Origin of the sequence: Frankia sp. BMG5.23 (assembly GCF_000685765.2) — a bacterium.
In the GTDB taxonomy this organism is placed as follows: Bacteria; Actinomycetota; Actinomycetes; order Frankiales; family Frankiaceae; genus Frankia; species Frankia casuarinae.
In genome coordinates this window covers 11,469-99,382 of record NZ_JDWE01000016.1, presented here as the reverse complement: position 1 = coordinate 99,382, position 87,914 = coordinate 11,469, and the positions used below count along the sequence as shown (strand labels likewise).

Below are 87,914 nucleotides of genomic sequence, written 5' to 3'. Positions count from 1 at the left end.
ATCGAGGGCACAGCATTCGTGGCGGGTCGTCGAGGCCCGGTGGATGCCGAGGGGGGAGACGCGCCGTGGTGGAGCCGGAGGCCGAGGGTGGGCTGTTCCCCGTGCCGCGGGGGATCCCAGGGGCGCTGGGGGCGCCGCCGTCGCCTGCCGCGCCGGGGGGCGCGGCGGGCGACGGCACCGGTGCGGGCGACGGGGCCGGTGCGGGCGCCGACGGCCGTACGGCCGCGGAGGTCCTCGACGCGCCACAGCTCTTCGAGCCGGCGGCGTCCTATGAGGTCCGGGATGCCTTCGCCGAACTCGTCCGCCGGGATCTGCTCGGCCCGTGGGGCGGCGAGCGCGAGCAGTTCCACCCCAGGGCGATGGGCCCGCGCGAGCGGTACCTCGTCGGCATGCTCGGGCCGAAGCCGGCTCCGCGCGGTGCCCGGGAGGCCGCCGCCGCGGACGTCGTCGCCGACACGGAGACGGCTGTGCAGGGCGACGCGGACGCCGACCTGCCGGAGATCGCCACCCCGCAGAACCGGGGGCGGATCTGGGCGTCGTCGATGGGACTCTCCTTCGCCGTGCCGGCCGGAACTGACGTGCCGGCCGGAACCGACGGCACGGATCCGGTCGACGTCCTCGCCGTCACGGCGGCCTGGGGGCATTACACCAAGCGGGAGGTGGAGGACGACGAGGGCCGCAAGCGCAGCGCGTGGACCCGCGAACCGGTGGTCTTCGCGAACCGGGAGATCCGCCTGGACGATCACCTGGGCGCCGGTTCTCGGCGGATGCCGCTCGTCGGCGACGACGAGACCGGGGTCTTCCTCGTCGTCGCCGTCCGCGAGCGCGGTGCCCGTCGCGTCGTCGAGCTGACGCTGGTCAACAGCCAACCGGAGCCGCACTCGTCCGCGGACACGGCGTGGCTGTTCCAGCCGACGCTGTCGGTGACCGCGCTGGACGGCGCGCGCGCCGTCTTCCTGCCCGTCGACGATCCCGCGGACGAGTGGTCCGGCCCCGGTCTCGGTTTCGGCCCCGGCCCCGGCTCCCCCGAGGGCGGCGCGCCGCTCGCCGGCGCGCCGCCCCTCGACGCGGATCACGAGGATCTGCATCTCCAGCTGCTGTACCGGGGGGAGCGTCGCTACGCGACCGGTCGCAATGTCGCGGTGCATCCGCACGTCCGGCCCGGTGAGCGGTGCGCCCACCGGCTGGAGACCACCTGGCTGCCCACCTACGACGTGCCGGCGACGGTCGCGCCCGCCGGGCCCGGCACGCCGCTGGCCGGGGTCGAACTGGCCATGGACACTCTCGCCGTGGCCGGGCCCGCCGCCCTGCGGCGCGGGTTGACGCCCCTCGCCGACGGTTACGCATCCTGGCTCGACGAGCGCGAGGCCGAGGTCGCGGGCCTGCCGGCGCGGCTGCGCCCGGCCGCTCGCACGGCAATCGGCGACGCCCGCCGAGCGGCGGACCGTATCCGGGCCGGTATCGCCCTGCTCACCGACCAGGACCAGCCGCGCCACCGCGAGGCGCTGGCCGCGTTCCAGTTCGCCAACGAGGCGATGGCCGCCCAGCGCCGGCACACGGCGATCGCCCGGCTGCGCGACGAGCAGGGGCTGGACTACGCTGCGGCCGCCGCTGCTGTGCGGGCCCGGGGCGCGGGGGAGGCCTCCTGGCGGCCGTTCCAGCTCGGCTTCGTGCTGCTCAACCTGCCCTCCCTGACCGACCCGGCGCACCCGGAGCGGGCCGCGGACGCCACCGCCGTCGTCGACCTGCTGTTCTTCCCCACCGGCGGCGGCAAGACCGAGGCCTACCTCGGCCTGACCGCCTACACCTTCGCGATCCGCCGCCTACAGGGGACCGTCGGCACCGGCGCCGCGGCCCGCTCCGGCGAGGCCGGGGTCGCCGTCCTCATGCGGTACACGCTGCGGCTGCTCACCGCCCAGCAGTTCCAGCGGGCCGCCACCCTGGTCTGCGCCGCCGAGGTGCAGCGCCGTGCGGACCCGGCGACCTGGGGTGCCACGCCGTTCCGCATCGGTCTGTGGGTCGGCGGCGGGGTGTCCCCGAACCGGTTCGAGGACGCCCGCGACCAGGTCGGCGAGGCGCGCGAGGCCGGCGACGGCAAGCGGGCCAACGTCCTGCAGACCCTGGGCTGCCCGTGGTGCGGCAGCGCGCTCGGGGCCCATACCGACGCCCACGTCGACGAGGACCTCCGCCGGGTGCTGCTGTACTGCCCGAACGGCGAGGGGGCCGACGCCTGCCCGTTCTCCCGGCGGGCGGCGCCCGACGAGGGCCTGCCGGTGCTCACCGTCGACGAGGAGATCTACCGCTACGCCCCGAGCCTGGTCATCGCCACCGTCGACAAACTCGCCCAGCTGCCCTGGCGCGGCGAGGCGGGGATCCTGTTCGGCCGGGTGAGCCGACGCTGTCCCCGGCACGGGTACCGCCACGACGACCTCGACGCCCGCACCGGCTGCGGCGAGCGTCACCACAGCCGCGGCAGGCGGCCCGCCGTGACCAGCGAGCCGGTCGTCCGGCTGCGCCCGCCCGATCTGATCATTCAGGACGAGCTGCATCTGATCTCCGGTGCGCTCGGCACCACCGTCGGCCTGTTCGAGAGCGCGGTCGACGAGCTGTGCACCTGGCCGGTCCCGGCCGGCGCGCTCACCGGCCCGAAGATCGTGGCCTCGACGGCGACCACCAGGCGGGCTCGCGACCAGGTGCTCGGCGTCTTCGGCCGCGGCCTCGCCGTCTTCCCGCCCCAGGTGATCGACGTGACCGATACGTTCTTCTCCCGGCGGGTCCCGGTCACCCCCGCCACCCCGGGCCGGCGCTACCTCGGCGTCTGCGCGCACGGGACGAGGATGAAGTCCGCCGAGATCCGCCTCGCCGAGATCCTGCTCCTCGCCGGCCAGACCCTGTTCGACCGGCACGGCACCCCCGCCGAGCCCTATCTGACCCTCGTCGGCTACTTCAACGCCACTCGCGAGCTCGCCGGCATGCGCCGCTACCTCGACGACGACGTCACCACCCGGGTGCGTACCCACGGCCGGCGCAAGGGGCTCGCCAACCGCATCGTCACCGGTACCGGCATGCTCGCGATCTCGGAGCTGACCTCCCGGGTCTCGTCGGCGGACATCAGCGAGGTGCTGGGCCGCCTGGAGATCCCCTTCGACCCCGAGCTCGACACCTCCGCGCGGCGGGAGGCCGTCGCCGAGAACGTCCGCGCATCGTTCCGGAGCAGGGAGCGGGACCGGCGGGCACCGCACCCCCTCGCCGAGCGCACCCGCGCCCGGAGCAACCAGGACCGGATCCCGGTCGACGTGGTGCTCGCGACTTCGATGCTCCAGGTCGGGGTGGACGTCTCCCGGTTCGGGCTGATGGCCGTGATCGGCCAGCCGAAGAACACCGCCGAGTACATCCAGGCGTCCTCCCGGGTCGGCCGGGACGCCGGCCGCCCGGGTCTTGTCGTCACCCTGTACAACTGGGCCCGGCCGCGGGATCTCGCTCACTACGAGGACTTCGAGTACTACCATGCGACCTTCTACCGGCAGGTGGAGGCGCTGTCCGTGACCCCGTTCACCCGCCGCTCCCTCGACCGGACCGCCACCGGCACGTTCGTCGCCGCCGTCCGGCACGCCGACGAGGCGAACACTCGCAACGTCAACGCCCACGACGTGGACCTCGCCGGCCCGACGGTCAGTGGAGTGATCGACCGGCTGCTGGCCCGCGCCGAGGCCGTCGCCGGGCCGCGCGGCCGGGAGTACCTCGAAGAACGGATCCGGCAGCTGATCGAGAGGTGGGAGCTGACGAGGACGGGCCCGTCCCGCATCGGTTATCGCACGGCCGGGGGACAGCAGCGGGTCACCGGCCTGCTGGAGCCCGCCGGGCACGTCCGCTGGGACGTTCTCACCGTCGCCCAGTCGATGCGGGAGACCGAGCGCGAGATCAACCTGCTGGTGCCCGGCCCCGCCGAGATCTTCACCCCCGCCTACGGCGAGCCGGGCTGGGCGTTCGGCGCGCCGCCGGACGCCGACGGTACCGGTGAGATCGGCAGCGGCGGTGAGATCGGCAGCGGCGGTGAGATCGGCAGCAGCGGTGAGATCGGGAGCAGCGAGGTGGACGACAGGGACGAGGTGGACGACGAGGCCGCCCCGGTCGGGGACGAGCTGGGGGAGACGGCCTTCGCGGCGGCACGGGCGGGCCGTCCGGCGCGGTCGGCCCGCGCAGCGCTCCCGGGGAGGGGTATCTGATGGTCACGGCGTTCCACCGGCGGGTCGGCGCGGTCCGGCCCAGCCACCTGATGTTCACCAGCGGTGTCGGCGCGCTCGTCGACCTGCCGAACTTCTCCGCGATCGTCCGCGGCGTTGACGACTGGGACTACCGCAACGTCCCCGAGTACCAGCCGATCGTCGAGCCGCGGTTGCTCGCCGCCGTGCGGCGGCTGTACGACCGGGGCGTCACCGAGCTGCGCCCGGCCCCATGGGCGGAGACCGATGCGGGCGACCGCAGCGGGCAGGGCGCCCGCATCGGCGTGCCCACCGTGCCGTTCCCGAACTGGCTGCGCTGCACCGCCTGCAACGAGCTGGACGTGATCGCCTCCCGCGCGTTCGGGTTCGAGAACCCGTGGCTGACCCGGCCCCAGGACGCCCGCTTCTTCCACGGCACCTGCGGGCGGAAGAAGACCGGCCGCCGGCCGCTCGCGGTGGCGGCCCGTTTCGTGCTCGCCTGCACCGCGGGTCATCTCGACGACTTCCCCTACCCGATGTTCGTGCACCGGGGCGCGCAGTGCGCCAGGGCGAGTCATCCCCGGCTGCGGATGGAGGACCGTGGCGGCAACCTCGGCGCCAACGTCGAGATCCGGTGCGTGAACTGCGACGCCCGGCGCAACATCCGGGAGGCCATGGGTCGTCGCGGTGCGGGGCACCTGCCACGCTGCCGGGGCCGCCATCCCCACCTGGGGACCTTCGCCGATGGCGGGTGCCCGCAGGAGTCCCGCCTGCTCGTCGTCGGCGCCTCCAACCAGTGGTTCGCCCAGACGCTGTCGGTGCTGTCGGTGCCGCGGACTGGCGCCAGCGAGCTGGCGGTCAAGGTCGAACAGCACTGGGAGGTCTTCGAAAAGATCAACAATATGGCGATTCTGGACTTTGCCCGCTCAGCGCCGATCCCGGTGTTCCGTCAGCTGGAGAAGTGGTCGAACGCCGAGATCTGGGCCGCGGTCGAGCGGCATCGCGCCGCGATCGAAACCGGCCCGGCCCCGGGTTCCGACGCCGACGGCGAGCGGGCCTACCCGGATCTGCGCACCCCGGAATGGGAGATCTTCTCCTCCGCCGTCCTCCCGGAACCCACCGACGATTTCGCCCTGCGCCGCGAGCCCGGCGGTGTGCCGGCACCGCTTGCCGGCTGCTACGCCGACGTCGTGCAGGCCGAACGCCTGCGGGAGGTACGGGCGCTGACCGGGTTCACCCGGCTGGACGCGCCCGACCCGGACGACCCCGACCTCGTCATCCGGGCGCCGCTGGCCCGTGGGCCGGCTTCCTGGGTACCGGCGAGCGAGGTCCGCGGCGAGGGCATGTTCCTGCGGGTGCCCGAGGAGATCCTCGGCCCGTGGGCGCGCCGCGTCGCGGACAGTGTCGCGATGCGCGAGCACCGCGACGCCTACAGCCGATTCCGGGTGAACCGCTACTCCGACCGGATCGCCGGGGACTTCGACCCCATGCAGGGCTGGCCCGGGGAGCGCTTCCTCGCCCTGCACACCCTGTCCCACCTGCTTATCCGGACTATCGCGCTGGAGTGCGGCTACAGCTCGGCCAGCCTGAGCGAACGCATCTACGCCGGGGACGACGGCGACCCGCGCGGCGGCATCCTCATCTACACGGCCGTCCCGGACGCGGAGGGCACCCTGGGCGGGCTGGTGTCGCTGGCCGAGCCCGACCAGCTGCTCCGGCTGACCCGCCGGGCCCTCGCCGACGCCCGGCACTGCTCGTCCGATCCGCTGTGCGCCGAGCGGCTGCCGTCGGCGCCCGCCGACTTCCTGCACGGAGCCGCCTGCCACGTCTGCCTGTTCGTGTCCGAGACGACCTGCGAGCGTGGCAACCGCTTCCTCGACCGCCGGTTCGTCGTGCCCCTCGGAGACGAGCCGCAGGACCGCGCCCTCGCCCTGTTCGGCGGGCTGCCGTGAACGGGCTGCCGGTGAAGACCAGCGGTCGGGACACGGCGAGCTCCGCGGCTGTCACGGCCACGGCCACGGCCACGGCCACGGCCGCAGACACGGCCACGGTCACCGCCACCGACATCGCCCGGCTGGCCGGAGTCGGGCGGGCCGCGGTCAGTAACTGGCGGCGCCGGTTCGCCGACTTTCCCGCACCCGTCGGGGGGACGTCGACCAGCCCGCTGTTCGCGCTGGCCTCCGTGGCGGACTGGCTCGCCCGGCATGACCGACCGTTCCAGGTCGAGGCGGCCGACCAGGTGTGGCAGCGGATCCGGGGGGCCGTCGATGATCCACGCCTCGGTGAGGTGACCGGCCATCTCGGGGGTTTCCTCATTTATCGTCAGCGGGATCCCGCGGGCGCCACGGCACTGCTCGGGGAGAGCGACGCGGTGGCGGCCGTATCCCTGGAACCGGCGATCGCCCGCGCCGTGCCGGAGCTTCCCGGTGGTTTCCCCGATACCTGGGAGACCGGGTGGGTGGCGATCGCCCGGGTCGCCGCCGAGGCGGCGGACCGGCACGGCCACGCGGAGCTCTTCGACGCGCTGCGCGCCCGCTACCGCGAGGTCTGCTCCCGGCAGGTGGCGGAGCCTCCGCGGGCGGTCGGGGAGCTGATGGTGACCCTCGCCGGCCTGCGCGGCCGGTCGGGGGCCGCCACGGTGCTCGACCCGGCCTGCGGGATCGGCGGGCTGTTGGAGGCCGCCCGGGCCGCGGGGGCGGGCCGCCTGCTCGGCCAGGATGTCAACCCGACGATGGCGCGGGTGAGCGCCGTCGGACTGCTGCTGCGGGGTGGTGACGCGCGGATCGTCGCGGGCGATTCGCTGCTCGCCGGCACCTTCGCCGGGGAACGGGCCGACGCGGTCCTGTGCGCCCCGCCGTTCGGGCAGCGTTCCTGGGGCTACGACGAGCTGCTCGGCGCGCCGTGGTGGCGCCACGGTGTTCCACCGCGGGGGGAACCCGAGCTGGCCTGGGTGCAGTACTGCCTGGCGCACGCCCGGGACGGCGCGCAGGTGCTGGTCATCATGCCGGCGGCCGCCGCGTCGCGCCGTGCCGGGCGCCGCATCAGGGCGAACCTGCTGCGCGCCGGGGAGTTGCGCGCCGTGCTGGGGCTGCCGCCCGGCCTGTTCCCGGCGGGATCGGCCCCGGATCTGTGGGTGCTCCGCCGCGGGGCCGGCCCCGATGCCGGGGCCGGCCCCGATGCCGGTGCCGGTTCCGATGCCGGTGCCGGTTCCGATGCCGGTGCCGGCGGGGCCGGGGCGACGCCCGCTCAGGTGCTGCTGGGCCTGGCGCGCGATGAGATCGCCGTCGTCGAAGCGGCCTGGGCGTTGTTCGTCGCCGCTGGCGGGTTCGGCGGCGACACCGCCGCCCAGGCGGACCAGGTGGCCGACGACGCCGATCTGCCGGCGGGATTCCGGCGGATATGCGTTGCGGACCTCCTCGACGACGAGGTCGACGTGAGCCCGCGACGCTACATCGACCATCCTCCGGAAAGAACCGCTGTCGGTGAATTTCCCGCGGTCGGTGAATTCCCCGCTGTCCGGGAGGATTTCCTGGCGACGGTGGCCTCGTTGTCCTCGGCGGTTCCCCTCCTGACCCCACCGAGGGGATCCGGACCGGCGGACCGGCCGGCTTCGTTGAGCGTCACGTCGAGCGTCACGATCGGTGAGTTGGCAAAAGCCGGATCGTTGACGATCCTGATGGCCCCGTTGCAGACCAGGGCCGGGGTCGGTGACCTGCCGTTGCTCACCGCGGGCGATGTCCGGCATGGGCGGGGCCCGTCGAGCCGGACGGAGGAACTGGCCGGAATGCTCGTTCTCCGGCCCGGCGACGTCGTCTGTGTGACGGCGTCGGGGGAGAGCATGGCCCGAGTCGTCGAGGACGCGGGCGCCGTTCTCGGGCCGCGGGTGGTGCTCCTGCGGGGCGATCCCGACCGGCTCGATCCGTACTTCCTGGCCGGGATCCTGCGGGCGGCAGGCCATCGGGCGCACGGGCGATCCGGTGGTGGCGCGGATGCCCAGGCCGCCGGTCGCTCGGGTGGATCGTCGCCGCGCGCCGACCCGCGGCGGGTCCGGATACCGGTTCTCCCGCTGGCCGAACAGCGTTCCCGGGGGCTCGACTTCCAGCGCCTCACGATGGTCGAGAAGTCGCTGCGCAACGCGGTGGAACTGGCCGAGACCATCGTCCGGCTCGGTCATCTCGGAATCGCCGACGGAAGCCTGCGGGGCGGGGAGACAGGTCCCGGGTAATGACACCCCTGCCCGGTACACAGGTCCGGCCGAAGCCTTCTCCTGGTGACGCTGAAGGCGGCGCGGTGCAGCCCGGATCAGCAACTCGACAATGCCGTGGCCGGCCGACAATGCCGTGGCCGATGCCGTTTCCGGGTGGGGGTAGTGTTCCCGGGGATCGGGCGGGAAGGGACGGGGGCACGGTGGCCGCGCGGTGGATGATCGACAGGCGGTATGAGCTCGAGGCTGTTCCATTGGCCAAGGGCGGAATGGGTGAGGTCTGGGTCGGCCGGGATGTGAAACTCGACCGGGAGATCGCGGTCAAGTTCGTCCGTTTTCCCGACGGCCAGCCCGACCAGGAGCTGATCCGCCGGTTCATCCGGGAGTCCCGCATCACCGCCCGCCTGCTGCATCCGGGGGTGCCGGCGGTGTACGACGCGGGTACCCACGAGGAGCGTCCCTACCTGGTCATGCAGCGGGTGCACGGCCTCAGCGTGGCGGATCTCGTCGCCGAGCAAGGCGCGCTGCCCGTCGGCTGGGCCGCCGCGATTGCCGCCCAGGTGGCCTCGGTGCTCGCGGTGGCGCATCGGGCGTCGCTCGTGCACCGCGACCTCAAACCGGCGAATCTGATGCTGGAGCCGGACGGTACCGTGAAGGTGCTGGACTTCGGGCTTGCCGTTGCGCTCGACCGGACCAACCTGTCGAAGATCACGGTGACCGGCCAGCACCTCGGCAGCCCTGCCTACATGGCGCCCGAGCAGGTGCTTGCCGGCCTGAGCACGCCCGCCACCGACATCTACGCGCTGGGTGCCACGCTGTTCGAGATGTTGACCGGTCAGCGGCTGTTCGCCGGTGCGTCGTCCTACACGGTGATGAACAAGCAGGTCGAGGAGGTCCCGGCGCGGGTGCGGTCGCTGCGCGCCGACGTGCCGCGCGGCCTCGACGAGCTGGTCGCCGCGATGCTGAGCAAGGCACCGGAGGATCGCCCGTGCGGCGTGGAGAAGGTGTACGCGGCGTTGATCGGATCCGTGGTGGACCTCGGCCCGCTTCCCGGGGCCGTCGACGACGCCGTGGACAACCCGGTACGGATGTACGCGGCGGTCGCGGGCCGGGTGGTACCGCGCGGGGCGGCCCGGAACACCGCCGCCTCCACACGGGGATCCGCCGCTGGACCGCCCGGGGAATCCGGTGGCGGGGTCGGGCGGTCCGAGCTTCGTCGTGCCCGGGACGAGGCTCGGACGTTGGCCCGGGCTTCCCGCTACAGCCAGGCCGCCGGTGTGCTGGCGGCGGCGGTGGACCGGGCCGGTCGTGCCCTCGGCCACGACAGCGCGGACGTGCTCGCGCTCCGTCTCGATCTGGCGGACCACCTGTTCGAGGGCGGTGACTTCCGCCGCGCCGTGGACGGCTACCGCACGCTTCTCGTCGATCTCGTCCACCGGGACGCTCCGGACAGCGAGCGGGTTCTGCGCTGCCGTCTGCGGGAGGCGACCTGCCGGGCCCTGATCGGTGAGACCGGCCAGGCGCTCGAACAGCTTCGTGGGCTGCTGGAGGACGAGATCAGGGTGTTCGGTGCGGACGACGCCCAGGTCTTCGAGCTGCGACGGCAGATCGGGCTGTTGCAGCTCGGCGCCGGCCATCGGGCGTCGGCCACCGAGACCCTATCGGCGCTGCTCGCCGATCTGCTCAGGGTCTGGGGGATGGAGCATCCGATGGTGCCCGTCGTCCGGGAGCTGCTGGCCGGTGCCGTCGGTTGATCGACGGCGGAATCGACCGTCACGAGCGTCCCATCCCGTCTGTTGTGAGGTTGTGGCGGGGGACACGCCGGGGCGGGGCGGCACCGTACAGTCGGACGGTGACGAAGCCGGAAAGCCCCGTGGCGTACGATCCCGGTTCCCAGGCTGGTCCCCATCCCGGTCCCCAGGCATCGCCACCGCCCGCTTCGGGCGCCGCACCGGCGGGTCCGTTCGTCCCGGGCGGATTTGTCCCGGGCGAAGTGGTCGTGCACCGGTCGTTCACCACCAAGCGGCTCGTCTTCGTCCGCGCGGGTCACGTGGTCGGCCACGATGAGCGCGGCCTGCGGCTGTGGATCCCGCACGGCTGCCCGATGGCCGTCGAGCTGAGCACGGACGGTCGCGGCCTGCGCGACATGCCGTTCGCCGAATGGATCCGCCAATCTACGGTGCTGGTGACGAGGCCCTGGCCTGGGCCGAACATCCTCATGCTGATCCCGCCGGCGGGCGCACACTCGGTGTGGTGGTTCTGGGACCGGCAGGGGCGGTTCGCCCGTTGGTACATCAATCTCGAGGCACCCGCCGTGGCCTGGCGCTACGACGGACTCGTCGGGGTGGATACGACCGACCACGACCTCGACCTGTGGGTCTGCCCGGACCGGACCTGGCAGTGGAAGGACGAGCACGAGCTCGCGGAACGGCTCGCGTTTCCCGAGCACTACTGGGTCACCGACGCGGCGGCGGTGCGGGCCGAGGGCGAGCGGCTGCTGCGGCTCGTCGAGGCGAGGGCGTTCCCGTTCGACGGCACCTGGTGCGATTTCCAGCCGGACCCGTCCTGGCGCACACCGGATACCCTGCCTCCCGGCTGGGACCGCCCGCGGGCGCCGGGTACGACCGAAACCGGCCCGCGCTGAGGGCGATGTCAACAGCCGGCTACGCCGAGAAGGCCCACCCTGACCAGCGGGCCACCGTCACGATGATTGCCGGCCCGGCGGGCGGGGCAGCCTGGTACTGGTCATATCGGGCGATGAGCAGTTCGACGGCGGGGGCGTGTCCGGGTTCTCCCGCCCGGACGATGCGGGCCTCGCCGTCGGCGCGCGCCCACCACAGCCGCGACCAGTCGTCGTCGTAGGCGTCGACGAGCAGGCTGACCTGAGGATTCTCGGTGATGTTGCGCAGGCGCCGCAGACCCCCGAGCGTGCTCTTCGGTTTGTGATCGACTGCGGTGACGACGCTGGCGGCGCCCGCGTTCACGGCGCCCGCGTTCACGGCGAAGGTGACGGGCACGATGTGTGGACGTCCGTCGCCACCGGCGGTGGCGAGCCGGGCGACCCGCGCCGCGGTGAACCGGGTGCGGGCCTCGACGTCGGTCAGCCGCACGGTCCCACCGTAGGATCCCACCGGATGGAGGCGACCACAGGGGGCGGGACGCGATGCGTCGTCCATGCGCCAGACTGGTCAGATGTCCGCCACCCTCGTCGCGTCCGGCCTCACCGTCACCCGCGGTGGGGCGACCGTCCTCGACGGCGTCTCCCTCACCGTCGCGCCCGGCGACCGTCTCGGCGTGGTGGGGCCCAACGGCGTCGGTAAGTCGACGCTGTTGCGTGCCCTCGCCGGGCAGGTGACGCCCGACGCGGGCCGGGTGGATCTCGCGCCGCCGACCGCCAACGTCGGCCTGCTCCCCCAGGAACCCGACCGCAACCCCGGGGAGACCCTGCGGGCCTTCCTCGCCCGTCGCACCGGCGTCGCCGCGGCGCAGGCCGAGCTCGACGCCGCGACCGAGGCGTTGGCCCTGGGCATGTCCGGGGTCTCTGGCACGTCCGGGGCTTCTGGCACGTCCGGGGCTCCTGGCATGTCCGGAGTCGACGACCGCTACAGCGTCGCCCTGGAGCGGTGGCTGGCGATCGGCGCGGCCGACCTCGACGCCCGCGCCGAAGAGGTGTGCGCCGATCTCGGTCTGCCCGCGGGCGCGCTCGACAGCCCGACGACGGCGTTGTCCGGCGGGCAGGCCGCCCGGGGATCGCTGGCCGGCGTCCTGCTGTCCCGGTTCGACATCACCCTGCTCGACGAGCCCACCAACGACCTCGACTTCGACGGGCTGGAACGGCTCGAGCGGTTCGTCCAAGGCGTGCCCGGGGCGCTGGTCGTCGTCAGCCACGACCGCGAGTTCCTCGACCGCACCATCGACACCGTCGCCGAACTCGATCCGCACCGGCACGGCCTCACCCTCTTCGCTGGCGGATGGACGGCATACCTGCAGGCCCGCGAGGTCGCGCGGCGTCAAGCCCGGGAGCGGTACGAGGAGTACGCCGGCCAGCGAGCCGATCTCGTCGCCCAGGCGCAACGCCAGCGGGAGCAGGCGGTGCGGGGTTCGGTGCGGGCGAAGCGGCGGATGCCCGACGGTGACCGGGCTGCCAAGGGAGCCCGGATCGAGGCGGCGACGAAGAGCGCGGCCAGGGTCCGGTCCATCGAGTCCCGCATCGACCGGTTGGCGGAGGTCGAGGAGCCCCGCAAGGAATGGCAGCTGCGCATGTCGATCGCCGCCGCGCCCCGGTCGGGCGATGTCGTCGCGACATTGACCGGCGCGGTGGTGGCCCGGTCGGGCTTCACCCTGGGGCCGGTCGATCTGACGATCGCGTGGGCGGACCGGGTGGTGATCACCGGGCCGAACGGCGGGGGCAAGACGACCATGCTGGGTGCGCTGCTCGGCCGTATCCCCCTGGCCCGGGGGCACCAGGCACTCGGGTCCGGCGTGCGGCTCGGCGAGATCGACCAGGCCCGCGGCCTGTTCCGGGGTGAGGCCACGGCGCTGGCCGTCGCCGAGCGGGCGACCAGTTGGCCGGCGGGTGAGGTGCGCACCCTGTTCGCGAAGTTCGGTCTCGGCCCGGATCAGGTCACCCGGCCGGCGGCGTCCCTGTCGCCGGGAGAACGCACCCGGGCGGGGCTCGCGCTGCTGCAGGCGGTCGGCGTGAACTGCCTGGTGCTCGACGAACCCACCAACCACCTCGACCTTCCGGCGATCGATCAGCTCGAACAGGCGCTGGCCGGCTATGCGGGCACCCTGCTACTCGTCACCCATGATCGGCGCATGCTCGACACGGTCGCGGTGACCCGCCGGCTGCACGTCAACGGCGGCCTCGTCACCGAGAAGCCCCTCGTCACCGAGAAGCCCCTCGTCACCGAGAAACCATTGTGACGGCTCGCCGAGAACGTCAGGCGCCGGTGTTCGGCCAGAACGCCGCATGGGGAAACGGGGAGTCCGTGGTGGTCGCGGAACCGAGCACGACGTTGTTCGGGGTGGCGGCGTTGCCCGTGCTCACCGGTCCTCCGAGGGTGCCCAGATCGGTCAGCCGGCCGCGGTACCAGCGGAACGCGTGGCTGCCCTGACCCGAGGGCACCGTCCCGCACACCACACCGTGATCATTGAGGCCGAGAAGCTCCAGCGGGCCGAGCGGTGAGGTGATCGGGATGCGGCGACCCGCGATCCACAGGAACCCGCCACCCGACGATCCGAGGCTGCGCACCAACACCTGACCGAGCCTGTTCACGGCGACCGCCTCGCTGTGCAGGTCACTGCCGAGGGTCCCGAGATCGGTCATGCGGCCGCCGTCCCACAGGAACGCGCGGGAATGGCCGTCCGAGGTCTCGCTGGTCCCCACGATCTGCCTGGCGTTGTTCACGTCGGCGACGACGGTCGAGGAACCGCCGAGGGTCCCGAGATCCGATATTGTGCCGGCCGACCAGAGAAACCCGTGGCTGGCGCCCTCCCGGGTGAGGCTGTTACCCACCACCCTTCCCTGCACCGTGACGGCCACGGCGGAACTCAACGGTCCGCCAAGCGTGCCCAGATCCGTCATCGTGCCGTTCGACCACCGGTAGGCGTGCTGCTCGCCCGTATTGGTGGTGCTGGTCCCCACGATGAATCCGGTGTCGCTGACGTCGACCGCGGTACTGGACTGTCCGCCCTGACTGGGGGTGCCGCCGAGGAATCCCAGCGACTGATAGACGCCACGGTTCCAGCGGAACGCCTCCCGGCTGTAACGCGTGGTGTTCTCGCCGACGACCACGCCGGCCTCGCTCACCGCGGCCGGCCGGCTGTTCCCCGGCAGGCCGCGCACCGTACCGCCGTGGTAGACGAACCCACTGAGCTCGGAGGATGAGGTCTGCCAGTAGCCCGCGAAAAGGCCTGCGGTGTTGCCGCCGGTGAGGAGACCGGAGGCCCCGGTCGGGGATGGAATGTCCACGACGGCGGGTCGGGTGGGCGCGGGTGGGGAGGACGGCGCCGCGGTGGCCGCGCCCGCCGCGGTGGCCGCGCCGAGGTAGCCGAGCGACCAGGGCGCGAGGGTCGTGGCCACCGTGGCGGCACGGATGAATGTCCTTCGATCGTTCATCGCGAAATGATCTCCTCTGGCCGGCTGCCACGGTCAGCCGTCGACGGTGATCGGCCGACGTCGGTCGACCGGCTGGAGGAGTTCGTGGAGCCATCACGCAATGCCAACTCTCCGAGGCCGGAGGATTGCAACATGATCTACCGTCGTCAATCAACGACACGCTGGCACCGTCGGCGGCTCACCCCATCGGCTTGGCGGTGACGGTCGGGTCAGGATGAAGCACGATGTTTCGCCACCAGGCCGGGCGCACCAGTGGGACACTGACCGGGTGAATGCGCTCGGGACGAGCCGTGACTCCGCGCCGGCAGCGATGCCCTCTGACGCCCGGCGGATCCTCGTCGTCGGCAGCGGCGGGGCGGGCAAGAGCACCCTGGCGCGTGAGCTCGCGCGCCAGACCGGACTGCCGCTCGTGCATCTCGACCGGTACTTCTGGCAACCGGGATGGGTCGAGACACCCACGGCGCAATGGCGGTCCGTCGTCGCCGACCTCGTCGCCGAGCCCGCATGGGTGATGGACGGGAACTACGGCGGCACGCTGGACCTGCGCATTCCCGCCGCCGACCTCATCGTGTTCCTGGACCTGCCGCGGCGGATCACCATCCCACGAGTACTGCGACGCTGGGCGCGGTGGCACGGGCGGAACCGTCCCGACCTCGCCGCGAACTGCCCGGAACGGCTCGACCTCGCTTTTCTCACGTGGCTGTGGAGATATCCGAGTACCAGCCGCAACCGTCTCGCCGACAGCATCGCCGAACACCACGCCGGACACCGGGTCGTTCGTCTGTGTACCCCGCGTGAGGTTCGTCTCTGGCTGGCCGCCGTGGCCTATTCGGGAGTTCCAGCGGCCCGCCCGTGACGGCCACCGGCCGTCACCGGGCCGTTACCCGTCCGTCGGCTGGCCGTCACCCGGCCGTCGCCGGTGAATGTGGGGGGACCTGAGCACGGTCTGCGGTCCCTGGACCGTGCCTTGCTCCCCACAATGTGGCCGGACAATGTGGCCGGCGTCGGTGCTTCCCGCGCCGAGGGTTCCCCTCGGTGGTGGGTATGACGGTACCGGGCACCTGTGTGCCATGTTGGCGTAGCGTGCTCGCTCGGGCTCCGCCGGATGTCGGGGGACCGCGCCGGACGCCTGGCTGACCCGGGCATGACCCGGCTTGGAGACCGGATCGGAGACCCGAATAGAACCCGGACATGATCTGACGACCGTGACGCGAAGGGCCGATAGTGAGCGCAGTGATAATCGACGGCAAGGCCGTCGCCCGCAGAGTGCGTGAGAACGTGGCCAGGGAGGTCGCTGAGTTCCGCGACCGGACCGGCATCCAGCCCGGCCTCGCGACCGTGCTCGTGGGTGACGACCCCGCGTCCGCCGTGTACGTCGGTGGCAAGCGTCGGGCCTGTGTCGAGGCCGGCATGGCCGACCTGCATCAACACCTGCCGGCCGACACCTCCCAGGAGAAGGTCGCGGCGCTCTTGGATGATCTTGCCGCCGATCCGGCCGTGTCGGGTATTCTGCTGCAGCTTCCGGTGCCCGAAGGCTTGGACGGGGCCGCGCTCGTCGGCCGGATCCCACCCGGGAAGGACGTTGACGGGCTCACCACCGCCAGCGTCGGTCTGCTCGCCCGGGGTCTGCCGGGTCTGCGGCCCTGCACACCGTCCGGGATCATCGAGTTGCTGGACTCCTACGACGTCGAGTTGTCCGGTACGCCCACGGTCGTCGTCGGTCGTTCGGAGCTGGTCGGTCGTCCGGTGGCAGCGCTGCTGGTGGGACGTAACGCGACCCTAACGATCTGTCACTCCCGTACACGGGACCTGGCGGCGGTCTGCCGCGGCGCCGACGTGCTCGTCGTCGCAGCGGGAAAGCAGGCGATCATCGGCGCCGACGCGGTGAAGCCGGGCGCCACCGTCATCGACGTCGGCATGCACCGGACCCCGCAGGGCCTGCGTGGCGACGTGGATTTCGAGGCGGTGCGCGAGGTGGCCGGGAAATTGACCCCGGTGCCGGGCGGGGTGGGGCCGATGACGATCGCGATGCTGCTGCGCAACACCCTGCTCGCTGCGCAGGCCGCCACCGGGACGGACGGTCCGGGCTGACGGTCCGGGCTGACGGTCCGGGCTGACGGTCATCGCGAGCCGCTTACCGCACCGAGTCACCCCGGGCTTGCGGGTCACATCCCTGACGTGAAGGTTTTCATCGGTTCTTCGCCAGCCGGCCGGTGGGGCCTACGAGTTCTGTCGGTGGCATGCGCCAGAATCGCCATCGTTGGGCAGGATGTGCGTTCGGCGTGGGGAGACGGGCATGACCAGCGGGGACGAGTCCGAGGTCAGGGACAGCGGCGGGTCGGTGGCACGGGCGCAGACCCCGCCAGCGCCAGCAGCACCGCCCCCGCCGGGGCCGGCTGTCGCCGGGGACGGCAACGGCACCCTGGCGGATTCCGCTTCCGGCCCCGCCGGTTCCGGTGGCCGTCCGGCGCGCGCCCGCCGGCCACGCATCGTCTACGTCTTCGCGGTCTTGGCCGTCGGCTGGCTCCTGCTCGGCGGCGTCGGCGGGTCCTACCAGGGCAAGCTCGGTGAGGTCCAGAAGAACGACAATGCCGCCTACCTCCCGAACTCGGCCGAGTCGACCAAGGTCGACACCGCGTCGCGGCAGTTTCGCTCCGTGCGGACGATTCCCGGCTTCGTCGTCTACGACCGCCAGGGCGGGCTGACCGCGCAGGACAAAGCCAAGATCACCGCCGACGTGAGGTCCTTCGCCGGGATTCACGGGGTGGACGCCGGCCAGCTCGGGCCGCCCCAGTTCGCCCGCAACGGCGCTGTGGCCGCCGTGGCCGTGCCGCTCGTCGCCCAGGACGGCGGCCGCGAGGTCAAGGGTGATGAGCTCGTCGACGTCGAGAAGGCCGTCGTCGCGGCCGCCCGCGACGGGGCACCGGCCGGTCTCGCCGTGCACCCGGCCGGGCCGGGGGGTCTGCTCGTCGCCTTCATCGAGGCATTCTCCGGCCTCGACGGGCTGTTGCTGCTCGCCGCGGGCCTCGTCGTCGTGGGCATCCTGCTGCTCGTCTATCGCAGCCCGGTGTTGTGGTTCTTCCCGCTGTTCAGCGCGGTGCTCGCGCTCGGCGTCTCGGCGCTGATTATCTATCCGTTGGCCAAGAACAACGTCCTCACCCTCAACGGACAGGGCCAGGGCATCCTGTCGGTGCTGGTCATCGGCGCCGGCACCGACTACGCGCTGCTGCTGGTGAGCCGCTATCGGGAGGAGCTGCACGCCTACCCCAGCCGGATCCAGGCGATGATCGTGGCCTGGCGGGGCGCCGCTCCGGCGATTACCGCCTCGGCGGTAACGGTGATCCTCGGCCTGCTCTGCCTGAGCCTCGGGGAACTGAACTCCACCCGCAGCCTCGGGCCGGTGGCGGCGATCGGCATCGCCTGCACAGCCCTGATCATGCTGATCTTCCTGCCGGTGTTCCTGGTGATCGCCGGGCGCTGGATCTTCTGGCCTCGCATTCCCCGCGTCGATCACCAGGCCGACCTCGCCGGTCACGGTCTCTGGGCACGCTTCGCCGGAGGCCTCGTCCGCCGGGCCCGGTGGGCCTGGATCGTCACGACGGTCGTGTTGCTGGCCTGCTCGTCCCTGATCGTCACCCTGAAGGTCGACGGCCTGTCGACGACGGACAGCCTGACGGGGCGGCCGGAGGCGATCGTCGGCCAGGAGATCTTCGACGCCAACTTCAGCCAGGGGCAGGGCGCCCCGGCCGTCATCATCACCAACACCGTTGCCGCCGCGGACGTCATCGCCGCCGTCCGGAAGGTCGACGGCGTCGCCACCGCTCCCGGCTCGGTCTGCGTGGAGGTCGACTACGCCAAACTCGCCGCCCGGTTGGCGTCCGGTGGACGTCCGGCGGCGAGGGGTTCCGACGGATGCGCCCCGAAGTCGGTCCAGGTCGCCCCGGTTGACGGTCGAATCGCCATCGACGCCGCCATCGTCCACCGTTATGACACCGCCGAGGCTTACAACACGATCACTGCGATCCGACGGGTCGTCCGGGAGGTGCCCGGGGCGAACGCCCTGGTCGGTGGCCAGTCGGCGATCAATCTCGACACCCAGAACGCCTCGCGCCACGATCGCAACCTGATCATCCCGATCGTGCTGGTCGTCATCCTCCTCGTGCTCGGCGTCCTGTTGCGGGCGCTGCTCGCCCCGGTCCTCCTGATCGCGACGGTGGTGCTCTCGTTTGCCGCGACGCTGGGCGTGAGCGCGGTGGTGTTCAACCACGTCTTCGGGTTCGCCAACGCGGATCCCGGCTTCCCGCTGTTTGCGTTCATCTTCCTCGTCGCCCTGGGGATCGACTACAACATCTTCCTGATGACCAGGGTCCGGGAGGAGACCCTCATCCACGGCACCCGTAGCGGCATCGTGCGCGGCCTCGCGGTCACGGGCGGGGTCATCACCTCGGCCGGGATCGTCCTCGCCGGGACGTTCGCCGTGCTCGGCGTCCTCCCGCTGGTCTTCCTGGCCCAGGTGGGTTTCTCGGTGGCCTTCGGGGTGCTGCTGGACACGGTTCTGGTCCGCTCGGTCCTCGTGCCGGCGCTGAGCCATGACCTCGGTCCGAAGATCTGGTGGCCCTCGAAGCTCTCCTGACACGCACTCGCCCGGCCCGGCCTCCGCGCCAGGACCGAAGCCAACGCACGCTGTCGGCCCCCTGTCCTCGACGGAGGGTGCCGGACCCAGCCGCACGGGAACGGACTTTCGATGCCGGTGAGGCGGGGCCGGGGACACCACGCGGGCAGCGGGGCTGGCCGCCGGGCCTTACGGGCCTTACGGGACGCTACGAGACACGCACGGGCATCGATGCCCAGCCGCGGACCGTGGAGGTACGGGCTTGGACGGCGTTGTCCCAGGCGATTTCCCAGTCGAGGAAGCGGGTGAGGACCTCGTCCAGGGCCACCTTGCCCTCGATGCGGGCCAGTGCGGCGCCGAGGCAGTGGTGGATGCCGTAGCCGAAGCTCAGGTGGCGGCCGATCTCGCGGTGGATGTCGAACTCCTCTATCGAGCCGCGGCCGCACCGGTAGGTCTGCCGGTCGGTCAGGTGGTCAGGTGATCTTTTCCAGCTGGACCGGTAGCCCGTCCCGTGGAACAGGCAGCGGGAAACGGTCTAATGAGATCCGGTAGCCCGGTGCCAGGCTCCACCGGTACCGCAGCAGCATCTGGTGCAGGATCGCCTTCACCTGCTGACCGGCGAAGTGCAGACCGATGCAGGTATGTGGCCCGCCACCGAACGGTTGCCAGGCGTAGGGATGTACCTTGTCCTCGCGACGGTGGTCCGCGAACCGCTCCGGGTCGAACCGTTCCGGGCTCGGCCAGTACTCCGGCATCTGGTGGGTGAAGGCGAGCGCGAGGGCGGCCACGGTACCGGCGGGCACCGTGACGCCGAGCACGTCGATGTCTTTCACTGTGGCGCGCAGGAGGATCGGCACCGGCGTGACCAGGCGCAGCGCCTCCTTCATGACCAGAGCGAGTGACGGCAGCCGATCGAGGTCGGCATGGTCCACCGCTGGCGTGCCGAGGGCGAGCGACTCCTCGCGGCACCGCTGCTGCCACTCCGGATGCCGTGCCAAATAGTAGCTCATGCTGGTCATCGTGATCGTGGACGTGTCGTGCGCGGCCACCATCATCAGGATCATGTGGTTGACGACGTCGTCGTCGCTCAGCCTGCTGCCGTCCTCGGCCTCGGCGTGGCAGAGCCGGCTGAACATGTCGGTGCCGCTCCCGGCTCGTTTCGCGGGCACCCGCAGCCGCAGGAACTCCTCCAGGTACCGGCGCCCGGCCAAGCCACGCGACCAACGTAGCCCGGGTGCCGGCACGCGGACCACCGCGCCCGGCGCGCGGATGCAGGCGAACAGCGCGGCGTTGAACCGGTCGGCTTCCGGTCCCAGCCGTTCACCCATGAAGATCCGGGTCGCCAGTTCGAGGGTGAGCTGTTTGACCGCGGGATAAACCTGGAACCTCGCGCCCGGCCGCCACCCCGCGACGCCCCGTTCGATGGACGGGTTCATCCCGGCGAGATAGCCGCGCAGTCTGTCCGGGGCGAACGCGCCGGCGAGGATCCGACGGTGGTGGCGGTGCTCGTCGAAGTCGAGCATGCTCAATCCGCGCCGAAAGAACGGTCCGGCTATCCGTTGCTGCCCCGGGCCGTTCGCGAATGCCTGCTCATGGTTGCGCAGCGCCAAGCCGGTGGCGTCCGGGCCGAGCAGGCTCACCACCCGCAGCCCGAAGGTCCGCTCCCATGACACCGGGCCATACCGGTCGTAGCGCTGCCGCCAGTGCTGGGCAGGGTCATGCAGGTAGCGCAGGGTGTATCCCACCAGGGGCGGACCTCCGTCGCCCGGCACCGGTCCCCTGGAACCCCTCACCGCCATGAAACCCCTCACCGCCACGACGCTCTCACATCCTATTTAAAGGTTGCGACGCATTAGACGCATCGGACGCATCGTAGGAACCGCCGCGCGGGGACAGTTCGGCGAGCTGGGCCCGTACCCAGGCGGTCACGTCCGCGGCCGTGGGGTCGGCGGTGAGCGAGGTGAACACCACCGGACGGGCACCGCGGGCCGCGGTCGCGTCCCGGGCCATGACGTCGAGGTCGGCGCCCACCAGGGGGGCCAGATCGGTCTTGTTGATGACCAGCAGGTCGCTGCCGGTCACCCCCGGTCCGCCCTTGCGGGGCACCTTGTCGCCCCCGGCGACGTCGACGACGAAGATCTGCCGGTCGATTAGCCCGTAGCTGAACGTCGCGGTGAGATTGTCACCACCGGACTCGACGAGGACCAGGTCCAGGGGGCCGGTGTCGGCCTCCAGGTCCTCGACCATGTCAAGGTTCGCGGTGATGTCGTCGCGAATCGCGGTGTGCGGGCAGCAGCCGGTCTCGACCGCGCGGATCCGCTCGGGATCGAGCACGCCGGCCCGGCGCAGGAAGTCGGCGTCCTCGGTGGTGTAGATGTCGTTCGTCACCACCCCGATGCGCAGGCTCGACGACAGGGCCCGGCACAGCGCGGCGACCAGGGCCGTCTTACCGCTGCCCACCGGGCCGCCGACCCCGATCCGCGGCGCCCGCCCGGCGCCGGCTGGCCCCGCGTCAGCTGGCCCCGTGCTGGCCCGCCCGTCAGTTCTCTGGAACTCCTCATGTCCGAGGTGCATCGTCGCGCTTCTCCCGTTCGAGGGGCCCGCCGGTGCTCACGCGGCGTGCAGGGCCGGCAGCGCGGTGCCGAGCTGGGCCCGTTCGAGGAACGCGCCCGGCATGGCGGTGAGCTCGGCGGGGGAGGGCTCGGCGCCGGCGCGGACGAGCAGGTCACCCAACGCCGCGATCATCACGCCGTTGTCCGTGCACCGCCGGCGGGCCGGTATCCGCAGCCGGATGCCGGTCTGCTCGCAGCGGCTGGCCGCCAGCGCCCGCAGCCGGCTGTTCGCCGCGACCCCGCCGACGATGAGCAGGTCACCGATCCCGTGGTCGAGGCAGGCACGGACCGCCTTGGCGGTGAGCACGTCGACGACTGCCTCCTGGAAGGATGCGATCACATCGCCGGCCGGTACGGGGGAGTCGGGATGCGACTCGACCCATCGGGCGACGGCGGTCTTCAGCCCCGAGAACGAGAAGGTGTAGGGCGCGTCCGCCCGGCCGGTCAGCGGCCGGGGGAAGGCCAGCGCCGTCGCATCGTGGCCGACCGCGGCTCGGTCGACCGCGGGACCGCCCGGATAGGGCAGGCCGAGCACCCGGGCGACCTTGTCGAAGCACTCCCCGGCCGCGTCGTCAAGCGTGTCGCCGAGGTGGGTGATCGGGTCGCGAGCGAGGTCCCCCACCCGCAGCAGCGACGTGTGCCCGCCGGAGACGATCAGGGCGATGAGGGGATCGGGTAGCGGTTCGCCGTCGACGAGGTCCGCGGCGAGGTGACCGGCGAGATGGTGCACGCCGTAGAGGGGAACATCGAGCGCCGTGGCGTACGCCTTCGCCGCGGCCACCCCGACGTGCAGGGCGGTGGCGAGGCCGGGGCCGGCGGTGACCGCGACGGCGCCGATGTCCGCCACGAACAGCCCCGCCGAGGACAGCGCCGCGCGCACGCAGGGCACCAGCGCCTGCACGTGGGCCCGGGCGGCGATCTCGGGGACCACCCCGCCGTAGCGGGCGTGCTGGTCCATGCTCGTCGACAGGGCCTCGCCCAGCAGCGTGCCGTTCCGGACGAGCCCCACCCCGGTCTCGTCGCAGGACGTCTCGATGCCCAGCACGACCGGGCCCTGCTCCGGCGGCATCCCCGCAGCCTCCTCGCGATAGTCGGTACCTGCGAGATTACGCCGGCGCGCGGTCCTCGCCGCGCCGGCGCGGACCCTCGTCATGCGGGTGCGAGGTCCCCGTCCACGGACGGGGACGTCACCGAACAGGCGCGGCACCGACCGGCAAGGGCGGCGTGGTCGGGCTGCAGGGTGAACCCGACGGTGGTGGCGAGCCGACGCGCGACGTCGTCGAGCAGGTCCGCGGGCACGTCGAGGATCGTGCCGCAGGAGCGGCACCGGACGTGCAGGTGGGCGCCGCCGGTGAGGGCCGCCGCCAGGTGGTAGACGGCCGGCCCGTGGTCGGGGTGGACGTGGGTGACCAGGCCGAGGTCGCCGAGGGTCTCCACCGCGCGATAGACGGTGGTGCGGTGCATGCCCGGGACGATCGTCTCCGCCCGGGCGAAGACGTCGTCAACGGACAGGTGCTCGCTCGTGCCGGCGAGTACCTGGAGCACCGCCCGGCGGGCCGGGGTAACCCGCTCCCCGCGGGCGCGCAACGCGGCGATCCCGGCGGCGGACGGATCGCCACGCCGGCCGTCACGATCCGTCTGACTGTCCTTCACGATCCAGGTGTCCTTCACGATTCACGTGGCACAGTATCCCGCATGACCGTGCTCCCGATCCGCACCGTTGGTGATCCCGTTCTGCGCACTCCGACCACGCTGGTCACGGAGTTCGACACTGTGCTCGGTCGGCTGGTCACCGACATGATCGACACCATGTACGACGCGCCCGGGGTGGGGCTTGCCGCCCCGCAGATCGGGGTCGGGCTGCGCCTGTTCGTCTTCGACGTCGACTACGACCCGCGTGACGAGTCGGTACCACGGGTGCCGCGGGTGGTGGTGAACCCGGTGCTGGAACTCGGCCCGGACCCGGGGCGGCCCGGGGAGACCCAGCGGCCCGGGGAGACCCAGCGGTCCGGGGAGACCCAGCAGCACGGCCCGGAGGGATGCCTGTCCGTCCCGGGGCTGCACTTCCCGACCACGCGGGCGCTGGCCGCGCGGGTCCGCGGGGTGGACGTTACGGGGCAGCCGGTCGAGTACGCCGGCGAGGGCCTGCTTGCGCGCTGCTTCCAGCACGAGGTCGACCATCTCGACGGGATCCTCTACGTCGACCGGCTGACCGGGGAGGCGCGCCGTGCCGCCGTCCAGGCACTGCGCGAGCCGCCGCCGACCCCGGAGCAGGCACGGGCGGCCGGCGAGTACCTGCGGTCGCTGCGCCGGTCAGCCGGGTCGGTCCGGTGACGGTTAGGGCCGATCGGGTCGGTCCGGTGACGGTCTGACGACGGTCGGGTCGCGCCGGTCGGGTCGCGCCGGGGACGGCCGCCGGTCGCCCGACGGGCTATCTTGGTATCCGCCTCGTCCTCGAGGATGCCACCGGCGAGTGCCCGTCTTCGAGGTGTCCCGTCTTCGAGGCGCCCCGTCCTCGATGTGTCCCATCCTGGAGATGCCCCGGTGAGTGGAGGAGTGGCTGCGGTGACCGAGGTCTCCGGCGGGCCGTACAAACGGCCGTTCCGGTTCAACATCCAGTGTTCCTCCCCCGCCGAGGTGAGCGCCCGGTCATGGGCCGACCTCGCCCACCGGGTCGAGGATCTCGGCTACGCGACGTTGACCGTCTCCGACCATCTCGACGAGCAGGTCGCGCCGATCGCGGCGCTGATGGCCGCGGCCGACGCGACGACGACGCTGCGGATCGGCGCGATGGTGTTCAGTAACGACTACCGCCATCCGGTGGTGCTGGCCAAGGAGGCGGCGACCCTCGACGCGCTGTCCGGCGGACGGTTCGAACTCGGCCTCGGCGCCGGCTGGATGACCTCCGACTACTCCCGAGCCGGTCTGCCGCTCGATCCGCCGGGGGTGCGCATCGGCCGGCTCGCCGAGTCCCTCGCCGTCATCAAGGGGATGTTCGCCGACGGACCGTTCACCTACAGCGGCACCCACTACCAGGTCGCCGGCCTGAACGGGACGCCGAAGCCGGTGCAGCGGCCCCACCCGCCGATCGTGATCGGTGGTGGCGGGCGCCGGCTGCTGACCCTCGCCGCCCGTGAGGCCGACATCATCGGGCTGAACATGAACATGGCCGGCGGGGTGATCGACGCCTCGCTCGGCGCCAACGCGACGACGGCGGCGACCGAGGAGAAGGTCCGCTGGATCCGGGAGGCCGCCGGCGCCCGTTGGGACGATCTCACCCTTCAGGTCCGCGTCCACCTCGTCGTCGTCACCGACAACCGCACCCAGGTCGCCGAGCAGTTGGCCGCCGGGTTCGGGCTCACCTCCGAACAGGCGCTCGCGACCCCGCACGCGCTGTGCGGGTCGGTCGACGAGATCGTCGACGACCTCGTCGAGCGCCGCGAGCGCTTCGGCCTCAGCACGATCGGGGTCTCCCTGGACGCGTTGACCGCCATGGCGCCGGTCGTCGAACGTCTCGCCGGCACCTGAGCGGTCCGCCGCCCTCCCCCCGAGCCGTCGTCCCCCCGAGCCGTCGTCCGCTGTCCGTCCCCGTCGAGGAGCCATCGTTGGTCACGCACATGAAGTGGTGGGGCTGGGGCAAGGAGAGTGTCTCCTTCAGCCCCAGTGACAAGCCCGACCTCGCGCCGTTCATCCGTACGCACATCGGGCTCGACATCACCCGCCTGCCGGCCCAGCCACCGGCCTTCGCGGACCTGACGATCGCGGACCCCGTGCTGCCGGAGCCGCTGCGCGCCGCGCTTGTCGACGCCGCCGGCGCGGAGCACGTCACCACCGACGCACAGGCGCGGGTCGTGCACGCCTACGGCAAGAGCCTGCGTGACCTCGTCCGGGTTCGTAACCACGACCTCGGCCGACTGCCCGACGTCGTCGTCTACCCGGGAGACGAGGAGGCGGTCCGGGCGGTGCTGGCCGCGGCGCTGGCCGCGGACGCGGTCGTCATCCCGTTCGGCGGCGGCACCAACATCTCCGGCAGTCTCGAGGCGCCGCGCACCGAGACCCGCCCGGTGATCTCCGTCGACCTCGGCCGGCTCGACCGGGTGCTGGAGATCGACGCCGACGCCCGCCTCGCCCGCGTACAGGCCGGTGCCCTCGGCCCGGGTCTGGAGGAGCAGCTGGCCGCGCAGGGCTGGACGCTCGGCCACTTCCCGGACAGCTTCGCCCACTCCACCCTCGGCGGCTGGATCGCCACCCGCTCGTCGGGCATGCAGTCCGACAAGTACGGCGACATCGCGGAGATTACCAGGGCGGTGCGGGTCGTGACCCCCGCCGGGGTACTCGTCACCCGGCCCGTGCCCAGCCAGTCGACCGGCCCCAGCGTGCGGGAGATGATCCTCGGCAGCGAGGGGCGGCTCGGGATCATCACCGAGGCCACGGTGCAGGTGCATCGAGTGCCCGAGCAGCGCGTGATCCTCGGCTACTTCTTCCCGACCTGGGACGCGGCACTGCTGGCCATGCGGGAGATCGCCGCGAGCGAGGCCGCGCCGACGGTCACCCGGGTCTCCGACGCCAACGAGACGCGGTTCTCCTTCGCTACCCGCAAGCGCGGCTCCCTGGCCTCAAGTCTCGTCTCGGCCGGTATGAAGCAGTACCTGCGCCGGGTCCGCAGGTACGACCTCGACCAGATGTGCCTGTCGTTCATCGGCTTCGAGGGTTCACCCGCGCACGTCAAGGCCCAGCGCAAGCTGGTCGGGGCGATCGTCGCGCGCCGGGGCGGGATCTGTGTCGGCACCGGCCCGGGGCAGCTCTACGACCAGAAGAAGTTCGACACCCCGTACATCCGGGACTTCCTGCTCGGTCAGGGCGCGATGGCCGACGTGTCGGAGACGTCGACGTCCTGGTCGCAGCTCGGCCCGCTGTACCGGGGGGTGGTCGCGCGGGCGAACAAGGCGTTCGCCGAGATCGGTGTGACCGGTTGGATCATGTGCCACCTGTCGCACTCGTACCACTCCGGGGCCTGCCTGTACTTCACGTTCGCCTATGCCTCCCCGGTGACGCTGGAGGCGATCGACGGGTACGACACGGTGAAGTCCGCGATCCAGCAGGGCTTCATCGAGCATGCCGGCACCCTGTCCCACCACCACGCGGTCGGCGTCGAGCACGCGCGCTGGCTCGCCGACGACATCTCACCAGCCGGCGTGCGCCTGCTCACGGCGCTGTTCGACGGCATCGACCCGGGCCGCAACCTCAACCCCGGCAAGATCGTCCCAGGGGTGGACGTCGCCCCGGGCCTGGCGGATTCGGCGGGCCCGGATTCGGCGGGCCCGGATTCGGTGAGCCCGGCCGGGTCCGATCCGCGCTGAGATGCGCACGATCCTCGTCATTGGCATCGGTGCCGGCGACCCCGACCAGCTGACGATCCAGGCCGTCAAGGCGCTGAATCGGGCCGACGTCTTCTTCGTCCTGGACAAGGGGGCGGCGAAGGAGGACCTGGTCCGGCTGCGGCGGGAGATCCTCGACCGGCACGTCGAGGGGAACGGCTACCGGATCGTCGAGGCCCGTGACCCGAGCCGCGACCGGTCCTCGACGGACTACACCGCCGCCGTCGAGGACTGGCATTCCCGCCGGGCCGCACTGTACGAGCGGATGATGCTCGACGAGCTGGGCGAGGATGGCTGCGGGGCGTTCCTGGTCTGGGGTGATCCGTCGCTGTACGACAGCACGCTGCGCATCATCGACCGGATCGTGGCGCGGGGCGTGGTGCGGTTCGACTACGAGGTGATCCCGGGGATCACCAGCGTGCAGGCGCTCGCCGCCCGCCACCGGCTGATCCTGAACCGGATCGGCGGCCCGGTCGAGATCACGACCGGTCGCCGGCTCGCCGCCGGATTCCCGCCGGGGGTCGACGACGTCGTCGTCATGCTCGATGCCGAGAACACCTTCCTGACCCTGCCGGCCGACGACGTCGACATCTACTGGGGCGCCTACCTCGGCACCCCGGACGAGGTCCTGCTGCACGGTCCGGTCGCCGAGGTCGGCGGGCTGATCGAGCGGACCCGCGCCGAGGCCCGCGAGCGTAAAGGCTGGATCATGGATACCTACCTGCTCCGCCGCCGTGAGGAAAGTGGCCGGTGAGAACCGTGGAGACGGCAGGGGGAATGTCCGATGAAGCTGCACGAGGTGCGCGCCCGCCGGTCCGTCGAGGCGCCGCCCCGGCGTGACCAGCTTGCCTGGAAGATCGCCGAGGTCGCCGCCGAGCGGGTGCCGGTGCCGCCGGAGGTCGTCGAGATGATCGGCAACCGAATCATCGACAACGCGGCGGTCGCCGCGGCGGCGCTGACCCGCGGCCCGGTCGTCGCGGCCCGCGACCAGGCGCTCGCCCATCCGTACACCCCGGGAGCGACGGTCGTCGGCGTCGAGCGGGCAGTACGGGTGTCGCCGGAGTGGGCGGCCTGGGCGAACGGCGTCGCCGTGCGGGAACTGGACTTCCACGACACCTACCTGGCCGCGGACTACTCCCATCCGGGCGACAACATCCCCCCGGTGCTCGCCGTCGCGCAGCACACCGGCCGCGGCGGCGCCGAGCTGGTCCACGGGATCGCCACCGCGTACGAGATCCAGGTCGACCTGGTGACCGGCATCTGCCTGCACGAACACCGCATCGACCACATCGCCCACCTGGGCCCCTCCGCCGTCGCCGGGATCGGTGCCCTGCTCGGCCTGCCCCCCGAGCCGATCTACCAGGCCGTCGGCCAGGCGTTGCACACGACGACGACCACCCGTCAGGCCCGCAAGGGCGAGATCTCCACCTGGAAGGCGTACGCCCCGGCCTTCGCCGGCAAGACGGCAGTGGAGGCGGTCGACCGGGCGATGCGCGGCCAGACCTCGCCGGCGCCGATCTACGAGGGGGAGGACGGGGTCGTCGCCTGGCTGCTCGGCGGCCCGGACGCGGTGTACCGGGTGGCGCTGCCGGAACCCGGCGAGCCCCGTCGGGGCATCCTCGCCACCTATCCCAAGGAGCACTCCGCCGAGTACCAGAGCCAGGCGCTGATCGACCTGGCCCGCCGGCTGCGTACCCGGCTGCCCGGGGCCGGCTCGTCTCTCGGGGCCGGCTCGTCCACGGCCTCCTCCGAAGCCTCCTTCGAGGTCGACGTCGCGGCGATCCGCCAGATCGTCATCCACACCAGCCATCACACGCATCACGTGATCGGCACCGGCGCCGGGGATCCGCAGAAGACCGATCCGACCGCGAGCCGGGAGACGCTCGACCATTCGATCATGTATATCTTCGCGGTGGCGCTGCAGGACGGGACGTGGCACCACGAACGTTCCTACGCCCCCGAACGGGCCGCCCGGCCCGACACCGTCGCGCTGTGGCACCGGATCCGCACGGTGGAGGATCCGCAGTGGACCCGCCGTTACCACGCGACCGACCCGGCCGAGCGGGCCTTCGGCGGGCGGGTGGAGGTCACGCTCGTTGACGGGACGTCGATCGTGGACGAGATCGCCGTCGCCGACGCGCATCCGGCCGGGGCCCGGCCGTTCCGGCGTGCGGACTACGTCGCCAAGCTGCGTACGCTCGCCGAGGGGGTCGTGTCGGCCGCCGAACAGGACCGGTTCCTCGACCTGGTCGGCCGGCTCGACACCCTGACCCCGGCCGAGCTCGCCGGGCTGACCCTCGTCGCCGACGCGCTCGCCCTGGAAACGGGCGGGACGAGGGGGGTCTTCGCATGATGGTGCCGGCCGGCCGGCCCGTCGCGGACAAGCGGCGGATGCTGCGGGCGGGTCTCGCCTCCGGCCGCCTGCAACGCTGGCCGGGCGCGTTCGTCCCGCTGGTCGCGATGAGCATCGAACGGACCGGTTTCGACGGCGTCTACGTCTCGGGGGCGGCGCTGTCCGCGGCGCTGGGACTGCCCGACATCGGGCTGACGACGCTGACCGAGGTCGCCGCGAGTGCCGGGCAGATCGCCCGGGTCACCGACCTGCCGACCCTCGTCGACGCCGACACGGGATTCGGTGAGCCGCTGAACGTGCACCGCACGATCGGGCTGCTCGAGGACGCCGGGCTCGCCGGCTGTCACCTGGAGGACCAGGTCAACCCGAAGCGCTGCGGCCACCTGGACGACAAGGCGGTCGTCGGGCGCGACGAGATGGTGCGCCGCCTGCGCGCCGCGGTGGCGGCCCGCCGCGACGACGCCTTCGTGCTCTGCGCCCGCACCGACGCCGTCGCCGTGGAGGGGCTGACCGCGGCGATTGACCGGGCCCGTGCCTACGTTGACGCCGGCGCTGACATGATCTTCCCGGAGGCGCTCGCCGACGAGCGGTCGTTCGCGGCGTTCCGGGCCGCCGTCGACGTGCCGATCCTCGCGAACATGACCGAGTTCGGGAAGTCGCCGCTGCTCACCGCGGCGCAGCTGACGGACCTCGGGGTCAATGCCGTCATCTATCCGGTGACGACGCTGCGCGTGGCGATGGGCGCGATCATCCGGGGGCTCGCGACGCTCGCCGCCGAGGGCACCCAGGCCGACCTGGTCCCGGCGATGCAGACCCGCGCGGAGCTCTACGACCTGCTCGACTACGCCGGCTACGGCGCCGCTGACATCCTTTGACATCCTTCCGGTGGAAGGCTGCCATCCGTCGCAGGACGGGGACCAGCGTCGCCACCGCGGCCATCACACGATAGCCCGCCGGGGGCGTCCCGGACCTGTCAAGGTCGAAAGCGCTTATGGCGGTCACGCACCGCAGCCGGGGGTCGATCGCCTCAAGTTCCGCGCAGCTGTCGATGCCCCAGGAGACGGTCGCCCCGGCGGCTGCACCCCCGACGGGGCAGACTAGGCGGCATGGCGAGTGCGTCCACGACCCCCCCCGACCGCACCGGTGGCCTGCGCCTGCCGGTGACCGCCCCCTCCGCGGAGGGCGAGGTGGTCGAGCTCTGTCGGGAGATGCTCCGCTTCGAGTCGGTCAACCGCGGCAACGGCGACGGCAACGAGCGCCCGATCGCGGAGTACGTCGCGGCGAAGCTCGCGGAGGTGGGCCTTGAGCCGACCCTGCTGGAGTCGGCCCCGGGCCGCACCAGCGTGGTGACCCGGGTGGAGGGGGCGGATCCCTCGCGTGCGCCGCTGCTCGTCCACGGTCATCTCGACGTGGTGCCGGCGGATGCCAGCGAGTGGCGCCTGCCGCCGTTCGCTGGCGAGGAGGCCGACGGCTGCCTGTGGGGTCGGGGCGCGGTGGACATGAAGGACATGGACGCGATGACCCTCGCGGTCATCCGCGACATCGTCCGCACCGGCCGCAGGCCACCCCGGGACCTCGTCGTCGCCTTCGTCGCGGACGAGGAGGCCGGCGGCGTCCTCGGGGCGCGCTGGCTCGTCGAGAACCATCCCGACCTGTTTGCCGACTGCTCCGAGGCGATCAGCGAAGTCGGTGGGTTCTCCTACACCGTCTCCGACGACCTGCGCCTTTACCTCATCGAGACGGCGGAGAAGGGCATCGCCTGGATGAAGCTGACCGCTGCCGGCCGGGCCGGCCACGGTTCGATGATCAGCGATGACAACGCGGTGACGGCGCTGTGCGAGGCGGTGGCGAGGCTCGGCCGGCACACCTTCCCGCTGGTCATGACCCCGACGGTCCGGGTGTTCCTGAACTCCCTCGGGGAGGCGCTCGGCATCGAGTTCGACCTGGACGACCTGGAGGCGACCGTCGCGAAGCTCGGCCCGATCGCCCGGATGATCGGTGCCACGTTGCGTAACACCGCCAACCCGACCCAGCTCGAGGCCGGTCACAAGGTCAACGTGATCCCGGGCGAGGCCACCGCCTACGTCGATGGTCGCTATCTGCCCGGTCAGGAGGAGGAGTTCATCCGCCAGCTCGACGAGATCCTCGGGCCGGACATCCGTCGCGAATGGGTCGTCCACGACCAGGCGTTGGAGACCAGCTTCGACGGCGCGCTGGTGGAGGCGATGGCCGCGTCGCTGCGCGCCGAGGACCCGATTGCCCGGGCCGTGCCCTACATGCTCTCCGGCGGCACGGACGCGAAGTCCTTCTCCCGGCTCGGCATCCGCTGCTTCGGGTTCTCCCCGTTGCTGCTGCCGCCCGACCTGGACTTCTCCGGCATGTTCCACGGGGTGGACGAACGGGTGCCGCTCGACTCGCTGCGCTTCGGCGTCCGCGTCCTCGACCGCTTCCTGCACGCCTGCTGACCGGACCTGCCGGTACGGACCTGCCGGTACGGATCTGCTGACCTGAACCTGCCGGTACGGCTTGACGAGATGCCGCTGTCCGCGCGCGGGGCACCATCCGCGTAGGAGCCATCGTCGATGCATGACATGATGGGGGTATGGCTGGCGATCCGCTGTCCAGCATCGGCCTCGGAGCTCCGCTGGACGCGGACGCGGACCATCCCCGGGCCACCTACGCCTATCTCGTGCAGGTCAGCCGGGACGGCAGCGTATGGATCGCCGATCGGGCCGAGCCGTCCGGGGGCATCGAGGTCAGCGTGTTGTCCGCGCTGGAGGTCGCCCGGCAGGTTCTGCGTCGCCGGTTTGTGCAGCTGCGGGCCGATGACAGCGCCCATTGGAGCGATCACTGGTTCCGGGTCGACGTCTGGACGGTGGAGCGGTCCCGGAAGGCGGATACCGGCGACGCCGGAGCCGGCGCAACTGGAGCCGGCGCAACTGGAGCCGAGGTGCCGGCCGGATGGGCGTTGTCGGGACGGCATCTGCAGACCCGGGGGATCGCTCCGGACGTGGTCGAGGTGCGCACGCCCTCCCAGGTCCGCTGCCAGGTGGGCGGCTGTCAGGTGGGCAGATAGCCGGGCAGGCCGCCGGGGCGCCGACGGCGGCGCAGCACTACCCGCCGGGAGCCATCCGGGAACAGCCGTAGGCGTTCGAGCTCCCAGTGGCCGAACTCGGCGTGCATCGTGAGGATCTGGACGGCTGCCCGGCGGTCCGTACCCGGCGGCAGGTACAGCCGCTGGTACTCCAGCTCTACTCCATCCAATGCGGCCTGACCTCGTGGTTGCGAGCGGAGGATGACCGGCTGCGTGTGGTGTGGTGTGGCGTGGGATGGCGACCGATCATCGTGCGGTCCCCCTCTACGTTAACCGTATCGCCATCTTCTGGAAGGGCTTCTGGAAGCGCTCGCGAGATGATGCGGGCCCAGCGCGCCATCCACCGACGCGCGGCCGGTGGTCAGGGCACGGCCGGTGGTCAGGGCACGTAGGAGAGGGTGAAGGCCAGCGTCGCGTAGAGGGTCATCGCGGCCGTGGTGGCGGCGAGCGTGAAGGTGAAGATCTCCCGCCGGGCGGTGACGAGCGCGGCGACCAGCAGGAACGGGAACGCCCCGTAGACGTACCGCTCGGCGGAGTCCAGGTTGCTGCCGGTCAGCACGGCAGCCAGGACCAGGGCGCTCCACACCGGGTACGACACTGGCAGCCGGCGCGCCATGACCACCAGCCCCACGAGCGCCAGGAGCAGCCACGGCACGTGCAGCGCCGTGCCCAGCTCGCCGGAGAAGGCGCCCCGCGCCGCGTCCCACAGCACCGCCAGCGGGTTCGAGCTGCTGCCGTGACGTGCCGCGTCGCGCTGCAGCGTGAACGGCGCCAGCCCGTCCCCGTAGGAGTGCGCCGACCACAGCAGGTAGATGCCGGCGCCGGCCACCGGGGCGAGCACGGCGAGTAGTCGACGCAGCCCGTCGCGGGCGGTGAGCGTTCCAGCCGTAGGCGTGGTGGCCGGCGTGCCAGGGCCGGGGCCGGGGCCGAGCCGGCGGACGAGCGGCCAAGGCAGCCCCCGGGCCGCCTCGAGAAGCACCGGCACCGCGAGGATCAGACCGAGGGGGCGACACAGGCCGCCGAGCAGGCCGGCCACGGCCGCCAGTTCCCAGCGCCCGCTGCGGGCACCGAGGAACACCGCCACGGCCAGCAGCCCGGCGAGTGCCTCGGCGTACCCCATGACCAGGACGAAGGCGGGTGGAGCCAGCGCGGCGAGCCAGATGAGCCGGGTGGTCGCCTCCGGGGCGAACCCCTCGAACCGGGCGAGCCCCACCAGCAGCAGCGCGAAGACCAACGCGCACACGTTGACCACGACCAGGAGCACGACGCCGACGTGGGCGTCGGCTCCCGGCAGCTTCGACAACCCCCGCACGAGCAGCGGCAGCAGGGGAAAGAACCGGCGGCTCTCGGCCCCAGCGCCGCTGTACCCGACCTCGGCAATCGTCTTGTACCACCCGGCGTCCCAACCGAGCAGGTCGGTGGTGCTCAGCTGCGCGCCCTGCTGCCCGCGGGCGTTGTCGGCGATGTACCTGGTCAGCGCCAGGGCCGCACCGACCGCCAGCCGGGCCGCGAGCCAGGCGAGCACGACCTCGCGCAGTTGCCAGCGGTCCTCCCAGCGGGTGGCCGCATGCCGGCCGCCCATGCTGCCACCTACCCGATGATCATCCGGCAGGGCCTCGGTCGCGGTCAAGAGGCCCGGAACCGCAGCAGCGCGTAGTTCTCGTAGACCTTGGCCGGCAGACCCTGCTTCATGACCTCGTCCGCGAGTGGCCGGGCCTCCTGCAGGGTGGTGCGCACCACCGTGCACAGCTCCTCGTAGGTGCGGTATGACCCGGAACCGGCGAGAAAGACGGTGTGTTCCGGACCGGCCTCGGCGAGGGCGCGCCGGGCGATCGCGACCCCGTTGGCCGATTCGTTGCGCTGCTCGTAGTCGACCCAGTCGACCCGATCCGGCGGTGCGTAGGTCGGCACGACGTACACCTTCATCCAGTTCGGCACGGTACGGGCGAGGCCCGGTCCGAGCTGGTCCGGGCAGACCAGCATCACATCACCGGGCCGGGCGGTCCGCTCGAGGACCTGCGCGGCCTCGGTGGCCTGGCTCCGCTCCCGGTGGATGTCGGAGGTCCCGGCGAGCAGACCGGTCAGGGCGGCGACGGCGACCACTCCATGGAACACCCGCCGATCGGTGATGATCGTCGCGCCGAGCCCGATGACCAGCAGGAACGGCACGAAGGCGGTGGCGGTGTACCGGTCGGCCCAGGCGTTGCCGACCACCTTGCCCGCCGTCACCGCGACGACGAGTGTGCCGGTGGCCAGCAGGAACAGGGTCCGACCCGGTTCGAGACCACGCAGATCGAGAAGGATGAACCGGCTACCCGCGGGCCGGCCGGCGATGCCGGCGGCGGCGAGACCGGTGATCAGGAACAGCAACAGGCGACCCAGGGTCGTCGGGCCGCCGGCCCACTGGCCGTAGGCGTGGGAGATCGCGGCATAGCTGGCGGGCTCGCCCCAGGGGGTGCCGGTGTGGGCAAGCTGGTCGAAGAAGTCGGGCAGCCACGGGGCGAAGACCAGCCCGCCACCGACGATGCCGAGCAGCCCGAAGACCGGCCCCCGCCGCTGCGGGGTGAGGAAACGGGTCGGTGTCCGGTGACTGTGGGGGGCGCCCCGGCCCCGGCTTCCCGGGCTTCCCGGGGCGGAACGGTATCCGGGTACACCTGTCGGGCCCGGATCGTTCGCCGAGGCGGTCATGCCGCCCGGCACACCCGCCGGGTCCGCCGCGCCCGCCCCGCGCCGGATCTGGCGCGCGACCCACCACGGACGGGCCACCAGCAGCAGGACCAGCCACGTTCCGACCGTGAGCAGCAGGTAGAGGCACCAGTAATGGGTCAGCGCCAGGCCTCCCGCGCAGAGCGCCAGGGCGATCGTCGATCTGATCGACGGTGCCCGCAGGACGCGCTCCAACGCCAGTCCACCCAACGCGGTGAGCAACACGATGAGGCTGTACATCCGGGTCTCGGTCCCGAAGTACAACGCGAACGGCGACGTGAGGTACAGCACGACGCTGACCCGCGCCGCCCGCTCGCCGACCACGCGGCGGGCGAGCAGGAACAGCGGCCACGCCGCACCGATGTTGATCAGCGCGGACAGGGAGCGGACCGCGAAGGTGCCCTCGCCGAACGCTTTGATCCAGCCGTGGAGCACCAGGTAGTACAACGGCGGTGAGCCGTCCCGTAGCAGGCCGTCCCACATCGTGAAGGCCGACCCACGCAGGGGCAGGCGGGCGATGGCGACGCTCTGCGCCTCGTCCAGCCAGAGTGCCTGGCTGGCGGTGAACCGCACGATCACCGAGACGGCGAGGAGCACTCCCATCACCGCGGTGAAGATCCGTCCCGCACGGCCGGATGCGTTCCCGACCTGGTCGACCGGCTCGGGGATCTGCTCCGCCGGCCGGACCGCGACATCCGTCACGGTCAGTCCCTTCCGTCCACATTGACCGGACTGCGACGGGCCGGCCGGTAGACGATCGGCCGGCCGGGCAGGGCCGCATCCGGTACCAGTCTCGCGTGGCGCGCCCCTACGCCTCGATGATGTTCCGGATGGGTGATGGGACGCGGCCCGTCCCATCACCCATCCGATCCGTACCCGGTAATACCGGGTACGTCCCCGGCCATGCCGGCCGGCCCCGGAAGTGGAGCGGGCGCCGACGGTGAAACGCGCCCGACAACCTGCCCGACAACCTGCCCGACAACCTGCCCGACAACCTGCCCGACAACGCGCCTGACATTGTGGCGGCGTCCGTCGAACCCGTGCCCCGGACGAACCCGTCCCGGATGAATCCGTGCTCCGGACGAATCCTCCGTCAGGACCGGGCGATGCCCCGGGCCGGCGACGAAACCTCCTCGTGGTAATCCTCCTCGACGTTGACCTCCCACACATCGTGCTTGGTGCCGTCGATGATGTTCTGGACCGTGAGCATCGCGGTGAGCATCGAGTGGTCCTGATTGTTGTAACGGTGCATGCCGTTACGGCCGACCGGGTGGACGTTCGGCGTGTTCTCGGCCAGCCAGGCGCGGATGATATCGACGTTCTTCTTGTAGTGTAGGTCGTAGTATGGATATGCCTTCGGCATGCGTACGACGAAACCCTCTTCCACCTGCTGGGCCCTGATCAGACCCAGCTCGACGAGTTCTTTCGTCCCGAGCGCGACCAGTTCCTCATCGGAGGCGTTCCAGGTCTCGTCACCCTCGAAGACGAAGTACTCCAGGCCGAGGCAGGTACGCCCGTCCTTGACCAGGAATGGCGACCAGGAGGCGAAGTTCTGGATCCGGCCGACCTTGACGGTGGGGGAGTGGATGTAGATCCAGTTGTCCGGGAAAGCGGCCGAGGCCGGCACCACGAGGGCGATGGTGAGGAAGTCGCGGTACTTCAGCGCGTTCGCCGCGGCCAGCACGTGGGCCGGTGCCGGCGGGTCCATCACCCGGACGAGGGAGGAGAACGACATCGACGAGATGATCTCGTCGGCCTGGTACTGGTACTCGCTGCCGAGGTCGGAGCGCGAGGACTCCGGGGCGCCGGCCCCTGGGCCGTACCCGCCGGTCACGGTCGTGGTGACGCCGGTCGCGCGGCCGTCGGCATGGTGGATCTTGCGGACCTTCTCCTCGAAGACCACCCGGCCACCCTGCTTAATGATCTTGTCGGTGGCGGTCTCCCACATCATTCCGGGCCCGTACTTGGGGTACTGGAACTCCTCGATGAGGGAGGTGATCTCCTTCTGGTTCCGCTTCGGTAGGACCGCGTTCACGATCGCGTTCATCATGGACAGGCTCTTGATGCGCTGCGCGGCCCAGTCCGAGGGCATCTCGCTCACCGGAACGCCCCACAGTTTCTCGGTGTAGGTCTTGAAGAAGGTGCGGTAGAGCCGCCAGCCGAAACGGGCCACCAGCCAGTTCTCGTAGTTGCTCTGGTCCTGCGGCGGCCGGATCCGGGCCGCGGCGTAGGAGGCGATGCAGCGCGCCGCCTCGACCAGGCCAAGCCCGCCGAGCGCGTTTCCCGCCTTGAGTGGGTAGTCGAAGAACTTCCCGTTGTAGTAGATGCGGCTCGATCGGGGGCGCAGCAGGAAGTCCTCGTCCGGCAGGATTTCGTGCCAGAGCTTTTCGACCTCGGGAACCTTGGTGAAGAAGCGGTGGCCGCCGATGTCGAAACGCCAACCTTCACGCTGGGCCGTACGGCTGATTCCGCCGACGACCGAGTCACCCTCGATAATCGTCACGGGGACGTCCCGTTTCACCAGCTCCCAACCGGCGGTCAGACCTGCCGGTCCGGCTCCGATGACGACTACCTCTGGCTTTTCGGTCACTGTGCCGGACCTCTCCTCAACACACACTCATGGTCACTCGGGTGGACGGACACCGGGCATCGCGCCACCGGGACGCCGGGCCCCTGGGACCGGTCCTGGGTCGCAAGTGTTGCATGGCGCGAGCGGAGACCCGTCCGCACCCCCTCGACCTGTCCGCACCCCCTCGCCCCGACACGATGCGATGATCCGTTATACGTCCGCCCTATTCCCATAACGCGCCTCCGCGCCGCCTGATCGGGTGGGGCACTGGCATCGTGCGCACATGGGATTGTCGATACCCGGCCAACGGGCACCGCAGACCTCGCCTCCCCCGGACGGGCCGCTTCCTCCGGGGCGGGTGATGCCGGCGATTCTGGTCGGTTGGTGCGCGGTGGCCGGTGGCATCGCGGCCAAGGACGGTCGGTACGGCGCCTGGGCGCTGTCGAGTGTCCTGGTAGGTTTCGCGGCGGTGGTCCTGGCGGTCGTGGCCACCGCCGGCACCAGCAGCACCGCCGGCACCAGCAGCACCGCCGGCACCAGCAGCACCGCCGGCACCAGCAGCACCGCCGGCACCAGCAGCACCGCCGGCACCGCCGTGGCCGTGCGCCCGCGCGGGTGGTTCGGGGCGTGGCTGCTCGTGGCGGTCGTGATCGGCGTCGCGCCGCTCGTGCGCCGTCCCCGCTACTACGCCGCCGGCCGGTTCGCCACGGCGGCGGACGTGCTCGCGATCCTCGCGGGCCTGCTCGCCGCCGGGTCGATCATGGTCATGCTGCACCACGTCGGCCGGGGGCGTCGGATCGGCCGGGAGCACCACCGGGGCCGGGGCCGGCTCGATGTGCTCGCCTCTCCGTGGGTGTTCTGGCTGGTCCTGGCCTTGGCCTGTGCGGCGGGCGTCGCTACGATCCGCGCCGCGCCGACGCCCCGCATCGACGTCTTCCACCTGCTCCAGGTCTCCGCGGCCGGCCTGCCGCACGGGGCCGACATGTACCGGCAGCAATGGGCGCCGAGCCGGGCCGAGTACCCGGTCGACGGCCTGTTCGACGTCTACCCCTATCTACCGGTCACGTCCGTGCTCCTGGCTCCCTTCCGGCTTCTGCTCGGTGACGTCCGTTACGGCCTGCTGCTGGCCCTGGCGGTGGCGGCGGTCCTGATCCGCGCGGTCGCGGGACGGGCACCCGCGGCGCCGGCGGTGGCCGCGCTGCCGTTGCTGGTCGTCGTGTTCCCCGAGTCGATGTACGCCCTGCAGCAGTCCTGGACCGAGCCGTTGCTCGTGGCGTGCCTGGCGGCGACGGTGTGGGCGTCGACGAGCGGGCGGGGACGGGTGGCGGTCGTCACGTTCGCGCTCGCCCTGGCGACCAAACAGCACGTCGCGCTGCTGATCCCCCTGGCGGCGGGCTACCCCGCGTTCGGGCCCCGCCGGACGGCCTCGGCCGCGGCCGCGGCGGCGCTCCTCGTTGCCCCCTGGGTGCTGGCCGGTCCCCGGGACTTTCTCGACGACGCGGTCTGGACGAACCTCCACTACGAGGTGCTCGCCCACTCGCTGTCCCTGCCGGGCCTGGCGTCGCATTTCGGGGTCACGCTCGGATTCGGCTCGACCGCGGTCGCCCTCCTCGGTGCCTACACGGCGGCCTGGCGGGCTCGCGGGGACGCCACCGGGTTCTGCCTGGGGGCGGCGTTGGTCCTGCTCACCCTGAACCTGATGAACAAGCAGACCTTCTTCAACCACTACACGTTGCCGATGGGTCTGCTCGTGCTGGCCGTCGCGGCCCTCGCCGTCGACGACCCCGCCCGCGCCGTTGACGACCCCGCCCGCGCGGGCGGTCAGCGCAGCGTGGAGAACCGTTCCAGCGACGCGCCCTCGTACAGGTTGCGCCGCTCGACCTGCACGGTGCGGTCGCGCAGCGTGGCGAGTTGGTCGGACAGCACGGCGCAGGCGCCCTCCAGGAACCGGTAACCGTCCGCGCGGACGAGCAGCACGGCGTGGCCGGGGCCGGCCAGTTCGTTGACCTCGGCCGCGAAGCTGGTGCCGTTCGCCCGTTTCATCCGGTCGGCGTAGTCGACCCAGTCGACGAGCGCCGGGCCGGAACTGTCCGCGTACACGATCTCCCGTACCGTGACTTCGCCGTGCCGTTCGATTGCCCGGTGCACGGCCGGGCCGAGCTGGTCCGGGCAGTAGGCGACCACGTCTCCCGGCCGGGCCAGCGCGACGATCCGGCCCGCGATCTCCCCGGCCTGGGTGCGTTCGGTCCGGGCGAGCTGCCACCCGCCGAGCAGGCCGCTGAGCGAGGCGACGATCAGTACCCCGGCCCGCACCCGCCGGCCCGGCAGTTGGGCGATGCCGAGCGAGGCGAGCAGCAGGCAGGCCGGCAGGGCGATGCCGGTGTAGCGCTCGGCATATGCGCTGCCGCCGAACATGTTCACGCAGTAGGCCAGGACGAGGGGGACCAGCCAGATCGCGGCCAGGTAACGGCCCGGCACCCGGCCGGAGACCTTGACCGCGAGCTCCCGCCCGTCCGGACGCGCGGTCAGGCCGATGAGCGCGCCCCCGAGCAGCACGATGCCGAGCAGCGCACCGGTGGAGGTCGGGCCGGCCCAGTCGAAGACCGTGTCCAGCAGCACCTGGGCCTGCACCTTGGGCGCCCAGGGCGTTCCGGTGTGCAGCATCTGGAACAGGAACGACGGCATCCACGGCGCGAACAGCACGGCGGAAGCCGCCATCGCGGCGAAGGCCCGCAGGGTCACCTGCCGGTACTGGGGTCGCCGCCGGGCCTGTAGCAGCATGAACGCCGCCACGGTGAAGATCAGCAGGAACGTCCAGTAGTGGGTGTAGACGAGGGCGGCGGTCGCCAGCGTCAGCATCGCCAGCCGTGCCGGCTCGGAGCGTTCCAGCGCCCGCACGGTCGCGAGCCCGAACACCAGCACCAACAGGACGACCAGCGAGTACATCCGCGTCTCGCTGCCGTAGCGGATCGCGTAGGGAGAGCAGGCGAACATCAGCAGGGTCGCCAAGCCCACCCAGGCGTCGGCGTCGCGGCCACCGTTGCCGGCCTGGAAGGCCGTCCGGCCCACCCGCCGTCCGGCCAGCCACGCCGCCGGCAGCGTCGCCAGCGACAGCACCCCGGACAACGCCCGGACGGCGACGTCCCCGTCGCCGAACACCGCGATCCAGGCGTGCAGCAGCAGGTAGTACAGCGGCGGTGAGCCGTCGTGCCGCAGCGCGTCGAGCAGCTGTGGGACGGGGCGCGAGGCGATGGCGACCGTCAACGACTCGTCGAGCCACAGATGGCTGGGGGTGGCGAACCGCATCAGCGCGCCGGCGGCAACGGCGAGTATGACAGCGACTACCAGCAGCTGCGGGCTGGCCGCCGCGATCCGCGCCACGGCGGTGGTCGTGCGCGCGGTCCCGGGCGTGATGACCGTCCCGGTCGTGACATCGGCTGTGGCGCTGTTCGCGGCTGTGGCGCTGTTCGCGGCTGTGGCGCTGTTCGCGGCTGTGGCGCTGTTCGCGGCTGTGGCGCTGTTCGCGGCTGTGGCCACGACCGCGGTCGCGGTCACGTCCACCGGCGCCTGGGGGCGGCGGGGACCCGAGAGCACCGCCGGCCCGGATCCGGTGTCCTGGCCGACGGTTGGACTCCCGGATGCGTCTACGTTCACCATGCCCCCTCGTCTGCCACGATCTTGCCTCCTGTCAGAGAACCGCCTTCCGCCGGGTGGCCGCAGTCGCCTGCTGGCGGGGATGTACGCCCCGACACTTCAGACTGTCATCCGTTCGTCGCCGTCCCGTACGCGGGCTGCCTCCCCAGCGGTCGCGCCGCCCGCCCGCCGCGCGTCGGATCCGCCATCGGGCCTGCCGTCCGGCCCCCCGTCGGGATCTTCGTCGGGATCTTCGTCGGGATCGTCGAAGCCGCCGGCGGTCTGCCCGGCGAGCAGAGCCGGGAGCAGCGTCGTGCGGCGCCGTCCGCCCGAGCTCCGCACGGCGTTGCGGATGGCCGGGCCGTTCACGGCCACAATCGACAGGTGGGCCTGCGCCCGGGTCAGCGCCGTGTAGATCAGCGGACGGGTGAGCATCCGGCCGGCCTCCGGCGGGAACACGGCGACGACGGCGGGCCACTCGCTGCCCTGCGCGCGGTGCACCGTCACCGCCCAGCCGTGCCGCAGATCACCGAGGACACCGGCGGGCACCTCGACGACGCCGCCGGGAAACGCGACCCGCAGCGCACCGCGTTCGCCCAGCGCGACGACGGTGCCGATTTCGCCGTTGGCGAACCCGACGTCGATATGGTTCGCCGTGGCCACCACACGGTCCCCGATGTCGAACCCGGAGACGGCGCCGCCGCCCGGGTTCAGCGTGCCCTTCAACGCGGTGTTGAGCGCCGTGGTGCCTGCCGGACCGGCGTGCACCGGGGTCACGACCTGGATGTCCGCGACGGGAATGCCGAGCGCGCGGGGGATGGAGTTGGTGACGAGCTGGACGGTGCGATGCGCAGCCTCGCCGGAGCTGCCGGACGGCACCACCACGACCTCCCGGCCAGGCCCCGGCGGCGGCAGCTCCCCGCCGCGTACCGCGGCGGCCATCGTCGCGATGGCGCCGCCGTCAGCCTGTCGGTACAGCCGCCGCAGCTCGGTCACCGGGACCTCACCGGACTCGAGCAGGTCGGCGAGGATCTGCCCCGGTCCGATGCTCGGCAGCTGGGCCGGGTCCCCGACGAACATCAGGTGCGTGCCGTCCGCGCAGGCGTCGAGCAGCGCGGCGGCGAGCTCCGCGTCGAGCATCGACGCCTCGTCGACGACGACGAGGTCGGCGTCGATCGGGTTGTGCTCGCCGCGCGCGAACCCGCTGCCGCGCCCCTGGGCCTGCAACAGCCGGTGCAGGGTGCTCGCCGGCGCCCCGCACAGCTCCTCGAGGCGTTTGGCAGCCCGTCCGGTCGGCGCGGCCAGTGCGACGACCGCCTCGGCCGCCCAGGCCAGTCGTACGACGGCCGCGACCGTGCGGCTCTTGCCCGTTCCCGGCCCACCGGTGAGCACACTGACGCCGGACTCCAGCGCGGCGCGCGCCGCCGCGAGCTGGAGCTCGTCCAGCCCGGTCACCACCTCGTCGTTTGCCGGTCCGCCGTCGTTTGCGGGTCCGCCGCGGCCCGCCGCGGCGGCGTCCCGGTTCGTGTCCCCCTCGGTGCCATCGGCGCCGAGGGGGCTCTCGTCCCCCCCGTCCTTGTCGTCATCCTTGTCGTCGTCGAACGTCAGCGCCGTAGGAGGCGGGGCGGTGGCGGCCCATGCGGACACGGCCCGCCCCGCCGGATCGTCGTCGTCGACGGATCCCAACCCGTCGTACCCAGGCCCGTCGTACCCAGGCCCGTCATCGGGTCGGCGGCGGGCTCTGGGGGCGCCCGCGCGCAGCGGCTCGGCGGTCGCCGTCAGCCGTTCGATGCCGTCCGCGACGGACTGCTCGGCCATCGCGTACCGCTCCAGCGCGATCCGGTCGCCGACGGTGATGATCCGCCCGTCGTCGAGCGCCACGGTCAGCGCCGCGCTCGGATCGGCCACCCCCTCGCGCGCGGCGGCACGCAGCACCGCCTGCACGGGGCCCGCGGTGTCCCCGGCCCGGGAGGCGGCCCGGCCGAGCAGATGGGTGAGTACCGCCGGGCCCCGGCGCGGATCGTCGCGCTGCAGACCGCGGCGGCGGGCGAACCGGTCGGCCTGGGCGATCTCGGTGTCGGCGGCGGTCAGCAGCATCCACGGATCGGCCCGCAGGAGGTCGGCGGACGCGGGTCCCAGCAGGTCGGTCACCCCGCGCGCGAGCCGGGCCGGAAGATCCGCGGCGACGAGCAGTTCGACGACCGCGTACGTGCCCGCCACGGCGCGGAAGCTGTCGGCGAGCCGCCGGGCCCGCGGCCCGGTGACCCCCTCGACGGTGCCCAACCGGCCGACGTCGACGTGGTCGGGCCGGGTGATCCCGGCCGCGGGCAGCCGGCCGGCCGTCGTGCGGCCCAGCCCCGGCCACAGCCCCGCCCCGCAGAACGCGGCGAAGACCTCCTCGGGGTCCGCTGGCTGCGGGTCCGCTCGTGCCTGCGGGCCGACCGCGTCGGGCTCCGTGGTGGAAGCGGTCGTGTACTCGTCCGGCATGCCGGGAAGCGTAACGACGAACCGTTCCGCCGCTGTTGTAGCCCGCTGGGTAGCGTGGTATCCGGGACGGCGCTGTGGCGGCATGGCTGTAGGAAGGCGATGTCGCGTGTTCCGACCGATGCGCGTCCGGGCCCACCCGTGCGTCCGGGCCCACCCGTGCGTCCGGCCCGGCGGAGACAGTGAGCGTCAGCAACAGAAGGGACGGACCGGTTGACCACAGTCCTGCTGGTCCGCCACGGCCTGACCGCCGTGACCGGCAAGATCCTGCTTGGTTGGACGCCCGGCGTGGGGTTGGACGACCGTGGCCGCCGCCAGGCGTCGGACCTGGCGCGACGCCTCGCGGACATCCCGCTGGCGGCGATCGTCAGCAGCCCGCTCGACCGCTGCCGCCAGACGGCCGCGGCGATCGCCGGACGCCGTCCGGTCAGCGAGGCCAGCCCGGGCGGTCCGCGGCAGGTCGAGATCGACGAGCGGCTCGGTGAGTGCCGGTACGGTGACTGGACCGGGCAGGAACTGGCGACCCTGGCGAAGGATCCGCTCTGGGCGGTGGTGCAGAGCCATCCCAGCGCGGTCGTCTTCCCCGGTCCCGAGGGTGAGGCACTACGGGACACGCAGGCCCGTGGGGTGAGCGCCGTGCGGGAGTGGAACGAGCGGCTGGGCCCGGACGCCACCTGGTTGCTGTGCTCGCACGGCGACGTGATCCGCACGGTGGTCGCCGACGCCCTGGGCATGCATCTGGACATGTACCACCGGATCACCGTCGATCCCTGTTCCCTGACCGTGATCCGCTACAACGAGCGCCGCCCCTTCGTCCGGCGCATCAACGACACCGGCGGGGACGTCGTCGAGCTCCTCCCACCGCCGCTACCCCGGGCAGAGGGCTCCGCCGGGGCCGCCGACGCCGCGGCGTCGTCTCCCGGGTCCCGGAAGTCGCCGGAGCCGCCGGAGTCGCCGGGGTCCAGCGGACTCGACGTGGACGAGGTGATCGGTGGCGGTGCCGGCGGTTTCCGTCCCAGCGCCGGTGGTGGAACGGGCTGATCGGGCATGCCGCGCCGGATACACGTCTTCGNCCCGCCGCAGCGGTTCGTTGTGGGCACCGTAGGCCTTCCCGGCGCCCGATCGTTCTACCTGCAGGCCCGCGACGGGGCGCGGGTCGTCACCGTCGCGGTGGAGAAGGCACAGGTCGCATTGCTTGCCGAACAGCTGACCGAGCTGCTCGACGAGTTGGGCCGCCGCGGCGCGACGCCGCCGCCCGAGCCCGCCCCGGCCGACCCCGACCTGTCCCCGCTCGATCTGCCGATCGACGAGGAGTTCCAGGCCGCGACGATCGCGCTCGGCTGGGATCCGCGTGGCGGACGGGTCGTCATCGAGGCGCAGGCGACGGGCCTGGCCGACTCGATCGTCGGATTCTCCGACGATCCCGACGGGCCGGACGCCGTCCGGGTCCTGCTGGGGTCCGAGCAGGCGCGCTCGTTCGTGCAGCGCGCGGCGCGGGTCCTGGCCGCGGGCCGGCCCTCCTGCCCGTTGTGCGGGCAGCCGTTGGACGACGGTCACGTCTGCCCGCGCCAGAACGGTCATCTGCGTTGATGCGGCCGGCGAGGGGCGCCGGGCCCGCCCGCCGCGGGTGCGCGGTTCGTGGTAGCGGTGCGGTTCGTGGTAGCGGTGCGGTTCGTGGTAGCGGTGCGGTTCGTGGTAGCGGTGCGGTTCGTGGTAGCGGTGCGGTTCGTGATAGCGGTGTGGTCCGGTAGGCCGGACGGTGTGGGAGAGATGTCGCTCACCGTCCGGTCCGGTGACATCACCCTGCCGGACCGGACAGACTGAGGTGATGGGCGTCTCCGCGGCGAGTTCCACTCCGGGGTGGCGACCGCCACTGCATCCGATCGACGGGGGTGGCCTCGACGCCCCCGCCGCCCTCGACCTCCTTCGCCGCGGTGACCTCGAGATCACCGCCCGGCTGGTCGACGCGAGCAACACGACGCTCTGCTGCGACATCTGCGCCGACGGGGTGACCGGCCGCTGCGTCTACAAGCCGGTCCGCGGCGAACGCGCCCTGTGGGACTTCCCGGACGGCACCCTCGCCGCCCGCGAGCTGGCCGCCTACGAGGTCTCCGAGCAGCTCGGGCTTGGCATCGTCCCGCCCACCATTCTGCGTGACGGCCCGTTCGGCGAGGGCATGGTGCAGCTGTGGATCGACACCGACGTCACCGTGGACCTGGTGGCGCTGACCCGGTCCGACGACTCCCAGCTGCGCCGGATCGCCCTGTTCGACGTCGTCATCAACAACGCCGACCGCAAGGGTGGGCACCTGCTGCCGGCGCCCTCCGGCCGGATTCACGGCATCGATCACGGTGTGACCTTCCACACGGACGGCAAGCTGCGCACCCTGCTGTGGACCTGGCGGGGAAGGCGGCTCGACGCCGAGGAGACCGCCTTGCTCGACGACCTGCGTGAGGCGCTCGCGGGCCCCTTCCGGGACCGGCTCGAGGAGCTGCTCACGGTCACCGAGGTCGACGCCCTCACCGTGCGGGTCGACGGGCTTCTGGCCGAGGGCCGGTTCCCGTTGCCCTCGGGGGACTGGCCGGCGATCCCCTGGCCGCCGTTCTGAGCGGGTTCCGGTTCTGAGCGGGTTCCGGTTCTGAGCGGGTTCCGGTTCTGGGCGGGTCACCGGTGCGGATACAGGTGCGGGAGAACATGGGATGTCACCGTCGGTGACCCGAGGTGGATCGGCTTGGGATGCTGTCGGCTACGCTGCGGTTACTCTCCTTGTGCCCGCCGGAGAGTCGGTTCGCGGTTACTCTGACACGCATGCAGGCGTGGCCATCTCCTCCGATACGTTCTCTTCCCGGTCACGGGAAGCCACTGAGGATCTTCGATACGGCCACGTCGAGCGTACGCGAGTTGGCGCCGGCCGTCACCGCAAGGCTGTATGTGTGTGGCATCACGCCCTATGATGCGACGCATCTGGGGCATGCCTTCACCTACCTCACCTACGACCTCGCGCAGCGTGTGCTGCGAGACGCCGGGCATCACGTCCACTATGTACAGAACGTAACGGATGTCGATGACCCGTTGCTTGAGCGAGCCACCCGTGACGGGCTGGACTGGCGGGCCCTCGCCGACCGGGAGATCGACCTGTTCCGCGAGGACATGACCGCGCTGCGGATGTTGGCGCCGGACGCCTACGTCGGGGTGGTCGAGGCCATCCCGATGATCGTCGACATGGTGGTGGAGCTCGTCGACCGGGGCGCGGCCTACCAGGTCGACGACGACCTGTACTTCTCGATCGCCACCGCACCCGCCTTCGGGGAGATCTCGCATCTCAGCCGGGCCGAGATGCTGGCGATCTGCGCCGAGCGCGGGGGTGACCCGCGCCGGACCGGCAAGAAGGACCCCCTCGATCCGCTGCTGTGGCGCGCCCACCGCCCCGGCGAGCCGTCCTGGCCCTCGCCGTTCGGCCCCGGCCGGCCCGGCTGGCACATCGAGTGCTCCGCCATCGCCCGCCACTATCTCGGCGGGGTCATCGACATCCAGGGTGGCGGAACCGACCTGAGCTTTCCGCACCACGAGTGCAGCGCGGCGCACGCCGAGGTCGCCGCCGGCATCCGGCCGTTCGCCCGCAGCTACGTGCACACCGCGATGGTGAGCCTCGACGGCCACAAGATGTCGAAGTCGCGGGGCAACCTGGAGTTCGTCTCCCGGCTGCGCCGGGCCGGGGTGGATCCGGCGGCCCTGCGGCTGGCCCTGCTCGATCATCGGCACACCGAGGACTGGGAGTGGACGCCGGGCCTGCTCGACGACGCCGTGGACCGGATGAACCGGTGGCGGGCCGCCGTCGCCCTGCCCACCGGGCCTGACGCCATGGGACTGCTCGCCGCCGTGCGTGAGCGGCTCGCCGACGACCTCGACGCCCCGGGTGCCGTCGCCGCGGTGGACGCCTGGGTCGGCGCCGCGCTCGCTGATGCGGGCGGCTCCGCCGGTGCGGGCCCGGATCCCACCCATCAGGGGGGTCCGGTTCGCGGTTCTGGCGGTGACGTGCCCGCCTGGGGGGAGGCGCCCGCACTCGTGCGGCGCCTCGTTGACACACTGCTGGGCGTAGACCTTGAACCCGTCAGACCCAGAGGGAGCTGAGGATGGGAGCTCACCATCGCCGGGTGGATCCCGGGGCAGCGACCGAACGGCCCGCCTTCGACGAGGTCGCGCATGGCTACGACCCTCATCAGGTCGACGACTACCTGGCCACGCTGTGGCGTTACGCCAGCCAGGTGACCTCGCGCGCGGCCGCGGCCGAAAGCGCCCTGAAGCACGAGCGGGCCCGCAGCGCGAACATGGGCGTCGAGGGCCTGGCCGCGCAGGCCGGCGGTCGGATCGGCCAGATGCTGACCATCGCCCAGCAGGAGGCCGAGGAGATCGTCACGGGCGCCCGCCAGATCGCGGAGGCGGCGCTGGAAGAGGTGATCGAGGACGCCGGGGCGAACCACCCGATCGTGCGGGAGGCTCGGGAACAGGCCGAGAAGCTCCTCCTCGACGCCGTGGAGGAGAGCCGCCGGCTCGCCCGGGAGCGGCATGCCGAGCTGGAGGTGGAGATCGCCCGGTGCACCGCCTCGCTCGAGGCGCTGCGTCACCAGCAGGGTGAGATCATCGGCGCGATGCTGCGCCTGCGGGGGGTCCTGGCCTCCGACGAGGTGGACCGGGCGGTCACCGACCTGGCCCGGGCGGGTGCGGCCGCGCCGACGACGTCGGGCACGTCTGGGACGCCGGGCGGAGCCGGTCCTGCCGGTTTTCCCGCGGGCGGTGCGGTCCCCGCGGGCGGTGCGGTCCCCGCGGGCGGTGCGGGAGCGTCGGATCTTTCCGAGACCGCGTGGGCGACCGGTCGCGTCGCCGGCCCGGGGCGGCGTTCCCCGGGCCGGCATCGTCAGGCCGACGTCGCGGACGCGGAATCCCACACCCCGCCCACTCCGCGCGAACCGGTCACGAACTCGGCGAACGTGCCGTTCCGCCGTGGCGCCGACGAGGACATCATCGACGCCGAGATCGTCGAGGAGTAGCGAGATCGTCGAGGAGAAGGGTGGCCCGGTGGAGGTGCGGGGTGCGCCCTGGGCTCCCGGCCCGGGCGTACCCTCGCCCCCTTTCCTTCTTCTACCGATTCTTCTACCGAGCCGGCTCTCTTACCGGCCTTTACTGGCCGCGACGGCGCAGGTACCGTTCGAACTCCCGGGCGATTGCGTCCCCACTGGCCTCGGGCAGCGCCGTCTCGGGCTCGCGTGACTCCAGCGAACGGACGTACTCGGCGACCTCGGTGTCCCCGGCGGCGAGCTCGTCCACCTGCCGTTCCCACGCCTTCGCCCGCTCGGGAAGGTCACCCAGCGGGATCTCGATGTCCAGCAGGTCCTCCACTCGGCGCAGCAGCGCGAGGGTCGCCTTGGGACAGGGCGGGTTAGCCACGTAGTGCGGCACCGCCGCCCAGAACGACACCGAGGCGAGCTCGGCCCGTGCGCATGCCTCCCCGAAGACGCCGACGATGCCGGTCGGCCCCTCATAACGGGACGGCTCCAGCCCGAGTCGGGCAGCCGTCGCCGCGTCCCCGGCGGTTCCGCTGATCGGGACCGGCCGGGTGTGCGGCGAGTCAGCGAGCAGCGCCCCGAGGGAGATCACCATGTCGCTGCCGAGGGCGTGGACGGCCTCGATCAGCTCGTCGGTGAACCCACGCCAGCGCATGTTCGGTTCCAGCCCGCGGATCAGCACCAGGTCCGTCTCGGACTTCGGCGGCCGCGCCACCGACAGGCGGGTGGTCGGCCACGAGATCTTCCGGGAGGCCCCGTCGGTCCCGCTCACCGTCGGTCGGTTCACCTGGAAGTCGTAGTAGTCGTCGGGGTCGATAGCACCGATGACACGGGCCTTGAAGGCGGTCTCCAGATGCTCGACGGCGGCGGACGAGGCATCGGCCGCGTCGTTCCACCCTTCGAAGGCGGCTACTACGACCGGCGACCGTAGTTGACCGACGCCGGAGAACTCGATCACCTACCACCTCCTGCCGCCCCGCGGCGGCCCACTGCCCCCGTGACAGTGCAACGGTACGTCCTCACGGAGACGACTCCTGCCCAGAGCCGACATGCGTGACGTCAGCCTCCCTTATGGCCCGTGAGCCGGTGACCCGCGGACGACCACTGGTCGTCCACGGGGAACCTACGCTGGTCCAGTCTGCCGATGTTCTCGTGGGAACGCCTTTCCTCGGTCTCTCGATGGCGCTAGACCCGGGCGGATCGGACATCCATTCCGGATCGATGCGGTGGCTGCACCGTATCGGCTCTGAACGGATACCCGCCGTCGCGGGAATGCGAACGGCCCGGCCCAGGGCCGCCGCCGGACCGGCGTGCCCCAGCCCGTGTTTGTGCGGACCGCCGCGCCGAGCACACCCGCGCGGTCCGACGTCACGCCTCCGTTCCCGCAGCTGTGCCACCCCGACCGTGCCATCCGCGACCGTGCCACCCGCGACCGTGCCACCCGCGACCGTGCCGTGGGCAACCCGCCGGGACGCGTCCGGCATTCCCACCCCGCAATCATCACCATGCTGTGATCACCGTACCGTGATCACCGTCGTGCCCGTGGCCGACATCCTCGGAGGCGTCCGGACGGGAGGGTAAACCGTACCGGTGGTAGGAGAAACCCGTCCCGGTACTCTTGGCCAGTGCGCGGTGATCTGGTGTCCGTCCTGACCGAGCGTGTGCTGGTGGCCGACGGCGCCATGGGCCCCCTGTTGCAGGCGGCCAGCCTCTGCCTCGACTCGGTGAATTTCGAGGACGGCGACGGCCCGTCGCGCGCCGAGGAGTTCCAGCTCGTGCCGGAGCAGTCCACCTCGGCGATCATCCTGTGCCACCCGGAGGCGAAGTACTTCGCGGCCACGTAGGCACCGTGCGGTCAACCGGGCACCGTGCGGCCGGACGACCCTGAGCTACCGAGCTACCTGAGCTAGGAGTGGACGTGGGGAGCCTTGCGGCGGTTTTCTTCGACATGGATGGCCTGCTCGTTGACACCGAGCCGATTTGGACCATCGCCGAGCACGAGGCGGCGGCGCGGCTGGGCGGCGAGTTCACCCCGGCGATGAAACGAGCCATGATCGGCCACGGCATCGACACCGCCGTGCCGCTCATGGTGTCGATGCTCGGCCTGCCGGCGTCCGACGTGGCGCCGACGGCGGAGTTCCTGCTGCGCCGCTCCGCCGAGCTGTTCCGCGAGCCCGGTGCGATCGTCCCGCAGCCCGGGGCGGTGGAGCTGCTCGTCGCGCTGCGAGCGGCGGGTGTCCCGACCGCGCTGGTTTCCTCGTCCTTCCGCGACCTGATGGAGCCGGTGCTGCACGTCATCGGTGACGAGTTCTTCGCCGTGACGGTCGCCGGCGATGAGGTCACTCGCCGCAAGCCGGACCCGGAGCCCTACCTGACCGCCGCCCGGGTGCTCGGCGTCGACCCGGTTCGCTGCGTCGTCTTGGAGGACAGCCCGTCGGGAGCGCGCGCCGGGGTGGCGGCCGGGTGCGCGACCATCATGATCCCGTCCATGCCGGATCTGCTCGACCTGGCCGCTTCGGGGGCTTCGGGGGCCTCGGGGGCCTTGGAGGCCTTGGAGGCCTCGGGCGTCGCGGCTCGCGGCGAGCCGGTGCCCGCCGGGCTCGCGGCGCTCCTGGCGAGCCTGCACGACGTCACCCCGGACCTCATGGAGTCCCTCACCACCCCCCGCCTCAGCCCGCCCCTTCGCCCCAGCCGTCCTGGATGCGAGGTTGGGGGAGTAAGGCACGGTTTTGGGGGCGAAGACCGGGCGTAGGTCCCCCGAACGGCGTCGGAGGGGGTGTGGGGTTGGGTGGGTCAGACGGCGGAGATGGCGCGCAGGACGTCCATGCGAGCGGCGCGCCGGGCGGGGAAGACAGCGGCGAGCACGCCGAGGATCGCCCCGGTGAGGACCACGAGCAGGATCGTCCGTACCGGGTAGGCGAACGTGCTGATTCCCAGGGAGGCCAGCGCCTTCGTCAGCGCCCAGCCGAAGATGCTCCCGACGACGACGCCCAGCACGGCTCCGAAGACCGAGATGATCACTGATTCAAGGATGACCATCAGCCTCATCTGCGACCGCGTCATGCCGACCGCACGCAGCAGACCGATCTCCCGGGTCCGTTCGATTACCGAGAGCGCCAGGGTGTTGACGATACCGAACAGTGCGATGATGACCGCCAGGGCCAGCAGCACGTAGATGAACCCGAGCAGCTGGTCGACCTGCTTCTCCTGCTGTGCGACGAACTCGGACTGGTCCCGGACCTCCACCGTGGCGAACGACTTGACCACCGTGGCGATCTCGGCCCGGACCATCGCCGGGTCCGCCCCGCTCGCCCTCTTCACCAGGACGAACAGGTCGAGGTCATCGGTGGAGTGCCGGGCGAACTCGCTCGTGGAGATGATCCACTTGCCGGCCACCTGGCTCTTCTTGTAGGTGCCCACCAGAGTCAGCTCCGCGCGGCCGTCGGCGAAGGTGACCGGGACCTTCTGCCCCACCCGTAGCTGGTGGTCCGCGGCGGTGGAGTCCTCGGCCAGGATCGTGCCGTCGCCGAGGGCGTGGACGTCACCGGTCACCTCCTTGATGGCCAGCATCTTGACCAGGCCCGCTGGGTCGCCGGCCAGCACCTGGGAGCTCTGCCCGGAGATCTTCACCAGGCCGCCCCGAAGACCCGTGGCGATCTCGATGCCGGGCTTGCCGGCCAGCTCGCGAGCCACCTCACCGCTGAATCCCTGCCCGAAGTTCTGCGGGGTCAGGTAGAAGTCGGCACCGAGGCTGTTCGACACCGTCTCCCGCACCGACTCCTTGATCGACTGTCCGAGCACGGAGAAGGCGCTGACCAGGGCGAGTCCGATCATCAACGCGGAGGCGGTGGAGGCGGTCCGGCGCGGGTTGCGCATCGCGTTCTCCCGGCCGAGTCGGCCGGTGGCCCCGAACATCCTCGCCAACGGTGCGCCGAGGACCCGGGTGATCGGTCCGGACAGCAGCGGTGAGAGGGTGGCGACGCCGAGGAAGATCCCCGCCGCGCCCACCCCGACGGCGGTGGCTCCCGGCTTGCCCGCCGAGGCGGTGCCGAGGATCAGCAGGACGATGCCGAGCGCGGTGAGCACCGACCCGGCGATCGCCCGGGAGCGCAGCGAGCGGGTCGGCAGCACGTAGGTCTCCCGCATCGCCGCGATCGGTGGCACCGACGCGGCCTTGCGGGCCGGCACGAACGCCGCCGCAGCGGTGATGAGCACGCCGACGGCGTAGGCGATCACGACGGTGCGGGGGCGGAAGACCAGCGCACCGCTGGGCAGCGCCACGCCGAACACACCGACGGCGACGCGCAGCAGCAGCGCGAGCCCCGCGCCGGACACCAGGCCGACAGTGGCCCCGGCGAAGCCGACCAGTGCCGCTTCGACCTGCAGGGACACCTGGACTTGACGTTTGCTCGCCCCGATTGCTCGCAGCAGGGCCAGCTCCCGCACCCGTTGGGCGACGAGCATCGTGAAGGTGTTGAAGATGATGAAGGCGCCAACGAAGACCGAGATGGCGGCGAAGATCAGCAGAAAGGTGGAGAAGCCGCTGACGGCGTTCTGCACAGCGCTGGCGCTCTCGTCCGCCAACTGCCTGCCGGTGATCGCCTCGACACCCGGTGGGAGTGCGGCGGCGACCCGGGCCCGCAGCTCCTCCTGGGTCAGGCCGGGCCCGGCGGCCAGGTGGATCGCGCTGAACCGGTCGGGCGCGAGCAGGACCCGCTGGGCGGTGGCGGTGTCGAACGCGGTGACAGCGGCGCCCCCGAGACTGTCCTGACCGCCGATCCGGAAGGTGCCGACCAGGGTGTACCGCGCGGGCGGACCCTTGGTCTGCACCGAGATCTTTGCCCCGAGCGACAGATGGAGCTTCTTCGCGGTTGCCCGGTCGACGACGATCTCTCCGGGGCCGGGCGGGCGACCCTCGGCGATCTCCTCCGCCGAGGTGGGCTGACCCCCGGTCCAGTTGATACCGATCCCCGGCGCACCGTTGGTGTTCGAGGGCTTGCCGGTGGCCGGGTTGACGAGGACGGCCTGGCCGTTGACCTTGCCGACCGCCACCCGCACCCCGTCCACTCCGGCGGCGGTGGAGACGAGCGAGGCCGGCAGCGGAGGGCGGCCGACGTCGCTCGTCGGGTCGATGGCGTTGACCGAGCGCACGGCGACGCTGACGTTCTTGTTGATGTCGGCGAAGAGGGTGTCGAACGTCCGGTTGAGGGTGTCGGTCAGGACCAGGGTCCCGGTCACGAAGCTCACCCCGGCGACGACCGCCAGCATGGAGAGCACCAGCCGGACCTTGCGGGCCAGCAGACTCTTGAGGGTGGCGCGCAGCATCGGCTCAGGCCCAGCCCGCCGGCTCCGTGCCGTCCGGGTGGTAACTGTCCCCCCCGCCGTCGACACGGCCGGGGTCGGTGAGCGGAGGCCCGCCGCCAGGCCTCGGCACCGGCCGGTGGTGGGAGCGGCCGGAGTAGTACTCCTCGCCGTGGCGCGTGCCGCCGACCCGCCTTGACGCCGGCTGCCCACCGGCGTCGGGCCCGAGGTCCGGGGCGGGGATCGCCTCGAACTGGCCGGTGCGCCGCTCCGGGTAGTGGCCCTGGTAGGGATCGTGCTCGTCTCGCCCGTAGGTCGGCTGGTCCGGGTAGGCCTGGTCCGGGTAGGCTTGGCCCGGGTAGGCGTAGTCGTCGTAGTCACCGGCAGGCCCGTAGCGACCGTCGGTGTCGTTATGGTCGTCCCGGTCGTCGGCGATCTCGCCGTCGGCCGCCAAGCCGCCCGTGGCGGCGTCGAGGTGCTTCATCCGGTCCAGCACCTCCTCCGCGGTCGGGTTCGCGATCGCGTCAACGAGTCGACCGTCGGCAAGGAAGATCACTTCATCCGAGTAGGACGCCGCCGTCGCGTCGTGGGTGACCATGACGATCGTCTGCCCGAGTTCGGAGACCGAGTCACGCAGGAACGACAGCACCTCGGCTCCCGACCGGGAGTCAAGGTTGCCGGTCGGCTCGTCGGCGAAGATGATCTCCGGCCGGGTGACCAGGGCCCGCGCACAGGCGACCCGTTGCTGCTGACCGCCCGAGAGTTCGCTCGGCCGGTGCTTCAACCGCGGTGCGAGACCGACCGCGTCGATGACGGTGCGCATCCAGGCCCGATCCGGCGAACGCCCGGCGATGCTCAACGGCAGCGTGATGTTCTCGGCCGCGGTCAGCGTGGGCAGCAGGTTGAACTGCTGGAAGATGAACCCGATGCGGTCGCGACGCAACCGGGTCAGTTGCTTGTCGGACAGCCGGGACAGGTCCACGTTGCCGATGAAGACCCGTCCCCGGGTGACCGTGTCCAACCCGGCCAGGCAGTGCATCAGCGTCGACTTCCCCGACCCGGACGGCCCCATGATCGCGGTGAATCGGCCGCGGGGGAAGGCCAGGTCGATCTCGCGCAGTGCCGTGACGGTGGTGTCACCGGAGCCGTAGACCTTCGTCAGCCTGGCGGCGCGGGCCGCGGGTGCGGCGTCCGGTCCGTCTTCTCGCCGGCCGCCCGGGTGCTCGGGAACCCGGCCGTCACGGCCGGCACCGTACTCGCCGGGCCGCGACCCGCGGTCCTCTCGGCCGGGCGGGCTGCCCGCGACCGCGCCCCGCTTCCCGCCTCGGGACGATCCGGTCCGTCGGGCCATCGTGATGTCCTCTCCCTCGCGGCGCGCCGTGTCCCTCTCGACACGGTCCCTCTCGACACGTCGTGCCTGCCCTGCCTGCGCTCGGCCCCGACTGACCTGGGACGGCTGTTCGGCTACCGTGGTCGATCTCCCCAACGACCGAACGATGATCGGCATCTCGCCGTCGCTGACTGTACCGCCGGCAGTATTGAAGGTCCGACCAATATTACTTTTGGTGATCGGGCGATATGGCATGCCTCCGAGGACGCCCGGTGGAGCCACCGCCGCCGGCGAGCTGAGGATGCCGGCACCGTAAACGGGCTGTCCGCGGGGAACGGGGTCCGGACGGGGTCCGGCCTGAAGACCGCCATCAGCCGTCCGCCTCGCAGACGGTGGGGGCGGTCTCGTCGAGCGGCACCGCGGATGTCTGCTGCGGTAGCGGTGGTGGGGTGCCGCCGAAGGCTGGGCATCGAGCCTGATGGTCGCACCAGGAACACAGTCTGTTCGGGGTGGCGCGCCAGTCCCCGGTGCGGTGCGCGCGGTCGATCGCCGCCCACAGGGCCTCGATCCGTCGCTCGGCGGCCCGCAGGTCGGCCTCGTCGGGGGTGGCCCGCAGCCAGGTGCGGTCACCGAGGTAGTACAGCCGCAGCTCGCGCGGGATCACCCCACGGATCCGCCAGAGCAGCAGGGCGTAGAACTTCATCTGGAACATCGCCGAGCTCTCGAACGCCGGGCCGGGCGAGCGGCCGGTCTTGTAGTCGACCACCCGCAGGGCGGGTCCCTGCGCCGTGGTCGCCTCGTCAAGCCGGTCCAGGTAGCCCCGCAGCCGCAGGCCGGAGTCGAGCACGTGCTCGACGTACAGCTCGCGGGCCACCGGCGCCAGCCGTGACGGATCCTCCAGCGCGAAGTATCCGGCGAGCAGTTCGCGGGCCGACTCCAACCACGCCGCCAGTTCGTCGCGGCCACCGAACAGCGCCTCGACCGCCGGCTCGCGGGCGCGCACCGTATCCCAGGCCGGCTCGACCAGCTCCCGCGCGGCCTGCAGGGTACGCCGGGACGCCGGGAGATCGAACAGCTTCTCCAGGACCGCGTGCACCACGGTCCCGCGGGTCGCGGCCTCGCTCGGCGGCTCGGGGAGCCGGTCGACGACCCGGAACCGGTAGCGCAACGGACAGTTGACGAAGTCCGCCGCCCGCGACGGTGACAGCGAACCGATCAACGGCCGGGGTGCGGCCGACGCCACCGATCCCGGGATGGCAGGAGAGCGCTGCGTCGAGGTCATGTCCTGGACCCTAGATCCCCCTACCGACATCTTCGCCACTCGGTCCCGGACGACGGGTCGGGGTATGGTCCGTAGCATCGGATCCATGGCGGATCAGCACGGCGGCGCGGGTTCGGGCGGCGCGGGTTCGAGCGGCGCGGGTTCGAGCGGCGCGGGTTCGAGCGCCCACGGCGGCGCGGGCCCGGCGGGGCAGGCTCCGAGTGAGCGACCCCCCGGCGTGCCGGTCGGGCGGATCCGCGGTGTTCCCATCGTCATCTCGCCGTTCGCCCTCGTCTTCGCCGTCCTCGTCGCCTACCTGCTCTCCGGCTCGATCCGCGACCGGCTGCCGCTGGCGTCCGACGGGCGGATCCTCGCGCTCTCCTCGTTGATCTCTATCGGCTTCCTGGCCTCCCTGCTCGCCCACGAGATCGGTCACGCTCTGACGGCGCTGGCGTTCGGTCACACCGTGCGGTCCGTGACCCTGCACGGCTTCGCCGGGTTCACCGAGTTCGAGCCGGAGCCCCGCAGCGCCGGCCGCGAGTTCCTGATCGCCTTCGTCGGCCCGGCGGTCAACGGGGTGCTGGCCGCCGGCTGTCACCTCGGCCTGCTCGGCCTCGACGACACCAGCGACGCCGCCGCGGTCCTGCACGATCTCGGACTCATCAACGCCGCGTTGTTCCTCTTCAACCTGGCACCGGGCCTCCCGCTGGACGGTGGACGGGTGGTCGTCGCCGCGGTGTGGGGTCTGACGCGCGACAAGCTGCGGGGGCTGCGGGCCGGTGCCTACGGCGGGTTCGTCGTCGCCGCCGGCCTGGTCGTCTGGGGTGCGTCGACCTCCGACGGCATCGGCATGGTGTACACCTATGCTCTGGCGGGCTTCCTCGCGTTCGCGGCCTACCAGTCGCTGCGCGCCGCGCAGGTGCGGGAGCGGCTGCCCGGCCTGTGCGCCGGTCGCCTTGCGCGCCGGACGCTGCCCGTCGAGGGTGCCGTTCCGCTGGCGGAGGCGCTGCGGCGAGCTCAGGAGGTCGGCGCCACCGCCGTCGCGGTGATCGACCGTGACGGCAGCCCCCTGAAGATCATGAATGGCTCCGCGGTCGACGCGCTGCCGGAGCATCGGAGACCCTGGATGACCGTGGATGAAGTGAGTCGGGTGATCTCGCCCGGCATGGTCCTCGACGCCGATCTGGAAGGCGAGGCCCTGCTGGCGGCCGTGCAGCGGGTGCCGGCGTCGGAGTACCTCGTCAAGCAGGCGGGCCGCCCGGTCGGCGTGCTCGCGATGGTGGATCTCGTCGCCCGTATCGATCCGGCCGCCGCCGCCCGCATGGTGGCGTCCCGGTGAGCGCCCCGCCCGACGAGTCGGTGTCCCCGGGGCAGGTGCCGTCCCTGGCCGGCGGTTACGCTCCGCCTCCGACCGGCGCCGCTCATCGCCGAGGCCTGTTCACCAAGGGTGACCGGGTGCAGCTGACTGATCCCAAGGGGCGCCGGCACACCGTCGTCCTCGAACCGGGCAGGCAGTTTCACACCCACCGGGGAGCCGTCGAGCACGACGCCCTGCTCGGCCGGCCGGAGGGGATCGTCGTCACCAGCACGGGTGGTACCGACTACCTGGCGCTGCGCCCGCTGCTCGTCGACTTCGTGCTGTCCATGCCGCGCGGGGCGACCGTGGTGTACCCCAAGGACGCGGCGCAGATCGTCACCTACGCGGACATCTTCCCGGGCGCCAGGGTGCTGGAGGCCGGCGTCGGGTCCGGGGCGCTGTCGTGCTCGCTGCTGCGTGCCATCGGCGACTGCGGGCGTCTGGTCTCCTACGAGCGGCGCGCGGACTTCGCCGAGATTGCCCGGCGCAACATCGAGGCGTTCTTCGGCGGCCCGCATCCCGCCCACACCGTGCTGGTCGGGGAGCTGGCCGAGACAACCGAGCGTGACGTCGACCGGGCTGTCCTCGACATGCTCGCGCCCTGGGAGGTCGTTGACGCCGTCAGCGCGGCGCTGGTGCCCGGCGGGGTGGTCTGTGCCTACGTCGCTACCACCACCCAGCTTTCCCGGATCGTCGAGACGCTACGGGCGCACGGCACGTTCACGGAGCCCGCGGCGTGGGAGTCGATAATGCGGGACTGGCACGTCGAGGGTCTGGCCGTGCGGCCTGGCCACCGCATGGTCGGCCACACCGGTTTCCTGGTGACCGCGCGGCGCCTCGCCGAGGGGGTCACTCCTCCGGTGCGCCGCCGCCGGCCGGCGAAGGGCGCGCCGATCGGGATCGATCCCGCCTCCGAGACCGCCCCCGAGCCCAGGGCCGAGACCGAGCCCAGGGCCGAGACCGACCGATCCCGGGACGCCGACCCAGGGTCGGCGACGATCCAGCCGATGTGACGTATCCCATGGGGTCCCATGGGGCAGGCCATTCCCATGGGGTCCCATGGGGCAGGCCGTGGTCGCGAGTGTACCGGCCGGCCGGGCCCATCGTCAGCCGACGGGCCCGCCGGCCTCCAGCGTGCCGTCGGGGCGTTCCACGTAGATGCACGTCCCCGGACACTCGTCGGCCGCGTCGACCACCGCGTCGACGAGCGGCAGCGGCACCGGGACGTAGGCGCCGGGCTGCGTCTGCAGCTCGCCCGCGCTGTCCTTGACGTAGGCCAGACCGTCGACGTCGAACTCGAAGACGGCGGGAGCGAGTTGCGCGCACAGACCGTCGCCGGTGCAGGCATCCTGGTCGACCCGCACCCGCAGGTCTGCCGAAACGCCCGGCTTCGCTGGAGTTGCCACAGGGCTCCGATCTTCTGTCAGCATGGCACCGTAACCCGCTGTTTACGGCAAAGCTGGATCGTCCTTGCCCGACCGGCCTGCCAGCGGCGGTCACAACGGTAGTGTGGGTGCGTCCCGGTCAGCACGGGGGAGGTGGAGGCGCAGTGTCCGGTCCCCGTTCGGGCTCTGGCTCCGATGGGAGCACGGGTCGTCCAGGTGATGCCGAATCACGGCGGTCGGCGTACGAGAAGGAAACACACGAGCTCACGACGCAGGTCGCCTTCCTGGAAGAGGAAGTGGCCATGCTGCGGCGTAAGTTGTCCGAATCGCCCAGGCAGCTCAGGGTGCTGGAGGAACGGCTCGCGGAGATCCAGGCGGAGTTGTCGGCTGTCACGGGACAGAACGACAGGCTCGTCGCGACTCTCCGCGAGGCGCGAGACCAGATCGTCACCCTGAAGGAGGAGGTCGACAGGCTCGCGCAGCCGCCCAGCGGCTACGGGATCTTCGTCTCCTCCTACGAAGACGGCACCGTCGACGTGTTCACTCAGGGCAGAAAGCTCCGGGTGACCGTGTCGCCGAGCGTCAACATCAGTGATCTCTTGCCCGGCCAGGAGGTCATGCTCAACGAGGCGCTGAACGTGGTCGAGACGCGCGCGTTCGAGCGGCAGGGTGAGATCGTCCTACTCAAAGAGGTCCTCGAGGGTGGGGACCGGGCGCTGGTGCTCGGTCACACCGACGAGGAGCGGGTGGTCATGCTGGCCCAGCCGCTTCTCGATGGACCGATCCGGTCCGGGGACTCGTTGTTGATCGAGTCCCGTTCCGGCTACGCCTTCGAGCGGATTCCCAAGTCCGAGGTCGAGGAGCTCGTCCTCGAAGAGGTTCCCGACATCGGCTACGAACAGATCGGCGGCCTGAAGAGCCAGATCGAGTCGATCCGGGACTCGGTCGAGCTGCCGTTCCTGTACAAGGAGCTCTACCGGGAGCATCAGCTCAAGCCACCGAAGGGTGTGCTGCTCTACGGCCCGCCCGGCTGCGGCAAGACGCTGATCGCCAAGGCGGTCGCCAATTCGCTGGCCAAGAAGGTCGAGGCGAAGACCGGCGGCCAGGGCACCGGTCGGGCGTTCTTTCTGAATATCAAGGGTCCCGAGCTGCTCAACAAGTTCGTCGGCGAGACCGAGCGGCAGATCCGGCTGGTGTTCCAGCGGGCGCGTGAGAAGGCGTCCGAGGGAATGCCGGTGATCGTGTTCTTCGACGAGATGGACTCGATCTTCCGGACCCGTGGCTCGGGGGTGTCCTCGGACGTGGAGAACACGATCGTCCCGCAGCTGCTCAGCGAGATCGACGGCGTCGAGCAGCTCGAGAACGTCATCGTGATCGGCGCGTCCAACCGCGAGGACATGATTGATCCGGCGATCCTGCGGCCGGGTCGGCTCGACGTGAAGATCAAGGTGGAGCGGCCCGATGCCGAGGCGGCTCGGGACATCTTCGCCAAGTACGTCGTGCCGGAGCTGCCGCTCTACCCGGATGACCTGGCCGAGTTCGGCGGTAACCGGGAGGCGACCGTTCAGGCCATGATCCAGCGCGTGGTCGAGCGGATGTACGCGGAGAGCGAGGAGAACCGCTTCCTCGAGGTGACCTACGCCAACGGCGACAAGGAGGTCCTGTACTTCAAGGACTTCAACTCCGGCGCGATGATCGAGAACATCGTCGCCCGGGCCAAGAAGATGGCGGTCAAGGAGCACATCGAGGGCGGGCAGAAGGGGCTGCGCATGCAGTACCTGCTCGCCGCCTGCATGGACGAGTTCAAGGAGAACGAGGACCTCCCGAACACGACCAACCCGGACGACTGGGCCCGGATCTCCGGGAAGAAGGGCGAGCGGATCGTCTACATCCGCACGCTCGTCACCGGAACGAAGGGTACCGAGGCCGGCCGTTCGATCGACACGATCGCGAACACCGGCCAGTACCTGTAACGGTCGCAGTAGTACCTGTAACGGCCGTTATCTGTAAGGGGCTCGGGTCCCGTGTTCCGCCCAACGGCGGGACACGTGCCACCGCCGTGACCCCGGGGTCACTCGGCCCCGGGGTCACGGCGGTGCTCTGGGTGGCATCGCGGCGTTGCGTTGGGCATCGCGGCACTGGCACCCCTGGGTGTATCCTCCCGCCCGCATCCGCGGTGGACGCCGGTCGGTCGGACTACCGTGTCGCCACCGAATTCTGACGATAGGCGTGGCTGCGGACGTGTCATCCCGAGCGGCCCAGAGCAAACAAGGCAGACGTCCGGCTAACCGACCGCCCGTGTAGCACCTACGCTTGCAGAGTGAGCGCGCGTCGGATCATGGGGATCGAGACCGAGTACGGCGTATCGGTGCCCGGTCAGCCGAACACCAATCAGATGTTGGCTTCGTCGTTGGTGGTGAACTCGTATGCCAGTCGAACATCGGCACCGGGTAGCCGCGCCCGATGGGACTTCGAGGAGGAGTCACCGCTGCGCGACGCCCGGGGCTTCGAACTGCCCCGCGAGCCGGCGGTCGATCCGAGCGCCCCGGCCAACGAGGACGATCTCGGCTTGGCCAACGTCATCCTGACCAGCGGGGCGCGGCTCTACGTCGATCATGCGCACCCGGAGTTCTCCTCGCCCGAGGTCACCAACCCTCGCGACGCCGTGCTGTGGGACAAGGCCGGGGAGCGGGTGATGGCCGAGGCCGCCCGCCGGGCGTTGTCCGTGCCCGGCTCCAAGCCGGTCTACCTCTACAAGAACAACACCGACAACAAGGGCGTCTCGTACGGATGCCATGAGAACTACCTGATGGCACGGTCGACGCCCTTCGGGGAGATCGTCCGTAACCTCACCCCGTTCTTCGTCTCCCGTCAGGTCGTCTGCGGGGCCGGGCGGGTCGGGATCGGTGTCGACGGCCGGGAGCCGGGGTTCCAGATCAGCCAGCGGGCCGACTTTTTCGAGGTCGAGGTGGGGCTCGAGACCACGCTGAAGCGGCCCATCATCAACACCCGGGACGAGCCGCACGCCGACCCGGAGAAGTACCGCAGGCTGCACGTCATCATCGGCGACGCGAACATGAGCGAGGTCGCCACCTACCTGAAGGTGGGAACGACCTCCCTGGTCCTCTCGATGATCGAGGACGGCTGGTTCACCGCGGACCTGTCGGTGGACGGGCCCGTGGCGGCGCTGCGGGCGATCTCGCACGATCCCTCCCTCAAGCATCTGGTTACTCTGCGCGACGGTCGTCGGATGACCGCGGTGCAGCTGCAGATGGAGTACTTCGAGCAGGCCCGCAAGTACGTCGAGGACCGGTTCGGTGCCGACGTCGACAGCCAGACCGCCGACGTGCTCTCCCGCTGGGAGTCGATCCTCGGCCGCCTCGAGGTCGACCCGATGAGCTGCGTCCGCGAGCTTGACTGGGTCGCGAAGCTGTCGATCCTGGAGGGCTACCGGTCGCGGGACGGCCTGGCCTGGGACTCGCCGCGGCTGGAGCTCGTCGACCTGCAGTACCACGACGTCCGTCCGGACAAGGGCCTCTACAACCGCCTGGTGGCCCGGGGCCGGTTCGATCTCGTCGTCAGCGAGGAGGAGGTCACCCGGGCGATGACCGAGCCTCCTGAGGACACCCGCGCCTTCTTCCGGGGCCGCTGCCTCGCGCTCTACCCGCAGCAGGTCGCCGCCGCGTCCTGGGACTCGGTCATCTTCGACATCGGTCGGGACTCGTTGCAGCGGGTGCCGACGCTGGAGCCGCTGCGCGGCACGAAGGCGCACGTGGGCGAGCTGCTCACCCGCTGCCCCACGGCGAGTGATCTGGTGGACGCGCTCGCCGGCCGCTGAAAGCCGGCGCCGATCCCGGTCGGGAGAGCCGGCGCCGATCCCTGGCAGGAGGTTCACGTTGCGCCCTGGGCGGACGTCGCGACGTAGCGGCTGGTTCGTGATGGAGTGGACCTCTCACCGATCGAACGGATGGTGTCGGTGGGGCGGGATAGTGTCGCGCCAGGCGATCGAAGGAGGGCTTCATGGCCACCAGGGACAGCGGCGGCGGGCAGCAACGCGCGGACCGTCGGGCGGAGGAGATCGACGACGTCGCGACCGAGGACACGAGTGCCTCCGACCTCAAGGAGCGGCACGAGAAGCTGTCCGAGGACGTCGATTCCCTGCTCGATGAGATCGACGACGTCCTGGAGGAGAACGCCGAGGAGTTCGTGAAGGGCTATGTCCAGAAGGGCGGCCAGTAACGGCCGTCTGGTAGCCGGCCGTCTGGTAGCCGGCGGTCCGGTAGCCGGCGGTCCGGTAGCCGGCGGTCCGGTAGCCGGCGGTATCGGGCGCCGTGGATGACGCCCGGCGGTGGTAGCTCTGGCGGGGTCGACGCCGCCGGGTGAGGCCGCGTTCCGCGGGGGTCCGGCGCCGCACCGCCCGCGTGCCCCGGTGCAGGTCGGCGGGCCGCACGCGCGGCCGTGACCGCCTTCCCGGCCGACCCGTTCGACCGGCCTGCCCGCCAGCTTCGGGGGGCGATAGCCCTATGTTGTGCTTCATCTGTAACGTCGGGCCGGGAGCCTCGGGGACGCCCCGGGCGCGCGGCCCACGTGACCGACTATCGGAAGGGGGATGCGTGGCTGATCCATTGGGGGCCGCCGGGCGCCTACCGGCTGTGTTCATGACGCCGGGAACATCGTCGTTCGCCGATTTCCTGTCGCGGTCGGCGCCGCACCTGCTGCCGGGGGCCCGGAGTGGCCTGCCGGGGCCGGTCACCGAGGTGGCGCACGGCACGACGATCGTGGCGGTGGCGTTTCCCGGTGGCGTGATCATGGCCGGTGACCGGCGCGCGACACAGGGGCACATGATCGCTCAGCGGGACGTCGAGAAGGTCCATCACGCCGACGACTACTCCTGTGTGGGGTATGCCGGCACCGCCGGGGTCGGCGCCGAGCTGATCCGGCTGTTCCAGGTGGAGCTGGAGCACTACGAGAAGATCGAGGGGTCGACGCTGAGCCTGGACGCGAAGGCCAACCGGCTGGCGGCCATGGTCAAGGGGAACCTGCCGATGGCCCTGCAGGGCCTCGCCGTCGTCCCGCTGTTCGCCGGGTACGACCTCGACACGGGCAAAGGGCGGATCTTCTCCTACGACATCGCGGCGGCGAAGTCGGAGGAACGCACGTACGAGTCGATCGGTTCGGGCTCGGTGTTCGCGAAGGGTTCACTGAAGAAGCGGTTCCGGTCCGATCTCAGCCAGGACGACGCCGTCCGGATCAGCGTCGAGGCCCTCTACGACGCCGCCGACGACGACTCGGCGACCGGCGGGCCGGACGTAATCCGCAAGCTGTACCCGATCGTCGCGGTCGTGACGGCGGACGGCTACCGTCGCTATGCCGACGATGAGATAGAACCGGTGGTGACGGCCATCATCGCGGACCGTTCGACGAACTCGGGAGGCTGACGTGACCATGCCGTTCGGATACGCGAGCCCCGAACAGCAGGTCCGCGACAAGTCCGAGTACGCGCGCAAGGGCATCGCGCGGGGTCGCAGCGTCGTCGTCCTCACCTACGAGAACGGGATCCTGTTCGTCGCCGAGAATCCGTCGGCGACCCTGCACAAGATCAGTGAGATCTACGACCGCATCGCGTTCGCCGCGGTCGGCAAGTACAACGAGTTCGAGAACCTGCGGACGGCGGGCATCCGCCTCATGGACTCGCGTGGCTACATGTACGACCGGCGTGACGTGACCAGCCGCGCGCTCGCCAACGCCTACGCGCAGACCCTCGGTGCGATCTTCAGCGAGAGCGTCAAGCCCTACGAGGTCGAGATCGTCGTCGCCGAGGTCGGCACCTCGATCGCCGACGACCAGATCTACCGGCTGACCTATGACGGGTCGATCGCCGACGAGCGGGGTTTCGTCGCGATCGGTGGCGCCTCCGAGCAGGTCACGACGTCGCTGAAGGAGCATCACCGGGACGGCCAGCCGCTCGCCGAGGCGCTGCGTGTCGCGGTGCAGGCCCTGACCGTCGGGGTGCCCCCGGGCCTGCCGCAGAACGGCGAGCGGGTCCTCGCGGCCGCCAACCTGGAGGTCGGCATGCTGGACCGGACCCGGACCCGACGGATGTTCAAGCGGATCGTCGGCCCGGCGCTCGAGGGGCTGCTCGCGCAGACCTCGGCCACCTGACCGGCCACCTGACCGGCCCACCGTGTTCGCCGACTATCGGTCGGTTCCCGGGGCCGCGATGTCCGCCGGGGGATGACCCCGGGATGCCGAGCTCCGCGTGGCATCCCGGGACCGGGCCTGTCACCACCGGAATCTTGGCAGAGCCGTTGTTCTTACACACCCCCGCGCGGGTGCCACCGTGCCCAGCGACGGCGGGCCAGGTGCGGACCGCCGACCGGGCGAACGAGAACGTCGCACGCATCGTCCTGCGGAGCGGTGACACGGCGGCCGGCGATCTTCCCGATGGCTGGTCGCGGGCCGTGCTGCGGGAGCTGGGCACCATCCAGGCCGGCCCGTCTAACCAGGTGGTCAAGCGGCTGCTGACCAACCACCGCTGACGGGATCGCGCTGGTGCTGCCCCGCGACTGCTGGACGCGTTGCACGCGGGGCTGTCGGCAGAAGACGTCGCTGACGGGTTGGAAGGCTGGTCAGCCCATCGACACGAGACGGGCCCCGCCGTCGGTCTCGATGACTGTGCCGGTGAGGTTGGCGTTGGTGGCTGCGACGACGGTGACCTCGGCGATGTCGTCCGCGGTCGCGATCCGCTGGGTGGGGAGCGCCTGGGCGGCTTGGGCGAAGTATGCCTTCCGGGCCTCGTCGGGTATGCCACTCCACCAGGGGGTGTCGACCAGGCCGGGGGAGACGCCGTTGACCCGGATCGGCGCGAGTTCCACAGCAAGCGGCTTGACCAGGGCCTCGACGGCGCCGTTGAGGGCTGCGATGCCTGCGGTTCCTGGCATTCCGGCGCGGGCGGTGATCGCGCCGAGCAACGTGATGGAGCCGGTCGCTGTGAGGTGCGGCACAGCCGCCTGGATGGTGGTGAGGTGAGCCCAGAACTTCGCGTCGAAGGCTCGGCGGAGCATGTCGAAGTCCAGGTCAGCGACAGATCCCGAACCTTCGCTGCCACTGAGGCTGATGATCAGCCAGTCGATTCGGCCGATCGTCTCGATGACGGCGCTGATCTCGGCACGGTTGCCGCCGTCCGCCCGGTGGACGATCAGCTCCGGGTCGCTGGCCGCGACGTCATCGAGCCGCTGCTTGCCGCGGCCGACAACGTGGACCGTTGCGCCAAGGGCTTGCAGCCGCCGGGCGGTGGCCAACCCGATCCCAGACGTTCCCCCGACGACCAGCGCGGTGTGCTCGCTCACGTGATCTCCTAAATCGAACCGTTACGTCTCGTATCGGATTGACGATAGCATGCCTCCGTGACCGACCACCCCATCCCGGTCCGACCCGGACGCAAGCGCAGCGAGGAGAGCCGGCTGGCCATCCTTGCCGCGGCGATCGAGCTCGTGGGAGAGGTTGGCTACGCAGGCTTGACGATCGAGGGCATCGCGGCCCGCTCCGGCGCGGGCAAACAGACGATCTACCGCTGGTGGCCGTCCAAGGCCGACGTGCTGCTTGACGCGCTGGCCACCAAGGCCGACCTGCACGTGCCCATCCCGGACGAGGGCAGTTACACCGCCGACCTGCGTGCCTTCCTCACGGCTAGCTTCCGGCTGGGCCGTGACCAGCGGGTAGCCGATGCACTGCGCGCACTGATGGCCCACGCTCAGATCGACGAGGAGTTCCGGGGACGGTTCCGCTCCTCGTTCTTGCAGCGCCGCCGTGACGCGCTCGGGATCATCCTCGACCGGGCCCGGACCCGCGGCGAGCTGCCACCCGTCCCTTCCCCTGGCACCGCCGCTGACCTCGTCTTCGGCGTCATCTGGTACCGGATGCTTGCCACCAGCCAACCCGTTGACGAGAATCTGATCGACGAACTCGTAACCACGCTCACCGAACCACGACCCGCCGTCGGCACATCCACTCCAGCAGCGAGGAAGGGCACATGAGCGAATCCGTGACGCGGTACTGAACCTGCACGGTCCCATCGCCACCCAGGGCGCGGCGGAGTGGACCGTTCACCTGTCCGTTGCCCGGCCCGTCCACGTGCTCGGCGCGATGTGGCACGATCTGGCAGGTGACGAGCAGACCCGTCGCGGCGCGGCGCCTGATCGACCTCGCGCGGCTGCGCCGCGTCCGCGACCGGATCGACCGGGAGTACGCGCGGCCGCTGGATGTCGAGGCGCTCGCCCGCGGCGCGCACATGTCGGCCGGGCATCTCAGCCGCGAGTTCCGGCTCGCCTACGGCGAGTCGCCGTACGCCTATCTGATGGCGCGGCGCATCGAGCGCGCAATGGCGCTGCTGCGTCGTGGCGACCTGAGTGTCACCGAGGTCTGTTTCGCGGTCGGCTGCTCGTCGCTGGCCACCGCCGCCCTCGACGGCACCTTCGCGCGGCTGCAGGCCAGCGGCGCCGAGGTCGTCCAGGAGCCGACCGAGCAGCCGTACGGCGTTCGCGACTGCGCCTCCCGCGATCCCGCGGGCAACCTGATCCGCATCAACGAGCTCCGCTGAGCCGTCCGGCGATCGCAGCATGACCGGCCCGACGGCACCTCCCGTGCACCAGGCACCTCCCGTGCACCAGGCAGATGGAGACACGATGAGCACGGCCATGAGCACGGCCATGAGCACGGCCACGAGGACGGACCCGCGGTCGCCGGACCCGCGGTCGCCGGACCCGCGGTCGCCGGACCCGCGGTCGCCGGCGCCGCACGTTGCCGACCGCAGCGATGTGATCCGCGTGCACGGCGCGCGCGAGAACAACCTCAGGGACGTCAGCATCGAGATCCCGAAGCGCCGGCTGACGGTGTTCACCGGCGTCTCCGGCTCGGGCAAGAGCTCGCTGGTGTTCGGCACGATCGCCGCCGAGTCGCAGCGGCTGATCAACGAGACGTACAGCGCCTTCGTGCAGGGCTTCATGCCGACGCTGGCGCGGCCCGAGGTCGACGTACTCGAAGGGCTGACAACCGCGATCATCGTCGACCAGCAGCGGATGGGAGCCGACGCCCGCTCCACGGTCGGCACCGCCACCGACGCGAACGCGATGCTGCGCATCCTGTTCAGCCGGCTCGGCGAGCCACACATCGGCTCGCCCAACGCGTTCTCCTTCAACGTCCCCTCGGTCCGAGCGGCCGGCGCGGTCACGGTCGAACGCGGTGCCGGTAAGACCAAGACCGTGAAACAGACCTACACCCGCGCCGGCGGCATGTGCCCGCGCTGCGAAGGCCGGGGCACGGTCTCCGAGATCGACCTCACCCAGCTTTTCGACGACTCCAAGTCGCTCGCCGAGGGCGCGATCACCATTCCCGGCTACAAGGTGGACGGCTGGTGGACGGTGGGGATCTTCATCGAGTCGGGCTTCCTCGACCCGAACAAGCCGATCCGCCAGTACACGAAGAAGGAACTCCGGGACTTCCTCTACAAGGAACCGACCAAGGTGAAGGTCAACGGTGTCAACCTCACCTACGAGGGGCTGGTCCCCAAGGTCCAGAAGTCGTTCCTCGCCAAGGATCCCGACGCCCTGCAGCCGCATATCCGGGCGTTCGTGGACCGGGCGGTCACCTTCACCGCCTGTCCCGACTGCGGCGGCACCCGGCTCAGCGAGGCGGCTCGGTTCTCCAGGATCAAAGGGATCAACATCGCCGACGCCTGCGCGATGCAGATCAGTGACCTGGCCGAATGGGTCCGCGGCCTCGACGAGCCGTCGGTCGCGCCGCTGCTCGCCACGCTGCGGCGGACCCTCGACTCGTTCGTGGAGATCGGGCTGGGCTACCTCTCGCTCGACCGGCCGTCGGGCACGCTGTCGGGCGGCGAGGCGCAGCGCGTCAAGATGATCCGCCACCTCGGCTCCTCCCTCACCGACGTCACCTATGTCTTCGACGAGCCCACCACGGGCCTGCACCCCCATGACATCCGGCGGATGAACGACCTACTGCTACGGCTGCGGGACAAGGGCAACACGGTGCTCGTCGTGGAGCACGAGCCGGAGACGATCGCGATCGCCGACCACGTCGTCGACCTCGGCCCCGGCGCCGGAACGGCGGGCGGCACCGTCTGCTTCGAGGGCACCGTCGAGGGGCTGCGGGCCAGCGGCACCCGCACCGGCCGCCATCTCGACGACCGGGCCGCCCTCAAGGAGGCGGTGCGGACGCCCACCGGCCGGCTAGCGATCCGCGGCGCGACGGCGCACAACCTGCGCGGCGTCGACGTCGACATCCCGCTCGGGGTGCTTGTCGTCGTCACCGGCGTCGCCGGCTCCGGCAAGAGCTCGCTCGTGCACGGGTCGATCCCCCATCTCTCGGGGCCAGCCGGCGCGGGTGTGGTGTCGATCGACCAGGGCGCGATCCGCGGCTCGCGACGGAGCAACCCGGCGACGTACACCGGACTGCTCGACCCGATCCGCAAGGCGTTCGCGAAGGCGGGCGGCGTGAAGCCGGCGCTGTTCAGCGCCAACTCCGAGGGCGCCTGCCCCACCTGCAACGGCGTCGGGGTCATCTACACCGACCTGGCGATGATGGCCGGCGTCGCCACCACCTGCGAGGAGTGCGAGGGGAAACGGTTTGAAGCATCGGTGCTGAAGCACCATCTCGGCGGCCGCGACATCAGTGAGGTGCTCGCGATGTCGGTGACCGAGGCCGAGGAGTTCTTCGGCGCCGGGGAGGCGCGCACGCCGGCCGCGCACGCCATCCTCAACCGGCTCGCCGACGTCGGGCTCGGCTACCTCAGCCTCGGCCAGCCGCTCACCACGCTGTCCGGCGGCGAGCGGCAGCGGCTCAAGCTGGCCACCCACCTGGCCGAGAAGGGCGGCGTCTACGTCCTCGACGAGCCGACCACCGGCCTGCACCTCGCCGACGTCGAGCAGCTGCTCGGCCTGCTCGACCGGCTCGTCGACGCCGGCAAGTCGGTCATCGTCATCGAGCACCACCAGGCGGTCATGGCGCACGCCGACTGGATCATCGACCTCGGTCCCGGCGCTGGCCACGACGGCGGCCGGATCGTCTTCGAGGGCACCCCCGCCGACCTCGTCGCAGCCCGCTCCACCCTCACCGGCGAGCACCTCGCGGCCTACGTCGGCACCTGACCGAGGACACCGGCGTGCTGTTTGAAGCGGACCGGGAGGCTGGCGATGCCGCGCAGGACGAGGTCCTACGGTAGGCGAGGTGGTCCGTGAGCGGCGTCATCGTGATCCCTCTCCGGATGAGCTCGTGCAGCACGAGGCCGAACGCGGTGATCGCCGCGGCGCCGACCGAGCCGACGACGGCCTCGCAGACCGGGGCGAGCGCGCCCAGCGCCCGACCGACCCGGTCGTCGTTCAACACGTCCGGCGCGAGGCCGAACATCTCCCCGACCGCCCACTGGCGTGCCCACCGTTCGACGTGCAGCAGCGGGGCCGGCGAGGTCGGCCGGTTGGCGACCAGCGCGGCGATCACCTGCCCGTGGCTGGCCCGGTTGACCTTGTCACGCATCGGGGCGAGCCGGTCGATCGTGCCCGCGACATCGAGACGGGCCAGGTAGTCACGCACGACGGGCAGCGCGCCGAGCGGCTTCTCCACGCTCGGCGGCCCGTAGTCCATCGCGACCGTCACAGCCAGGAACAGTCCCAGACCCGTCACTACCAGTCGCGACCATCCCGACGTGATCCGAACAAGAGACCAAGCAGCTGGCTCATCGCACGCACGCGCGGAAGACAGGTCTAGGCCGGGCGGGTCTGCTCCTCGATGTACCGGCGGAGCACGTCCAGCGGGGCGCCACCGACGGACCCGGCGAAGTAGGAGCCCGACCACAGCCGGTTCGCCCGCCAGTAGTGCCGGGTCAGCCCGGGGAACTCTTGGCGCATCCGTCGGGACGACACGCCCTTGAGGCTGTTGACCAGCTTGGACAGGGCGACCTTGGGTGGGAAGTTGACCAGCAGGTGGACGTGGTCACGTTCGCCGTTGAACTCGACGAGTTCGGTCTCGAAGTCGACGCACACTGCCCGCATGATCTCTTCCAGGCGGGTCAGGTGCCGGTCGTGGAAGACCCGATGCCGATACTTGGTCACGAAAACCAAGTGGGCGTTCAACGCGAAAACACAGTGTCTGCCGGTACGGATGCTCGGATCGCTGGCCATAGACCAATGCACGAATATGATCGTGCAGCTTCGGTACAGCTTCCGTCTGTACCCGACTCCTGGTCAGGTACAGGCGCTGGCGCGGACGTTCGGGTGCGCGCGGGTGGTGTACAACGATGCGCTCCGCGCCCGGGAGACCGCCCGCGCGGCCGGGCTGCCGTTCCCGAAGACCGGCGACCTGTCCAAGCTGCTGATCACCGAGGCGAAGAAGACCCCGGAACGAGTCTGGCTCGGCGAGGTGTCAGCGGTCGTTCTGCAGCAGTCCCTACGGGACCTCGACACGGCGTACCGGAACTTCTTCGACGGGCTGAAGGGCAAGCGCCCGAGGATGGGCCCACCCCGGTACAAGTCGAAGCGGGACAGCCGCCAGTCGGTCCGGTTCACCGCGAACGCCCGCTGGGCCATCGCCCCCGGCGGGAAACTACGCCTTCCGAAGATCGGCGACGTCGACGTCCGCTGGTCGCGGCGGCTGCCCTCGACACCGTCGACAGTGACGGTGATCCGGGACAGTTCCGGCCGGTACTTCGCGTCCTTCGTTGTGGAGACCGGCCCGGAACCGGCCCTCGCCCAGACGGAGCGTGTGATCGGCATCGATCTGGGGTTGACGCACTTCGCGGTCCTCTCCGACGGTACGAAGATCGCTTCTCCTCGGTTGCTGCGCCGGGCCGAGAAACGCCTGAAGAAGACGCAACGGGACCTGTCCTGCAAGAAGAAGGGCTCGAACAACCGGGCCAAGGCCCGACTGGAAGTCGCCCGTGCGCATGCGTGGGTGGCCGACGCGCGGCGCGCGTTCCACCAGCAGCTCTCCACAAGGCTGATCCGCGAGGACCAAGCGGTCGCGGTGGAGGACCTGGCGGTCAAGGGACTCGCCCGTACCCGGCTGGCCAAGTCAGTGCACGACGCCGGCTGGTCGGCGTTCGTCGCCATGCTGGAGTACAAGGCCGCCCGGTACGGCCGGACGCTGCTCCGGATCGGACGGTTCGAGCCGACGTCGCGGGTCTGTTCGGCCTGCGGGGTGAAGGACGGGCCGAAACCACTCGACGTCCGGAAGTGGACGTGTACGTCCTGCGGGACGGTGCACGACAGGGATGTGAATGCGGCGGTCAACGTCGCGAAGGCGGCCGGACCGGCCGTGTCTGCCCGTGGAGCGCAGGTAAGACCGGGATCCGTGCCGGCACCGCGCGGCGAAGCGGGAACCCACCCGAAGATCACGCCCACCGGGGCGTAGCAGGCGGGAATCTCCGCCCTTCAAGGCGGAGAGGAGGTCAAGGCTGGCCTGCCGGCCCGGGGCGCCGCTGCTCACCGAGGGCCAACTCGTGCTTGCCACCGAGGTGGAGCACGGTGAATACCCGGCGGCCGTGCTCCACGCGATCGCCGAGGGCCGCACCCAGTACAACGAGATCAAGGACTATATTCGGGCTGAACCGGCCCGTACTCTGGATCGGCTCGTCGAGCTGCGGCTGGTCGAACGGCTGATGCCCGTCACCGAACCAGCGCGCAGCCGTCGGCGCGTCTACCGGATCGCCGACAATTTCCTCGCTTTCTATCTCGGCGTGCTGTCTCGGTACCGCGCGGAGATCGAGCGTGGATCAGGGAAAGCACTGCTGCCAGTACTGATCGAGAGTCTGGACGGCCATCTCGGCAAACCGTGGGAGGAAGCGTTTCGCGAGCACCTACGCCGACTCGCGGTCGCCGGCGCGCTGGGCAGGGACATCGTCGCGGTCGGGCCTTGTTGGAGCGCGGGTGGGCAGAACGAGATCGATGCGGTCGTGCTCGCGGGCAGGGACCGACACCCGGTTCTGTTCGGCGAGGCGAAGTGGGCGCGCTCTGTTGACGGTCGAGGGATCTCCAGCCGGCTCCTGGAAAAGGCTAACGCTATTACATCGGCCGTTCCAGCAGCCTCGGAGCGCCAGACAGACGACGGAGCTGCCGGCCCTGACAGTGGCGGGACCGAAGGCTCTGCCCGGGCACGCCTTGCGCTGTGCGCTCGCGAGGAGATCCGTAACGCGCCGCCAGGATGTCTCACTGTCACTGCCGCCGACATCTTCGATCAGCAATATCCACCCGAGCCGCGCCGGAGCTCTCTCATCGGGACTTGGCTGGAGTACGCCGCCTGGGCCGCTGCATGTGAGCGTCCAATGGTGCTCTCATGCCGCCTTACCTCTCGGCGAGGCGCTCCGAGTCTGACCGGCCGAGGCCGCCACGAACGGCAAGGTGGCGAAGGAGGCCACCCGCGCGGAGGCCCAGCCGGCGATCGCCCCACCGGCCAGCGCGCTGACCACGAGAACACCGCTCTCGATCATGGTGGCCCGGCCGATCCAGGTCTCGTAGAGCTTGCTCGAGCCTGTCTCCTCCAGGACGACGTCGTAGACGATGCTGTCCACGGTGCCGGAGCTCAGCGCGAAATAGATGCCGAGGATCATGGCCACGGCGATATAGGTCGCAACGTTCCTGCTCAGGCCGGCCGGTCGGCTCCCTACTTAGCCCAGGCCGGTGTGCGGGAGGCAGTGCTCGGCTTCGAACAACCCGGGGCGGCTGGCCAGGAGAAGGTCCCGGTTTTCGACGCGGGGCCCGGTGGCGGGCAGCGACCAGGTCAAGCCAGACCCGGTCGCGCAGCTCGATACCGTCGATGACGACGCAGCCGGGGTAGCCCGTCGCCGCCGTGAAAGCGTCGCGTTCGACCGAGCGGAACCGGAACCCGCGCCGCTGGTAGAAGCGCAGGTTGTCGATGTCGGCGGCGGCCGTCGCGACGAGCAGCGCGGTCACCGGAGCACCCGCGAGAAGCTCGACCAGTGACTCGATGAGCGCCCGGCCTATCCCATGTCCCTGATGGGGCTTCAGCACTGCCATGTTCTTGATCTCGACCGTCTGTGGGTGTCCGGTGGGAACGAATTGAAGATGTCCCACGATTCGGTCGTCGAGGAGCGCGACCAGAACGTGGCCGAGGTGGAGGTAGGCGTCGAGTTGACTGGCCGAGTCTTCGGCCAGCTCGAACAGAGGGCGGAGCTCGCGTCGATCGCCCTGGTACTGCTGAATTCGTGGTGTCGTGGTCATGGCTCTTTTTAGCAGCGCCAACCTGCGCCGGCCGTTTCCGCCACCGGTCTTCTCCATGGCTGACCGGACAGCCTCGGGCTGGCCCGCCAACATCGCCGCGCGTTGAGGATGGCGCGGGTGTGGAGGAGGTCGAAACCGGCGCGCTGCGTGTTCTGCTGGGACTTCGATCCCGGCTGAGTCGTCACGGTGGCGACGTCGCAGCCGGCCACCACGGCGTACCGCATGACCCCGGGGCCCGCCGTTCGGAAGCAGCGGTTACTCCTCGCCAAGAATCCGTAGACCACGATGATCCCTGAAGTACATGCAGTCCTTCGGGTTCAAGGTGGCGAGCGGCAGATTGTGAGTGAGGCAGCACGCCGCGATCCACATGTCGTTGACTGGACGGGGCTGTCCGGCCCGGGTGGCGGCTGCGGAGAGTACGCCCCAGGTGGCAGCGACGGCTTCGTCTCCGGGTAGTACAGGGATTCCTGAAAGCCAGTCGGCGAGTTCCCGACGTCGACGACTACCCCAGTCTCGCGGATCGGTCCACTTGGTGAGCTCACCGAAGGTCACGAAGGTGATCAGCGGCCGGCGGCCGATCAGGCGGGTTGCCACGGGCCTGCTGAGCCTGCGCTTGTGACTCAGGGACACGATGTCGGTGTCAAGGACGACGGGCTGCACGGCGACGGCTCAGGCGACGGCTCAGGCGACGTCGCGACGACGCTCGGCGTAGGTGAACGCGAGGAACTCGTCGAGCTCCTCGTCGGAATCGAAGGTGTCAGCGGCCAGGTCGTCGAGCGAGCGGATGGGTTGGGTACCTCTCGTGGCCAGGAGCTCCTCGACGGTGACCGTGGGGCGCAGCGGCGGGTACAACGGATGGCCGATCCCTGGAGTGCTCATGGACGAGACCTCCTCGCTGGCGTCTCCGGCACACTGCAGCCAGGACCGGCATACGGCGCGACGCACAGCTCGCGACCCGTGCAGCTGTGGCATGGATACACAGGTACGCCCATTCCACCCGGACGAGTTCATCCAGCCCGCGCCGATGGATGGGCGGCCGGCTTGTGGACGTTCGTCTGCGAGGTGGGCGGCGGCCATCCCCAGCCAGGACCACACCGCGGGCTGGCGACCACCCCGCAGACGGCCGGGTAGCCCGGGTTGACGGAGAAATTCGGCCTGGATGTCGAGCTGCCCGCCGTGCTCACCGAGCACCGGGCCGGCGGGTGGGTACGGCCCCGTGGAGCGGACGTACGCCCGTCGCCGGCCGAAGGACTTCGCACGCCTGGTGGCGCACTGCGGGCATCGCCCGGTTCGTATTGTGCGAACTTGACGACTAGCAAAAGGTTGGACGAAATCCCAGGTCGCACCAATAGTCCTGAATACCTGTGGACAGAACCGGGCGCAACCCGAACCGCCACCCCACCATCCCCGGCCCCACGATCAACATCCCCGATCGCACAAGCAGGCCGTCTGCCAGCGGAAACGTGCGGCCACGGCGGGGAACGTCCATGCACGGGGCGCGGGTCACGACCCGGGATGACACCAGTGGTCGAAGCCGGCAGACCATGGCCCCGAGCGCCAGCCCGGACATCCGCCGTTGAGTGGTGCGCTCGGGTAGCGGGAACGACACGTCCACGATGACCGGTATTACATGGTGGGACGCTGCCCGCTGTTCAATCACTTCGCTGTTGACCGACATGCGGATAGGGAACGAGCAATGGTTGAGACCTGTGGATCGGCTGGGGAGGGCGTACCTTCCCGGTGATCGAGGTTGAGGTCTCAGTCAGACCGACGTTGGCGCGTCGGTCTGGAAGGCGCGCCCGTGCTCACGGTAGTCCCCGAAGACGGCACGCCCGCCGATGGTCCGGCGAGCAGCCCGTCGCTGATCGACGAGATCGTGCGGGAAGGTGCCCGGCGGATGCTCGCCACCGCCCTGGAAGCCGAGGTCGACGCCTACATCGCGGAACTCGCTGACCAGCGTGACGAACACGGCCGCCGGCTGGTCGTCCGTGACGGTCACGCCCAGCCGCGGCAGGTGATGACCTCCGGCGCCGTGTTCGAGGGCGGCCAGCTCATCGAACGACCCACCACCCCACCCGTGACCCAAGCCGCCTAGCGATCACCATCCACAAGTCTTGGCAATTCCTCCAGGGAAACCGGACGGGCGCCCCCGCCTCGGATCAGTGTCGGGTCGCCGGCAGATCAACCGCGGAGACCTGAGGACGGGTCACTGCCCGGTCGTGACGGCACCGAGGCCGGCACGGTCGAAACGGGCGATCAGACTGGGCTTCCGGAGATGTACTTGGCGCAGGAGCGTGAACCGTCGGGCAAACTCCACGGTGGTGCCGGAACGTGAGGCCAGCGCCTGCAGATCCCCAAGAAGGTCGACGGCCGCGTCGTAGTCGCTCTGCCTGCGGGTGTCGATCAGCGCGTCAACGCGCCCCCAGGCCGTGTCACCATCACGGGCCAGAGTGTCCAGCCGTTTCTCCCGAGCCAGCGCCCGCGCCTGGGCATCGCGGGCGTCCTGCTCGGCACGAGCAGCCTCGGCGTGCCGCCGGCGTTCCTGGCGGATGTCCGCGGCGGCGTCCAGCAGTTGGGCGACCGTGCGGCGGGGACGGCCATCCCGGAGGGGATCAGGCTCGCCACGAAAGCGCCGTAGCACTTCCATCTGGACCCGGGCCCCATGGCCCTGTGTGACCTGGAGCAGGAGTTTCTCCTTGTCACCGGAGGGAAGATCCTTGATCCACCCGGCCAGGGCGTGGGGATCTTCCCTGGCCTGGGCCGCAGGCGGACTCGCCTGGGCCGCGGCGGCAAGCAGATCGGCGTCGAGACGGAGGAAATCCACCAGGGCCCGCTGCGGTGCGGTCAGGGAACCCAGCCCGGCGGGCACCGGCGGCTCGAGATCGTCCTCCTCCTCGTCGTCGAAGGCCTCCTCGTCGCGTTCCCACACCCCGTAGGCCGCCAGCCAGGCCAGATAAAGCGGCCGCAGATCACCGGCGGCGAGTTCGGCACGGACACCGACGATCGCCGACAACGAGTCCTCGGCGCCCTCCACCCAGTCCCCGCCCTCGTCCTCACTACTCAGATCGAGGACGAGATGCTCTCCGGTGGTCCAGGCGGTCACCTGCGGATCGACGCAGTACTGCTCGGCGACCTTGAGAGCGAGCAGGGCGCGGGGCAGGCGGAGCATCACCCGGCGGGTGCCCCAGTTCGCGAGATAGAGATGGGCGTCGTAGAGGCGCTCCACCATCTTCCGGGGATCACCGCGGAAGTCACCCCAGTGGTATTCGTTGGTGAAACTGGTGGCGGTGATCCTGGCCCGGGTGGACAGCGCGCGGACCTCGTCCTGCTGCCGCGCGTCCAGAGGCCGGTCGACGGCCAGGAACTCGTAGTACTGGTACGTGGACATCTTCTACCTTATTTTGCCGCTTCGCCCCGTCAGGCTGCCCAGCGCCGGTAGGCCTCGATCCATTCCGCCCCACCCGGAGGAGGGTCGGGCAGCCGCAGGTCCAGAATCCCGATCGCCTGGCGATACCTCCCCCGAGCGCAGACCGCGACGATACCGCTTCCAGGCAGCAGATCGATCCCCATCACTGTCACTTCCACGCCCAGTACGGTGGCCCGGAAGGGAACGGTGAGGCTGTCCTCCATCACTGCGTGAAACGCCGCGAGCTGTTCGTCCTCACCACAGGCGTCGACGACGGCACTCTCGACCAGCGCGTCCAGCTCGACGTCACTCAGCTCCGCCATGGTCGGCAGCCTACCGACGCGATGGGCGGACAATCCTCACCGGCCCTCGTCCTACCTGCACTAGGGTATGACCGGGTCCGTGGTCCGCCCGCACCACGACAGCCTGCTCGCGGCCGCCCGCGCTCGTCGACGGCGCAGGGTGCTGCCCACCGCGATGGCCAGCGAGAACAACAACGCGTCTATCAGCGGCCGGGCCAGCACCAGGTTGATGACGAAGATCGAGCCGGTGAGCACGCCGGCGACCCGGGCCAGTAGCCCGGAGAACCGGCGCAGCCCCATCTGGAACTGGGTCTCCTCGTGCCGTTCGCCCAGCCCGAGCGCAATCCGGCCGAACTGGGTACGCGCGCCGGTGGCGACCACCACGGCCGCCGCCGAGCCGGTCCGCACGAGTGTGCCCAGACGCATCCACGATCCCGGTCCCCATACTCCAACCGTTACGCTGCCAGCAGAGCAGACTTACGCTGAGCCGCGCCAGCTATCGCTAGCTATGACGTGGCATCAGCTATGACGTGGCATCAGAGCAGCCTAGCCGCGGCGCCGTCCGGGGCCCGGACCGCCGCCGGCCGCGGGCTTGTCGACCTCCTGGATTCCCACCACCTCCGGTGGGCCGTACCTGGCGCGCACCGCCGCCCTCATCCGCCGCCGATCTCTCGCGTGCGCTCACCGTGACCTCTGGACGCCAGATGGGTGATGCTCGTGAGGTCGATGGTGACGATCTTCGATTGGCCGGCCGGGCGCCTCAGCGGGGGCGAACGTGCCGGTCGAGGAAGGCGAGTGCCCGTGACCAGCCGTCGGCCGCAGCGACCGGGCGGTAGAGCGCCTCCCGGTCGTCGCTGTGGAAGGCGTGGCCGGCCCCGGCGTAGCTGACCAGCTCCGTCGGGGCGCCCGAGCGGGCGGCCGCGGCTCGTAGGGCGGCGATCTCGTCGGTGGAGATCAGGGCGTCTTCCTCGCCGTAGAGGCCGAGCCACGGCCCGCGCAACGACGGTGCCGCCTCCACCAGGGCGGGGATGCCGGGCCAGTACGGTGTGCTGATCCCGCCGCCGTAGAACGACACCGCCGCGGCGAGGGTGTGCCGGGTGGCGGTGTGCAGCGCGACCGTGCCACCCATGCAGAAGCCGATGATCGCGCTCCGCTCGGCGGGGAAGCCCGCGGCGAGGAGGTGCCCGAGCGCCGCGTCGATGTCGGCGTCGATGCCCGCGCCGGACAGGGTGCCCATCGTCGACGTGGCCGCGGCCCAGCCGTCGGCCGGGTCCACCTCGTCCAGCCCGTCGCGGTGATACAGGTGCGGGGCCACGGTGAGCCAGCCGGCGGCGGCGAGCCGGTCGCAGACGGAGACCAGGTACGGCGTGATGCCTCGGGCGTCCTGGACGACGACCAAGCCGCCGCGCGGCGGGTCCTTCGCGGCCGGGGCGAGGACCGTGAGCGGCAGCCCGCCGCGGCCGCGGACGGCCTGCGCCCGCAGCCGGGCCCTGCCTTCGCCGTCATGTCGTGTTCGATGGGACGCCGCGTCGTTCGTTCCGGTTGCCATGGCGCCATCCTTCCCGCCGGGGAGCCTTCCCGCCCGATCCGCCTGTCCCGCCCATGGTCCGTCGACCACCTGGTGTCCGGAACCGCCGCGGACCGGCGGATTCACCCGGACATGCCGGCCGCGACACGCCGCCGGCCAAGCCCCGACAGCATGAAGGCGTCACGCTACTCCCTGTAGCAGCCTGGCGGGTGTCGCCGGACGGAGGGAGGACGCGGTGAGGCAACCACTGCCGAGGGTGGCGGCGGCCTGGGAGGGCGCGGTGGACCCGGCGCACGTCGACCGGACCGTCGGAGTCCTCCTGTGGTGACCGGGGGACGGCATCGTGGCGGCGGCGAACATGATCCTCTTCCGGGACAGCGCCCCGAGCCGGGACACTCGGCGCCGTCGCCCCCGCCGGCCTCGGGCGAGACCGGCCTGCCCGGCCTGCCCGGCCTGCCCGGCCCGGCCGATCCGGCCGGACGGGCGTGGGCCCGGTTCGGCGGCGTTGACGGGCTCGGCACGCACGGTGTCCGGCGGATCGCCGTCATCACCGTCGGCATGGCCCTGCTGATGGGCGTCCTGGTCTGGCTGTACGGAACGTCCGTCACCAGCCTGCGTCCCCGGGACCTGCCGATCCTCACCGTGGGCCCGGCACCCGCGGCGACCGCGCTCGCCGACCAGATCAGCCGGGTGGAGCCGGGCGCCCTCACGGTGCGCACGGTGCCGACGGTGGCCGCCGCCGACCGTGCGCTGCGCGAGCGTGACGCCTACGCCGCGATCGTCATCGGCGGCAACGGCCTGACCCTGCGGGTCGCCTCCGCGGCGAGTCCGGCGGTCACCGAGGCGCTGACCCGGGGCATCCGGGTGTTCATGCCAGGTCTGGAGATCCCGGTGGTCGACGTGGTGGCCAACGCGCCACGGGACCAGGCCGGCGGCGGGCTGGCGGCCGGTTACCTCCCGTTGACGCTGGTGATCACCGCGGCCGGCGTGCTGCTGGCACGGATGGTGGGGTCGCGGGTGATCCGGCTCGCCGGGCTCGCCGCGCTCGCGGTGCTCTCCGGCTTCGCCGGGGCCGTCGCGCTGCAGGGGGCGTTGGACGTCCTGCCCGGGGAGTTCCTGACGACGATGGCGGTCGTGACGTTGCTGGCGCTGGCCGTCGCCGGGCCGGTCCTGGGACTCGGGGCGGTCGCGGGCGTGCCGGGTCTCGTCGCCGCGGTGCTGGTTCTGGTCGCCGGTGCCGCTCTGTCGGCGGCGGCCTCCGCCCCGGAGATGCTGCCACGGCCCTGGGGCGACATCGGCCAGTTTGCGCCGCCGGGGGCGGGTGCCACGCTGCTGCGCTCGACGGCCTACTTCGACGGTGCCGGCGGTGGCCGTCCGGTACTGGTCCTCGCCGGCTGGTTCGTCGTCGGGCTGGGCCTGGCGGTTGTCGGTCGACCCGTCCGTCCGCAGGAGGGGCGAATCCGCATCAGGGTGACATCCGGCCCGAGCGTCCCGGCGCGCCGAGGCGGCATCCGAGCATAGGGTCACAGACGTGGACCGCCGCATCTTCGGACTGGAGAACGAGTACGGCGTCACCTGCGTGTTCCGGGGGCAGCGACGGCTGTCCCCGGACGAGGTGGCACGGTACCTGTTCCGTCGTGTCGTGTCATGGGGACGTAGCAGCAACGTGTTCCTCAAGAACGGCGCCCGTCTCTACCTGGATGTCGGTAGCCATCCGGAGTACGCCACCCCGGAATGCGACTCCGTGCCCGACCTGGTCACCCACGACAAGGCCGGGGAACGCATCCTCGAGGGCCTGCTCGTCGAGGCCGAACGACGGCTGCGCGAGGAGGGCATCGCCGGCGACATCCATCTGTTCAAGAACAACACCGACTCCGCCGGCAACAGCTACGGCTGTCACGAGAACTACCTCGTCGGTCGGCACGGCGAGTTCTCGAAGCTCGCGGACGTGCTGGTGCCGTTCCTGGTCAGCCGGCAGATCCTGTGCGGCGCGGGCAAGGTGCTGCAGACCCCGCGGGGCGCGGTGTACTGCATCTCCCAGCGCGCCGAGCACATCTGGGAGTCGGTGTCCTCGGCGACCACCCGGTCCCGGCCGATCATCAACACCCGTGACGAGCCGCACGCCGACGCCGAGCGGTTCCGGCGGCTGCACGTGATCGTCGGCGACTCGAACATGAGCGAGACGACCATGCTGCTCAAGCTCGGGGCGACCGACCTGGTGCTGCGCATGATCGAGGCCGGTGTGATGCTGCGGGACATGACCCTGGAGAACCCGATCCGGGCGATTCGCGAGGTCAGCCACGACATGACCTGCCAGCGCAGGATCAAGCTGGCCAACGGACGTGAGGTCAGCGCGCTGGACATCCAGCGGGAGTACCACTCCAAGGCGGTCGAGTTCGTGGAGCGCCGCGGCGGGGACGGGGACGAGGTCGCCAAGCGGGTGCTCGACCTGTGGGGCCGTACCCTGCTCGCGATCGAGACCGACGACCTCGAGCTCGTCGCCCGTGAGATCGACTGGGTGACGAAGTACGTGCTCATCGAGCGTTTCCGGCACAAGCACGGGCTGTCGCTGGCCTCGCCGCGGGTCGCCGAGCTCGACCTGAAATACCACGACATCCACCGCGACCGGGGCCTGTACTACCGGATGGAACGGGCTGGTCTGGTCGAGCGCGTCACCCGTGATCTCGACGTCTTCGAGGCCAAGTCACGCCCCCCGCAGACCACCCGCGCCCGGCTGCGCGGCGAGTTCATCAAGCGTGCCCAGGAGAAACGCCGGGACTTCACAGTCGACTGGGTCCACCTGAAGCTCAATGATCAGGCCCAGCGTACGGTCCTGTGCAAGGACCCGTTCCGTTCCGTTGATGATCGGGTCGACAAGCTCATCGCCAGTATGTGAGGACTCGAGCCCCTGTGATGTTCGTGCCGCGACGCGCCGGCGTCGTCCTGCCCTTCGCGTCAGCCCGTCCCGGCTCGCGTGGCAGCGGCCGTCGGCCGTCCGCCACCCGCCGGCACCCGCTCGCGGGTGCCGTGCTGCCCGCCGTGCTGCTCGCCCCGCTCCTGGTCGGCTGCGGCGCCTCCGACGCCCCCGACGGCACCAGGGCGGCGCCGGTGCCCTCCCGGACGGCCGTCGACGACACCTCCGGGCGGGTCCCCGCGGTCGCGGGTGCCACCGACCTGAGCCGCAAGCCGATCTCCGCGGCGGGCCGGGGGACGGCGCCGGCCACGTTGGTCACCACCGATCTCGTGACCGGTCACGGCGCGCTCGCCTCCGCCACCAGCACCGTCACCGTCCGGTACGTGGGCGTGCTCTGGCGCGACGGCAAGGAGTTCGACAGCAGCTGGGCGGGGGGCCAGCCGGCGACCTTCCCGCTGGACGGCACGATCGCCGGCTTCGGGCAGGGCATCGACGGGATGCGCGTCGGCGGCCGCCGCCAGATCATCATCCCGCCGGACCTCGGATATGGCCCGGTGGGGGGACGTCCGCCGACGATCCTCGCCGACGACACTCTGGTGTTCGTGGTGGACCTGATCGCGGTCGACGGCGCCACCTCGGGTGTTGGGGCCACGCCGGGTGTTGGGGCCACGCCGGGTGTTGGGGCCACGCCGGGTGTTGGGGCCGGCGCCGGCCAGCCGTAGCCCACGGGCCCTCACCCGGCCCGGCCGCGGGTGGCCCGGTGGGCCCGGTGCGACCGGTGGGCCAGCGGCGGTGATGGGGTGCTGCGTGCCCGGTGAACTCCGGCGGCTACCCTTTACGGGTGTGTCCCGGCGACGGGTGGAGCGGCTCCTCAACCTGACGATGTGCCTGATGGCGACATCGCGTTTCCTCACCGTGTCCCAGATCGGCGAGCTGGTGGAGGGCTACGAGCCCGGGCGCACCGAGGAGGAGCAGGACGCCTTCCGGCGGATGTTCGAGCGGGACAAGGCGTATCTGCGGGAGATCGGCATCCCCTTGGAGACCGGCGCGGACTCGGCGTTCAGCAACGAGACCGGCTACCGCATCCGCCGCGGCGACTACGCGCTGCCCGACATCGCCCTGGAACCGGACGAGGCCGCGGCCCTGGCCGTCGCCGGCTCGCTGTGGTCGAGCACGGCGCTCGCCGGGCCGGCCGCCAGCGCCCTGCGCAAGCTCGCCGCGGGCGGGGCCGCGGTGAGCGGTGGCGGGCTCGGCGTGCTCGACGGCTTCGAACCGCGGGTCGATGCGACCGAGCCGGCCTTCGAGCAGTGCCTCGCGGCGGTCCAGGCCGGTCGGACCATCCGCTTCCCGTACCGGAAGGTCGGTGAGACGGACTCCGCCGACCGGCACGTCGAGCCCTGGGGGGTGCTGTCGTGGCGGGGGCGGTGGTACCTTGCCGGGCACGATCTGCACCGTGGCGCGGCCCGGGTGTTCCGGCTGTCCCGGTTCACCGGCCCGGTGCGCATGGTCGGACCGGCCGGCGCGGTCCAGGTCCCGCCAGGGGTCGATCTGCGGGCGATGGTCTCGGCGCAGGCCCCCCCGGACCGCTTCCGGACCGCCACGCTGGCGGTCCGCCGGGGCAGCGCGCACGCGCTGCGGCGGTACGCCCGCCCGTCGCCGGATACGAATCCACCGCCGGGCATGGATCTGCTGGAGATGGACTTCGCCGACACCGAACAGCTCGCCCGGTGGATCGTCGGATCGGGTCCGGACGTCGTCGTCGTCGACCCACCCGAGCTGCGCGCGGCTGTGGTCGGTCGGCTCCGGGCGGCCCTCGCGGGCACCGCCGCCCGCGACGTGGCGTCCCCACCTGCGGGGGTGCGCCGCGACGAACGTCCGGTGAGCGCCCGATGATCCGTCGGGCGGCGCCCGCCCCGGCTCATCGTCCACCGCCCGCCCCGGGCACGCGGTGAGCGCCGCCACCGACCGGCTGAGCCGGCTGCTCGCGCTCGTCCCCTGGTTGCGGGCGCATCCCGGGATCTCCCTGACCGAGGCGGCCGCGGCCTTCGGGGTCACCCCCCGCCAGCTGCGCGACGACCTCGACCTGCTGTTCGTCTGCGGCCTGCCCGGCGGCGCGCCCGGGGACCTCATCGACCTGAGCTACTCCGGCGATCAGATCACCATCGTCGATCCGCAGACCCTCGACCGGCCGCTGCGGCTGTCGGTCGACGAGGCGACCGCCCTGATCGTCGCCGCCCGCGCGCTCGCCGACGTGCCCGGCCTCGCCGGCCGCGAGGCCCTGGATCGGGCGCTGGAGAAGCTGGAGGAGGCGGTCGGCACCGCCGGCACCGCCGCCGTCGGCCAGGTACGCGTCACCCTCGACGTCCACGACGAGGTCCTCGCGGTGGTGCAGCGGGCGCTGCGGGACCGCCGGCGGGTGCATCTGCGCTACCTGGTGTGGTCCCGCGACGAGCTGACCGAGCGCGAGGTCGACCCGATGCGGGTGCTGGTCCAGGACGGCCGCTGGTACCTGGAGGGATGGTGCCACCGGGCGGAGGCGGTGCGGCTGTTCCGGCTGGACCGCATCGACGGGCCGGGCGGGGTGACGATCCTCGACGCCCCGGCGGTTCCGCCGCCGGGCACGGTGTCCCGCGACACCAGGGAGGGGATCTACCGGCCCGGCCCGGCGGACGTGCGGGTCGTGCTGGAGCTGGCGTCCCCGGCCCGGTGGGTGGCCGACTACTACCCGGTCACCGGGATGCGCGAGCTGCCCGGTGGACGGCTCGAGGTCACGCTGTACGCCGGGGAGACCTTCTGGCTGCACCGGCTGGTCCTCGGCCTCGGGGCCGACGTGCGGGTGGTCGAGCCGCCGGCGCTCGCCGAGGAGGTGCACGCCTTGGCCCGCCGGGCCCTGCTCGCCTACGGGCTCACGCCGACCGCCGAGTAGGGTGATCGGTATGCTCTGGGCGCTCCTCTACCTCGTCCTCATCGTCGGCGCGCTTGCCCTGCTGGCGCTCAGTGCGTGGCGAGTGTGGCAGAAGATGCGCGCGGTGCGGGCCGTCACGACGGAGCTGTCCGCGCGGGTCTCGGTCCTGGCCTCGGACACCGCGGCGCTCGCGGCGCGGCTCGACCACGCCGAGGTCAGCGCGCGGCTCGCCGAACGCACGTCCTGACCGGCTCCTCGCCCGACCGGATCCGTGGTCCCCGTGTGGTCTGACGGGAGCGACCGTCGCGTGACGTCGATCGTGCCATACGACGTTGTGTCGCCACAATTTGGGACTTCCGGGTTGACGAGGTAGCGGTCGGTGATGATTTGGGTTTCCGGTGTCGTTGTGGACACGCTTTGCCCGCCGAGTGCTACGAGCTATCGTGCAGGCTGACTTCGTTGCGCATCCGTCATCTCCGGGATACCCGCACGCCGTCTATCCCCTCCTAGGCTGGCGGACGTAGCATCGATCGCACCGGTCGTCGGACCGGGCCCGGTACCGCGCTCATCGGAGGACGCCGACCATGCCAAACCTGGGCACCACCGAAATCATCATCATCGCCCTCGTCGTTCTGGTGCTATTCGGGTCGAAGAAGCTTCCCGACGCCGCGCGTTCCTTCGGTCGTTCGCTGCGCATCTTCAAGGCCGAGACGAAGGGCCTGCGCGAGGATGACCAGCCCGCGCCCGCGGCGCAGCCGGCCCCGTTGCCGATCGAGGCCCAGCCGCCGGTGGCCCAGCCGCAGGCCGTCGCGCCCGGTCAGGCCGTCGCGCCCGGTCAGGTCTCCGCCTCGTCCGTGAACGCCACCGCGTCCGTGAACGGCACCGCGTCGGCCGCCGACCGGGGCTGACCTCACGGCGGTCCCACGGCCTGTCGGGCGTCCGCCGGCGCCCCTTCCTCCTTCCTCTCGACCAGGAGCCGCCGACGTGCCAGGGTTGCCCACGCCGCGAAGGCTCGTCGCCTCGGTGAACTACCGCCGCACGCGCACTGTCGAGGACAGTCGCATGCCGCTCACCGAGCATCTGCGTGAGCTGCGCAACCGCGTCGCCATCGCGCTCCTCGCGTTCGCGATCGCCGGTGTCGTCTGTTTCATCTTCGAGCCGCGCATCTTCGACTGGCTCAAGGCGCCGTACTGCGACCTGCCGGCGAGCAAGCGGTTCAGCCCGGACGGCCTGGCGGCGAACGACTGCACCCTGTACTTCTTCGGCATCCTCGACGCGTTCACTATCCGCCTGAAGATCTCCATGATCGCCGCGGTGGTGGTCTCCTCGCCGGTGTGGCTGTACCAACTCTGGTCCTTCATCACCCCTGGTCTGCACCGTCATGAGCGGCGCTGGTCGTTGACCTTCGTCGGTGTCTCCCTCGTCCTGTTCGCCACCGGTGCGGTCTTCGCCTACCTGACGTTGTCGACCGGGCTGGGCCTGCTGCTCGGCTTCGGCGGCAACGGGCTGGTCAGCGTCCTGGACGGCAACCGGTACCTCAGCTACGTCCAGGCGATGCTGCTGATCTTCGGACTGTCGTTCGAGGTTCCGCTGCTCGTCATGATGCTGAATCTGGCCGGGATCGTCAGCACCGCCAAGCTGCGCTCCTGGCGGCGGCCCGAGATCTTCCTGGTGTTCGTGTTCGCCGCGGTCGTCACCCCCAGCCAGGACCCGTTCACCATGCTCGCGCTGGGCCTGCCCATGGTGCTCCTCTACGAGGTCGCGCTGATCATCGGCTGGCTGAACGACCGGCGGGTGGCCCGCCGCGGGGACACCTCCCCGTATGCCGACCTGGACGACGACGAGACCTCCCCGCTGGACTTCGACGACGCCCCGCCCCGCCCGGCGGCCTCCGCGGGCCCCGCGGCGACGGCCACGTCGCCCGGCACGGCGAACCCGGTCGGCAC

The 87,914-nt window shown here is 71.2% G+C and carries 74 protein-coding genes and 5 pseudogenes; 49 read left to right on the top strand and 30 right to left on the bottom strand.

Translation table 11 applies throughout. The annotated features are described in order from the left end of the window. Window positions 1-68 precede the first annotated feature (68 nt). From drmA to BMG523DRAFT_RS10115, 5 genes are all read left to right on the top strand, one after another. Window positions 69-4,226 carry a DISARM system helicase DrmA gene (gene drmA, locus BMG523DRAFT_RS10135; protein ID WP_368671094.1) on the top strand — a complete coding sequence of 1,386 codons (4,158 nt, stop codon included), beginning with the start codon at window positions 69-71 and terminating at the stop codon, window positions 4,224-4,226. Beyond that, window positions 4,226-6,154: a DUF1998 domain-containing protein gene (drmB, locus tag BMG523DRAFT_RS10130; protein WP_011437072.1), complete on the top strand. Its 1,929-nt coding sequence runs from the start codon at window positions 4,226-4,228 to the stop codon at window positions 6,152-6,154. Before drmA ends, drmB begins: the two co-directional genes overlap by 1 nt. 11 nt (window positions 6,155-6,165) lie before the next feature. Further along, window positions 6,166-8,427, top strand: a complete 2,262-nt coding sequence (locus BMG523DRAFT_RS10125; RefSeq protein ID WP_235463047.1) for a class I SAM-dependent DNA methyltransferase — start codon at window positions 6,166-6,168, stop codon at window positions 8,425-8,427. Between the two features lie 197 nt (window positions 8,428-8,624). Next, entirely contained in the window at window positions 8,625-10,160 is a 1,536-nt protein-coding gene (locus BMG523DRAFT_RS10120; protein ID WP_035732424.1) for a serine/threonine-protein kinase, read from the top strand. Between the two features lie 239 nt (window positions 10,161-10,399). Further along, window positions 10,400-11,050, top strand: a complete 651-nt coding sequence (locus tag BMG523DRAFT_RS10115) for a DUF402 domain-containing protein (protein WP_035941618.1) — start codon at window positions 10,400-10,402, stop codon at window positions 11,048-11,050. 19 nt (window positions 11,051-11,069) lie between these two features. On the opposite strand, the gene BMG523DRAFT_RS10110 is transcribed toward BMG523DRAFT_RS10115, so the two are convergent. Then, complete coding sequence (locus tag BMG523DRAFT_RS10110) at window positions 11,070-11,516, bottom strand: TIGR03668 family PPOX class F420-dependent oxidoreductase (protein WP_023841047.1); 447 nt, start codon at window positions 11,514-11,516, stop codon at window positions 11,070-11,072. Window positions 11,517-11,598: 82 nt separating this feature from the next. Between BMG523DRAFT_RS10110 and BMG523DRAFT_RS10105 the strand changes: the two genes are divergently transcribed. Continuing rightward, window positions 11,599-13,332 (top strand): ABC-F family ATP-binding cassette domain-containing protein, encoded by a 1,734-nt coding sequence (locus BMG523DRAFT_RS10105; protein ID WP_051623811.1) that lies wholly within the window; start codon window positions 11,599-11,601, stop codon window positions 13,330-13,332. 16 nt (window positions 13,333-13,348) lie between these two features. Here the strand turns inward: BMG523DRAFT_RS10105 and BMG523DRAFT_RS10100 are convergent, their stop codons facing one another. Next, a complete protein-coding gene (locus BMG523DRAFT_RS10100) occupies window positions 13,349-14,527 on the bottom strand; it encodes an HAF repeat-containing protein (RefSeq protein ID WP_011437066.1) in 1,179 nt (392 codons plus the stop codon). A 214-nt stretch (window positions 14,528-14,741) separates the two neighbouring features. Here BMG523DRAFT_RS10100 and BMG523DRAFT_RS10095 point away from each other — a divergent pair, with 214 nt between their 5' ends. From BMG523DRAFT_RS10095 to BMG523DRAFT_RS10085, 3 genes are all read left to right on the top strand, one after another. Beyond that, the gene (locus BMG523DRAFT_RS10095; protein ID WP_232235078.1) at window positions 14,742-15,383 is read left to right on the top strand and encodes an adenylate kinase; all 642 of its coding nucleotides are present in this window, start codon (window positions 14,742-14,744) and stop codon (window positions 15,381-15,383) included. Window positions 15,384-15,751: 368 nt separating this feature from the next. Next, window positions 15,752-16,618 carry a bifunctional methylenetetrahydrofolate dehydrogenase/methenyltetrahydrofolate cyclohydrolase FolD gene (gene folD / locus BMG523DRAFT_RS10090; RefSeq protein WP_011437064.1) on the top strand — a complete coding sequence of 289 codons (867 nt, stop codon included), beginning with the start codon at window positions 15,752-15,754 and terminating at the stop codon, window positions 16,616-16,618. Window positions 16,619-16,823: 205 nt separating this feature from the next. Further along, the gene (locus BMG523DRAFT_RS10085) at window positions 16,824-19,160 is read left to right on the top strand and encodes an MMPL family transporter (protein WP_011437063.1); all 2,337 of its coding nucleotides are present in this window, start codon (window positions 16,824-16,826) and stop codon (window positions 19,158-19,160) included. A gap of 187 nt (window positions 19,161-19,347) precedes the next feature. On the opposite strand, the pseudogene BMG523DRAFT_RS22955 reads toward BMG523DRAFT_RS10085, so the two are convergent. The 5 genes and pseudogenes from BMG523DRAFT_RS22955 to BMG523DRAFT_RS10065 all read right to left on the bottom strand — a co-directional run. Next, a pseudogene (locus tag BMG523DRAFT_RS22955) lies at window positions 19,348-19,560 on the bottom strand (cytochrome P450); the annotation flags it as partial. A gap of 52 nt (window positions 19,561-19,612) precedes the next feature. Next, window positions 19,613-20,932, bottom strand: a complete 1,320-nt coding sequence (locus tag BMG523DRAFT_RS10080; protein WP_235463045.1) for a cytochrome P450 — start codon at window positions 20,930-20,932, stop codon at window positions 19,613-19,615. 31 nt (window positions 20,933-20,963) lie between these two features. Then, window positions 20,964-21,713, bottom strand: coding sequence for an urease accessory protein UreG (gene ureG / locus BMG523DRAFT_RS10075; protein ID WP_011437060.1), 750 nt, complete (start codon window positions 21,711-21,713; stop codon window positions 20,964-20,966). A 36-nt stretch (window positions 21,714-21,749) separates the two neighbouring features. Continuing rightward, window positions 21,750-22,820 (bottom strand): tRNA (adenosine(37)-N6)-threonylcarbamoyltransferase complex transferase subunit TsaD, encoded by a 1,071-nt coding sequence (gene tsaD, locus BMG523DRAFT_RS10070; protein ID WP_011437059.1) that lies wholly within the window; start codon window positions 22,818-22,820, stop codon window positions 21,750-21,752. A gap of 80 nt (window positions 22,821-22,900) precedes the next feature. Then, the gene (locus BMG523DRAFT_RS10065; RefSeq protein ID WP_023841051.1) at window positions 22,901-23,404 is read right to left on the bottom strand and encodes a Fur family transcriptional regulator; all 504 of its coding nucleotides are present in this window, start codon (window positions 23,402-23,404) and stop codon (window positions 22,901-22,903) included. A 42-nt stretch (window positions 23,405-23,446) separates the two neighbouring features. On the opposite strand from BMG523DRAFT_RS10065, the gene BMG523DRAFT_RS10060 reads away from it, so the two are divergent. From BMG523DRAFT_RS10060 to BMG523DRAFT_RS10025, 8 genes are all read left to right on the top strand, one after another. Next, complete coding sequence (locus BMG523DRAFT_RS10060; RefSeq protein ID WP_043590970.1) at window positions 23,447-24,085, top strand: peptide deformylase; 639 nt, start codon at window positions 23,447-23,449, stop codon at window positions 24,083-24,085. 231 nt (window positions 24,086-24,316) lie between these two features. Continuing rightward, window positions 24,317-25,279 carry an LLM class F420-dependent oxidoreductase gene (locus BMG523DRAFT_RS10055; RefSeq protein WP_023841053.1) on the top strand — a complete coding sequence of 321 codons (963 nt, stop codon included), beginning with the start codon at window positions 24,317-24,319 and terminating at the stop codon, window positions 25,277-25,279. Between the two features lie 89 nt (window positions 25,280-25,368). Then, window positions 25,369-27,111: an FAD-binding oxidoreductase gene (locus tag BMG523DRAFT_RS10050; protein ID WP_349256633.1), complete on the top strand. Its 1,743-nt coding sequence runs from the start codon at window positions 25,369-25,371 to the stop codon at window positions 27,109-27,111. A 1-nt stretch (window position 27,112) separates the two neighbouring features. After that, window positions 27,113-27,883 (top strand): precorrin-6A synthase (deacetylating), encoded by a 771-nt coding sequence (gene cobF / locus BMG523DRAFT_RS10045; RefSeq protein WP_011437054.1) that lies wholly within the window; start codon window positions 27,113-27,115, stop codon window positions 27,881-27,883. A gap of 30 nt (window positions 27,884-27,913) precedes the next feature. Further along, a complete protein-coding gene (locus BMG523DRAFT_RS10040) occupies window positions 27,914-29,482 on the top strand; it encodes an MmgE/PrpD family protein (protein WP_043590968.1) in 1,569 nt (522 codons plus the stop codon). Next, complete coding sequence (gene prpB, locus BMG523DRAFT_RS10035) at window positions 29,482-30,357, top strand: methylisocitrate lyase (RefSeq protein ID WP_035958425.1); 876 nt, start codon at window positions 29,482-29,484, stop codon at window positions 30,355-30,357. Before BMG523DRAFT_RS10040 ends, prpB begins: the two co-directional genes overlap by 1 nt. A 231-nt stretch (window positions 30,358-30,588) precedes the next feature. Then, the gene (locus BMG523DRAFT_RS10030) at window positions 30,589-31,947 is read left to right on the top strand and encodes a M20/M25/M40 family metallo-hydrolase (protein WP_011437051.1); all 1,359 of its coding nucleotides are present in this window, start codon (window positions 30,589-30,591) and stop codon (window positions 31,945-31,947) included. 137 nt (window positions 31,948-32,084) lie between these two features. Next, window positions 32,085-32,558 (top strand): hypothetical protein, encoded by a 474-nt coding sequence (locus BMG523DRAFT_RS10025; RefSeq protein WP_011437050.1) that lies wholly within the window; start codon window positions 32,085-32,087, stop codon window positions 32,556-32,558. On the opposite strand, the gene BMG523DRAFT_RS10020 is transcribed toward BMG523DRAFT_RS10025, so the two are convergent. From BMG523DRAFT_RS10020 to BMG523DRAFT_RS09985, 6 genes are all read right to left on the bottom strand, one after another. After that, complete coding sequence (locus tag BMG523DRAFT_RS10020) at window positions 32,543-32,746, bottom strand: DUF5703 family protein (protein WP_011437049.1); 204 nt, start codon at window positions 32,744-32,746, stop codon at window positions 32,543-32,545. The genes BMG523DRAFT_RS10025 and BMG523DRAFT_RS10020 overlap by 16 nt on opposite strands. 209 nt (window positions 32,747-32,955) lie before the next feature. Further along, on the bottom strand, window positions 32,956-34,206 hold the full coding sequence (locus BMG523DRAFT_RS10015) for a hypothetical protein (RefSeq protein ID WP_200923102.1): 1,251 nt from the start codon (window positions 34,204-34,206) through the stop codon (window positions 32,956-32,958). After that, window positions 34,203-35,984, bottom strand: a complete 1,782-nt coding sequence (locus tag BMG523DRAFT_RS10010; protein WP_011437047.1) for a glycosyltransferase family 39 protein — start codon at window positions 35,982-35,984, stop codon at window positions 34,203-34,205. The genes BMG523DRAFT_RS10015 and BMG523DRAFT_RS10010 overlap by 4 nt, the downstream gene beginning before the upstream one ends. A gap of 391 nt (window positions 35,985-36,375) precedes the next feature. Beyond that, complete coding sequence (locus tag BMG523DRAFT_RS10005; protein ID WP_011437046.1) at window positions 36,376-37,872, bottom strand: NAD(P)/FAD-dependent oxidoreductase; 1,497 nt, start codon at window positions 37,870-37,872, stop codon at window positions 36,376-36,378. A 1,800-nt stretch (window positions 37,873-39,672) separates the two neighbouring features. Next, complete coding sequence (locus BMG523DRAFT_RS09990) at window positions 39,673-41,508, bottom strand: glycosyltransferase family 39 protein (protein WP_235463044.1); 1,836 nt, start codon at window positions 41,506-41,508, stop codon at window positions 39,673-39,675. A gap of 96 nt (window positions 41,509-41,604) precedes the next feature. Continuing rightward, on the bottom strand, window positions 41,605-43,971 hold the full coding sequence (locus BMG523DRAFT_RS09985; RefSeq protein ID WP_023841061.1) for an ATP-dependent RecD-like DNA helicase: 2,367 nt from the start codon (window positions 43,969-43,971) through the stop codon (window positions 41,605-41,607). A gap of 210 nt (window positions 43,972-44,181) precedes the next feature. Here BMG523DRAFT_RS09985 and BMG523DRAFT_RS09980 point away from each other — a divergent pair, with 210 nt between their 5' ends. The 6 genes from BMG523DRAFT_RS09980 (at window position 44,182) to BMG523DRAFT_RS09955 (ending at window position 49,016) form a co-directional block, all read left to right on the top strand. Further along, window positions 44,182-45,009: a histidine phosphatase family protein gene (locus BMG523DRAFT_RS09980; RefSeq protein WP_011437042.1), complete on the top strand. Its 828-nt coding sequence runs from the start codon at window positions 44,182-44,184 to the stop codon at window positions 45,007-45,009. 6 nt (window positions 45,010-45,015) lie between these two features. Continuing rightward, window positions 45,016-45,558, top strand: coding sequence for a DUF3090 domain-containing protein (locus BMG523DRAFT_RS09975; RefSeq protein WP_043590965.1), 543 nt, complete (start codon window positions 45,016-45,018; stop codon window positions 45,556-45,558). Between the two features lie 48 nt (window positions 45,559-45,606). Then, a complete protein-coding gene (locus tag BMG523DRAFT_RS09970) occupies window positions 45,607-45,792 on the top strand; it encodes a hypothetical protein (protein WP_023841063.1) in 186 nt (61 codons plus the stop codon). 4 nt (window positions 45,793-45,796) lie between these two features. Continuing rightward, on the top strand, window positions 45,797-46,576 hold the full coding sequence (locus tag BMG523DRAFT_RS09965; RefSeq protein ID WP_011437040.1) for an SCO1664 family protein: 780 nt from the start codon (window positions 45,797-45,799) through the stop codon (window positions 46,574-46,576). 200 nt (window positions 46,577-46,776) lie between these two features. After that, window positions 46,777-48,099, top strand: a complete 1,323-nt coding sequence (gene mshC, locus BMG523DRAFT_RS09960) for a cysteine--1-D-myo-inosityl 2-amino-2-deoxy-alpha-D-glucopyranoside ligase (RefSeq protein WP_035941620.1) — start codon at window positions 46,777-46,779, stop codon at window positions 48,097-48,099. A gap of 2 nt (window positions 48,100-48,101) precedes the next feature. Continuing rightward, the gene (locus BMG523DRAFT_RS09955; RefSeq protein WP_043590964.1) at window positions 48,102-49,016 is read left to right on the top strand and encodes a DivIVA domain-containing protein; all 915 of its coding nucleotides are present in this window, start codon (window positions 48,102-48,104) and stop codon (window positions 49,014-49,016) included. Window positions 49,017-49,146: 130 nt separating this feature from the next. Here the strand turns inward: BMG523DRAFT_RS09955 and BMG523DRAFT_RS09950 are convergent, their stop codons facing one another. Next, window positions 49,147-49,989: a PAC2 family protein gene (locus tag BMG523DRAFT_RS09950; protein ID WP_011437037.1), complete on the bottom strand. Its 843-nt coding sequence runs from the start codon at window positions 49,987-49,989 to the stop codon at window positions 49,147-49,149. A 667-nt stretch (window positions 49,990-50,656) separates the two neighbouring features. On the opposite strand from BMG523DRAFT_RS09950, the gene BMG523DRAFT_RS09940 reads away from it, so the two are divergent. Continuing rightward, window positions 50,657-50,875, top strand: a complete 219-nt coding sequence (locus BMG523DRAFT_RS09940) for a hypothetical protein (protein WP_023841065.1) — start codon at window positions 50,657-50,659, stop codon at window positions 50,873-50,875. 74 nt (window positions 50,876-50,949) lie between these two features. After that, window positions 50,950-51,783 (top strand): HAD family phosphatase, encoded by an 834-nt coding sequence (locus BMG523DRAFT_RS09935; protein WP_043590985.1) that lies wholly within the window; start codon window positions 50,950-50,952, stop codon window positions 51,781-51,783. Between the two features lie 41 nt (window positions 51,784-51,824). On the opposite strand, the gene BMG523DRAFT_RS09930 is transcribed toward BMG523DRAFT_RS09935, so the two are convergent. The 3 genes from BMG523DRAFT_RS09930 to BMG523DRAFT_RS09920 form a co-directional block, all read right to left on the bottom strand. Continuing rightward, complete coding sequence (locus BMG523DRAFT_RS09930) at window positions 51,825-54,356, bottom strand: ABC transporter permease (RefSeq protein WP_043590962.1); 2,532 nt, start codon at window positions 54,354-54,356, stop codon at window positions 51,825-51,827. A 4-nt stretch (window positions 54,357-54,360) separates the two neighbouring features. Next, entirely contained in the window at window positions 54,361-55,683 is a 1,323-nt protein-coding gene (locus BMG523DRAFT_RS09925; RefSeq protein WP_043590960.1) for an ABC transporter ATP-binding protein, read from the bottom strand. A gap of 349 nt (window positions 55,684-56,032) precedes the next feature. Next, the gene (locus BMG523DRAFT_RS09920; RefSeq protein ID WP_011437031.1) at window positions 56,033-56,944 is read right to left on the bottom strand and encodes a PD-(D/E)XK nuclease family protein; all 912 of its coding nucleotides are present in this window, start codon (window positions 56,942-56,944) and stop codon (window positions 56,033-56,035) included. An 85-nt stretch (window positions 56,945-57,029) separates the two neighbouring features. Between BMG523DRAFT_RS09920 and BMG523DRAFT_RS09915 the strand changes: the two genes are divergently transcribed. After that, the gene (locus tag BMG523DRAFT_RS09915) at window positions 57,030-58,262 is read left to right on the top strand and encodes a site-2 protease family protein (protein ID WP_083494790.1); all 1,233 of its coding nucleotides are present in this window, start codon (window positions 57,030-57,032) and stop codon (window positions 58,260-58,262) included. 44 nt (window positions 58,263-58,306) lie between these two features. Beyond that, complete coding sequence (locus BMG523DRAFT_RS09910) at window positions 58,307-59,293, top strand: tRNA (adenine-N1)-methyltransferase (protein ID WP_049761090.1); 987 nt, start codon at window positions 58,307-58,309, stop codon at window positions 59,291-59,293. Window positions 59,294-59,386: 93 nt separating this feature from the next. On the opposite strand, the gene BMG523DRAFT_RS09905 is transcribed toward BMG523DRAFT_RS09910, so the two are convergent. Then, window positions 59,387-59,710, bottom strand: coding sequence for a ferredoxin (locus BMG523DRAFT_RS09905; protein ID WP_011437028.1), 324 nt, complete (start codon window positions 59,708-59,710; stop codon window positions 59,387-59,389). Window positions 59,711-59,829: 119 nt separating this feature from the next. Between BMG523DRAFT_RS09905 and arc the strand changes: the two genes are divergently transcribed. The 6 genes from arc to BMG523DRAFT_RS25260 all read left to right on the top strand — a co-directional run bounded on the left by arc (window position 59,830) and on the right by BMG523DRAFT_RS25260 (window position 66,204). After that, window positions 59,830-61,638: a proteasome ATPase gene (arc, locus tag BMG523DRAFT_RS09900; protein ID WP_011437027.1), complete on the top strand. Its 1,809-nt coding sequence runs from the start codon at window positions 59,830-59,832 to the stop codon at window positions 61,636-61,638. Window positions 61,639-61,985: 347 nt separating this feature from the next. Beyond that, a complete protein-coding gene (gene dop, locus BMG523DRAFT_RS09895) occupies window positions 61,986-63,503 on the top strand; it encodes a depupylase/deamidase Dop (RefSeq protein ID WP_011437026.1) in 1,518 nt (505 codons plus the stop codon). Window positions 63,504-63,685: 182 nt separating this feature from the next. Further along, window positions 63,686-63,904, top strand: a complete 219-nt coding sequence (locus BMG523DRAFT_RS09890; RefSeq protein ID WP_011437025.1) for a ubiquitin-like protein Pup — start codon at window positions 63,686-63,688, stop codon at window positions 63,902-63,904. Between the two features lie 374 nt (window positions 63,905-64,278). Further along, complete coding sequence (gene prcB / locus BMG523DRAFT_RS09885) at window positions 64,279-65,103, top strand: proteasome subunit beta (protein WP_023841071.1); 825 nt, start codon at window positions 64,279-64,281, stop codon at window positions 65,101-65,103. Between the two features lies 1 nt (window position 65,104). Continuing rightward, window positions 65,105-65,827, top strand: coding sequence for a proteasome subunit alpha (gene prcA, locus BMG523DRAFT_RS09880; RefSeq protein ID WP_023841072.1), 723 nt, complete (start codon window positions 65,105-65,107; stop codon window positions 65,825-65,827). 200 nt (window positions 65,828-66,027) lie between these two features. After that, window positions 66,028-66,204, top strand: a complete 177-nt coding sequence (locus BMG523DRAFT_RS25260) for a hypothetical protein (RefSeq protein ID WP_157493378.1) — start codon at window positions 66,028-66,030, stop codon at window positions 66,202-66,204. 90 nt (window positions 66,205-66,294) lie between these two features. On the opposite strand, the gene BMG523DRAFT_RS09870 is transcribed toward BMG523DRAFT_RS25260, so the two are convergent. Beyond that, window positions 66,295-67,014, bottom strand: a complete 720-nt coding sequence (locus BMG523DRAFT_RS09870) for an SDR family oxidoreductase (RefSeq protein WP_023841073.1) — start codon at window positions 67,012-67,014, stop codon at window positions 66,295-66,297. Window positions 67,015-67,071: 57 nt separating this feature from the next. On the opposite strand from BMG523DRAFT_RS09870, the gene BMG523DRAFT_RS09865 reads away from it, so the two are divergent. From BMG523DRAFT_RS09865 to BMG523DRAFT_RS09855, 3 genes are all read left to right on the top strand, one after another. Then, on the top strand, window positions 67,072-67,701 hold the full coding sequence (locus BMG523DRAFT_RS09865; RefSeq protein WP_011437020.1) for a TetR/AcrR family transcriptional regulator: 630 nt from the start codon (window positions 67,072-67,074) through the stop codon (window positions 67,699-67,701). A gap of 128 nt (window positions 67,702-67,829) precedes the next feature. Continuing rightward, window positions 67,830-68,264, top strand: coding sequence for a helix-turn-helix domain-containing protein (locus BMG523DRAFT_RS09860; RefSeq protein ID WP_011437019.1), 435 nt, complete (start codon window positions 67,830-67,832; stop codon window positions 68,262-68,264). A gap of 97 nt (window positions 68,265-68,361) precedes the next feature. Beyond that, window positions 68,362-70,830 carry an excinuclease ABC subunit UvrA gene (locus BMG523DRAFT_RS09855; RefSeq protein WP_235463042.1) on the top strand — a complete coding sequence of 823 codons (2,469 nt, stop codon included), beginning with the start codon at window positions 68,362-68,364 and terminating at the stop codon, window positions 70,828-70,830. On the opposite strand, the gene BMG523DRAFT_RS26415 is transcribed toward BMG523DRAFT_RS09855, so the two are convergent. Continuing rightward, window positions 70,793-71,362, bottom strand: coding sequence for a DUF4277 domain-containing protein (locus BMG523DRAFT_RS26415; protein WP_235463041.1), 570 nt, complete (start codon window positions 71,360-71,362; stop codon window positions 70,793-70,795). The two genes, BMG523DRAFT_RS09855 and BMG523DRAFT_RS26415, sit on opposite strands and share 38 nt — an antisense overlap. 80 nt (window positions 71,363-71,442) lie before the next feature. Next, window positions 71,443-71,859, bottom strand: a complete 417-nt coding sequence (gene tnpA / locus BMG523DRAFT_RS09845) for an IS200/IS605 family transposase (RefSeq protein ID WP_043590958.1) — start codon at window positions 71,857-71,859, stop codon at window positions 71,443-71,445. Between the two features lie 22 nt (window positions 71,860-71,881). On the opposite strand from tnpA, the gene BMG523DRAFT_RS09840 reads away from it, so the two are divergent. Further along, complete coding sequence (locus tag BMG523DRAFT_RS09840) at window positions 71,882-73,087, top strand: RNA-guided endonuclease TnpB family protein (RefSeq protein WP_043590980.1); 1,206 nt, start codon at window positions 71,882-71,884, stop codon at window positions 73,085-73,087. Window positions 73,088-73,334: 247 nt separating this feature from the next. Further along, a pseudogene (locus tag BMG523DRAFT_RS26410) lies at window positions 73,335-73,628 on the top strand (DUF234 domain-containing protein); the annotation flags it as partial. A gap of 378 nt (window positions 73,629-74,006) precedes the next feature. On the opposite strand, the gene BMG523DRAFT_RS26405 reads toward BMG523DRAFT_RS26410, so the two are convergent. Beyond that, complete coding sequence (locus BMG523DRAFT_RS26405; protein ID WP_043590956.1) at window positions 74,007-74,288, bottom strand: hypothetical protein; 282 nt, start codon at window positions 74,286-74,288, stop codon at window positions 74,007-74,009. 145 nt (window positions 74,289-74,433) lie between these two features. Here BMG523DRAFT_RS26405 and BMG523DRAFT_RS26400 point away from each other — a divergent pair, with 145 nt between their 5' ends. Continuing rightward, window positions 74,434-74,655: a hypothetical protein gene (locus tag BMG523DRAFT_RS26400; protein ID WP_035910211.1), complete on the top strand. Its 222-nt coding sequence runs from the start codon at window positions 74,434-74,436 to the stop codon at window positions 74,653-74,655. Here BMG523DRAFT_RS26400 and BMG523DRAFT_RS27320 read toward each other — a convergent pair. Then, window positions 74,596-74,766 (bottom strand): annotated as a pseudogene (locus BMG523DRAFT_RS27320) (GNAT family N-acetyltransferase); the annotation flags it as partial. The gene BMG523DRAFT_RS26400 and the pseudogene BMG523DRAFT_RS27320 sit on opposite strands and share 60 nt — an antisense overlap. Here BMG523DRAFT_RS27320 and BMG523DRAFT_RS26395 point away from each other — a divergent pair. Beyond that, window positions 74,758-74,925, top strand: a complete 168-nt coding sequence (locus BMG523DRAFT_RS26395; protein ID WP_162492182.1) for a hypothetical protein — start codon at window positions 74,758-74,760, stop codon at window positions 74,923-74,925. The pseudogene BMG523DRAFT_RS27320 and the gene BMG523DRAFT_RS26395 sit on opposite strands and share 9 nt — an antisense overlap. Here BMG523DRAFT_RS26395 and BMG523DRAFT_RS27315 read toward each other — a convergent pair. The 3 genes and pseudogenes from BMG523DRAFT_RS27315 to BMG523DRAFT_RS09815 all read right to left on the bottom strand — a co-directional run. Next, window positions 74,922-75,119, bottom strand: a pseudogene (locus BMG523DRAFT_RS27315) (hypothetical protein); the annotation flags it as partial. The gene BMG523DRAFT_RS26395 and the pseudogene BMG523DRAFT_RS27315 sit on opposite strands and share 4 nt — an antisense overlap. 49 nt (window positions 75,120-75,168) lie before the next feature. Next, window positions 75,169-75,573, bottom strand: a complete 405-nt coding sequence (locus BMG523DRAFT_RS09820) for a type II toxin-antitoxin system VapC family toxin (protein WP_035910214.1) — start codon at window positions 75,571-75,573, stop codon at window positions 75,169-75,171. 21 nt (window positions 75,574-75,594) lie between these two features. Continuing rightward, window positions 75,595-75,792, bottom strand: a complete 198-nt coding sequence (locus BMG523DRAFT_RS09815) for a hypothetical protein (protein WP_043590978.1) — start codon at window positions 75,790-75,792, stop codon at window positions 75,595-75,597. Between the two features lie 922 nt (window positions 75,793-76,714). Between BMG523DRAFT_RS09815 and BMG523DRAFT_RS09810 the strand changes: the two are divergent. After that, window positions 76,715-76,948 (top strand): annotated as a pseudogene (locus BMG523DRAFT_RS09810) (IS256 family transposase); the annotation flags it as partial. Between the two features lie 171 nt (window positions 76,949-77,119). Here BMG523DRAFT_RS09810 and BMG523DRAFT_RS09805 read toward each other — a convergent pair. The 4 genes from BMG523DRAFT_RS09805 to BMG523DRAFT_RS09790 form a co-directional block, all read right to left on the bottom strand. Continuing rightward, entirely contained in the window at window positions 77,120-78,301 is a 1,182-nt protein-coding gene (locus tag BMG523DRAFT_RS09805; protein ID WP_043590952.1) for a hypothetical protein, read from the bottom strand. Window positions 78,302-78,330: 29 nt separating this feature from the next. Further along, a complete protein-coding gene (locus BMG523DRAFT_RS09800) occupies window positions 78,331-78,642 on the bottom strand; it encodes a hypothetical protein (protein WP_035910221.1) in 312 nt (103 codons plus the stop codon). Between the two features lie 60 nt (window positions 78,643-78,702). Continuing rightward, a complete protein-coding gene (locus BMG523DRAFT_RS09795) occupies window positions 78,703-79,047 on the bottom strand; it encodes a hypothetical protein (RefSeq protein ID WP_035910222.1) in 345 nt (114 codons plus the stop codon). Window positions 79,048-79,381: 334 nt separating this feature from the next. Then, window positions 79,382-80,170 carry a dienelactone hydrolase family protein gene (locus BMG523DRAFT_RS09790; protein ID WP_011437011.1) on the bottom strand — a complete coding sequence of 263 codons (789 nt, stop codon included), beginning with the start codon at window positions 80,168-80,170 and terminating at the stop codon, window positions 79,382-79,384. A 300-nt stretch (window positions 80,171-80,470) separates the two neighbouring features. On the opposite strand from BMG523DRAFT_RS09790, the gene BMG523DRAFT_RS09785 reads away from it, so the two are divergent. The 8 genes from BMG523DRAFT_RS09785 to tatC form a co-directional block, all read left to right on the top strand. Then, a complete protein-coding gene (locus BMG523DRAFT_RS09785) occupies window positions 80,471-81,670 on the top strand; it encodes a hypothetical protein (RefSeq protein WP_011437010.1) in 1,200 nt (399 codons plus the stop codon). Between the two features lie 10 nt (window positions 81,671-81,680). Beyond that, window positions 81,681-83,045 carry a Pup--protein ligase gene (gene pafA / locus BMG523DRAFT_RS09780; protein ID WP_035910228.1) on the top strand — a complete coding sequence of 455 codons (1,365 nt, stop codon included), beginning with the start codon at window positions 81,681-81,683 and terminating at the stop codon, window positions 83,043-83,045. A gap of 14 nt (window positions 83,046-83,059) precedes the next feature. Continuing rightward, entirely contained in the window at window positions 83,060-83,785 is a 726-nt protein-coding gene (locus BMG523DRAFT_RS09775; protein WP_043590950.1) for an FKBP-type peptidyl-prolyl cis-trans isomerase, read from the top strand. A 121-nt stretch (window positions 83,786-83,906) separates the two neighbouring features. After that, entirely contained in the window at window positions 83,907-84,956 is a 1,050-nt protein-coding gene (locus tag BMG523DRAFT_RS09770) for a YafY family protein (protein WP_082456717.1), read from the top strand. Between the two features lie 55 nt (window positions 84,957-85,011). After that, the gene (locus BMG523DRAFT_RS09765; RefSeq protein ID WP_043590948.1) at window positions 85,012-85,989 is read left to right on the top strand and encodes a YafY family protein; all 978 of its coding nucleotides are present in this window, start codon (window positions 85,012-85,014) and stop codon (window positions 85,987-85,989) included. A gap of 10 nt (window positions 85,990-85,999) precedes the next feature. Then, window positions 86,000-86,215 carry a hypothetical protein gene (locus BMG523DRAFT_RS09760; protein WP_011437005.1) on the top strand — a complete coding sequence of 72 codons (216 nt, stop codon included), beginning with the start codon at window positions 86,000-86,002 and terminating at the stop codon, window positions 86,213-86,215. Between the two features lie 337 nt (window positions 86,216-86,552). Next, window positions 86,553-86,876, top strand: coding sequence for a Sec-independent protein translocase subunit TatA (gene tatA, locus BMG523DRAFT_RS09755; protein WP_011437004.1), 324 nt, complete (start codon window positions 86,553-86,555; stop codon window positions 86,874-86,876). A gap of 76 nt (window positions 86,877-86,952) precedes the next feature. Beyond that, the coding region (tatC, locus tag BMG523DRAFT_RS09750; RefSeq protein WP_083494788.1) for a twin-arginine translocase subunit TatC at window positions 86,953-87,914 on the top strand (962 nt) is incomplete at its 3' end.

Coding starts and splice junctions, on each gene's coding strand:
- BMG523DRAFT_RS09790 (WP_011437011.1), bottom strand. CDS start 80,170: ATGGCAACCGGAACGAACGACGCGGCGTCCCATCGAACACGACATGAC.
- BMG523DRAFT_RS09890 (WP_011437025.1), top strand. CDS start 63,686: ATGGCCACCAGGGACAGCGGCGGCGGGCAGCAACGCGCGGACCGTCGG.
- BMG523DRAFT_RS10030 (WP_011437051.1), top strand. CDS start 30,589: ATGGCGAGTGCGTCCACGACCCCCCCCGACCGCACCGGTGGCCTGCGC.
- mshC (WP_035941620.1), top strand. CDS start 46,777: ATGCAGGCGTGGCCATCTCCTCCGATACGTTCTCTTCCCGGTCACGGG.
- BMG523DRAFT_RS09925 (WP_043590960.1), bottom strand. CDS start 55,683: ATGGCCCGACGGACCGGATCGTCCCGAGGCGGGAAGCGGGGCGCGGTC.
- BMG523DRAFT_RS09805 (WP_043590952.1), bottom strand. CDS start 78,301: ATGTCCACGTACCAGTACTACGAGTTCCTGGCCGTCGACCGGCCTCTG.
- tnpA (WP_043590958.1), bottom strand. CDS start 71,859: ATGGCCAGCGATCCGAGCATCCGTACCGGCAGACACTGTGTTTTCGCG.
- BMG523DRAFT_RS09990 (WP_235463044.1), bottom strand. CDS start 41,508: ATGGTGAACGTAGACGCATCCGGGAGTCCAACCGTCGGCCAGGACACC.
- tsaD (WP_011437059.1), bottom strand. CDS start 22,820: ATGCCGCCGGAGCAGGGCCCGGTCGTGCTGGGCATCGAGACGTCCTGC.
- ureG (WP_011437060.1), bottom strand. CDS start 21,713: ATGCACCTCGGACATGAGGAGTTCCAGAGAACTGACGGGCGGGCCAGC.
- BMG523DRAFT_RS09930 (WP_043590962.1), bottom strand. CDS start 54,356: ATGCTGCGCGCCACCCTCAAGAGTCTGCTGGCCCGCAAGGTCCGGCTG.
- BMG523DRAFT_RS09920 (WP_011437031.1), bottom strand. CDS start 56,944: ATGACCTCGACGCAGCGCTCTCCTGCCATCCCGGGATCGGTGGCGTCG.
- BMG523DRAFT_RS10025 (WP_011437050.1), top strand. CDS start 32,085: ATGGCTGGCGATCCGCTGTCCAGCATCGGCCTCGGAGCTCCGCTGGAC.
- BMG523DRAFT_RS09915 (WP_083494790.1), top strand. CDS start 57,030: ATGGCGGATCAGCACGGCGGCGCGGGTTCGGGCGGCGCGGGTTCGAGC.
- BMG523DRAFT_RS10100 (WP_011437066.1), bottom strand. CDS start 14,527: ATGAACGATCGAAGGACATTCATCCGTGCCGCCACGGTGGCCACGACC.
- drmB (WP_011437072.1), top strand. CDS start 4,226: ATGGTCACGGCGTTCCACCGGCGGGTCGGCGCGGTCCGGCCCAGCCAC.
- tatA (WP_011437004.1), top strand. CDS start 86,553: ATGCCAAACCTGGGCACCACCGAAATCATCATCATCGCCCTCGTCGTT.
- BMG523DRAFT_RS09965 (WP_011437040.1), top strand. CDS start 45,797: ATGGGCGTCTCCGCGGCGAGTTCCACTCCGGGGTGGCGACCGCCACTG.
- prpB (WP_035958425.1), top strand. CDS start 29,482: ATGGTGCCGGCCGGCCGGCCCGTCGCGGACAAGCGGCGGATGCTGCGG.
- BMG523DRAFT_RS10040 (WP_043590968.1), top strand. CDS start 27,914: ATGAAGCTGCACGAGGTGCGCGCCCGCCGGTCCGTCGAGGCGCCGCCC.
- BMG523DRAFT_RS09815 (WP_043590978.1), bottom strand. CDS start 75,792: ATGAGCACTCCAGGGATCGGCCATCCGTTGTACCCGCCGCTGCGCCCC.
- BMG523DRAFT_RS09795 (WP_035910222.1), bottom strand. CDS start 79,047: ATGCGTCTGGGCACACTCGTGCGGACCGGCTCGGCGGCGGCCGTGGTG.
- BMG523DRAFT_RS09985 (WP_023841061.1), bottom strand. CDS start 43,971: ATGCCGGACGAGTACACGACCGCTTCCACCACGGAGCCCGACGCGGTC.
- BMG523DRAFT_RS10085 (WP_011437063.1), top strand. CDS start 16,824: ATGACCAGCGGGGACGAGTCCGAGGTCAGGGACAGCGGCGGGTCGGTG.
- BMG523DRAFT_RS09955 (WP_043590964.1), top strand. CDS start 48,102: ATGGGAGCTCACCATCGCCGGGTGGATCCCGGGGCAGCGACCGAACGG.
- BMG523DRAFT_RS10105 (WP_051623811.1), top strand. CDS start 11,599: ATGTCCGCCACCCTCGTCGCGTCCGGCCTCACCGTCACCCGCGGTGGG.
- BMG523DRAFT_RS09905 (WP_011437028.1), bottom strand. CDS start 59,710: ATGCTGACAGAAGATCGGAGCCCTGTGGCAACTCCAGCGAAGCCGGGC.
- BMG523DRAFT_RS10095 (WP_232235078.1), top strand. CDS start 14,742: ATGAAGCACGATGTTTCGCCACCAGGCCGGGCGCACCAGTGGGACACT.
- BMG523DRAFT_RS09760 (WP_011437005.1), top strand. CDS start 86,000: ATGCTCTGGGCGCTCCTCTACCTCGTCCTCATCGTCGGCGCGCTTGCC.
- BMG523DRAFT_RS10060 (WP_043590970.1), top strand. CDS start 23,447: ATGACCGTGCTCCCGATCCGCACCGTTGGTGATCCCGTTCTGCGCACT.
- cobF (WP_011437054.1), top strand. CDS start 27,113: ATGCGCACGATCCTCGTCATTGGCATCGGTGCCGGCGACCCCGACCAG.
- BMG523DRAFT_RS26395 (WP_162492182.1), top strand. CDS start 74,758: ATGTCCCACGATTCGGTCGTCGAGGAGCGCGACCAGAACGTGGCCGAG.
- BMG523DRAFT_RS10050 (WP_349256633.1), top strand. CDS start 25,369: ATGAAGTGGTGGGGCTGGGGCAAGGAGAGTGTCTCCTTCAGCCCCAGT.
- BMG523DRAFT_RS09800 (WP_035910221.1), bottom strand. CDS start 78,642: ATGGCGGAGCTGAGTGACGTCGAGCTGGACGCGCTGGTCGAGAGTGCC.
- BMG523DRAFT_RS09855 (WP_235463042.1), top strand. CDS start 68,362: ATGAGCACGGCCATGAGCACGGCCACGAGGACGGACCCGCGGTCGCCG.
- BMG523DRAFT_RS10120 (WP_035732424.1), top strand. CDS start 8,625: ATGATCGACAGGCGGTATGAGCTCGAGGCTGTTCCATTGGCCAAGGGC.